General features: G+C 64.9%; 83 protein-coding genes and 2 tRNA genes (1 of these 85 running past the window's edge). 46 read left to right on the forward strand and 39 right to left on the reverse strand.

Annotated elements, in window-relative coordinates; genetic code table 11:
• Both lptG and lptF read right to left on the reverse strand, forming a co-directional pair.
• Window positions 1–187, reverse strand: the beginning of a protein-coding gene (lptG, locus tag AC1Y2B_RS01105) for an LPS export ABC transporter permease LptG (protein ID WP_482251190.1). The gene continues 908 nt to the left of window position 1, outside the view; only the first 187 of its 1,095 coding nucleotides appear in the window; its start codon is at window positions 185–187; the stop codon falls past the left edge of the window.
• The gene (gene lptF / locus AC1Y2B_RS01110; protein ID WP_482251191.1) at window positions 184–1,302 is read right to left on the reverse strand and encodes an LPS export ABC transporter permease LptF; all 1,119 of its coding nucleotides are present in this window, start codon (window positions 1,300–1,302) and stop codon (window positions 184–186) included. The genes lptG and lptF overlap by 4 nt, the downstream gene beginning before the upstream one ends.
• Window positions 1,303–1,463: 161 nt before the next feature.
• Here lptF and AC1Y2B_RS01115 point away from each other — a divergent pair, with 161 nt between their 5' ends.
• The gene (locus tag AC1Y2B_RS01115) at window positions 1,464–2,927 is read left to right on the forward strand and encodes a leucyl aminopeptidase (protein ID WP_482251192.1); all 1,464 of its coding nucleotides are present in this window, start codon (window positions 1,464–1,466) and stop codon (window positions 2,925–2,927) included.
• Between the two features lie 4 nt (window positions 2,928–2,931).
• Window positions 2,932–3,402 carry a DNA polymerase III subunit chi gene (locus AC1Y2B_RS01120; protein ID WP_482251193.1) on the forward strand — a complete coding sequence of 157 codons (471 nt, stop codon included), beginning with the start codon at window positions 2,932–2,934 and terminating at the stop codon, window positions 3,400–3,402.
• A gap of 253 nt (window positions 3,403–3,655) precedes the next feature.
• Here AC1Y2B_RS01120 and eda read toward each other — a convergent pair whose 3' ends face one another.
• Both eda and edd read right to left on the reverse strand, forming a co-directional pair.
• The gene (eda, locus tag AC1Y2B_RS01125) at window positions 3,656–4,297 is read right to left on the reverse strand and encodes a bifunctional 4-hydroxy-2-oxoglutarate aldolase/2-dehydro-3-deoxy-phosphogluconate aldolase (protein ID WP_482251194.1); all 642 of its coding nucleotides are present in this window, start codon (window positions 4,295–4,297) and stop codon (window positions 3,656–3,658) included.
• 98 nt (window positions 4,298–4,395) lie between these two features.
• Window positions 4,396–6,201, reverse strand: a complete 1,806-nt coding sequence (gene edd / locus AC1Y2B_RS01130; RefSeq protein ID WP_482251195.1) for a phosphogluconate dehydratase — start codon at window positions 6,199–6,201, stop codon at window positions 4,396–4,398.
• A 192-nt stretch (window positions 6,202–6,393) separates the two neighbouring features.
• Here edd and AC1Y2B_RS01135 point away from each other — a divergent pair, with 192 nt between their 5' ends.
• A complete protein-coding gene (locus AC1Y2B_RS01135; protein WP_482251196.1) occupies window positions 6,394–7,626 on the forward strand; it encodes an RSP_2647 family RNA methyltransferase in 1,233 nt (410 codons plus the stop codon).
• On the forward strand, window positions 7,627–8,169 hold the full coding sequence (locus tag AC1Y2B_RS01140; RefSeq protein WP_482251197.1) for an RSP_2648 family PIN domain-containing protein: 543 nt from the start codon (window positions 7,627–7,629) through the stop codon (window positions 8,167–8,169).
• A 230-nt stretch (window positions 8,170–8,399) separates the two neighbouring features.
• Here AC1Y2B_RS01140 and AC1Y2B_RS01145 read toward each other — a convergent pair whose 3' ends face one another.
• The 5 genes from AC1Y2B_RS01145 to AC1Y2B_RS01165 form a co-directional block, all read right to left on the reverse strand.
• Window positions 8,400–9,002 (reverse strand): DedA family protein, encoded by a 603-nt coding sequence (locus tag AC1Y2B_RS01145; RefSeq protein ID WP_482251198.1) that lies wholly within the window; start codon window positions 9,000–9,002, stop codon window positions 8,400–8,402.
• Window positions 8,999–9,340: a hypothetical protein gene (locus AC1Y2B_RS01150; protein WP_482251199.1), complete on the reverse strand. Its 342-nt coding sequence runs from the start codon at window positions 9,338–9,340 to the stop codon at window positions 8,999–9,001. The genes AC1Y2B_RS01145 and AC1Y2B_RS01150 overlap by 4 nt, the downstream gene beginning before the upstream one ends.
• Before the next feature lie 17 nt (window positions 9,341–9,357).
• Window positions 9,358–10,533 carry a vWA domain-containing protein gene (locus AC1Y2B_RS01155; protein ID WP_482251200.1) on the reverse strand — a complete coding sequence of 392 codons (1,176 nt, stop codon included), beginning with the start codon at window positions 10,531–10,533 and terminating at the stop codon, window positions 9,358–9,360.
• A gap of 1 nt (window position 10,534) precedes the next feature.
• Window positions 10,535–10,702, reverse strand: a complete 168-nt coding sequence (locus AC1Y2B_RS01160) for a hypothetical protein (protein WP_482251201.1) — start codon at window positions 10,700–10,702, stop codon at window positions 10,535–10,537.
• A gap of 229 nt (window positions 10,703–10,931) precedes the next feature.
• On the reverse strand, window positions 10,932–11,771 hold the full coding sequence (locus AC1Y2B_RS01165) for an AAA family ATPase (RefSeq protein WP_482251276.1): 840 nt from the start codon (window positions 11,769–11,771) through the stop codon (window positions 10,932–10,934).
• A gap of 180 nt (window positions 11,772–11,951) precedes the next feature.
• On the opposite strand from AC1Y2B_RS01165, the gene dksA reads away from it, so the two are divergent.
• Both dksA and AC1Y2B_RS01175 read left to right on the forward strand, forming a co-directional pair.
• Window positions 11,952–12,374 carry an RNA polymerase-binding protein DksA gene (dksA, locus tag AC1Y2B_RS01170; RefSeq protein ID WP_482251202.1) on the forward strand — a complete coding sequence of 141 codons (423 nt, stop codon included), beginning with the start codon at window positions 11,952–11,954 and terminating at the stop codon, window positions 12,372–12,374.
• A 175-nt stretch (window positions 12,375–12,549) separates the two neighbouring features.
• The gene (locus AC1Y2B_RS01175) at window positions 12,550–13,728 is read left to right on the forward strand and encodes an FAD-dependent monooxygenase (RefSeq protein ID WP_482251203.1); all 1,179 of its coding nucleotides are present in this window, start codon (window positions 12,550–12,552) and stop codon (window positions 13,726–13,728) included.
• Between the two features lie 26 nt (window positions 13,729–13,754).
• Here AC1Y2B_RS01175 and AC1Y2B_RS01180 read toward each other — a convergent pair whose 3' ends face one another.
• Window positions 13,755–13,901 carry a hypothetical protein gene (locus AC1Y2B_RS01180; protein WP_482251204.1) on the reverse strand — a complete coding sequence of 49 codons (147 nt, stop codon included), beginning with the start codon at window positions 13,899–13,901 and terminating at the stop codon, window positions 13,755–13,757.
• A gap of 110 nt (window positions 13,902–14,011) precedes the next feature.
• Window positions 14,012–16,756, reverse strand: coding sequence for an aconitate hydratase AcnA (gene acnA, locus AC1Y2B_RS01185; protein WP_482251205.1), 2,745 nt, complete (start codon window positions 16,754–16,756; stop codon window positions 14,012–14,014).
• A 229-nt stretch (window positions 16,757–16,985) separates the two neighbouring features.
• Here acnA and AC1Y2B_RS01190 point away from each other — a divergent pair, with 229 nt between their 5' ends.
• Complete coding sequence (locus tag AC1Y2B_RS01190; RefSeq protein ID WP_482251206.1) at window positions 16,986–17,699, forward strand: DUF1223 domain-containing protein; 714 nt, start codon at window positions 16,986–16,988, stop codon at window positions 17,697–17,699.
• On the opposite strand, the gene AC1Y2B_RS01195 is transcribed toward AC1Y2B_RS01190, so the two are convergent.
• The 4 genes from AC1Y2B_RS01195 to purB form a co-directional block, all read right to left on the reverse strand.
• Complete coding sequence (locus AC1Y2B_RS01195; protein WP_482251207.1) at window positions 17,692–18,573, reverse strand: lysophospholipid acyltransferase family protein; 882 nt, start codon at window positions 18,571–18,573, stop codon at window positions 17,692–17,694. The two genes, AC1Y2B_RS01190 and AC1Y2B_RS01195, sit on opposite strands and share 8 nt — an antisense overlap.
• Before the next feature lie 9 nt (window positions 18,574–18,582).
• Complete coding sequence (locus AC1Y2B_RS01200; protein WP_482251208.1) at window positions 18,583–19,470, reverse strand: DMT family transporter; 888 nt, start codon at window positions 19,468–19,470, stop codon at window positions 18,583–18,585.
• A gap of 170 nt (window positions 19,471–19,640) precedes the next feature.
• A complete protein-coding gene (locus AC1Y2B_RS01205) occupies window positions 19,641–20,666 on the reverse strand; it encodes a flagellar motor switch protein FliG (RefSeq protein WP_482251277.1) in 1,026 nt (341 codons plus the stop codon).
• 341 nt (window positions 20,667–21,007) lie between these two features.
• Window positions 21,008–22,312: an adenylosuccinate lyase gene (gene purB, locus AC1Y2B_RS01210; protein WP_482251209.1), complete on the reverse strand. Its 1,305-nt coding sequence runs from the start codon at window positions 22,310–22,312 to the stop codon at window positions 21,008–21,010.
• Window positions 22,313–22,442: 130 nt separating this feature from the next.
• On the opposite strand from purB, the gene AC1Y2B_RS01215 reads away from it, so the two are divergent.
• The gene (locus AC1Y2B_RS01215) at window positions 22,443–22,766 is read left to right on the forward strand and encodes a hypothetical protein (RefSeq protein ID WP_482251210.1); all 324 of its coding nucleotides are present in this window, start codon (window positions 22,443–22,445) and stop codon (window positions 22,764–22,766) included.
• A gap of 12 nt (window positions 22,767–22,778) precedes the next feature.
• Window positions 22,779–23,414, forward strand: a complete 636-nt coding sequence (locus AC1Y2B_RS01220) for a CDGSH iron-sulfur domain-containing protein (RefSeq protein ID WP_482251211.1) — start codon at window positions 22,779–22,781, stop codon at window positions 23,412–23,414.
• 62 nt (window positions 23,415–23,476) lie between these two features.
• Here AC1Y2B_RS01220 and dddP read toward each other — a convergent pair whose 3' ends face one another.
• Window positions 23,477–24,814 (reverse strand): dimethylsulfonioproprionate lyase DddP, encoded by a 1,338-nt coding sequence (dddP, locus tag AC1Y2B_RS01225; protein ID WP_482251212.1) that lies wholly within the window; start codon window positions 24,812–24,814, stop codon window positions 23,477–23,479.
• Window positions 24,815–24,940: 126 nt separating this feature from the next.
• Between dddP and AC1Y2B_RS01230 the strand changes: the two genes are divergently transcribed.
• Window positions 24,941–25,732 (forward strand): heme-dependent oxidative N-demethylase family protein, encoded by a 792-nt coding sequence (locus AC1Y2B_RS01230; RefSeq protein ID WP_482251213.1) that lies wholly within the window; start codon window positions 24,941–24,943, stop codon window positions 25,730–25,732.
• A 5-nt stretch (window positions 25,733–25,737) separates the two neighbouring features.
• Here the strand turns inward: AC1Y2B_RS01230 and AC1Y2B_RS01235 are convergent, their stop codons facing one another.
• The 4 genes from AC1Y2B_RS01235 to AC1Y2B_RS01250 all read right to left on the reverse strand — a co-directional run bounded on the left by AC1Y2B_RS01235 (window position 25,738) and on the right by AC1Y2B_RS01250 (window position 29,449).
• Entirely contained in the window at window positions 25,738–26,628 is an 891-nt protein-coding gene (locus AC1Y2B_RS01235; protein WP_482251214.1) for a hypothetical protein, read from the reverse strand.
• A 157-nt stretch (window positions 26,629–26,785) separates the two neighbouring features.
• The gene (locus AC1Y2B_RS01240; RefSeq protein WP_482251215.1) at window positions 26,786–27,466 is read right to left on the reverse strand and encodes a hypothetical protein; all 681 of its coding nucleotides are present in this window, start codon (window positions 27,464–27,466) and stop codon (window positions 26,786–26,788) included.
• 159 nt (window positions 27,467–27,625) lie between these two features.
• A complete protein-coding gene (glnA, locus tag AC1Y2B_RS01245) occupies window positions 27,626–29,035 on the reverse strand; it encodes a type I glutamate--ammonia ligase (protein WP_482251278.1) in 1,410 nt (469 codons plus the stop codon).
• 75 nt (window positions 29,036–29,110) lie between these two features.
• Window positions 29,111–29,449 (reverse strand): P-II family nitrogen regulator, encoded by a 339-nt coding sequence (locus AC1Y2B_RS01250; RefSeq protein ID WP_482251216.1) that lies wholly within the window; start codon window positions 29,447–29,449, stop codon window positions 29,111–29,113.
• Window positions 29,450–29,637: 188 nt separating this feature from the next.
• On the opposite strand from AC1Y2B_RS01250, the gene AC1Y2B_RS01255 reads away from it, so the two are divergent.
• On the forward strand, window positions 29,638–31,179 hold the full coding sequence (locus AC1Y2B_RS01255) for an NAD(P)H-hydrate dehydratase (RefSeq protein WP_482251217.1): 1,542 nt from the start codon (window positions 29,638–29,640) through the stop codon (window positions 31,177–31,179).
• A 170-nt stretch (window positions 31,180–31,349) separates the two neighbouring features.
• Here AC1Y2B_RS01255 and AC1Y2B_RS01260 read toward each other — a convergent pair whose 3' ends face one another.
• On the reverse strand, window positions 31,350–31,841 hold the full coding sequence (locus AC1Y2B_RS01260; RefSeq protein WP_482251218.1) for a Hint domain-containing protein: 492 nt from the start codon (window positions 31,839–31,841) through the stop codon (window positions 31,350–31,352).
• A gap of 234 nt (window positions 31,842–32,075) precedes the next feature.
• Here AC1Y2B_RS01260 and AC1Y2B_RS01265 point away from each other — a divergent pair.
• The 4 genes from AC1Y2B_RS01265 (at window position 32,076) to AC1Y2B_RS01280 (ending at window position 34,855) form a co-directional block, all read left to right on the forward strand.
• A tRNA-Leu gene (locus tag AC1Y2B_RS01265) sits at window positions 32,076–32,160 on the forward strand.
• Window positions 32,161–32,184: 24 nt separating this feature from the next.
• Window positions 32,185–33,519 (forward strand): trigger factor, encoded by a 1,335-nt coding sequence (tig, locus tag AC1Y2B_RS01270; RefSeq protein WP_482251219.1) that lies wholly within the window; start codon window positions 32,185–32,187, stop codon window positions 33,517–33,519.
• A 181-nt stretch (window positions 33,520–33,700) separates the two neighbouring features.
• Complete coding sequence (locus AC1Y2B_RS01275) at window positions 33,701–34,228, forward strand: HD domain-containing protein (protein ID WP_482251220.1); 528 nt, start codon at window positions 33,701–33,703, stop codon at window positions 34,226–34,228.
• Window positions 34,229–34,309: 81 nt separating this feature from the next.
• Window positions 34,310–34,855, forward strand: coding sequence for a hypothetical protein (locus AC1Y2B_RS01280; protein ID WP_482251221.1), 546 nt, complete (start codon window positions 34,310–34,312; stop codon window positions 34,853–34,855).
• On the opposite strand, the gene AC1Y2B_RS01285 is transcribed toward AC1Y2B_RS01280, so the two are convergent.
• Window positions 34,804–35,751: a DMT family transporter gene (locus AC1Y2B_RS01285; RefSeq protein WP_482251222.1), complete on the reverse strand. Its 948-nt coding sequence runs from the start codon at window positions 35,749–35,751 to the stop codon at window positions 34,804–34,806. The genes AC1Y2B_RS01280 and AC1Y2B_RS01285 overlap by 52 nt on opposite strands.
• A gap of 72 nt (window positions 35,752–35,823) precedes the next feature.
• Entirely contained in the window at window positions 35,824–37,218 is a 1,395-nt protein-coding gene (locus AC1Y2B_RS01290; protein WP_482251223.1) for a calcium-binding protein, read from the reverse strand.
• Between AC1Y2B_RS01290 and AC1Y2B_RS01295 the strand changes: the two genes are divergently transcribed.
• Window positions 37,211–37,378: a hypothetical protein gene (locus AC1Y2B_RS01295; RefSeq protein WP_482251224.1), complete on the forward strand. Its 168-nt coding sequence runs from the start codon at window positions 37,211–37,213 to the stop codon at window positions 37,376–37,378. The genes AC1Y2B_RS01290 and AC1Y2B_RS01295 overlap by 8 nt on opposite strands.
• Window positions 37,379–37,486: 108 nt before the next feature.
• Here AC1Y2B_RS01295 and rplI read toward each other — a convergent pair whose 3' ends face one another.
• From rplI to rpsF, 3 genes are read right to left on the reverse strand one after another with little or no spacing between them, the layout of a single operon-like run.
• Window positions 37,487–38,071 carry a 50S ribosomal protein L9 gene (gene rplI / locus AC1Y2B_RS01300; RefSeq protein ID WP_482251225.1) on the reverse strand — a complete coding sequence of 195 codons (585 nt, stop codon included), beginning with the start codon at window positions 38,069–38,071 and terminating at the stop codon, window positions 37,487–37,489.
• Window positions 38,072–38,081: 10 nt separating this feature from the next.
• Window positions 38,082–38,309, reverse strand: coding sequence for a 30S ribosomal protein S18 (gene rpsR, locus AC1Y2B_RS01305; protein WP_125327012.1), 228 nt, complete (start codon window positions 38,307–38,309; stop codon window positions 38,082–38,084).
• Between the two features lie 29 nt (window positions 38,310–38,338).
• The gene (gene rpsF, locus AC1Y2B_RS01310; RefSeq protein WP_482251226.1) at window positions 38,339–38,836 is read right to left on the reverse strand and encodes a 30S ribosomal protein S6; all 498 of its coding nucleotides are present in this window, start codon (window positions 38,834–38,836) and stop codon (window positions 38,339–38,341) included.
• A gap of 325 nt (window positions 38,837–39,161) precedes the next feature.
• Between rpsF and AC1Y2B_RS01315 the strand changes: the two genes are divergently transcribed.
• Both AC1Y2B_RS01315 and AC1Y2B_RS01320 read left to right on the forward strand, forming a co-directional pair.
• Window positions 39,162–39,521: an ArsR/SmtB family transcription factor gene (locus AC1Y2B_RS01315; RefSeq protein WP_482251227.1), complete on the forward strand. Its 360-nt coding sequence runs from the start codon at window positions 39,162–39,164 to the stop codon at window positions 39,519–39,521.
• Window positions 39,518–40,045: an SRPBCC domain-containing protein gene (locus tag AC1Y2B_RS01320; protein WP_482251228.1), complete on the forward strand. Its 528-nt coding sequence runs from the start codon at window positions 39,518–39,520 to the stop codon at window positions 40,043–40,045. The genes AC1Y2B_RS01315 and AC1Y2B_RS01320 overlap by 4 nt, the downstream gene beginning before the upstream one ends.
• Before the next feature lie 20 nt (window positions 40,046–40,065).
• Here the strand turns inward: AC1Y2B_RS01320 and AC1Y2B_RS01325 are convergent, their stop codons facing one another.
• The gene (locus tag AC1Y2B_RS01325) at window positions 40,066–40,485 is read right to left on the reverse strand and encodes a PACE efflux transporter (RefSeq protein ID WP_482251229.1); all 420 of its coding nucleotides are present in this window, start codon (window positions 40,483–40,485) and stop codon (window positions 40,066–40,068) included.
• A gap of 91 nt (window positions 40,486–40,576) precedes the next feature.
• Between AC1Y2B_RS01325 and fabD the strand changes: the two genes are divergently transcribed.
• From fabD to AC1Y2B_RS01345, 4 genes are all read left to right on the forward strand, one after another.
• Window positions 40,577–41,506 carry an ACP S-malonyltransferase gene (fabD, locus tag AC1Y2B_RS01330; RefSeq protein ID WP_482251230.1) on the forward strand — a complete coding sequence of 310 codons (930 nt, stop codon included), beginning with the start codon at window positions 40,577–40,579 and terminating at the stop codon, window positions 41,504–41,506.
• Between the two features lie 132 nt (window positions 41,507–41,638).
• Window positions 41,639–42,376, forward strand: a complete 738-nt coding sequence (fabG, locus tag AC1Y2B_RS01335) for a 3-oxoacyl-[acyl-carrier-protein] reductase (RefSeq protein ID WP_482251231.1) — start codon at window positions 41,639–41,641, stop codon at window positions 42,374–42,376.
• Between the two features lie 185 nt (window positions 42,377–42,561).
• Window positions 42,562–42,795: an acyl carrier protein gene (locus tag AC1Y2B_RS01340; RefSeq protein WP_478000823.1), complete on the forward strand. Its 234-nt coding sequence runs from the start codon at window positions 42,562–42,564 to the stop codon at window positions 42,793–42,795.
• Between the two features lie 191 nt (window positions 42,796–42,986).
• A complete protein-coding gene (locus AC1Y2B_RS01345) occupies window positions 42,987–43,928 on the forward strand; it encodes an arginase family protein (RefSeq protein ID WP_482251232.1) in 942 nt (313 codons plus the stop codon).
• A gap of 6 nt (window positions 43,929–43,934) precedes the next feature.
• Here AC1Y2B_RS01345 and AC1Y2B_RS01350 read toward each other — a convergent pair whose 3' ends face one another.
• A complete protein-coding gene (locus AC1Y2B_RS01350) occupies window positions 43,935–44,540 on the reverse strand; it encodes an NYN domain-containing protein (RefSeq protein WP_482251233.1) in 606 nt (201 codons plus the stop codon).
• Between the two features lie 119 nt (window positions 44,541–44,659).
• Between AC1Y2B_RS01350 and AC1Y2B_RS01355 the strand changes: the two genes are divergently transcribed.
• Both AC1Y2B_RS01355 and AC1Y2B_RS01360 read left to right on the forward strand, forming a co-directional pair.
• Window positions 44,660–46,024 (forward strand): dipeptidase, encoded by a 1,365-nt coding sequence (locus AC1Y2B_RS01355; protein WP_482251234.1) that lies wholly within the window; start codon window positions 44,660–44,662, stop codon window positions 46,022–46,024.
• Window positions 46,025–46,046: 22 nt separating this feature from the next.
• Entirely contained in the window at window positions 46,047–46,913 is an 867-nt protein-coding gene (locus AC1Y2B_RS01360) for a DMT family transporter (RefSeq protein WP_482251235.1), read from the forward strand.
• A gap of 34 nt (window positions 46,914–46,947) precedes the next feature.
• Here AC1Y2B_RS01360 and AC1Y2B_RS01365 read toward each other — a convergent pair whose 3' ends face one another.
• Window positions 46,948–48,168 (reverse strand): flavin-containing monooxygenase, encoded by a 1,221-nt coding sequence (locus AC1Y2B_RS01365; RefSeq protein ID WP_482251236.1) that lies wholly within the window; start codon window positions 48,166–48,168, stop codon window positions 46,948–46,950.
• A gap of 367 nt (window positions 48,169–48,535) precedes the next feature.
• Here AC1Y2B_RS01365 and AC1Y2B_RS01370 point away from each other — a divergent pair, with 367 nt between their 5' ends.
• The 8 genes from AC1Y2B_RS01370 (at window position 48,536) to AC1Y2B_RS01405 (ending at window position 57,599) form a co-directional block, all read left to right on the forward strand.
• Window positions 48,536–50,446, forward strand: coding sequence for a DUF4114 domain-containing protein (locus AC1Y2B_RS01370; protein ID WP_482251237.1), 1,911 nt, complete (start codon window positions 48,536–48,538; stop codon window positions 50,444–50,446).
• A 347-nt stretch (window positions 50,447–50,793) separates the two neighbouring features.
• The gene (locus AC1Y2B_RS01375; protein WP_482251238.1) at window positions 50,794–52,032 is read left to right on the forward strand and encodes an extracellular solute-binding protein; all 1,239 of its coding nucleotides are present in this window, start codon (window positions 50,794–50,796) and stop codon (window positions 52,030–52,032) included.
• Window positions 52,033–52,087: 55 nt separating this feature from the next.
• Complete coding sequence (locus AC1Y2B_RS01380; RefSeq protein ID WP_482251239.1) at window positions 52,088–52,972, forward strand: carbohydrate ABC transporter permease; 885 nt, start codon at window positions 52,088–52,090, stop codon at window positions 52,970–52,972.
• Window positions 52,972–53,817: a carbohydrate ABC transporter permease gene (locus tag AC1Y2B_RS01385; RefSeq protein WP_482251240.1), complete on the forward strand. Its 846-nt coding sequence runs from the start codon at window positions 52,972–52,974 to the stop codon at window positions 53,815–53,817. The genes AC1Y2B_RS01380 and AC1Y2B_RS01385 overlap by 1 nt, the downstream gene beginning before the upstream one ends.
• Window positions 53,818–53,819: 2 nt before the next feature.
• A complete protein-coding gene (locus AC1Y2B_RS01390; RefSeq protein ID WP_482251241.1) occupies window positions 53,820–54,827 on the forward strand; it encodes an SIS domain-containing protein in 1,008 nt (335 codons plus the stop codon).
• Window positions 54,828–55,751, forward strand: coding sequence for a carbohydrate kinase family protein (locus AC1Y2B_RS01395; RefSeq protein WP_482251242.1), 924 nt, complete (start codon window positions 54,828–54,830; stop codon window positions 55,749–55,751).
• The gene (locus AC1Y2B_RS01400; RefSeq protein ID WP_482251243.1) at window positions 55,748–56,824 is read left to right on the forward strand and encodes an ABC transporter ATP-binding protein; all 1,077 of its coding nucleotides are present in this window, start codon (window positions 55,748–55,750) and stop codon (window positions 56,822–56,824) included. Before AC1Y2B_RS01395 ends, AC1Y2B_RS01400 begins: the two co-directional genes overlap by 4 nt.
• The gene (locus AC1Y2B_RS01405; protein ID WP_482251244.1) at window positions 56,808–57,599 is read left to right on the forward strand and encodes a GntR family transcriptional regulator; all 792 of its coding nucleotides are present in this window, start codon (window positions 56,808–56,810) and stop codon (window positions 57,597–57,599) included. The genes AC1Y2B_RS01400 and AC1Y2B_RS01405 overlap by 17 nt, the downstream gene beginning before the upstream one ends.
• Window positions 57,600–57,617: 18 nt before the next feature.
• Here the strand turns inward: AC1Y2B_RS01405 and AC1Y2B_RS01410 are convergent, their stop codons facing one another.
• From AC1Y2B_RS01410 to AC1Y2B_RS01420, 3 genes are all read right to left on the reverse strand, one after another.
• Complete coding sequence (locus AC1Y2B_RS01410; protein ID WP_482251245.1) at window positions 57,618–57,848, reverse strand: hypothetical protein; 231 nt, start codon at window positions 57,846–57,848, stop codon at window positions 57,618–57,620.
• Between the two features lie 383 nt (window positions 57,849–58,231).
• Window positions 58,232–58,306, reverse strand: a tRNA-Asn gene (locus AC1Y2B_RS01415).
• Between the two features lie 111 nt (window positions 58,307–58,417).
• Entirely contained in the window at window positions 58,418–59,275 is an 858-nt protein-coding gene (locus tag AC1Y2B_RS01420; RefSeq protein ID WP_482251246.1) for an MBL fold metallo-hydrolase, read from the reverse strand.
• A gap of 103 nt (window positions 59,276–59,378) precedes the next feature.
• Between AC1Y2B_RS01420 and AC1Y2B_RS01425 the strand changes: the two genes are divergently transcribed.
• Entirely contained in the window at window positions 59,379–60,701 is a 1,323-nt protein-coding gene (locus AC1Y2B_RS01425) for an ATP-binding protein (protein WP_482251247.1), read from the forward strand.
• A gap of 75 nt (window positions 60,702–60,776) precedes the next feature.
• Complete coding sequence (locus tag AC1Y2B_RS01430) at window positions 60,777–61,874, forward strand: ABC transporter ATP-binding protein (RefSeq protein ID WP_482251279.1); 1,098 nt, start codon at window positions 60,777–60,779, stop codon at window positions 61,872–61,874.
• A gap of 120 nt (window positions 61,875–61,994) precedes the next feature.
• Here the strand turns inward: AC1Y2B_RS01430 and AC1Y2B_RS01435 are convergent, their stop codons facing one another.
• Entirely contained in the window at window positions 61,995–62,669 is a 675-nt protein-coding gene (locus AC1Y2B_RS01435; protein ID WP_482251248.1) for a helix-turn-helix transcriptional regulator, read from the reverse strand.
• A gap of 155 nt (window positions 62,670–62,824) precedes the next feature.
• Here AC1Y2B_RS01435 and AC1Y2B_RS01440 point away from each other — a divergent pair, with 155 nt between their 5' ends.
• Genes AC1Y2B_RS01440 through AC1Y2B_RS01455 form a run of 4 tightly spaced genes read left to right on the forward strand, consistent with a single transcriptional unit; the run spans window position 62,825 to window position 65,535 of the window.
• Window positions 62,825–63,046: a twin-arginine translocase TatA/TatE family subunit gene (locus AC1Y2B_RS01440; RefSeq protein WP_482251249.1), complete on the forward strand. Its 222-nt coding sequence runs from the start codon at window positions 62,825–62,827 to the stop codon at window positions 63,044–63,046.
• Between the two features lie 19 nt (window positions 63,047–63,065).
• Window positions 63,066–63,839, forward strand: coding sequence for a Sec-independent protein translocase subunit TatA/TatB (locus AC1Y2B_RS01445; protein ID WP_482251250.1), 774 nt, complete (start codon window positions 63,066–63,068; stop codon window positions 63,837–63,839).
• The gene (gene tatC / locus AC1Y2B_RS01450; protein WP_482251251.1) at window positions 63,836–64,678 is read left to right on the forward strand and encodes a twin-arginine translocase subunit TatC; all 843 of its coding nucleotides are present in this window, start codon (window positions 63,836–63,838) and stop codon (window positions 64,676–64,678) included. Before AC1Y2B_RS01445 ends, tatC begins: the two co-directional genes overlap by 4 nt.
• A gap of 11 nt (window positions 64,679–64,689) precedes the next feature.
• Window positions 64,690–65,535 carry an ATP-binding protein gene (locus AC1Y2B_RS01455; protein ID WP_482251280.1) on the forward strand — a complete coding sequence of 282 codons (846 nt, stop codon included), beginning with the start codon at window positions 64,690–64,692 and terminating at the stop codon, window positions 65,533–65,535.
• Between the two features lie 186 nt (window positions 65,536–65,721).
• Here the strand turns inward: AC1Y2B_RS01455 and AC1Y2B_RS01460 are convergent, their stop codons facing one another.
• The 5 genes from AC1Y2B_RS01460 to AC1Y2B_RS01480 all read right to left on the reverse strand — a co-directional run bounded on the left by AC1Y2B_RS01460 (window position 65,722) and on the right by AC1Y2B_RS01480 (window position 70,884).
• Entirely contained in the window at window positions 65,722–66,993 is a 1,272-nt protein-coding gene (locus AC1Y2B_RS01460) for a peptidoglycan DD-metalloendopeptidase family protein (protein ID WP_482251252.1), read from the reverse strand.
• Window positions 66,994–67,069: 76 nt separating this feature from the next.
• Window positions 67,070–67,732, reverse strand: a complete 663-nt coding sequence (locus AC1Y2B_RS01465; RefSeq protein WP_482251253.1) for a protein-L-isoaspartate(D-aspartate) O-methyltransferase — start codon at window positions 67,730–67,732, stop codon at window positions 67,070–67,072.
• Window positions 67,729–68,514 carry a 5'/3'-nucleotidase SurE gene (gene surE, locus AC1Y2B_RS01470; protein ID WP_482251254.1) on the reverse strand — a complete coding sequence of 262 codons (786 nt, stop codon included), beginning with the start codon at window positions 68,512–68,514 and terminating at the stop codon, window positions 67,729–67,731. Before surE ends, AC1Y2B_RS01465 begins: the two co-directional genes overlap by 4 nt.
• 187 nt (window positions 68,515–68,701) lie before the next feature.
• Complete coding sequence (locus tag AC1Y2B_RS01475) at window positions 68,702–69,949, reverse strand: PAS domain-containing protein (protein ID WP_482251255.1); 1,248 nt, start codon at window positions 69,947–69,949, stop codon at window positions 68,702–68,704.
• An 89-nt stretch (window positions 69,950–70,038) separates the two neighbouring features.
• Window positions 70,039–70,884 carry a MurR/RpiR family transcriptional regulator gene (locus AC1Y2B_RS01480; RefSeq protein ID WP_482251256.1) on the reverse strand — a complete coding sequence of 282 codons (846 nt, stop codon included), beginning with the start codon at window positions 70,882–70,884 and terminating at the stop codon, window positions 70,039–70,041.
• 112 nt (window positions 70,885–70,996) lie between these two features.
• Here AC1Y2B_RS01480 and AC1Y2B_RS01485 point away from each other — a divergent pair, with 112 nt between their 5' ends.
• From AC1Y2B_RS01485 to dusA, 8 genes are all read left to right on the forward strand, one after another.
• Window positions 70,997–72,541, forward strand: a complete 1,545-nt coding sequence (locus AC1Y2B_RS01485; protein ID WP_482251257.1) for an ABC transporter substrate-binding protein — start codon at window positions 70,997–70,999, stop codon at window positions 72,539–72,541.
• Window positions 72,538–73,476 (forward strand): ABC transporter permease, encoded by a 939-nt coding sequence (locus AC1Y2B_RS01490; RefSeq protein WP_482251258.1) that lies wholly within the window; start codon window positions 72,538–72,540, stop codon window positions 73,474–73,476. The genes AC1Y2B_RS01485 and AC1Y2B_RS01490 overlap by 4 nt, the downstream gene beginning before the upstream one ends.
• Window positions 73,473–74,300 carry an ABC transporter permease gene (locus tag AC1Y2B_RS01495; protein ID WP_482251259.1) on the forward strand — a complete coding sequence of 276 codons (828 nt, stop codon included), beginning with the start codon at window positions 73,473–73,475 and terminating at the stop codon, window positions 74,298–74,300. Before AC1Y2B_RS01490 ends, AC1Y2B_RS01495 begins: the two co-directional genes overlap by 4 nt.
• Entirely contained in the window at window positions 74,300–75,889 is a 1,590-nt protein-coding gene (locus AC1Y2B_RS01500) for a dipeptide ABC transporter ATP-binding protein (RefSeq protein ID WP_482251260.1), read from the forward strand. The genes AC1Y2B_RS01495 and AC1Y2B_RS01500 overlap by 1 nt, the downstream gene beginning before the upstream one ends.
• 9 nt (window positions 75,890–75,898) lie before the next feature.
• On the forward strand, window positions 75,899–76,993 hold the full coding sequence (locus AC1Y2B_RS01505) for a DmpA family aminopeptidase (RefSeq protein ID WP_482251261.1): 1,095 nt from the start codon (window positions 75,899–75,901) through the stop codon (window positions 76,991–76,993).
• Complete coding sequence (locus tag AC1Y2B_RS01510; RefSeq protein ID WP_482251262.1) at window positions 76,990–77,844, forward strand: carbon-nitrogen hydrolase family protein; 855 nt, start codon at window positions 76,990–76,992, stop codon at window positions 77,842–77,844. Before AC1Y2B_RS01505 ends, AC1Y2B_RS01510 begins: the two co-directional genes overlap by 4 nt.
• Window positions 77,845–77,899: 55 nt before the next feature.
• Window positions 77,900–79,477, forward strand: coding sequence for a D-aminopeptidase (locus tag AC1Y2B_RS01515; protein ID WP_482251263.1), 1,578 nt, complete (start codon window positions 77,900–77,902; stop codon window positions 79,475–79,477).
• Window positions 79,478–79,649: 172 nt separating this feature from the next.
• Complete coding sequence (gene dusA, locus AC1Y2B_RS01520; protein WP_482251264.1) at window positions 79,650–80,642, forward strand: tRNA dihydrouridine(20/20a) synthase DusA; 993 nt, start codon at window positions 79,650–79,652, stop codon at window positions 80,640–80,642.
• A 60-nt stretch (window positions 80,643–80,702) separates the two neighbouring features.
• Here dusA and AC1Y2B_RS01525 read toward each other — a convergent pair whose 3' ends face one another.
• Window positions 80,703–81,902: a multidrug effflux MFS transporter gene (locus AC1Y2B_RS01525; protein ID WP_482251265.1), complete on the reverse strand. Its 1,200-nt coding sequence runs from the start codon at window positions 81,900–81,902 to the stop codon at window positions 80,703–80,705.
• Window positions 81,903–81,980: the final 78 nt, after the last annotated feature.

Genomic DNA, 81,980 nt, shown 5'->3' on the forward strand with positions numbered 1-81,980 from the left:
TGCGGTACAGCGTGGCGGGAACGTTCATCAAGGACAGTTGGAACGCCTCGGACAGGGTCAGGCCGGGGGTGGCGAACTTGCGCATCTCGTCGATCAGGTCGATCATCAGCATCAGGGCAAAAAACCCCGCGAAGACCCGCAGGAACAGCCACAAGAAGCGCCGCGCGATGTAAAGGTTCAAGATCATGCCGGCGCACCCTTCGCAACAGACCGCGGCTTGCCCGCCCACCACAAAAGCCCCCAAGCCAGCAGCAGCCCGAAGACCGGCGCGACATAGGCCAGCACCCAGCCCTGCGCCGATTTGCCACCCAGCGCATTGGCCGAGGTGGAAAGCCCCTGCACCAGCACCAGAAGGCAGATCGCCATCACGATCTGCCGCCACAGCCCGAACCGGCTGAACCCACCGACCAGAAGCGAAGCGAACCCCACCAGCGCCACCGACACCGCCAGCAACGGCTCGGCAAAGCGGCTGTGACCGTCAAAGCGCAGCGCGTTGGCGGTTTCGCCGGTCTCGGTGACCAAGGCCGGCGTCGGCCACAACAGCTCCGCCGTCGACAACTCGCCCGAGGTGCGGTTGGGGCGGACCGATGCCGTCAGCAAGGCCCCGATGTCAAAGGTGAAATCGGCAAACCGCGTCACCGAAAGCTTGTGGCCGGCCATATCCAGCACCTGCGCCATGCCGTCGAACATGATCAGCTTGGGCCCCGCATCGCCGCGCACGAACAGCGCCTTGCGGGCGGTGTAGGTGGTGTGCTCGGTCGGGTCGCGTTCATCGGCCAGAAACAGGTCCAAAAGCTCGCCCTGCGGCGAAATCTCGCGGATATACAGCGTGACATCCGGCGAGGGATGGCTGAACTGCCCCTCGTTCAGATAGCGCGCCGTGATGTTTTCCGACATGGCGGCGCGGGCCGACACCAGCGTGGCGCGGCTGGCCGGCACCAGCACATGCGCCATCATCAGCATCATCCCTGCGACGATCAGACCGAAGTAGAACACCGGTCGCGCCAGCCGGAAGGCCGAAAAGCCGGTGGCCTGCATCACCACAAGCTCGCTTTCCGTCATCATCCGGTTGGTGCCATAAACCGTGGCGATGAAGGCCGCCACCGGCAGCACCAGCTTGATCACCGACGGCAGCGTCAGAAGCGAGAATTCCAGAAACACCAGCGCCGATTGGCCATCGCCGATCAGCTGGTCAAACAGCCCCACCGCCTTGTTGATCCAGTAGACCCCCACCAGAACCAGCGCGAAGAACCCGAACAAGCCGAGAAGTTGCGACAGAATATAGCGGTCGATCCGTGGCAAATTCCGTCCTCTGTCCCTTTGGCCCGCAGCCTTATGCCTTGGGCGACCCTAAACCGAAAGCCGGGCGGGGTAAAACTCCTATCTGGCCATTCGGCCCCCTCGGGGCTAGCTTGCGGCATATCCCAGCCACTTGCGTGGCAGACCCATAGGCGGAGCTTTGCATGACCGACGTCCTTTCCCCCGAACTTCTGGCTTTTGACGCGGAAACGCTGGCGACCCGCGCCGGACGCCTGACCCTGATCGTCGATGGCACCGCCCCCAGCGGCACCGCCGCGCGCCGGGTCGACCGGCTGACCAAGGGCGCCGTGACGCGGCTGATGGCGTCAGAGGCCTGGGGCAAGGTGAAACCCGGCGAGTCCCTTGATCTGACCTGGCCCGCAGGCCTTGCCGCCGAAACGGTTCAGGTCCTGCGCCTGCCGCGCAAGGCCGATGTCGCCACCGCGCGCAAGGCGGGCGGTGCCATCGCAAGGGGCAAGGCCGACACGCTGGTGCTGGTGGAAAACCACCCGCGTCAGGCCGATCTGTTCTTGGGCCTGCTGCTGCGCGCCTATGACTTTGACATCTACAAATCCGGCGAGAAGACGCCGCGCGGCGCCGTGACGCTGATGGTCTCGGAGGTCGAGGCGGCGACGGCCGCCCTCACCTCGGCCACGGCCCTGGCGCAGGGCATCTTCTTCACCCGCGATCTGGTGAACGAACCGGCCAACGTCCTGACCACGATCGAATTCGCCCACCGCCTGACTGGCCTGCGCGACCTTGGCGTGCATGTCGAGGTGATCGAGGAAGACGAACTGGAACGTCTGGGCATGCGCCTTCTTCTGGGCGTCGGCATCGGCTCGGAATGCCCGACCAAGATGGTGGTGATGCGCTGGAATGGCGGGGTCGAGGGCGAAGCGCCCTTTGCGCTGGTCGGCAAGGGGGTCTGCTTTGACACCGGCGGGATTTCCATCAAGCCGGCGGGCGGCATGGAAGAGATGACGATGGACATGGGCGGCGCGGGTGTCGTGGCCGGCGTCATGAAAACCCTCGCCCTGCGCGGGGCCAAGGCCAATGTCGTGGGTCTGGTCGGTCTGGTCGAGAACATGCCCGACGGTCGCGCCCAGCGCCCGGGTGACATCGTGACCTCGATGAAGGGCGACACGGTCGAGGTGATCAACACCGATGCCGAGGGGCGCTTGGTGCTGGCCGATGTGCTGTGGTACACCCAGCAGACCTTCAGACCCAAGGGGATCATCAACCTTGCCACCCTGACCGGCGCAATCATGGTGGCGCTGGGGGCCGAACACGCCGGAGTCTTCTCCAACAACGACGACCTGTGCGGCGCCTTCCTGAAGGCGGCGGGGGCGGAAGGTGAAGGTGCGTGGCGGATGCCGATGGCGCAGGGCCATGACGACAAGCTGAAATCGCGGCTGGCCGACATGATGAACGTCGGCGGGCGGGAGGGCGGGGCGACGATCGCGGCGCATTTCCTCAAGCGTTTCGTCAAGGATGACATGCCTTGGGTCCATCTGGACATCGCTGGCGTGACATTGCTGAAATCCGAAACGCCCACGGCGCCGAAAGGTGCGACCGGCTGGGGCGTTCTGGCGCTGAACCGCCTGATCGCTGACAAGTACGAGGGCTGACGGCGTGCCCGCCACGGCGGTCTTCTACCACCTGATCTCCTCGGGTCTGGACGAGACGGTGATGACCACCGTCGCGCGCGCCCTGGGTGCGGGCTGGCGCGTGATGATCCGCGCGCCAGACCCGGGGCTGCTGGACCATCTGGACGCCAAGCTGTGGCTGGGGCCGGAAGACGGTTTTCTGGCGCATGGACTGGCGGGCTCAGACCATGACGCCGATCAGCCGGTGCTGCTGGGGCAGGGCCCCATCGCCAATGGTGCCAAGGGCCTGATGCTTCTGGCAGGAGCGGACGCCGGTCGCGACGAGGTGATGGGGCTGGAGCGGGTCTGGATCTTCTTCGACGGCGCCGACCCCGAGGCGGTGGCGCTGGCCCGCCAACGCTGGACGACCTTCACCGGCTGGGGCCTTGCCGCGCAATACTGGAGCGACGAGGGCGGCGCCTGGGTGAAGAAGACCGAACGGGCCGCAGCGATCTGACCGCGTCCCGCCCCGGCCGGGCTCGCGATAAATCGCGTCGCCCGGCGGCCGGGTTTCGCGGGCCGGGGTGCGTTTTGGCGGTGCGTTTTGGCGGTGCGTTTTGGCATGGGGGCCGCCGCAGGGGATTTCGTCCCGACCCGGCCGGGCTCGCGATAAATCGCTTCGTCCGGCCTAACAAATGGTTAACGGAATTTCGAAAGCCTATCGTTTTCATAGGCTTGTCCATGATTGCACGCGTGCAATCCTATGGGTTTCACGCCCGGAGCGCCTTGGCTTCAGCGGCCAAAGCCGTGATGGTGGCCCAATCGCCTTTGGCCAAGGCCTCTTTCGGCGCGACCCAGCTGCCGCCGACGCAGAGGATGTTGGACAGCCCCAGATAATCGCGCGCGTTCTTCAGGCTGATGCCGCCGGTCGGGCAGAACTTGACCTGCGGAATCGGCGAGCCGATCGACTTGAGGTAGGCCGCACCGCCGGCCTGCTCGGCGGGGAAGAATTTCTGGACCGTGTAGCCCTTCTCCAGCAGCGCCATGATCTCGGAGGCGGTGGCGGCGCCGGGCAACAGCGGCAGATCATATTCGGCGCAGGCATCGAGCAGACGTTCGGTGGCACCCGGCGAGACGCCGAACTTGGCGCCGGCGGCCTTGGCGGCCTTGACGTCGGCAGGCGTCAAGAGCGTGCCTGCACCCACGACGCCGCCTTCGACCTCGGCCATGGCGCGGATCGCGTCCAGGGCGACCGGGGTGCGGAGAGTCACCTCCAGCGCGGGCAGGCCTCCGGCGACGAGGGCCTTAGCCAGATTGGCGGCATGGGCGAGGTCGTCGACCACGATCACCGGGACGACCGGGGCGAGGCGGCAGATTTCGGCGGCAAGGCGGGATTGTTCGGCGGGGGTCATGGTCTAGTCCTGTCAGGCGGGGCGCTGGGGGAGGCGAAGCGCCTCCGGCGGGAGTATTTGGCAAGGAGCAAATCGGGGGCGTTAGCCTACCCCCTGGGTCAGTACAGGCTGGAGGCGCCTTCGGTCGAGGGGCCGACTTGCGCGCGGAAGGCGGCGAAAAGCTCGCGGCCAAGGCCCCAGGCGTTGTGGGAGAGGTCGGCGGTGGCCAGGGGGCGGGCGTCGAAGTCGGCGGCGAGCACGGTGAGGGTGCCGGCCACGGCGTCGAGGCGGACCACGTCGCCGTCGCGCAGTTTCGCGATCGGCCCGCCGGCCGCCGCCTCGGGAGAGACGTGGATGGCGGCGGGAACTTTGCCCGAAGCGCCGGACATGCGGCCGTCGGTGACCAATGCCACCTTCAGGCCGCGTTCCTGCAGGATCGAGAGTGTCGGGGTCAGCGAGTGCAGTTCCGGCATCCCATTGGCTTGCGGGCCCTGGAAACGGACGACGACGATGGTGTCGGTGGTGAACGCCCCGGCCTTGAAGGCGGTTTTCACGTCGTTCTGGTCGTGGAAGATGCGGACGGGAGCTTCGATGATATGACGCTCGGGCGCTACCGCGCTGACCTTGATCACGCCACGGCCGAGGTTCCCGCTCAGTTGTTTCAGGCCGCCGGTGGCGGCGAAGGGGGCCGTGACCGGGCGGACGATCTTGTCGTTCAGGGTTTCCTTGGCGCCGTCTTGCCAGATCAGGCGGCCCATGTGCAGTTTGGGTTCGCGGCGGTAGGCGGCGAGGCCGTCGCCCATCACGGTCTTGGCATCTTCATGCAGCAGGCCTGCATCCATCAACTCGCGCATCAGGAAGCCGAGGCCCCCGGCGGCGTGGAAGGCATTCACGTCGGCCATCCCGTTGGGATAGACTTTCGCCATCAGGGGCACGGCCGCAGAGAGGTCGTCGAAGTCGTGCAGGTCCAGGAGCACGCCCGAGGCGCGGGCCATGGCGGGCAGGTGCAGGACGAGGTTGGTGGAGCCGCCCGTCGCCATCAGGCCGACGATGCCGTTGACATAGGCGCGTTCGTCGAGGATCTCGCCCGCCGGGCGGAAGTCGTTGCCAAGGGCGGTGATGGCGCTGGCGCGTTCGACGGCGGCGATGGTGAGCGCTTCGCGGAGCGGCGTGCCGGGGTTGACGAAGGACGAGCCGGGCAGGTGCAGGCCCATGAACTCCATCAGCATCTGGTTGGTGTTGGCGGTGCCGTAGAAGGTGCAGGTGCCGATGCCGTGGTAGCTGGCCATCTCGGCGGCCATCAGGGCGTCACGGCCGACCTCGCCATTGGCGAAGGCGTTGCGGACGCGGGATTTTTCCTCATTCGGCAGGCCTGTGGACATCGGGCCTGCCGGGACGAAGACCGCCGGGATATGACCGAAGGTGGCGGCGGCGATGATCAGGCCGGGCACGATCTTGTCGCAGACACCAAGGTACATGGCAGCGTCGAAGGTGTTGTGGCTCAGCGCGATGCCTGCGGCCATGGCGATGACGTCGCGGGAGAAGAGCGACATCTCCATCCCCGGCTGGCCTTGAGTTACACCGTCGCACATGGCCGGGACGCCGCCGGCGACTTGGGCCGTGGCGCCGACGCGGCGGGCGGTGGTGCGGATCAGTTCGGGGTAATGTTCATAGGGTTGGTGGGCCGAGAGCATGTCGTTGTAGGCGGTGACGATGCCGATATTGGGGGCGCGCCCCTCGGCCAAGGCGGCCTTGTCCTGCGTCATCGCCGCATAGGCATGGGCCTGATTGCCGCACGACAGATGGGCGCGGACCGGTCCCTTGGCGACGGCCTGCGCCATCCGGTCCAGATACAGTCCCCGCGAGTGCTGCGAGCGTTCGCGGATGCGGTCGGTCACACGGGCGATGGTAGGGTGCAGGGCCATGGAATCCTCGAAGAACTTGGGTGCAGGCAGAATAGCAAAGTCCGTTAGCGCTAACAACCCCGCACAGCTTGGATGAGTTTGGCCTGATGGCAGGAATTGTGCAACGGAATGATGCGGCGGGACGGGTCTGTCAGCAGGCTTTGGCGGTGGCGGGGCTTTCCAGACGGGGCGGAAGGCCGTAAAGGGGGGACCATGAGCCCCAATGACCTCGATCACGAGCCCGCCCAAGCCTCGGCCCCCCATGGCCGTCCTGTCGTTCGCCTGCGTCCCAAGGCGGAGGCCAGAGCCGTCCGTTTGGGCTTTCCGTGGGTCTACGCGGATGAACTGGTGACCGACCGGCGCACCTCGTCGCTGGCGCCGGGGGCGCTGGCGGTGCTGGAGGATGGTGACCGTCGGCAGATTGGTCTTGTCACGGTCAACACCAAGTCCAAGATCATCGCACGGATGCTGGACCGTGATGTGACGGCGCAGATTGATGTGGCGTGGTTTGCCGCCAAGCTGACGACGGCGCTTGCCCTGCGCGAACGTCTGCATGACACGCCCCATTACCGGTTGATCCATGCCGAGGCGGATGGCCTGCCCGGCGTCATCATCGACCGCTTCGGTGACGCGGCGGTGATCCAGCCCAACGCCGCCTGGGCCGAGGCGCATATCGACGCGCTGGAGGCGGCCTTGAAGCAGGTCACCGGCGTTTCCACCGTCATCAAGAATGGCACGGGCCGGGCGCGGGGGCTAGAGGGGCTGAAGGAAGAGACCGTCTTGATGGCGGGCGCTTTGGCAGGGCCGATTGCGGTGCCGATGAACGGCGCGACCTATTTCGCCGATCTGGAAGGCGGGCAGAAAACCGGCCTGTTCTTTGACCAACGTCCGAACCATGCTTTCGCCAAGCGCTTGGCAAAAGGCGCCAAGGTGCTGGACGTGTTCAGCCATGTCGGCGGCTTTGCCTTGGCGGCTTTGGCAGGCGGGGCGGTCAGCGCCCTGGCGGTTGATGCCTCGGCTCCGGCCCTGGCGCTGGCGGCGAAGGGGGCCGAGGCTTCGGGGTTCGCGGGCTTTGCGACCCGGCAAGGCGATGCCTTTGACGTGCTGGAGGCTTTGGGCGCCGAAGGCGCGCGGTTTGACATGGTGGTCTGCGACCCTCCGGCCTTTGCCCCCAACAAGAACGCCTTGGAGGCGGGGTTGCGGGCTTATGAGCGGGTGGCCAAGCTCGCCTCGGCCTTGGTCGCGCCGGGCGGCTACATTGTGCTGTGTTCCTGCAGCCATGCCGCCGATCTGACCGCCTTCCGCAATGCCTGCGCGCGCGGCATCGGGCGCGGCGGGCGCAAGGGGCAGTTGATCTACACCGGATTTGCAGGGCCGGACCATCCGATGCTGCCGGTGCTGGCCGAAAGCGCTTACCTGAAGTCCTTGTTCTTCCGGCTGGACTAGATGCGGGCGGTTCTGGACGCCTGCGTTTTATACCCTACCGTGCTGCGCGAACTTCTGTTGGGCGTCGCGGCGCGCGGGCTTTATGAACCGCAATGGTCTGACCGGATCCTGCGCGAATGGGTGCTGGCCACCGCCAAGCTGGGCCCGGTGGCGCAGGCCCTGGCCGAGGGCGACGCGGCCCTCGCCCGTGCGGCCTTCCCGCGGGCCTCCGTCCGCGAGCAGCCCAATATCGAGGCGCGGCTGGCCTTGCCCGACCCCAATGACGTGCATGTTCTGGCGGTGGCCATCGCGGGCCATGCCGACGCCATCGTGACCTTCAACGCGGTCGATTTCCCGCGTCACGTTCTGGCCGATGAGGGCATCGAGCGGCGCGATCCGGATGGGTTCCTGTGGGAACTTTGGTCGCGGAACCCGGCCGAGGTTCGGGCGGTGGTTGACACGGTCCACGCCAAGGCCGAGGAGATGTCGGGCAAGCCCGTGCCGCTGCGGGCCTTCCTGAAGAAGGCGCAGCTTTGGCGCTTGGGCAAGGCTTTGGAGGCGTGACAGGGTGGGGATTGCACGCGTGCAATCGTTCCTAAAGTATTGATATAGAATGATTTTTAGATTTTCGTTAGGGTTTCGTTAGGATGTGACGCGGCCCCGCAATGCGTCCGGGCTCGCGCGCCGTGAGGCACTGCAAGGCGTTGGTGGCCTGCATCCTCTGACGCATCCTGACACCGGACCCTCGGACCGTTGCTGGCAATGCCCGGTCACCTGACGCGCCGCAGCGTGGGTTACGCTGCCCCCTTCTCTTGCCTGAGGCTGGCCACCAGCCACCAGCCAAACCCCAGCATGGCCGCCGCCCCTGCGATGATGCCGAGGACTGATCCGGCCATTTCGCTGGCCGCCTGGATGTTGCCGGCGAATCCATAGCCCAAGCCGCAGTAAAGGCCGACCCAGACGGCCTCGCCCAGCACACCCCAGATCGTGAAGCTGATCCAGGAATAGGCCATGGCCCCGGCCGTGAAGTTGGCCCAGGGGCCGACCGGTGTGAACAGCCAGCGGGTGAAGAAGATGCCAAGGGCGCCACGCGCCTCCATTTGGCTCAGGGCGCGCAGGACCAGCTTTTCGCGGGCAGGTGAGGCCGAGAGGCGTTTCAGCAAGGGATGGCCGCCCCAGGCGCCAATCTGATAGCCGGTTTGATCGCCGATCACCGCCCCGGCGAGGGCCGATCCGATCACCTGCCACAGCACAAGATCGCCCGCGGCGGCAAACCCTCCGGCGGTCAGCATCAGGACCGAGCAGGGCACCGGCAGCGCAAGGCAAGAGGTGAAGGTGACAGCCGCCAGCAGCCAAAGGCCATAGGTCGGCACAAGGGCAAGGATCCAGTCGGTCATGGCGGGGCCGCCTGCGCTTCCAGCTTGGCCACGGTGTCTTGCACCAGCCTCAGGATGTCCGCCTCGGCCACACCGCGCTGGCGGGCAATCTCGCGGATGGTGAAGGGGTGGCCCTTCTGGGGCGGCGGCAGGCCTGCCGCGGCGTCGATATCCGGGGCATGCAGGCCCCAGGATTTGGCGACATAGCCAATCGTCATCCACGATTGCACTGGTTCATGGATATGGGCCGGATCGTGCCAGTACAGGACCGAAGACACAAAGCGCACCGCAAAGAACAGCGTCACGGCAGCGGCCAGCACGAAGCCGGTCAGGGCCCGGGGATGCAGGCGCCACAGCATTCTGAAATCCCCAAGCCTCATCGCACCGCCTTGATGCCGCGTGCCAGTCCTGCCAACGTCAGGGGCACCATGTTTCCGTCGAAAAGATCCGCGATCATGGCGGTGGAGCGGCTGTAGCCCCACTGCGCCTCTGGCACCGGGTTGATCCAAAGGTGGCGGGGCCACTGATGGCAGGCGCGCTGCAGCCAGACCCGGCCGGCTTCCGGGTTCCAGTGTTCGACCGAGCCGCCGGGTGCGTCAATCTCATAGGGGCTCATGGCGGCGTCGCCTATGAAGATGGCACGGTAATCGGGGCCGAAGCGGCGCAGGATGTCCCATGTGGGCGTGCGCTGCGCGTGGCGGCGGGTGTTGTCGGTCCAGACCTCTTCATAGAGGCAGTTGTGGAAGTAGAACGAGGTCAGTTGGCGGAACTCGGCCCGGGCTGCGGCAAACAGGGCTTGGGCCGCAAGGACATGGCCGTCCATCGAGCCGCCAACGTCCAGAAACAGCAGCACCTTCACGGCGTTGCGGCGTTCGGGGCGTTCCTGCACATCCAGCCAGCCTTGCCGGGCGGTGGCCTGGATGGTGGCGTCAAGGTCGAAGCTTTGCGCCCCTTCGCGGGCCCAGCGGCGCAGGGCCCGCAGCGCAAGCTTCAGATTGCGCGGGCCGATTTCGGCTTCGTCATCCAGATTGCGGAACTCGCGCTTTTCCCAGACCTTCAGCGCGCGCTTGTGGGTGCTGTGTCCGCCGATCCGGATGCCTTCCGGATTGTAGCCGGAATTGCCGAAAGGCGAGGTGCCGCCGGTGCCCACCCATTTGCTGCCGCCCTGATGCCGGCCCTTCTGCTCCTCCAGCCGCTGGCGCAGGGTTTCCATCAGCTTGTCAAGGCCGCCCAGGGCCTGCACGGCGGCGCGTTCCTCTTCGGTCAGATGGCGGGCAAGGCTGGCGGTCAACCAGTCTTCGGGCAGGGTCAGCGCCTCCAGCACAGCCTCGGGCGTGATCGCCTCCAGCCCGGCAAAGCTTTCGGCAAAGGCGCGGTCGAAGCGGTCAAAGAAGCGTTCATCCTTGACCAGCGACAGGCGGGCGAGGTGATAGAACCCCTCGGGGTCGTGGGTCACAAGGCCCGAGTTCACGGCCCCCAGAAAGGCCAGATATTCCGAAAGGCTCACCGGCACGCCCGTCTTCCGTAGGCACAGGAAGAAGGGCTGGAACATCTCAGTGCGTCAACCGGTCGATCAGGATCGAAATCAGCACCCCCGCGAGGCCGAGGACAATCGCATAGACGGCGCCATATTGCGCCATGTCGAGCCGCCGCCCACCGCGCTTCTTGGCCGTCAAGGCGCCCCAGACCGCACCCAATATCATTGCCGGCAGCCAGATCATCGTGAATTTCCTTGCCTTGCGCCGGGTCCGCCCCGGTCTTGTCCTGCGTCGGAGGGGCTTGCGCGTCCGCCGATCCTGCCCGCAGCCTTATCCCGCGCCGCCCGCGCTATCAAGACAAGCCACACCATCGTGACCCCCCCGCACCCCCCCATTCACCCGGTCCAAATATCCCACGGGAGGGTCCGGGAGGGTGTGAAACCCTCCCGGCGGTGGATGCAGCAGGCTGGCCTTACCGATCTCGCCGCGCCAGGAAGGCCAGTTTTTCAAACAGTTGCACGTCCTGTTCGTTCTTCAGCAAGGCCCCATGAAGCTTCGGCAGGTTGGTCTTGGCGTCGCGCTTGAGGTCCTCGGGCGACAAGTCCTCGGCCAGAAGCAGTTTCAGCCAGTCGAGCACTTCGGAGGTCGAGGGTTTCTTCTTCAGCCCCGGCGCCTCGCGGATCTCGAAGAACTGGGTCAGGGCGGCCGCCAGCAGACTTTCCTTGAGCCCCGGGAAGTGCAGGCGGACGATGGCCGCCAGACCTTCGGGGCTGGGGAAGCGGATGAAATGAAAGAAGCAACGCCGCAAGAAGGCGTCGGGCAGTTCCTTTTCATTGTTCGAAGTGATGATGACCACCGGGCGGTGCAGGGCGTGGATGGTTTCCCCCGTCTCGTAGACATGGAATTCCATCCGGTCGAGTTCCTGCAAGAGGTCGTTGGGAAACTCGATGTCGGCCTTGTCGATCTCATCGATCAGCAGCACGACGCGGGCGGGGGCGGTGAAGGCCTGCCAAAGTTTGCCGGGCTTGATGTAATGGCGCACGTCATGGACCCGCGCCTCGCCCAACTGGCCATCGCGCAGGCGGGCCACGGCGTCGTATTCGTACAGGCCCTGTTGCGCCTTGGTGGTGGATTTCACATGCCACTCGATCAGGTCCATCCCGAGGCTGGCGGCGACCTGGCGGGCCAGTTCGGTCTTGCCGGTTCCGGGCTCTCCCTTGACCAGCAGGGGGCGGCCGAGGGCCACGGCGGCATTGACCGCCAAAGCCAAATCATCGGGCACCACGTAACCTGCGGTTGTGGCGAATTTCACTGTCATCTCAAGCCTCTGCCGGAACGTGTTGCCAAACCCTAAAGCAGGGCGGAATTTGTCGCAACGGCTAGTGACAAGGTCAGGCCTTTCGGCTAGAGGAACCCCCAATCAGGATAGCCCATTGGCCGGCCCCTTTTTCGTCCGCCCCTTGGCGCCACCTGAGCAAAGGAGAGTGCTGAGATGAAAGCCGAAATCTTCCTGCCCGAAGATTACCGCCCGGCCGAAGACGAGCCTTTCATGAATGATCGGCAGCTGGAATATTTCCGCCGCAAACTGATCGTCTGGAAGCAAGAGCTCTTGGACCAAAGCGCTGAAACAATTGACAACTTGCAGGACTCCGCACGCTCGGTGCCAGATCTGGCGGACCGCGCGTCCGAAGAGACCGACCGGGCGCTGGAACTGCGCACGCGGGATCGTCAGCGCAAGCTGGTCGCCAAGATCGACTCGGCTCTGCGGCGGATCGAGAACGGCGAATATGGCTATTGCGAAGTGTCCGGCGAGCCGATCAGCCTGAAGCGGCTGGACGCGCGCCCGATTGCCACCATGACGCTGGAAGCCCAGGAAAAGCACGAGCGCCGCGAGAAGGTGCACCGCGACGAATGAGCCCGTTGCGACGATGGAGCCTCTTGCGGGTGGGAGGCGTTGGGAGAAGACTTGCACCGGGCCTGAGGGTCCGGTGTTTTCATGTCCGGGGGGCGCGCGGCGGCCCCGGCTGGGGGGGCTGCCGCCCCCCCAGACCCCCCTGCGGATATTTGAGCCTGAATGAAGGAACGCGGCGATGAGTCTGATCGGGCAACGGGTGACGGTTCTGGGGGCCGGGGTGGCGGGGCTTGCGGTGGCGCGGGCCCTGGCGCTGCGCGGGGCGAAGGTCACGGTGCTGGAGCAGGCCGATGCGGTGCGCGAGGTGGGGGCGGGGTTGCAGATCTCGCCCAACGGGGCGGCGGTTCTGACGGCGCTGGGGCTGGGGGCGGCGCTGCAGGCGGTCTCGGTCCGGGCGCAGGCGGTGGCGCTGTGCGACGGGCTGAGCGGCGATGTGGTGACCCGGCTGGAGGTGGCGCGGCTGCGGCCCGAGCAGGGCTATCATTTCGTCCATCGGGCCGATCTGATCGGGCTTTTGCTGGCCGGGGCGCAGGAGGTCGGGGTCGAGGTGCGGTTGATGACGCGGGCGGCCTCGGTCGCGTTGGGCGGGGCGCGGCCGGCGCTGGTGCTGGAGACCGGGCATGACGAGGCCGATCTGCTGATTGGCGCGGATGGCTTGCATTCGCCGACGCGGGCGGCGCTGAACGGCGCGGCGGCCCCGTTCTTCACGCGCCAGGTGGCGTGGCGGGCGCTGATCCCCGGCGATGGCGGGCCGGATGTGGCCGAGGTTCACATGGGGCCGGGGCGGCATCTGGTCAGCTATCCGCTGCGGGGGGGCGCCTTGCGCAACATCGTCGCGGTCGAGGAGCGCGACGCCTGGGTGGAAGAGGGCTGGTCGCTGCGCGATGACCCGATGGATCTGCGGATGGCCTTCGAGCGGTTCTCGCCCAGGGTGCGCGGCTGGCTGGGCCAGATCGAGGATGTCTGGCTGTGGGGCCTGTTCCGCCATGAGGTGGCGCCGGTCTGGCAAAGGGCCCTGCCGGACGGCGGCGTGGCCCTTCTGGGCGATGCGGCGCATCCGACGCTGCCGTTTCTGGCGCAAGGCGCCTGCATGGCGCTGGAGGATGCCTGGGTGCTGGCGGCCAGCCTGTCTGGCACCGACAGTCTGGCGGCGGGTCTGGCCGCCTATCAGGCGGCCCGCAAGCCGCGCTGCACGCGGATCGTGGCGGCCGCCAATGGCAATGCCCGCGCCTATCATCTGAGCGGCCCATTGCGCGGGCTGGCGCATCTGGGGCTGCGGCTGGGCGGTGCTGTTGCCCCCGATCTGGTGCTGTCGCGGTTTGACTGGCTTTACGGAATGGATGTCACCAAGGGCTGAGCCATGGGCGAGGCGGCGGTTCTGCCCTAGAACTGCCGCAGGATCAGCACGACCAGACCGAAGATCACCATGTCCAGCCAGCGCAGGCTGGGGGCGGGCAGGGCCTTGGCCATGGCGCGGCGGCGGGGCGCGGTTTGCTCTGGCGGGGCGAGGTGCGGAAAGCGGTGTGGCATATGTCTTCCTCCAATGCGGGGAAAGGATCGCAGCCAAAGATGAAGATCGCCTTAATATGCATCAAAGGCCCGGAATTTCTTCCGGGCCTTTGGTCTTCCGACGGATGGGGTCAGGCCTTGGCCAGATCGCGCAGCACATAGTGCAGCACGCCGCCGTGTTCGACGTATTCGATCTCGATCTCGGTATCGATGCGGCATTTGATCTGGATCGTCTTGGTGCTGCCATCGGCATAGGTGATGTGGCAGGGCACGGTCGACAGCGGTTTCAGATCACCGTCGAGGCCTTCGATGGCGACGACTTCATCGCCCGTCAGGCCAAGGGTCTTGCGCGTCTGGCCGCCGGTGAATTCGAACGGAATCACACCCATGCCGACGAGGTTGGAGCGGTGGATGCGTTCGAAGGATTCCGAGATGACGGCCTTGACGCCCAGAAGGGCTGTGCCCTTGGCCGCCCAGTCGCGCGAGGAGCCCGCGCCGTATTCAATGCCGCCGAAGATCACCAGCGGTGTTCCGGCCGCCTGGTAAGCCATCGAGGCGTCGAAGATTGAGGTTTGCTTGCCGTCCGGCCCCTTGGTGTAGCCGCCTTCGACACCATCCAGCATCTCGTTCTTGATGCGGATGTTGGCGAAGGTGCCGCGCATCATCACCTCATGGTTGCCGCGACGCGAGCCGTAGGAGTTGAACTCGGACACCGGAACTTGCCGTTCTGCCAAGTACTTGCCGGCCGGAGTTGAGGCTTTGAATGAACCTGCCGGAGAGATGTGGTCAGTGGTGATCATGTCGCCCAGAACGGCCAGAACGCGGGCGCCTTCGATGTTCTTGATGGTGCCGGGGGTCTGCGACATGCCGCGGAAGTAGGGCGGGTTCTGGATATAGGTCGACGAGGCGGGCCAGTCGTAGACCTCCGAGTCGGTGGTTTCCACGGCCTGCCATTTGGCGTCGCCCTTGAAGACATCGGCGTACTTCTTCAGGAACGCGGCGCGGGTGACGGTTTCTTCGACAAGATCGGCGACTTCTTTTGTCGTGGGCCAAATGTCCTTGAGGTAGACCGGCCCGTTGGTGCCTTCCCCAAGGGGTTCGGTGGTCAGGTCGATGTTGAGGTCACCGGCCAGCGCATAGGCCACGACCAAGGGCGGGCTTGCCAGATAATTGGCGCGGACGTCGGGGGAAATCCGGCCCTCGAAGTTGCGGTTGCCCGAGAGGACGGCGGTGGCCACCAGATCGCCTTCGCTGATCGCGGCAGAGATCGCGGGGTCCAAGGGGCCGGAGTTGCCGATGCAGGTGGTGCAGCCGTAGCCGACGAGGTTGAAGCCCACGGCGTCAAGGTCTTCCTGCAGGCCGGCAGCCTCAAGGTATTCACTGACGACTTGGCTTCCGGGGGCGAGCGAGGTCTTCACCCACGGTTTGGAGGTCAGGCCCAGGGCGCGGGCCTTGCGCGCCACAAGGCCGGCGCCGATCATGACGTAGGGGTTCGAGGTGTTGGTGCAGGAGGTGATCGAGGCGATCACCACCGAGCCGTCGCGCAGTTTGTAATCCTGACCCGCGACAGCAGCCGACTTGCGGGCGTCCTTGGCTTCGACCACGGCGGCGCCTTCCGAGGCCATCTCTTTGGCAGCGGCGCTGGTGTCAACGCCGCGATACTCGGTGACGGTCTTGTAGAAGCCGGCAGCGGCCTTGGTCAGTGGCGTGTAATCCTGCGGACGCTTGGGGCCAGAAATGGCGGGAACGATCTCGCCCATGTCCAGATGCAGGGTCGACGTGTAGATCGGCGCATAGTCCGCGCCGCGCCACATGCCGTTGGCTTTGGCATAGGCTTCGACCAGCGCGATGCGCGCCTCATCCCGGCCGGTGTTGCGCAGGTAGCGGATCGTCTCGCCGTCGATCGGGAAGAAGCCGCAGGTGGCACCGTATTCGGGGGCCATGTTGGCGATGGTGGCGCGGTCTGCCAGCGGCAGGTGGTCAAGACCTTCGCCGTAGAACTCGACAAACTTGTTGACCACGCCGTGCTTGCGCAGCATTTGAACGACTTTCAGCACCAGATCGGTGGCGGTGGTGCCTTCCATCATGGCGCCGGTCAGCTTGAAGCCGACGACTTCGGGGATCAGCATGGAGACGGGCTGGCCCAGCATCGCAGCCTCGGCCTCGATGCCGCCGACGCCCCAGCCCAAAACGGCCAGACCATTGACCATGGTGGTGTGCGAGTCGGTGCCGACGAGGGTATCGGGGTAGGCCACTTCGACGCCGTTCTGGTCGGTGTCGGTCCAGACGGTCTGGGCGAGGTATTCAAGGTTGACCTGATGGCAGATCCCGGTGCCCGGTGGGACGACGCGGAAGTTGTTGAAGGCTTTCTGGCCCCATTTCAGGAAGACATAACGCTCCATGTTCCGCTCATACTCGCGGTCGACGTTGGCCTGGAAGGCGCGGGGGGTGCCGAATTCGTCGATCATGACCGAGTGGTCGATGACAAGGTCAACCGGCACCAAGGGGTTGATTTTGGCCGCAGATCCCTTCAGCCCAAGGATGCCGTCACGCATCGCGGCAAGGTCCACCACGGCAGGCACGCCGGTGAAATCCTGCATCAGCACGCGGGCCGGGCGGTAGGCGATCTCGCGCGGGTTCTTCCCACCCAGGGCCGCCCATTCGGCGAAGGCCTTGATGTCATCGACGGTGACGGTCTTGCCGTCTTCAAAGCGCAGCATATTCTCCAGCACCACCTTCAGCGAGGCCGGGAGTTTGGAGAAATCTCCCAAGCCGGCGGCTTGGGCAGCGGGGATGGAATAATAGGCAATGGTCGCCCCACCCGCCGTCAGGCTGGTGCGGGTCTTTGCGCTGTCATGTCCGACGGTGACGGTCATAAGGGGCCTCCTTTGGGCAATTCGGGAACCTTTTGCCGCAATGCGGCAGGGCGGGCAAGGAATCATTCGGGCTTGGGCAGCATTGTATGCAATTGTATGCCGAAAATCCAGAGCCTTTGCTGCGACAAATCCGCGACGCGGCGCTGGCAAAGTGGCAGGCCCTCGCAAAACCTTGATTGGCACTTGCCGTTCGTTTTGAATAGAGGTTGCGGGCAAGGGGAAGTTTGCCATGAAACGTCAGGTCATCAGCGCCGTCGCAGGCCTTTGGGTTGCGGGCGGACACGCGGTGTACGCGCAAGATCAGGGAACCGTTTCGGGGACCGTGGTCGAGCTTTACACCTCGCAAGGCTGTTCCTCCTGCCCGCCGGCGGATGAATATCTGCGCAAACTGGCGGCGGAACCGGGTGTCATCGCGCTGGCCCTGCATGTCGACTATTGGGATTACATCGGCTGGACCGACAAATTCGGCAGTGAAAAGTACACCGCGCGGCAGAAAGCCTATGCCCATGCCGCCAAATCCAACACGATCTACACGCCACAAATGATCGTCGGCGGCGTTGATCGGGTTGAAGGCACCGATCCGGCCATGGTCGAAGGCGCCATTCGCCGCCATCAGGAGGCCGCACCGCTCGTCGCCTTGCAGCTGCTGCGCAAGGGCGAAGAGCTGACGATTGCCGCACAGGCCAATCCGCCGCTGGAGGCGCCCTTGAAGGTGCAACTGGTGCGCTATCACCCCTTGGCCTCGGTCCAGATCGAGAATGGCGAGAATGCGGGCCGCCTGCTGGAATATGCCAATGTGGTGACCAGCTGGTCGGTTCTGGGCCTGTGGGACGGCAAGGGCGATCTGCACCTGACTGCCCCGGTTGAGGGCGAGGATCCGGTGGTGGTCATCCTGCAGGCCGATGGGCCGGGCAGGATCTTCGCGGCCGCGCAGCTTAAATAGAGCCCTTCCAGCGGCGATGAACCCAGAACCACTGTTCGGGGCGCAGGCGCACTTGTGCGGCCAGACTGTCATTCAGCGCCTGGGTCATGGTTCTGGCGTCGCTGTGCGCGATGGGGGCTTCGACCAACAGGTCAAAATGCAGCCCGTCGGGCAGGCGAATGCCATAGACCGGCACCAGCAGGCAATTGTATTTCAGCGCCATCTCTGCCGCTGACAGCGAGGTCATCGCCGGACGGCCCAGAAAATCCAGCGGCGCGCCAGAGCCGAAATGCTGGTCGATCAGCATGCCCACCACGCCGCCCTTCTTCAGATGCATCACCAACTCGGCCAGACCCCGGCGGCCCCGGGCAAACAGCGGCTCGGATATGGCGCGGATGGTTGCGGCGAAATGCACGTCGAAATAGGGGTTGCTTTGCGGGCGATAGAGGGCCGCAACCGCCAGACCCTTGGAGGACAGAACCGCGCGCGCGATGTCATGATTGCCGAAATGGCCCGAAATCAGGATAACGCCGCGCCCTTGGGCTTGGGCTTGCAGGATGGGGCCCAGACCTTCACCCAACACATGAGCGTCGGCCACCAAGGCCTTGAACTCTTGTGGAGAATACAGTTCCGCCAAGGTGCGGCCGGCGTTGTCGCAGACCGCGCGGGTGATCTGGGTCACGCGGTCCTTGGGCAAATCGGGCCAGATCAGCGCCAGATTGGCCCGAACCCGTTTGCCATAGCCCGCCAGCGGCGCGATCAGCCCCCGCATCAGCCAACCGCCAAATGGCACCCGCCAGCGATAGGGCAAGGCGCGCAAAAGCCCGATCAGGCCGCGCAGGATCAGGTTCTGCAGCCAGGCCGCCGTCTGAACATGGGGCGAAGTCTTCTTCAACGAAAGCCTTTACAGCGCGGGGCTTGCCACCGCCTGCGCCATCCTTTCCTGCCGCCAGACATAAAGTCCCGCCACGGCGATCACAAGCGCGCCCAGCAGGGTGAAATGGTCCGGCCACGCGCCGAAAGCGGCAATCGACCAGAAGATCGCGAAGACCATGTCCAGATAGCCAAACGGCGCCAGCGCCGCCGCCTCGGCCATCGAATAGGCGCGGATGGTGAAAAGTTGCGCAATCGCCCCCAGCGCCCCCAGCACGGCGAAAAGCGGCAGGTCGCCCAGCGGGATCGCCTGCCACGAGAAAGGCAGGATCGCCGAGGTGACGACGGACCCAAACGCCGCCGCATAGAACATCGACGCCCAGGGGCTTTCCTGCGAGCCGACATGCCGGGTCAGCAGCATGTTTGCGGCATAGGACACCGCACACATCAGCGGCAGGAAGGCCGCTGCGCTGAACACGCCCAGTCCCGGCCGCGTGACGATCAAGGCCCCCACCGCCGCCACCACCACGCCCACGAGGCGGGCCGGGCTCATCTTCTCGCCCAGAAACACGGCGGCGCCCAGCGTGATCAGGATCGGGTTGATGTCGGCCAGGGCGGTTGCCTCGGCCAGGCCGATGTAGTTCAGCGAGACGAAGAAGAAGGCAGTTGCCCCCAGTTGTGTCAGCGAGCGCAGCAGGTGCCATCCCGGCAGTCGGGTCTTGACCGCCTGTTTCAGGCGCGGGCCAAGGTATAAAAGCACAAAGCCCAGTTGCCCGACATTGCGCGCCCAGACCACCTCGATCGTCGGGTAGATCGCCACCAGGTGCTTGGCCAGCGCATCCATCGCCGTGAAACAGAAGATGGCCATCGCCAGAAAGAGGATGCCCTTGCTGGTGGCCGCGGCGGCGATCTTGGTCACAGGGGCGTCCTCTGGCAGGCTCAAGCGGGAAGGATCAGGCTAGGGGGGCGGACCCCCGAGTGCAAGGGCCGAGTGCAAGGGCCGACGCGGGGTCCTGTATCAGTAGGTCAAGACGGGTGACAGGGGTGTGACGGGCCCCGCCTTTCCGCATCGGGGCGGAAGAAAAGACATCAGCCCTCGTCCTCTGCCTGAACCAGAACGATTTCGCCGCTGCCCTCCAGCTGGCGGATGGCCATGACGATGGTGCCCATCGCGTCTTCGCCGTCTTTCTCCTTGATCTTGCCGCGGCTGCCAATTTCTTCGCGCAGGGTCTGGGTCATGCGCTGCGACAGGTTGGCAAGGATATGTTCGGCCGAAGGTTCCAGATCGGGATTGGACAGGGCGAAGGCGAGGGCGGTGACCAATGCCGCCTGATCGATGATCCGGATCACCTTGGGCACATCGCGGGCGGCCAGCTTGGCCTTGATGTGTTCGAAGGTGAAGATGTTCTTGCGCACGATTTCGGCGAAATCGGCGTCGGCCTCGTGCAGGCCCTTCAGGACATCGTCGCGGGTCGAGGCGGCGGCGATGTTGAGGATCGCCCCCACCCGTTCGCCCGGACCCGCCTCGAACGCCTTGAGCGGCTGGCTGTCGAGCTGGACGGCCAGCGACATGCCGATGCGGTGCACTGTGTCGGGGTCGACATTGCCGGTCAGCGAGACGGCATAGGCCACCTGGCGCGCCCGGTCACCCGGAAGTTTCGACAACAGGTCCGCCGCACGCGGCACCGGCAGCTTGGAGAGAACCACGGCGCACACCTCGATGCTTTCCTCCTGCAGCACGGGCAGGATGCGGTCGAGGGGCAGGGCATTGATCCGCTCCCACGGGTCGATCGAGGAGTTGCCGCCCGACATACGGCGCAGGCGGCTGGCCGCATTGGCCGACAGGTGGCCATCCATGATCGACAGCGCCCCCTCCAGCCCGCCGGGGAACGACAGGCCGACCTGCTCCATCTCGCTCAGGAAGTCATCGACCACGGCCTTCAGGGTCGCCCGGCTGACGCGGCGCATCTGGCCCATCTGCTGGGCCAGCGCGGTCTGCACCTCTTCGGGCAATGACGTCAGCTTGATCGGCGCGCCTTCGGCCAGCAACAGCCGCACGATGATGGCGGCCTTTTCGCGCGGCCTGATGGCGGGCAGGGGGGGGCTGGGCAGCATCGGCGCGTTGAACGCGTCAGGATTGGTCAGACTGGCCAGCATCGCGGGGTTGAACGCCATCACGCCTCCGATTCTTCAGATGGCGTCAGGGTGCACCGGTCTGGGTTAAGCCCGGATGAAGAGGCGCTTGCTGCGGCGGTGGCGGCGGGGGGCCAGCCCCCCGCACCCCCCGGGATATTTGAGCCTGAATGAAGCGGAAAGCGCGACCTCTTCCCCTTCATCCAGGTTGAAATATCCCACGGGGGTGCGGGGGTGTGAAACCCCCGCTTTTTGCGGCGGGTGCGGGGGTGTGAAACCCCCGCTTTTTGCGGCGGGTGCGGGGGTATGAAACCTCGCTTCGGTCAGGCGCCGAAGACGCGGGCGAAGATCGTGTCGACGTGTTTGGTGTGGTAGGCAAGATCGAATTTCTCTTCGATCTCGGCGGGCGATAGGGCCTTGGTCACCTCCGCGTCGGCGAGGAGTTCGGTCTTGAAATCGGCGCCGTGTTCCCAGACTTTCATCGCGTTGCGCTGGACGAGGCGGTAGCTGTCCTCGCGGCTGACACCGGCTTGTGTCAGGGCGAGAAGAACGCGCTGCGACATGACCAGGCCTTTGAACTTGTTCATATTCTTCAGCATGTTTTCCGGATAGACCACCAGCTTCTCGATGACGCCCGCCAGACGGTGCAGGGCGAAGTCCAGCGTGATCGTGGTGTCGGGGCCGATGGCGCGTTCGACTGAGGAATGGCTGATGTCACGTTCGTGCCAAAGGGCCACATTCTCAAGCGCAGGGGTCACGGCGGACCGCACCAGACGGGCGAGGCCGGTCAGGTTCTCGGTCAGGACCGGGTTGCGCTTGTGGGGCATCGCGGAGGAGCCCTTCTGGCCCGGGGAGAAGAACTCTTCAGCCTCCAGCACTTCGGTACGCTGCATGTGGCGCAGTTCGGTGGCGACGTTTTCGATCGAGGAGGCGATCACCCCCAGCGTGGCAAAGAACATCGCATGGCGGTCGCGGGGGATGACCTGGGTCGAGATCGGCTCGGGTGTCAGGCCCATCATTTTGCACACATGTTCCTCCACCGAGGGGTCGATGTTGGCGAAGGTGCCGACGGCGCCGGAAATTGCCCCGGTCGCCACTTCAGCGCGGGCGTTCAGCAGGCGGGCGCGGCCCCGCGACATTTCGGCGTAAAAGCGGGCGAAGGTCAGGCCCATAGTCGTGGGCTCGGCATGGATGCCATGGCTGCGGCCGATGCGGACGGTGTCCTTATGCTCATAGGCGCGGGTTTTCAGGGCGGCGAGGACCCGGTCAAGGCCGACCAGCAGCAAGTCGGCGGCGCGGCAGAGCTGGATGTTGAAGGTGGTGTCCAGCACGTCGGAGGAAGTCATGCCCTGGTGGACGAAGCGCGCCTCATCGGCGCCGATCAGTTCGCCCAAGTGGGTCAGGAAGGCGATGACGTCGTGCTTGGTGACGGCTTCAATCTCGTCGATCCGCGCCACGTCGAAGGTGGCGTCCTTGGCCTTCCAGACGGCTTCGGCATTGGCTTTCGGGATCGTGCCATTGGCGGCCATGGCGTCGCAGGCATGGGCCTCGATCTGGAACCAGATGTTGAAGCGGCTTTCGGGCGACCAGAGGGCGACCATTTCGGGGCGGGAATAGCGCGGGATCATGGGGCGGCCTTTCGATAAGGGGTTGCGCCCCCTTAATCCGCATGGGGAACGGGTGCAAGATGGTGGGATCACGGGCTTGTCATCTGCAGACCGTCGCGGCGCGGTTAGGCTTTGGGAAACGGAGGGTTTCATGCGGTGGGGATTGGTTTTGGTGATGGTGGCGACCCCGGTCTGGGCTGGGGGCAAGCTGGATGACGCGGGGATTGCGGCCGCGCTGACGGGCAAGGTGCTGGCTTATGACGATGGATCGACCCAAAGCTTCAAGGCGGATGGCGAGACGATCTACACCAAGGGCAAGGACAGCATCGGCCACTGGCGGGTGCAGGCCGGGCGCTATTGCTCGGTCTGGCCGCCTTCGGATCATTGGGCCTGCTATGATGTGACGCAGGACGGCGACACGGTGGACTTTGTCGCCGATGATGGCAGTATCAGTGCGGGGCATCTGACGCCGTAAGGGGAGAGAGATATGGAAGTGGTCAAGGGACGCGAGGTCACCATAACCTTCGACGGGTCACGCTGCGTGCATTCGCGCAACTGCGTGCTCAGCCACCCGGAGGTCTTTGTGCCCAATGTGAAGGGCGACTGGATCTATCCCGATGCGGCGCGGGCCGATGTGGTGCTGTCATTGGGTGTGAACTGCCCCTCGGGTGCGATCCGGGTGGCGCGCAATGACGGCGCGGTCAGTTCGGATGAGGCGCCGTTGGTCAACCTCGTGCGCCTGCGCGAGAACGGTCCTTTGGCGTTTGAGGCCCCCTTGCTGGTGCGTGGCAAGGCGGAACCCACACCCCGCGCCACGCTCTGCCGCTGTGGGGCTTCGGCCAACAAGCCTTATTGCGACGGCAGCCATGTGACGGCGGGCTTCACGGCGTCGGGCGAGGTGGCGGTGAAGGAGTCGGTGGCGCTGGAGGCACGGGGTGGCGTGGTGGATGTCTCGCCGCTGCCGAATGGCCCGCTGAAGGTGACCGGCAATCTGGAGGTCGTCTCGGGCACCGGGCATACGGTGAACCGGGTGACGCAGGCCTTCCTGTGTCGCTGCGGGCAGTCGGCCAACAAGCCCTATTGCGATGGCAGCCACACGGCGGCGGGGTTCATCGCCGACTGAGCCTGTTCCGCGGGGATGGGCAGCCTGCCCATCCCGCGCCGGTGCCATCGGCGGCCTGGCATCTAGCCCAGCAGACGCGGGTCGAAGGGGTACTTCGTCAGGTTCTCGAACCCGGTTTCGGTGATGAGCACCTGATCCTCCAGCTTGATCGAGAAATCGCCGCCTTCGGGGGAGACGAGCGCCTCGACACACAGCGTCATGCCGGGTTCAAGGACGTGATCGAAGCTGCCTTCCACCCAGGAGTCCGGGTAGGGCACATAGGGCCATTCGTCGCACAGGCCGACGCCGTGCATCTTGCAGGAGTATTTGCCCTTCCAATACTGGCCGTCCAACTGGTGCCCGGAATGCACGATGTCGCGGATGCGGGCGCCGGGTTTCAGCAGGTCCATGTTGACGTGGATGTGGTCCAGCGCGTGGTGCATCGCGGAGATCATCGCGTTGGTGGGCCGCGCATCGCCGATCCACCAGGTGCGAGAAATGTCGATGCAGATGCCGTAGGACCCGATCAGGTCGGTATCAAACGCGACGATCTCGTTGTTTTGCACGATCCGCGGGCCGCATTCCTGAAACCACGGGTTGGTGCGCTTGCCAGACGCCAACAGCCGCGTCTCGATCCACTCGCCGCCGCGCTTGATGTTGCCCTTGTGCAGTTCAGCCCAGATCGCATCCTCGGACATGTCGCCCTTCGGGACACCTTCACGGGTGGCCTCTTCCATCTCGAACATGGCGGCTTCGCAGGCGTGGTGGGCGCAGCGCATGGCAAGGATGTCGTCGGGACCCTTGATCGAGCGGGCGCGTTCGGTGACCTCTTCGCCTTCCATCACCTCGAACCCGGCGCGTTCCAGGGCGCGCAGGCCGTGAACCATGATCTTGTCGACGGCCAGTCGGCGGTTGCTGCCAGCATGGGCGCGCATCACCTCATCGACCTGGGCTGCGAAATTCTTCGCATCATTGGCGGAGGTATCCCCTGTCACCGAATAGAAGAATGAGGCCCCCGAGCGCAGTTCCTTGACCAAGGGGTTGAAGGTCACAAGGAAGGGCGAGTTCTTGTATTCCCACATCACCATATGGCCATCGGCACAGATCAGGCAGGCGCGGAACGGGTTGTGGCTGTTCCAAAGCTGCATGTTGGTGGTGTCGGTGGCGTAGCGGATGTTCATCGGATCGTACATCAGCAGGCCGCCATAGCCGCGCGCCACCACGGCATCGACCATCCGGCGCCAGCGGTATTCGCGCATGGTGGCAAGGTTGGGAAGCTGCAGCCCCGCCGCCTCCCATTCGCGGAAGGCCAGTTGGGTCGGCCCGATCTCGATCCGGTCGTTGTCATTGGGGGTGCCGTCCCCCAGCGTCGCCCCGCGCGAGGGGTCAATCTTGCGACGGTCGGAGTAATGGTCTGCCATGGTGCCCTCATGCTTTTCCTCAATGTGGGGCAGGGCGCGCCGGCTTCATTGCCTGCGGCGACAGGTCATGTCGGAAATGGTGGCACGGGGCTTTTCGGCAGGCGGGCGCGGTTGTAGGAACGGTTCATGTCCGATCCCTTGGCCCCGATCCTGCAATCCCACCTGCCCGTCCTGCCGTGGATGGTGCCCGCCCTGTGGCGGCTGCCGGGCATTCAACCGCTGGACCCTGACCGCTGGCTGGAGGTGGACGATGCCTTCGCGGCGCAGTTGGCCGAAAAGGCCCGGCTGATCGACGCGCTTCCGGCGGATGTGCATGTCCTGACCGAGGCGGCGTTACCGGCGGCGGCGGAGCTGCTGGCCGTGGTTGTGGCGCATCTGTCGCGGCGAAGCGACTATGTCGTCTTGCCCGATGCCGTGATCCGTCCGGACGGCGTGCGGGTCTTGCTTGACCCTGACCAGCCGCTGCTGACGTTGGGTCATCTGGTGCAGGAGGATTTCTGCCTGCTGCAAAAGCAGCGCGACGAGCATGTGCTGACGGCCGGGCTTCTGGCCTTCCCGGGCAGCTGGACTCTGGCCGAGAAAGTGGGCCGCCCCTTGACCGCGATCCACGCCCCGGTCGCCCCCTATGACGACCAGATGGCGCGCCGGGTGCAGCGGCTGTTTGACATGATCCGCCCCGAACAGCCCCTGTTCCGGATGAACGCCCTGCTTTACGCCGACCCGACGCTGTATCAGCCCAAATCCGAACACGACACCCGCCCGCGCAGCGGCGAGCGCCGCTTTCTGCGGGCGGAAAAGCAAAGCCTGCTGAAGCTGCCCGAAACCGGGGCCGTGGTCTTTTCGATCCACACCTGGACGGTGCTGGCCTCGACCCTGACGGCCGAGGAGCACGCGGCCCTTGTGGCGGGCGGACACTAGGGGGGTTATGCCCCCACGATGGTCTTGGCCGTGTTGCCCAAGGGAGACTGGGCCAGCCGCACCATGGTGCCCGCCATCGCCGAAACGGTGTGACCGAAGGGGGTCTGGGCAAAGGCAAACAGCGTGCCTGCCACCGACATCAACCGGGCCGACAGGCGCAAATCCTCGCCCGCGACCAGAGAATAGGCCATCACGGCAGCGCCCACCGGCGGATAGACCAGAATGAGCGCGGCGTTGAAACAATGGGCGGTCAGGCGCATCGGGGTGGAATAGACCGGACGCGGCTGCGGTTTTGGCCGCCTGAAGGTCTGGCGCAGGCGCATCTGGATCTCTTCGCGGGTGTGACTGCGCGGCGAGGCGGCGCGCATCTGCACGCGGGCGTGCTGGAAGGGGGCTGGCCGGATCGGCGTGGTCTTGAACAGATCGGTGCGGATCACATGGTCCAGTATGCTGTCCACCGGCGGCAGGCCAGCCGGTTGCGGCAGCATATCCAGACATTGATCGGCCACCTCGGCATCAACGCGGCCATCAATCTCGCGCCAGAGGATGCCGTTTGGCACATGGCGCCGCTGAATCCGCTCGACCAGGCGCGAGCAAAGCGCCTGATGGTTCAGCCTTTCCTTACAATCCGGTCCGGGATGCGGCTGCAGGGGGCCTACGGCCACGGTCAGGCAGGCCTGACGCCCCTCGCGGCCATACTCGGCGCAGGCCAGAAGGATGCGGGTCCCGGCGGTGTCAAAGCAGACGACATCGTCACAGTCCCACTCGATCTCCAGTCCTTCGCCGCGCAAGCGGGTCAAGACGGTCTCCATCTCAGCGACGATTCTCGCGAAATCGAGTGCCTGTTCATTTGGGTACAACAGTTGGGCAATCGTACTGCGCATTGGAATGGTCATGATGTTTCTCCAGTCTTCACGAGGACAACCATGTCGCGAGATTGTGATCGGAAAGGGAAACAACTGCGGTAATTAGAAGAATATTAACCAATGCGGCGGACGGTTTTCGCCACAAAGACAATCGCCGGAATGCCTGCGCCATTGTTTCGGACCGGGCCTAATCCCAGTCGGTCAGATCGCCACCGTTGAGGTGAAACAGCAAGGCCTGCGCCAAACCGACCGGCAGGGCGAGGGTCAGTGCGCCCCAGGCGATCATATGAGACACGCAGCGTTCAAGAAACAGTCGGACCGGGCTGCGGGTCGTTTCTTTCTTGGGCAAATCGAAAACAGGCCGGGCCGGGGGCAGCGCGGCCTCGGGCTGGCTGCGCAGGACGGCGCGGATCGCGACAAGGGTCGGCTCCTCGGCTTGGGTGGGCCGGGGGGGCGGGGCGGGTGGCGCAATTGTGACGGGAGGCTGCAGCGCTGTGCCGCGCAGAACCTCGGTATAGGCAAGCGGTTCGGGCGCGTCAGGCGCTGGGTCCAGAATCAGCCGCGCTGCGGCGACGCGCTTGGCCAGACCCAGAACCGTCCGGCTGACCCCGTCCCTTGAGGGCAAATGCTGCGCGGCCTTGCCCAGTCTTGTCAGGGGCAGCGCAAATCGTCCTGCGGCGATCTGCTCCGCCAAAGCGCCGAGGTGATCCGACGTCGCGCCCAGATGCGGCACCAGCCAGCGCCGGGCCATGACCTGACCCACCCGAAGCCAGGCACGCGGGTCAAACCGTGGCTGCTGGCGCCCGTCCACCCAGATCGGCGGGCGATCCGATTGCGCAGCGCGCGGCTGGTTCGAAGGGCGGGGCATGGCGGGCTCCGAAGCAAAGACATGAACTATTCGCGCAAATTTTCAACGAATTCATGGCTTTCTGACGGCTTTCTCATGTCGGAAGCAAGGCAGAGGCACAGGCGCCGCCCATGCAAAAGGGGCGCCCAAGGGCGCCCCTTCGCACAACTGCCGATCTGATCAGCAGGAGTAGTACATCTGGTACTCGATCGGGTGCGGGGTGTGTTCGAAGGCGTAAACCTCTTCCCACTTCAGGCCCATGTAGGCTTCCAGTTGCTCGCGCGAGAAGACGCCGCCAGCCAGAAGGAAGTCCATGTCCTTTTCAAGCTCTTGCAGAGCTTCACGGAGCGAACCGCAAACCGTCGGGATTTCTGCCAGTTCTTCCGGCGGCAGGTCGTACAGATCCTTGTCCGAAGCCGGACCCGGGTCGATCTTGTTCTTGATGCCGTCCAGGCCGGCCATCAAGAGGGCGGCAAACGCCAGATAGGGATTGGCTGCCGGATCGGGGAAGCGGGCCTCGACGCGCTTGGCTTTGGGCGATTCCGTCCACGGAATCCGGACGCAACCCGAACGGTTGCGGGCCGAGAACGCGCGCAGAACCGGGGCTTCGAAGCCGGGGATCAGGCGCTTGTAGCTGTTGGTCGACGGGTTGGTGATCGCGTTCAGCGCCTTGGCATGGATCAGGATGCCGCCGATGAACCACAGGGCTTCCTGCGAAAGGTCCGCGTACTTGTCGCCCGCGAAGAGCGGCTTGCCGTCCTTCCAGATCGACATGTTGACGTGCATCCCCGAGCCGTTGTCGCCCTTCATGGGCTTGGGCATGAAGGTCACGGTCTTGCCGTAGGCGGCCGCGACGTTGTGGATGACGTACTTGTACTTCTGGATGTTGTCGGCCTGTTCGACCAGACCACCGAAGATCATGCCGAGTTCGTGCTGCGCGGTGGCGACCTCGTGGTGGTGCTTGTCCACGCGGATGCCCATGCGCTTCATGGTCGACAGCATTTCCGAGCGCAGGTCTTGTGCGGCGTCAATCGGGTTGACCGGGAAATAGCCGCCCTTGAAGCCGGCGCGGTGCGCCAGGTTGCCGCCTTCGAACACGGCATCCGTGTTCCAGGCTGCGTCTTCCGAGTCGATCTGGAAGGACACCTTGTTCGGGCTGATCTGATAGCGGACGTCGTCGAAGATGAAGAATTCAGCTTCCGGCCCGAAGAAGGCGGTGTCGCCGATCCCCGAGGACTTCAGGTACGCTTCGGCCTTGATCGCGATCTGGCGCGGGCAGCGGTCATAGGCTTCGCCGGTGTCCGGCTCGACCACGTTGCAATGCACGCAAAGCGTCTTTTCGGCGTAGAACGGGTCCATGTAGACCGAGGCCGCGTCGGGCATCAGCTTCATGTCGGACTGGTCGATCGACTTCCAGCCAGCAATCGAGGAGCCGTCGAACATGAAGCCTTCTTCGAAGAAGTCTTCGTCCACAAGGTCAGCCACCAGCGTCACGTGCTGCAGTTTGCCTTTGGGGTCGGTAAAGCGGATGTCGACGTATTCAACGTCTTCGTCCTTGATCAGTTTCAGAGCCTTCGCAACTGCGCTCATCATGCTGCCTTTCGGGTTGAGGTTTAGGTGGTTCAGGTGCCGGGCCCCGAAAGGCCCGGAATTCAAAGGGCCGGATCAGATGGCGTCGTCGCCCGACTCGCCCGTGCGGATGCGGATCGCCTGTTCAACGGTCGAGACGAAAATCTTGCCGTCACCGATCTTGTCGGTCCGCGCCGCCGAAATGATCGCAGCGATGGCCGCATCGACCATGTCATCGCTCAACACGACCTCGATCTTCACCTTTGGCAGAAAATCCACGACATATTCGGCGCCACGATAGAGTTCCGTGTGGCCTTTTTGACGGCCAAAGCCCTTGACCTCGGTCACGGACAAACCCTGGATGCCAGCCTCTTGCAGCGCCTCTTTGACTTCATCAAGTTTGAAGGGCTTGATGATGGCCTCAATCTTCTTCATGCGACTCCCCCCACGGGCCTGGTAGCTTGCGCGTCTTCCGTCCCTGCCGTCTGACCACTTCCTGACTGCAGGGACAATTGACAAGGGTCGGGCTGCGGCGTTGAGGCGCGGGAATCTGCCGGGGACGGCTAATAAATGGGCTTTTACGCGTAAAAAGTAATCAGTTTGAAAACAGGGAAGCGCGAAAAATGACCGAACTGCTGACAGCCGCCCAAATGCGCGCCATTGAGGCCGCAGCCATCGCCTCGGGTAAGGTGACTGGGCTGGAGTTGATGGAGCGTGCCGGAAAGGGCGTGGTGGAGGCGGTGTTTGCCGAATGGCCGGAATTGCGGGCGGGAAACTTTCGGGCGGTGGTGCTGTGCGGTCCGGGCAACAACGGCGGCGACGGGTATGTGGTGGCGCGTTTGCTGAAGGAATGGGGCTGGGAGGTAGAGGTCTTTGCCCTTGCCCCATCCACGACACCGGATGCGCGCCAGATGCGCACGGCCTGGACGGGTCCGGTGCAGGATTTCGACGCCTTGACATGGGAGGTTTTTGCCAAGGCTCCAGTGGTGTTTGATGCGATCTTCGGCACCGGCCTGGCGCGCCCGATTGCCCCGGGCGTGTGGGGCGCCCTGGAGATGGCCCACCCGACCTGCAAGGTCGTCGCCATTGATCTGCCCTCCGGCATCTGTTCGGACAGCGGGCGCCATCTGGCCGAGCGCGAGGCGAACGAATGGCCGGTCGATCTGACCGTGACCTTTGGAGCGGCCAAGCTGGGCCATCATCTGGCCGAAGGGGCTGCGATGTGCGGCAGGCTGCGGGTCGTTCCGATCGGCGTGGAGGATCGGCTTGCGGACCTTGCCCGCCGCGATGCGGCGGTGGTCGACCTCGTGGGCGCGCCGTCGGGATTGGGAAAGCGGCTGGGCCATAAATTCGGCTATGGCCATGCCCTTGTCCTTTCAGGCCAGCCGGGCCATGGCGGCGCGGCGCGGATGACGACGCGGGGCGCCTTGCGGGTTGGGGCGGGTCTGGTGACGCTGGCCTGTTCTCCCGATGCTTTGGCCGAGAATGCCGCCCGACTGGATGCCATCATGCTGAAAACCGTGACGGATGGGGCAGGGCTGACGGCGCTCCTGACCGACGGCCGCATCAACGCCCTGTGCCTTGGGCCGGGACTTGGGTTGGACGGGCGGGCGGCTGACCTGGTCCGCGCGGCACTTGGCCGGGACGTCGGGGTGAAACCCCGACCTACAGTGCTGGACGCCGATGCGCTGACCTTGATCTCGCGCGATGCGGTGCTGTTTGCAGCGCTGCATCCGGCTTGCGTTCTGACCCCGCATGGCGGCGAATTCGTCCGCCTGTTCCCCGACATCGCGGCAAGGCTGGCGGCGCCTGCCGCCAAAGGCCCTGCCTATTCCAAGGTCGATGCGACGCGTGAGGCCGCAGCCCGCGCGGGCTGCGTGGTCCTCTTCAAGGGTGCCGACACCGTCATAGCCTCGCCGGACGGCACCTGCGCCATCAACTCCGCCGCTTATGACCGTGCCGCCCCCTGGCTGGCAACCGCAGGCTCAGGAGATGTTCTGGCCGGCTTCATCACCGGCCTCCTCGCCCGCGGCCTTGCGCCACAACAGGCGGCAGAAACCGGTGCCTGGCTGCATGTCGCAGCCGCGCGCAGCTTTGGGCCGGGCCTGATTGCCGAAGATCTGCCGGACGAACTGCCCAAAGTCTTCCGCCAGTTGGGCCTTTGACTCGCTACCCGCCGTGCGGCTCTGGCCTCGCGGAAGCAAAAGTGCCCGGGGCGCCGTGGCTTTCATCCAGGTCCAAATATCCCACGGGGGTGCGGGGGTGTGAAACCCCCGCCGCGCGATGGCAAAGGATCCGCCCGCGGTTGGTACGGCCCCAGGCGCGGGCGGCACCGTCAGGCGCGAACCGTCTCACCCTCGCAGGCAAGTTCCAGACTGCCGGCATAGATCACGGCCGGTTCCGCGAAGGTCAGCTTGAACAGCCGCGCTTCGGTCAGCACGGCGGCCGTGATATAGGCGCCATCGGTCAGGCAGGCGGCACGCACCACGGCTTGGGTGGCACCAAACAGCGTCTTGGCCCGCCAGTCGCGCAGCACGAGGGGCTGGGCTGCGGCCACAGTCACGCCCTCATGCGGTTTTCCGACGCCCAGCGTGTCCGGCGCGATCCGCACCACCCGGGCATTGCGGACCACGCTCACCTCGATCCCCGTCAGCCGGCGCGCGCCGTCGCGGGTGACCAGACGGTCGCCAAGTGAGAGATATTCCACCGGCAATGCCCCCTCCAGCGTCAGCACCGAAGTGCCGGTCAGAACGCCGAGGATGGTTTCCCGGCCCAAATGCCCCAGGGTCTGGGCAAGCGGCGCCTTGGCAAAACGGGTGGGTGTCATCGCGGCTTCCCTTGTCCAGCAGGTCCAGTGGCCTTCGCCGCCCTTGTTTTCCTGATAAATATGGCAAGATTCGGTTAATGCCGCGCCGGAACGGCGACAAATCCGCAGTTCGATGCAGAAAGGCCGCAGCCTTATTTTCCCCTCGCATCCCGTCGCAGCCTTTGTTAGAAGGGCGCGGATTTTGCCAGAGACGCGCTGGCCCCTTTGCGGGGACCGGTGCCGATTTGGCTTAATGCGGGTGTGGCGAAACTGGCAGACGCACCAGATTTAGGTTCTGGCGCCGCGAGGCGTGGGGGTTCAAGTCCCTTCACCCGCACCAGATAGGGATGAGAAGGACAAAAGAATGCAGGTCACCGAGACCCTCAAGGACGGCTTGAAGCGCGGCTACACCATCACGGTGACGGCAGCGGAACTTGACGTCAAGGTCAACGAAAAGCTGGTCGAGGCGCAGCCCGACGTCGAAATCAAGGGCTTCCGCAAGGGTAAAGTCCCGATGGCGATCCTCAAGAAGCAATTCGGCCAGCGTATCCTGGGCGATGCGATGCAGGAAGCCATCGATGCGGCGATGAAGGATCACTTCGACGCCACGGGCGACCGTCCGGCCTTGCAGCCCGACGTCAAGATGGTGGGCGGCGAAAGCTGGAAGGAAGGTCAGGACGTCGTGGTCGAGATGACATACGAAGCCCTGCCGCCGATTCCGGAGCTGGATGCCTCCAGCATCACGCTGGACCGTCTGGCCGTGAAGGCTGACGAAGCTTCGGTGGATGAAGCGCTGAAGAACCTTGCCGCCTCCTCGCAGACCTTCTCGGACCGCGCTGCGGGCGAAGCGGCTGCCGATGGCGACCAAGTCACCATCGACTTCAAGGGCTCGGTCGATGGCGTGGCCTTCGACGGCGGCGCTGGCGAGGATTATCCGCTGGTTCTGGGCTCGAACTCCTTCATTCCGGGGTTTGAAGCGCAACTGGTCGGTGCCAAGGCAGGCGACGACGTCAGCGTCAACGTGACCTTCCCGGCCACCTATGGCGCGGCGCATCTGGCTGGCAAGGCTGCGGTGTTCGCGTGCACCGTCAAGGCCGTCAAGGCTCCGGTTGCTGCGGAACTGGATGACGAACTGGCCAAGAAGTACGGCGCCGAAGATCTCGCCGCCCTCAAGGGTCAGATCTCCGAGCGTTTGGAATCGGAATATCGTGGTGCGGCCCGTGCCGTGCTGAAGCGGGCGCTGCTGGATCAACTGGACACGCTGGTCAAGTTCGACCTGCCGGCCACGCTGGTCGAGGCGGAAGCCAACCAGATCGCCCACCAGCTGTACCACGAAGAGCACCCGGACGATCACAACCACAGCCACGGCGCGATCGAAACCACCGACGAGCACAAGACCCTCGCAGAGCGCCGCGTCCGTCTTGGACTGCTGTTGGCTGAAATCGGCCGCAAGGCTGAAGTCACCGTGACCGATCAGGAAATGACGCAAGCCGTGCTGAACGCCGCCCGTCAATACCCGGGCCAGGAACGCGCCTACTTCGAATTTGTCCAGAAGAACCAGCAAGTGCAGCAACAGCTGCGCGCGCCGATCTTCGAAGACAAGGTTGTCGACCACATCGTGGCGGCTGCCAAGGTGACCGACAAGGAAGTCTCCAAGGAAGACCTGCAAAAGCTGGTCGAAGCCCTGGACGAGATGTAAGCACGTCCCTTCGGCAACAGATCATGGGGGCTGCGACGGATCGTCGCGGCCCCTTTTTCATTCTGGACTTTGCGATGAATTGATTTTCCTATGGGGTTGAGGCTTGGGCCTCACACTCCCCTCAACATGACCTGACGACGACCCTGCATTGTGCGGGGCCGAAACTCTGGGAAAGGATGCCATGGACCTTGTCGCCAAGGCCCGCGATTTCGCGCGGGAAAAACACGCCGGACAGACCCGCAAAGGGGCGGCCCGTGAACCCTATGAAGCGCATCTGGCCGAGGTGGCTGCGTTGGTCGCGGGCTTTGGCGCAGCCCCCGAGGTGGTCGCTGCCGCCTGGCTGCATGACACGGTGGAGGATTGCGCGGTGCCAGCCGCCGAAATCGCCGCCCGTTTCGGCCCCCTGGTGGCGCAGATCGTTGCTGAAGTGACCGACGACAAGGCGGCGCGCAAGCGGATGCAGGTGGTCAATGCGCCGAAGAAATCGCCCGGCGGGGCGCTGGTGAAGATCTGCGACAAGCTGTCGAACATCCGTGCCGTGGCCGACAGCCCTGCCGAGGACTGGACGCTGGAGCGGCAGGCTGAATACCTGCGTTGGTCGGCCGAAGTGGTGGCAGGCTTGCCTGACGCCGCCGATGTGGCCCGTCCGGCCTTTGCCGCCGAATTGGCACGCGCGCGTCAACGGGTGGCGGGTCGCGGCCGGATCTGACCGCGCAGGAAAGCCGAGCACCGGGGTTCGAGGCTGAAAATACCGCTTTTCGCCAGCCGGTTTTTGGCCGAATATTGGTGTATGTCAGATCGCCTCATCAACCTCTTGGCTGCCGCGTTGGTGCTTGTGCTTGGCCTGACGCTTCTGGTGCTTGGACATCCGGGCTGGGGCCTGCTGGCGCTGTACCTTGGCGGCCTTGCGATCTGGCTATATCATCGGTACCGCGCCAAAGGCCCCGACATTGCCCGGCTGAAGGTGGACCGCGTCGGAGAAGACTTCGACAGCTTTTTCGAGCGTCTGAACCGCCCGGATTACGACCGCAGGATGGTCTGGCAGGTTTACACCGCGGTCCGGTCGATGGCGGGACTGGATGTCGCGGATATCGCCCTGCGGCCCTATGACGATCTGGTGCGCGATCTGAAGATCGATCCCGATGATCTGGGTGATGCCTTGTGGAACGGACTCAAGGGGCCGCTGGGGTTGGCCGACACTGCACGGGCCAATCCGCACAGCCATCGCCGCAACACTGTGGGCGGTTTGATCGACTTCATCGCCAGCCAGCCAAAGGCGCGCGCTCAGGCCTTGGCTGCGACGGCACCCTCCACCCCTTCGGCGCGCAGGACATAGGTGCCGGCGGCGATGATGACGGCGATGCCCAGCCAGCCGAGCGGATCGGGCAACTGGTGCCAGACCAGCCAGCCCCACAGGATGCCCCAGAAGGCAAAGGAAAACTCGAACGGGGCGACAACCGAGGACAGGCCGATCCGGTAGGCCTGCGTCAACAGCGTCAGGCCCACGGCAGCAATCGGCCCGCAGGCGCACATCAGCAGGGCGTCATAGGCGGTGGGCATCGCCCAGCCCCGGGTCAGGAAGGCCAGACTGGGGTGCAGCGCCTGAGCATGTGCACCATTGCCATAGACCGCTGACAGGGCAAGGCTGCACAGCAGGAACGCATTGTTGCCCCAGAAGGCCATCGCGGCGGCGCTGTCCTTGCTGCCCATGGTGCGCGCCATGATCATCGACAGCGCATAGGCAAAACCGCAGAAGATCGGCAGCAGGGCGGCCCAGTCAAACAGCGCCCCACCGGGGCGCACCATGATCACCACGCCGGCAAATCCGATCGCCACCGCCAGCCAGCGCTTTGACGAGACATGCTCGCGCAGCATCACCACCGACAGAATGACGATGATCAGGGGGGCGGTGAAGTACAGGGCCACCGTCGTGGCCATCGGCAGGGCGGCCAGCGCCAGATAATAAGCGGTGTAGGCCAGAAAGTTGAGCACGCCACGCGCCAGCATCGCAGGCCAGCCGCGGCTGACCAGACTGGCAAGACCGCCGTCAAATCCCCAGGTGATCGCCAGCATGAAGGGGATGGCGGTCAACGAGCGCAGCACCATCGCCTCGGACAGGGGAAAGCTGCCGGACAAGAGTTTCAGGATCAAATCCTGAACCGAAAACACCGCAATCCCGGCACAAAGGCACAGGATCGCACGGAAATTGGCGGGGGCGGGGGATGTCGACATGACCACAGGCTAGCCGAGCCATGTCAGGGGATTCTGCCTCAATAGCGACCCGTCAGGCCGCAGTTGACCCTTTCACAGGATCAGGAAATCGGAAGCTGTCAGCGACACGGCGCCGGTAAAATGGGCGTAGATATAGCTGCCACCGGCGGGGGTGTCACCGTTGGGGTCCCAGGTCAGGTCGGTGGTATCGGTCGTGGCAGCGTAGGTCAGGACAAACTGCGCCTGCGCGCCGCTGGCCGCGCCATAGGACAGTTGTGACGGATCAAGATGGCCTGCGGCCGGACCGGCTTGCAGATAGATGCCCGCAAAGCGCAACTGATCGGTGCCGGTCTCGAAATCGGTGATCGTGGCCACGCCGGTTTGGGCCAGGGTGAACAGAAAGCGGTCATGCCCCGCGCCGCCCGTGATCGTATCCGCGCCGGTGAAGAGGCGGATGCGGTCATCGCCCGCACCGCCGAAGATCAGATCGTCGCCCGCACCGCCGCCGATAAAGTCATTGCCATCGCCCCCGCTGAGCGTGTCATTGCCGGCACCGCCATAAAGCCGGTCCTTGCCCGCCTCGCCCGTCAGGGAATCCGCGCCGTTCTGGCCGTTGAGCGTATCATTGCCATCAAAGCCCGCCGCAGTGTCAGAGCCGCCCGCGCCGAAGAACAGGTCATCCCCGGCCCCAAGGCCCACGATATCGTCATGGCGCCCGCCATGCGCCTCGTAACGCTCGAATCCCTGGATCTGCGAGCCCTGGCCGTCGTCCACGGTGCCATCGGTGCGGTCATAGATGAAATACAGGCTGGAGGTGCCGCTGTTGACAACCAGAAGGTCAGTGCCGTCGCCGCCCTGCAGGGTAGAGGCGCCATGCGTCACATAACCCACATAATCGTCGCCTGCGCCCGCCTCGACCAGATTGCCGCTGCCGTTCACCACGATGTGGTCGGCCTTGTCGCCCGCAAAGATCGCGGAAGTGCCGCCATAGGCCAGAACATTCAGCCGCTCGAAGGAGTCGAAGGTCACGTCCGGGAAAGCGCCGTGCCCGTCAATGGTCCCGTTGTTGAGGTCCACAAACAGCGGTTCGGGTCCCGAGGCCAGCAGGATCAGCGTGTCAATGCCATCGCCGCCATAGGCATGGCCATGCGCGTTGCCGAAGATCGCCACCACGTCATCGCCCGCCCCGCCATACCCGGTGCTTTCGCCGTCATAGCTTTGGTCGTTGACGATGATCCAGTCGTTGCCCGCGCCGCCAAAAAGCTGATCGGTGTCACCGCCCGATTGCAGCTTGTCATCGCCGCCCTCGCCATAGATCAGATCATTGCCGAAATCGCCCAGAAGACTGTCATTGCCCTCACCGCCGTAAAGGGTGTCGTTGCCGGCTTGCGCATAGACGGTGTCATCGCCGCCATAGGCGTTGATCAGATCATCGCCTTGGGTCCCGGCGAGGGTTTCGGGATCAGGGGAACCGGTCACGATGGACATCAAGGAACCTCATCAAGGGCGCGGTCCAATGGCGCAGGGTGCCTTCAGTCGACGGCGCGAATTTCAGAAGAAAATCAGGGCATTGCGGCGGAAGCTTCAGGCCGGCGCATCCAACGATGCACAACTTTCCGTGATCAGGGTACCAGAAATCAACCGCTGAGGCAATTCAGTTGACCGGATGCCGGGATGACCGCAAGGCAAAAGCAAAACCGCGCAGGGGGTGCCCTGCGCGGTTTCATGGAATGTTCAGCCCCGAAGGCCTGCCGGTTTAGCGGGCGTCGCGCGGGTCGAAGTCGTTGGCGGCACCGATATCGTCGAACAGTTCGGCGATTTCGAATTCCGCAGCGGCTTCGGCTTCGGCGGCCAGTTCCTGGATCGACTTGCCGGCTGCTTGCAGCGAGGCTTCTTCGATCGAACGGGCGACGTTCAGCTTGACCTTGATCACGACTTCCGGGTGCAGCGTGACGCTGACCGTGTGCATGCCCAGTTCCTTGATCGGACGGTCCAGAACGACCTGACCACGGTTGACTTGGAAGCCGGCATCGGTGGCAGCTTCGGCGGCGTCGCGGGTGGTGACCGAACCGTAAAGCGCGCCGGCGTCCGATGCCGAGCGAATCACGGTGAAGATCTGACCATCCAGCTTGGCGCCGACGACTTCGGCTTCCTTCTTAGTCTCAAGGTTATGCGCCTCAAGATGGGCTTTCTTGACTTCGAACGACTTCACGTTCGAGGCCGATGCGCGCAGCGCCTTGCCTTGCGGCAGGAGGTAGTTGCGGGCAAAGCCGTCCTTGACGGTGACGACTTCACCCATCTGGCCCAGCTTGGCAACGCGTTGAAGGAGAATAACTTGCATGTCTATTCCCTCACTTCACGGCATAGGGCAGCAGGGCGAGGAAGCGGGCGCGCTTGATGGCAGTTGCCAGCTCGCGTTGCTTCTTGGCCGACACTGCGGTGATGCGGGACGGAACGATCTTGCCACGCTCGGAGATGTAGCGTTGCAGCAAGCGCGTGTCTTTGTAGTCGATTGCCGGAGCATTGTCGCCCGAGAAGGGGCAGACTTTGCGGCGACGGAAAAACGGTTTGTTCGCCATGATTTAGCGTCCTTTCCTAAGCCTGAAGATCAACGACGCGGGGCGGAGGAGCGGTCACCGCCCCGATCGCCACCAAAGCCGCCCGAACGCTCGCGATCGCCGCCGCCGAAGCCGCCACGATCCCCACGGTCGCCGCCGAACGAACGCTCACGACGTTCGCCGCCGCCGAAACCACCCTCGGGGCGGTCACCGCGATCACGCTCGTCACGCTTTTGCATCTGGATCGACGGACCTTCGACATGGGCGTCGACCTTGATGGTCAGAACGCGCATGACGTCGTCATGCAGGCCCATCAGACGCTCCATTTCCTGAATGGCCGACGACGGTGCGTTCGACTTCAGGAAGGCGTAGTGGCCCTTGCGGTTCTTGTTGATCTTGTAGGCCATCGTCTTGACGCCCCAGTATTCGCGTTCAACGATGGCACCACCGTTATCTGCGACGACCGTGGCGAAGTGCTCGATCAGCCCTTCGGCCTGCGCAGAGGACAAGTCCTGACGCGCAATGAAGACATGCTCGTAAAGCGGCATGTAAGCTCCGATTTTTCAAGGCGCATTTCATAGGACGGGCAAAACACTTTCCACGGCCCGTCCACGAGAGGCTACGCCGGTTCATGGGATTGCGGAAAGATGGGGGTCTTTAGACGGGAACGGGCTGCGATGCAAGGGCCGCCGCCTCCGCTTGAGAAACCCTTGCGGATATTTGGGCCAGGGTGAAAGGGCTGGTTCCGGGTGTAGGGGCGAAATTCGCCATTAAGGTGAGTGAGTGGGCCGAGGTGGCGACCCTGTCCAAAGCCATCCGGGGAATACTGAAGGAATCGCTTTACTATTGTGGCTTCGGACATTACTAAAGCATATGCTTAACCATCCGGACCGTCTTACCCCGATCTTTCAGGCCCTTGCGGACCCCACGCGCCGCGCCATCGTCGAGCGGTTGAGTGTGGGGCCCGCCTCGATCGGCCAACTGGCCGAACCGATGCCGATGTCTTTGGCGGCCGTCCTGCAGCACGTCCAGGTGCTGGAGCAGGCGCGGCTGATCACCTCGCGCAAGGAGGGGCGGGTGCGGATCTGCCGGATTGACGCCTTGGCGCTACAGGTGCTGGCGGACTGGCTCAGCCAGCGTCGCCGTCAGTGGGACGGACTGTTCGACCGATTGGCAGAGGTGCTGGACGCCGACGACGCAAGCGCAACTTCACCGAAAGGGAGTGAACCATGACCCGACCCTCCTCTACCGCAGGAAGTTTCACGATCAACCGCCATTTCGACCACACGGCCGAAAAGGTCTTTGCAGCCTTCAGCAAGCCGGAGATCAAGTCGAAATGGTTTGATGGCCCGGACGGCTGCGAGCATCTGGAGCGCAGTCTGGATGTCAGGAGCGGCGGCTCGGAGGTGCTCAAAGTCAAGTGGCCGACCAATGCCACCATCCATTCCGGCCTGATCACCCACTTTGTCGCCTGCTATCATCAGGTGACGCCGAACAGGCGCATGGTCTATTCTTATGACCTGACGATCGGCGGCACACATAATTCGACCTCTTTGGCGATTGTCGAACTGACGGCCACGGCGACGGGCACCGATATGGTCTTCACCGAATTCGTGGCTTGGCATGATGGGTCTGACCCCGCCAAGGGTCTGCCGTCGCGCGAGCATGGCACCAACTGGGGCTTTGACAAACTGGTCGAGGTGTTGGCCGGCAAGAAGGCGGACGAGTCACGCGGGCCGCTTCTGCAAACCCACTGAGGCCTTCTGCCACGCGGACCTTAGCGGGCCGAGTCGGGCAGGCCGAAGATCTTGTCGAAGGCGAGGGTGAAGGCCCAGGCATAGACAAGGAAGACGCCGATCAGCACGGCCTCATAAGCAAATGCAGCCTGGATCGTGGCATTCAGCCACCACGCGGTGGCGGGCAGCAGGATCAGCACGAGGCCGCCTTCGAACAGACAGGCATGCACGATGCGGCGCAGCGTCGAGCGGCCGCGGGTCGACTGGCGTGCCTCCCAGGCCTCGAACAGCGAATTGAAGATCAGCGACCACAGCAAGGCGATGCAGGCGCCGAAGGCCGACAGCGAGAGGGATTTCGTGGCCCCGGCATCCGACATCAGCGTCAGGGCGCAGCCTCCAACGACGATGCCGCCAGCCTCGAAGGCAATGGCGTAGACGATCTTGCGGATGGTCGGGCGCATGGAATCCTCGGTTTGGCGGCAGAATGCAGGTCCGGGCGTTGCGCGCAAGGGCGGCTTTGGGTAAGCCCTTGATAAAATCAGGGAGGGCCAGATGAGCCGCGCATATGTGTTTCCGGGGCAGGGCGCCCAAGCAATCGGAATGGGCAAGGCTTTGGCTGAGGCCTATCCGGCCGCCAAGGCGGTCTTTGACGAGGTGGACGACGCCTTGGGAGAGAAGCTGTCCACCCTGATCTGGGCCGGTGACATCGAGACGCTGACCCTGACGGCCAATGCGCAGCCGGCGCTGATGGCGACCTCGATTGCCGCGCTGCGGGCCTTGGAGACGGAAGGTCTGGGCATCGGCAACGTCGCCTTTGTGGCGGGGCATTCCTTGGGAGAGTATTCGGCCTTGTGCGCGGCGGGGGCTTTGGGGCTGGCCGATACGGCGCGGTTGCTGCGCATCCGGGGCCGGGCGATGCAGGAGGCGGTGCCGGTGGGTGTCGGCGCCATGGCCGCCCTGCTGGGGCTTGACTTCGCAAAGGCCACCGAAGTGGCGGCAGAGGCCGCGCAGGGCGAGGTCTGTCAGGCGGCCAATGACAATGATCCCGCACAGGTCGTCGTCTCGGGTCACAGGGGGGCTGTGGAGCGGGCCTTGACGATTGCCAAGGAGAAGGGCGCCAAACGGGCGATCCTGCTGCCGGTCTCGGCACCCTTCCATTGTGCGCTGATGGGGCCTGCGGCCGAAGTGATGGCGCGGGCATTGGCCGAGGTGAGGATTGCCGCTCCGGTGGTGCCGGTGGTGGCCAATGTGCGGGCCGAGGCGGTCAGCGACCCGGATCTGATCCGTCTGTTGCTGGTCGAGCAGGTCACCGGATCGGTCCGCTGGCGGGAATCCGTGCTGTGGATGGAAGTTGCAGGCGTCACCGAGTTCTGGGAGATTGGCGCAGGCAAGGCCTTGTCGGGGATGATCAAGCGGATCGCCTCGGGTGCTGTGACGCGCGCGGTGGGGACGCCGGAGGATGTTGTGGCGGCCAAGGGCTGACGGCATCCGGGGTCGGCAAGCCGGGGGGGCGTACCCGCCGTTGCGCCAAAGAGCGGGGGTTTCACACCCCCGCGCCCCCGTGGGATACTTGTGAACAAATGAAATCGGGCGAGAAGCCTTGGGAGAATGGTCATGTTCGACTTGACTGGGAAATCGGCGCTGATCACGGGCGCTTCGGGCGGCATCGGGGCAGAAATCGCGCGTGTGCTGCATGGCGCGGGGGCCACTGTGGCGCTGTCGGGCACGCGGGTGGAGCCTTTGGAGGCGCTGGCGGCGGAACTGGGCAGCCGGGTTCATGTGCTGCCCTGCAATCTGGGCGATGCGGCCGCGGTTGAGGCTTTGCCCAAGGCGGCGATTGCGGCGATGGGTTCGGTCGATATTCTGGTCAACAACGCCGGGGTGACCAAGGACAACCTGTTCATGCGCATGTCGGATGACGAATGGCAGACGGTGTTGGACATCAACCTGACCTCGACCTTCCGGCTCTGCCGGGGTGTTTTGCGCGGCATGATGAAGGCGCGCTGGGGGCGGATCGTCAATATCTCGTCTGTCGTCGGCACCACCGGCAATCCGGGGCAGGGCAACTATGCAGCCTCCAAGGCCGGGATGGTGGGCATGTCCAAAAGCCTTGCATCCGAGGTCGCGAGCCGCAACATCACCGTCAACTGCGTGGCACCGGGCTTCATTGCCACGGCCATGACCGACAAACTGAATGACGAGCAGAAGGCGCGAATCCTGACCGCGATTCCCGCCGGTCGCATGGGGACGCCGTCCGAGATTGCGGCGGCGGTTCTGTACCTGGCCTCACCGCAAGCGGGCTATGTCACCGGGGCCACGCTGCATGTCAACGGCGGCATGGCGATGATCTGACGCGGCCTGCGCCTGCGACCGATGCGCATTGGAAACAGTTTGCCTTGTTCTGTGACCCTTGCTATAGGCGCGGCAGGATTTACCGGGTAATCTCGCCCGGAGCCCCGCACCGGGGAGCCCGATCCGGGTACAACGCCCCTTGGGGTACAGCTAACGGGGGCAACCCCAACGACAGAGGAATTATTATGAGCGACATCGCTGATCGCGTTAAGAAGATCGTCGTCGAGCATCTTGGCGTCGAAGCCGACAAGGTGACCGAGAACGCCTCGTTCATCGACGATCTGGGGGCGGACAGCCTCGACACCGTTGAATTGGTCATGGCTTTCGAAGAAGAATTCGGGATCGAAATCCCGGATGACGCGGCAGAAACCATCCAGACCTTCGGCGACGCGGTGGGGTTCATCACCAAGGCTTCCTGATCCGTCCTGCTGGCCGGTACGGAAAAGGGCACCCGACCGGGTGCCCTTTTGCATTTTGGCCGCCACATCGCGGTGGGCTTTGCCAACTGTCAAGCCGTCGACCGTGGGCGGAGTGATGCTCAAGCCGCCGTCTTTGCCATTGCCAGCCGCTGCCGTTGCGGCAATCCTGTTCGCCAGAGCGGGAGGACCTAATGGCAAATCTGGGTGAGATGTTCGGTGCCAATGGATCGGGCAGTTTCTTTGGCCTGCCGGAATGTCTCGACCTGTCCCGGGTGGATGCCGATATCGTGCTGATCGGGGCTTCGGGCTGTACGCCCTATGCCTCGTCCGGGTTTTACTGCGCCACCGGGCCACAGGCGATCCGCGCCGCCGGGGTGGCCTATGGGGCCGCCTTCAAGCACATGAATTTCGATCTGGGCGGTCCGGTGCTGCCCGAAGGCGTGGTGGCTGTCGACGCCGGCGATCTGCCGCAGGACCCCGAGGATGCGGCGGGCAACCGGGCGCGGATCTTTGGCGCTGTCAGTCAGGTGCTGGATGCCGGTGCCGTGCCAGTGCTGATTGGCGGCGACGACAGCCTGCCGATCCCCATGCTGGAGGCCTTTGGCGCCCGGGGCCGCAGCTTTACCGTCCTGCAGATCGACGCCCATATCGACTGGCGTGACGAGGTACAGGGCGAAACTCTTGGCCTGTCCTCGACCATGCGGCGGGCGTCGGAGATGGAGCATATCGGTCAGATCATCCAGCTGGGCCAGCGCGGACTGGGCTCGGCCCGGGTCAGCGACATGGAGGATGCGCTGGACTGGGGGGTGGAGTTCGTGCCGGCTGGCGAGGTGGCGCGGTTTGGCGTGGGCCGCGCGGTGGATGCGATCCCCGAGGGGGCAGAGGTGATCATCTGCCTTGACGTCGATGCGCTGGACCCCGCCATCATGCCCGCCGTGATCGGGCGCACCGCAGGCGGCCTGACCTATTGGCAATTGCTGGAGCTGATCGGCGGCGTGGCCGAAAAGGCCCATATTGCGGGCTTCGACATGGTGGAACTGATGCCAGAGCGGGACATTGACGGTCAGGGCGCGTTGCTGGCGGCGCAGATCCTTGCCTCGGTCCTTGGGGTGATTGCCCGGCAAAGGGGGTAGTCCGGTCTAACGGGCGGGGTCCTTGGCCGTGCTGGGTCGGTTGACCGGGTCAAGCCAAAGCCGGCCTTCGGCATAACCGCCGCGGATCAGAAGCCCCGGCGTCTGGACCTCGGGGTAGGTTTCGGCCCAGTCGCGGTACCGGTCGTTGGTGACGATGGGCGCGTCAAGGTCGCGGGCGGTGGCCAGCACGACCGGATCGGCGGGCGTGCCCTTGGGCACCACCAACACACGGTCGACCGGCAGGCCCAGATGGGCGGCCATTTCGGCATCATCCCGGTAGCGGGTACCGATCTTGTATCCCACCGTTGCATCGAAGACCACACCGGGGCGGAAGCCCTGCGCGGTCAAATGCTCGATCACCTGCCGCACGCTGGCGATCTGCGGTGTGTTGTCCTTCCAGTACAGCACGTTGGAGCCGTCAACCACGATGGCGCGGCCGATCTTGCGGCGGGCGGCTGATGGCTTGCGCCGCTGGAGGGCGGCGGCCAGCAGGATCAGGCTTGCCAGCAGACCGGGCAGCGCCAGCAGGATCAACTGCGCATGGCCCGGCACCCAAAGCCAGACGGCGAAGGCGGCGAGCGCGGTGGTCAAAAGAACGAGCGGCATCAACATGACGCAACCCTAACGGGTCCGATTTGTCTTGAGAAGGGCGTGGCACCGCCTTTGCCGCTCTTGGCAAGCGGCGCGCATCGGGCCACGATGGCGCAAGACCACAGCACGGGGACGCCATCATGACATGGGAAGCCTATCTGGACCGGGCGCAACAGCGCTTCATCGACGAGTTGGTGGATTTCGTCAGCATCCCCTCGGTCTCGGCCATCCCGGCGCATATTCCGGACGTGAGGCGTGCCGCCGAATGGGTGAAAGCCCGCCTGATCGCGGCGGGGGCCGAACATGCGCAGGTGCTGCCGACAGCGGGTCACCCGGTCGTCTGCGCCGACTGGCTGCATGCGCCGGGTCAGCCCACGATCCTGATCTACGGCCATTTCGACGTGCAACCGGCAGAGCCGTATGAGCTATGGACCTCTGCGCCCTTTCAGCCGCAGGTGCGCGACGGGCGGCTGTGGGGGCGGGGCGCGTCGGATGACAAGGGTGGCATGCTGATCCCGATCCTTGCCTGTGAAGCGCTTCTGAAGACGACGGGCCGCTTGCCGGTGAATGTGAAATTCTTCTTCGAAGGTCAGGAAGAAATCGGCTCGCCCGACCTGCCGCCCTTTGTTGCGGCCAATGCCGATCGGCTGAAAGCCGACATGATCTTCTCGGCGGATGGCCTGCAATGGTCGCCGGATCAGCCTATGGTGGTCGAGGGGCTGAAGGGCTTGGTGTCGCTGGAAATCATCGTCAAAGGGCCGCGGTCGGATCAACACTCTGGCCTGCATGGCGGCGGGATTGCCAATCCGGGCATGGCCTTGGGGCATATCCTTGCCTCGATGAAATCGGTGGACGGGCTGGTGACGGTGGCCGGGTTCTATGATGACGTGCGGCCTTTGACTGAAGCCGATCGCGACGCCATCGCGCGGATACCTTATGACGAGGCTTCTTACCTTGCCGAGACCGGAGCCCCCGCACCCTTTGGCGAGCCGGGCTATACGACGCGCGAACGGCTGTGGGCGCGGCCGACGCTGGATGTGAACGGGCTGACCTGTGGCTGGCAGGGGGCGGGGACCAAGACCGTGCTGCCTGCCGAGGCGCGTGCCAAGATCACCTGCCGTCTGGTGGCCGACCAGTCGCCGGAGCGGGTCTTTGACCTGATCGCCGCGCATGTGGCGGCGCATACTCCGGCAGGGGTCACCGCTGAAACCCTGCGGAATCCGGGCCGCGCCGACCCTTTCCTGTTGCCCCGGGGCCACAATGCCACCGCCATAGCCAGCCAGATCCTGACCGAGGTTTATGGCCGTGCGCCCTATAGCACGCGGTTGGGGGGCTCGATTCCCGTGATGACCACGCTGCTGGAACACTTGGGCCTGCATGCCGTCATGTTCGGTTTCAGCCATGACGACGAAAATCTGCATGCGCCGGACGAATTCTTCCGGCTGGATGTGTTCCGCAAGGGCCAAACCGCCTATGGGACGTTGTTGGAACGTTTGGGGGCCTGAAGCCCTGTGACAAGGGGCGGCAATGGCAGTTTCGGAATTACTGGCCGTAGGGTCGGCGGGCTGCACGGCAGGCAGTATCATGCTTCTGGGGCAGGCGAGCGGCAAGCTGGGCGTCTATCGCTCGGCCCGGTTGCAGTTGACATCGGCGTTCGGGATGACGGTGCTGATTGCGCTGCTGATCACCGGATGGAAGACGCCCGAGCCGTGGCAGATCGGCTTTCTGGCCGCCTCGGGCTTCTTCGGGATGATCATCGGCAATCTGGCCTATAACGCCACGATCCAGCAGATCGGACCAAGGCTGACGGCACTGCTGTTCTCGCTCACCTCGCCGTTTTCGCTGGTTCTGGGCTACGTGGTGCTGGGCGAAACGATCACGCTGTGGCAGATGCTGGGGGTGGCGATCGTGCTGGCGGGGATCGTGCTGGCGGTCGGGCCGGTGCGTGGCGTGGGCAAGGGACTGCCGCTGACCGGACTGGGGCTTGGCGTGCTGACGGCCTTGGTGCAGGCACTGGGCATGCTGTGCGCTCGGCCGGTGATGGCCTCGGGCGTCGATCCGTTTGTGGCGACCACGGTCCGGGCAGGTTTCGCGGCGGCGGTGTTTGTGGGCCTGACGCCGGTGATGTGGCGGCGCGTCGGGCCAAGGGTCGGGCTTGGCCCGCAGGTGCAGGTGGCGGCGGCCTCGTTCCTGGGCATCTGCGTTGGCATGTCGCTGATGATGGCGGCGCTGGCCAAGGGCAATGTCGGGCTGGTGACGACGCTGGCCGCGACGGTGCCCGTGGTGATCCTGCCGATGATCTGGCTGGTGACCGCCAAGGCCCCGACGCCGCAGGCCTGGGTGGGGGCGATCCTGTCTGCCTTCGGGACAGCGATCATCAGTCTGGCAGGCTAGGGCGGGCCGAGGGCTGCCCCCCGGCCCTGTCCTGTCAGCGGCCCGCGATATGCCCGGCGATGTGATCGGCGTCGTGCCACACACCCCAGATGAACGGCGAGGCGCGGCGCGACAGCCACGCCAGCCCCAGGAAATACAGCCCCGGCACCACCGACACGCCCTTGTCATGCGCCGGGCGGCCCTTGTCGTCAAAGGCATCGACCTGCAGCCAGCCGAAATCGAGGGCAAAGCCCGTGGCCCAGATGATTGACGTGACACCTGCTTTTGCCAGATCCAGCGACAGAACCGGGTCGGTCATGCAGGCGGGGTCCGGCAGGAAAGTGCGGGCATCGGGTTCCAGCGGGAAATCAAGACCCTCGGCGGCGATATAGGCATCGGCGGCATCCAGCACCGACAGGTAATTTTCATCGCCACGCTTCACGTTCGCGGCCACATCGCCCGCAAAGGTCATCACGCCGTCGGCAAAGGCCCCGGCCCGGCCCACAAGGGTGATCCCTTGAGCGGCGAGCTGCCGGAAGTCCACCGTGTGGCCGCCATGCGCGCCCGACACCGAGATCGTCACATGCTCCATCCCCGGCGCGCGCGTCCGGGCGTTCCATTGGCCCAAGGCACCCAGCCACCAGACGAAATCCTTGCCGCGATAGGCGCGCGGCGGGCGGTCATGCGGGCCGACGGACAGGTACACCTGTCTGCCCGACCGCATCAGTTCATCGGCAATCTGCGCGCCCGAAGAGCCCGCGCCCACCACCAGCACTGCCCCTTGCGGCAGTTGGCCGGGGTTCTTGTAGGCCGAGGAATGCAGTTGCACGATGCCGGTGCTTTCCGGCACCACGGTCGGGATGATCGGCTTCTGGAAGGGTCCGGTGGCCGCGACCACGTTCTTGGCCTCGACCACGCCAGCCGAGGTTTCGGCGCGGAAGCTGCCATCGGCCAGCTTCTCGACCTTGGTCACCTCGACCCCGCAGCGGATCGGAGCCTTGATCTTGTCGGCAAAGGTTTCAAAGTAGGACACGATCCTGTGCTTGGTGGCAAAGGCATCCGGCGAGATGTCGTCAAAGCCCAGCGTCGGGAAGCGGTCATGCCAGGCCGGGCCGTTCGCGACCAGCGAATCCCAGCGCTCCGACCGCCAGCGTTCGGCAATCCGGGCGCGTTCAAGGATCAGATGCGGCAGACCGCGCTTGCCCAGATGCTCGCTCAGGGCCAAACCCGCCTGACCGCCGCCAATGATCAGCGTATCCACTTTTTCAATAGCCATGCGAGGTCCTTCCATCCTGGGGCGGCCTGTCGGACCGCTTGTCTTGCGTCCTCTACGGGAGATGCAGGTTCAAGAAAATAATGATTTCACGCAGCCTTGGATAGACAAGGTCTAATCAAAAAGCCCCTGCGTGCCATCTGCCTGATTGGATAGTTTGGCACTCCATTCCGGCAAAATACACCCCGGCCTTGGGTCCCCCGGTATCCCTTCGCGTGCCCGTCTATCCGGCTGCCGGACAGCCTTTCGCGTCGTGCCGTGGGAGAAGCGGTCACGGCGAAGCGGCGGGCCCCGTGAATCCGGGACCCGCCGGCCTCGCACCCACCCAAGATCGGCACCGGCCACAGGGGCCGCCCGACCGGAGAATTTGATGATCCTTGACCTGACCCAACTTGGCATCGCCTCGGCTTATGCGGGCGAAATCACGTTTCTTGGCGAAACGGCGGGCTACCGCAACACGCTGGGCATGTACCACATCGCCCCGGATGGCACGATCCACGACGTTGAGATCGTCTTCGCCAACGCCTCGCAGAACGGCGGCGGCGGCGATCTGACGCCCGGCCTGTCCGCCGTGGATGTGAACTTTGCAACAGCGGATTCGATTGGCTTTTTCATCCTGCCCGACGCCTATGACCAAGGCACGGCCGGCCTGCTGGAAAAGACCACCGGCCATTTCGAGTTTCGCGCCGCCAATGGCGGTCCGGCCAATGTCAACGCCACCGCAAACCCGGTGTTGTACTATGTTGACGAGGCTGGCAAATCGACGGCGATCAAGTCCGTCTACGGCTCCAACAGCTATCATTCGGCGGCGTCGGCCGACAACGGCTATGCGCTGAACGGCGACCACTTCAACCACGTCCGCTTCTCGTTGCTGATCGAGGATGGCAAGGCACTGCTGAAGATGGCTTTCGAGGATCTGTGGAACGGCGGCGACCAGAATTACAATGACGTGGTGTTCACGCTGGATCTGGGGGCGGTCAACACCGTTGCCCTTGCCCCGCAAGTGGCACCCCTGATCCCGAAGATCCTGGGCACCACCGACGACGTGGCCAATGTGGCCGCAAAGGGCGTTCACACTGTCAATCTTCTGGCCAATGACGCTTCAGCCAGCGATGCGGCGGTGCATATCACGCATCTGAACGGCGTGGCTGTCAGCGAAGGCGACACTGTCACGCTGGCCACGGGCGAGAAGCTGACCCTTGGCGCGCATGGCGAGGTGACCATCGAAGGATCGGCCAACAGCGGCGACACCAAGGTGACCTATCTGACCGGCGACGGCCATGACGGCATCGGCGCGGGCACGCTGACCATCCACACCTCGCCGGTCGAGGGCACCGATGCAGCGGACCAGCTGAACATCGGCTATACCGATCTGCATGGCAACATGATCGACGGCAGCGATGGGATGAACGACGTGATCATGGGCTACGGCGGCGATGACAAGATCACCGCAGGCTTGGGCCATGACGACATCTACGGCGGCACGGGCGACGACTTCATCCGCGCGGGCGACGGCAATGACCTGATCTATGGCGGCGAGGGCAATGACGTGCTGGATGGCCAGTCCGGCGCGGACACCATGGCGGGCGGGGCAGGCGATGACGTCTATTACATCGACGATGCCAAGGACACCGTCACGGAACTTGCAGGGGAGGGCTATGACAAGGTCATGTCGGCGCTGAACCACATCCTCGGTACCAACTTCGAGGAACTTTGGCTGACCGAAGGCTCGTCGGCCACCAGCGGCACCGGCAATGCCTTGGACAACAAGATCGTCGGCAATTCCCTGGCCAACACGATCCTTGGCCTTGAGGGCGCCGACAACCTGTTCGGCATGGCGGGCGACGACAGGCTGGACGGCGGGGCGGGCAATGACCTGATCTATGGCGGGATCGGCAATGACATGATCCTGGGCGGTGACGGTGCTGACAAGCTTTATGGCGGCACCGGGCTCGACACTCTGATCGGCGGCGCGGGCAATGACAGCCTGTCGGCGGACGATGGCGCCAATGTCCGCCTGATCGGTGGCACGGGGACCGACCTTCTGTCCGGTGGTGCTGGCAATGATGTCTTCGTCTTTGCCAAGGGCGATGGCATGGACACGGTGAAGAACTTCACCCACGGCCATGATGTGTTGGAGTTCACCGGAATGACCTGGGAGATGCTGACGATCAAGGCGGTGGGATCGACCGTGCAGATCACCGATGGCTTTGGGGACACCGTGATCCTGTCTAACACCACCGTGTCGCAGATCGACCACCACGATTTCGCCTTCGCCTGACCGCAGGCAAGCCGGACAGAAATGGGGCAGGGCGCGCAGGGACATCTGCGCGCCCTGCTGCCATGGTCCATTGTGCATCGGCCCGGCAAGCCATCCTGCCCGCCGCAGGGTTCGACAAGACCCGATCCGGCATATTGGCCCAAAAGATCGGCATCTGCCGAGGGCTGGCCACCTTGGTGGGACTGACCTCGCCCGGGGCTGCGACTTCATTTGACCACTTGTATTAACAAGCCTACACCTGTTTGCAGCAGGTTCGAATCGACGCGCGCGGGGCCTTGTCATCCGACGCCGTCCGTCAAAGTCCCTGTACAAATTGCGGACAAACGCAAATCAACACGGAGGTTTAGATGACATTTTCGATGACGCGGGCCGTGGCGGGCGGGGCGATGATCCTGACCGCCGCCTCGACCACCGCCTTTGCCGAGACGACGATCAACGCGCTGTTCATGGCCCAGGCGGCCTATAGCGAGGCCGACGTGCGGGCGATGGCGGCGGACTTCACCGCGGCCAATCCCGACATCAAGGTCAACCTTGAATTTGTCCCCTATGAAGGTCTGCATGACAAGACCGTGCTCGCCCAAGGCTCGGGCGGCGGTTATGACGTCGTGCTGTTCGACGTGATCTGGCCGGCCGAGTATGCCACCAACAACGTGCTGGTCGATGTGACCTCCAAGGTCACCGACGACATGAAGAAGGGTGTGCTGCCCGGCGCCTGGACCACGGTGGATTACAACGGCAAGCACTATGGCATGCCGTGGATTCTGGACACCAAGTACCTGTTCTACAACAAGGACATCCTTGCCAAGGCCGGCATCGCCGCCCCGCCCAAGACCTGGGACGAGCTGACCAAGGACGCCCAGATCATCAAGGACAAGGGCCTGCTGGCCACCCCCATCGCCTGGAGCTGGTCGCAGGCCGAGGCCGTCATCTGCGATTACACCACGCTGGTGTCGGCCTTCGGGGGCGACTTCCTGAAGGACGGCAAGCCCGCCTTCCAGACCGGCGGTGGCCTCGATGCGCTGAAATACATGGTCGACAGCTACAAATCCGGGCTGACCAATCCGAACTCCAAGGAATTCCTTGAGGAAGACGTGCGCAAGGTCTTCGAGAACGGCGACGCGGCCTTTGCGCTGAACTGGACCTACATGTACAACATGGCCAATGATCCCAAGGACAGCAAGATCGCCGGCCATGTCGGTGTCGTTCCCGCGCCGGGCGTTGAAGGCAAGTCCACGGTTTCGGCGATGAACGGCTCGATGGGGCTTGGCATCACCACAGCCAGCAAGCACCCCGACGAGTCGTGGAAGTTCGTGGCCTTCCTGACCTCGCAGGCCGAGCAGAACAAGTACGCCAAGCTGAGCCTGCCGATCTGGGCCTCGTCCTACGACGATCCGGCGATTGCCAAGGGTCAGGAAGACCTGATCGCGGCGGCCAAGGTCAGTCTGGCAGCCATGTATCCGCGCCCGACGACGCCGAAGTATCAGGAACTGTCGGTGGCCCTGCAACAGGCCATTCAAGAGGCGCTGCTTGGCACCGCGACGCCGGAAGATGCGCTGGCGACGGCTGCGGAAAACAGCGGTCTGTGACCTGATCCTCCGGGCGGTTCAGACCGCCCGGGGGCTTGCCTCAAGGAAATCTCCCATGTCAGGCACCTGGGTGTCCACGCGTGCGTGGCTGCTGATGCTTCCTTTGCTGGTCGTGATGGTCGGCGTGATCGGCTGGCCCTTGGCCGAGACGGTGCGGCTGTCGTTCACCGACGCCAAGCTGGTCGGCTCGGCAGGCGATTACGTGGGCTTTGCGAATTACGCCAAGATGCTGGGTGGCAGCGCCTTTCAGAAAACGCTGTGGGCGACGATGTGGTTCGCCTTGGCTTCGGTCGCCATCGAGATGGTGGTGGGGGTGCTGGCGGCCCTGCTGCTGAACGAGCAGTTCTATGGCCGCACCCTGCTGCGGGCCCTGATGATCCTCCCTTGGGCGCTGCCCACCGTGGTCAATGCCACGCTGTGGCGGCTGATCTACAACCCGGAATATGGGGCGGCCAATGCGGCCTTGACGCAACTGGGCCTGATTGACGCCTATCGGTCTTGGCTGGGCGAACCGTCCAGTGCCATGTGGGCGATCATCCTTGCCGATGTCTGGAAGAATTTTCCGCTGGTGGCGCTGATTGCGCTGGCGGCGCTGCAGGCGGTGCCGAAAGACACCATTGCAGCCTCTCTCGTCGATGGTGCCGGGCCGTTCCGGCGGTTCCGCTATGTCACGCTGCCGCATCTGGCGGGCCCGTTGATGGTGGCGCTGGTCCTGCGCACGATCGAGGCGTTCAAGGTCTTTGACATCATCTGGATCATGACGCGGGGCGGTCCGGCCAATTCCACCCGCACCTTGTCAATCCTGGTCTATCAAGAGGGGTTTTCCTTCCAGCGCGCAGGCTCGGGCGCCTCATTGGCGCTGATCGTCACGCTGATCGTCAGCGTGCTGGCGCTGGCCTATGGCGGGCTGCTGCGCAAGACGGCGGGGAGCATGGACTGATGGAACGCCAAAGCCCCCTGACCAAGGTCCTGCTGCATTTGGCCGCCCTCATGTTGGCGTCGGTGATCCTGGCGCCGGTGGTCTGGCTCTTCGTGATGAGCATCTCTCCAGCGGCCGATCTGTCGGCCAAGCCGCTGGTCTGGTGGCCCAGCACGGTGGACCTGTCACGCTATGCCACGCTGCTGTCCCGGGTGGAGAACAGTGCCGGGGCGGTGGTAACCTCGTCGCTCGCCAACAGCCTGATCGTGGCGGGGCTGGCGACCATCGCCGCCATCGTGGTGGCGGTGCCGGCAGGCTGGGCGGTGTCGCGCACGCCCTCGGTCGGCTGGAGCCTGAATGCGGTGATCGCCACCTACATGCTGCCGCCGGTGGCGCTGGCGGTGCCGCTTTACATGGGGCTGGCCAGCCTGGGCATGCTCAACAACGTCTTTTCGCTGGCGCTGGTCTACCTGACGATCCTCGCCCCCTTCACCACATGGCTGATGAAATCCGGCTTTGACGGCATCCCCAAGGAAATCGAGGCGGCGGCGATGATCGACGGTGCCAATCTGTGGCAGACGCTGCGCATCGTCACCCTGCCGCTGGCGCTGCCCACCATCGCCACGGCGGTGCTGTTCGCGTTCCTGCTGGCGTGGGATGAGTTCTTCTACGCCCTGCTCTTCACCTCGGACCTGCGGGCCAAGACCTTGACGGTGGCGATTGCCGATATCGCCGGGGGACGGGTTTCAGACTATGGCATGATTGCTACCGCCGGGGTGATCGCCGCCCTGCCGCCGGTGCTGTTGGGCCTTCTCATGCAACGCGCCCTGATTTCGGGGCTGACCAGTGGTGGTGTCAAAGGATGACCATGACCAGCAAACCCGCAGGCCTTCAGGCCATTGACCGCGAGATGGCGCGCCAGCATGCCGATGCCCTGGCCTCGTTTGACCAGAACCTGACCAAGGCGCAGACCGTGGCCGAAGCGGTCCGGCGCACGGGGGCGCTGGTCCTGCTGGGGATGGGCGGGTCCCATGCCGTGGCCCGGGTGGTCGAGCCGCTGTACCGCGCCTGTGGCATTGATGCGCTGGCGCTGCCGCTGTCCGAACAGTTGGGCGCGCCGGTGCCGCTGGCGGGCAAGACCGTGCTGGTCACCTCGCAATCGGGCGAAAGTGCCGAGGTGATCCGCTGGTTCGATACCGCCGACAAGCCAGCCGATGTGTTTGGCCTGACGCTGGAGGCGGGATCGTCCCTGGCGCACCGCGCGCCATCATTGGTAGGCCACGGCGGCACCGAACACGCCTTTGCCGCCACCCGCAGCCTGACCGTGACGCTGGCCCTGCATCTGGCGGTGCTGGCGGCCTTGGGGGTCGATCCTGGCCAGGCGCTGGCGGTGCTTCGGGCCCCGGTCGAGCCTGACATCGCCGCCGCGCTGGTGGCGCTGTCAGCGGTGCGCGGTGTCGTCACCTCTGGCCGCCGCCTGCAGGGCCTGGCCGAGGCGCTGGCGCTTGGCTTGACCGAGCTTTCCCGCCGCCCCTGCTTTGCGCTGGAAGGCGGCCAGTTGCGCCATGGCCCGATGGAGATGCTGGCCCCCGATCTGGGCGTCATCCTGTTTCGCGGCGACGATCCAACCGCCAGTCTGGTGACGGGCATGGCGCAGTCGGTGGGGCCCACCGGCGCGCCTTGCGTGCTGTTTGACAGCTCCGGCCTGCCGCCAGTGGCGGGAGCGGTCACGATCCCCTTCGCGCCAGCCTCTGACCTGGCCGCCGTCTTTGCCATGCTGCCCACCGCACAGCGCCTGATGATCGGCTTTGCGGCGGCGCGGGTGGTGGATGCGGGCACCCCGCTGCGCTCCTCCAAGATCACGCGGGTGGAGTGAATGCGCCCGCTTGGCCTGATCGGCAATGTCAATGTCGACCTGATACTTGGCCCGGTCGCGCCCTGGCCGCAGCCGGGGACCGAGGTGATGGTGGCGCATGATGACCTGCGGGTCGGTGGCTCGGCGGGCAATACGGCGCTGGCTTGGGCGGCGATGGGCCTGTCCTTCCAGTTTGCCGCCAATATTGGCGCGGATCACTTCGGCAGCTGGCTGGCGGCTGCCTTTCCCGACCATGCGCCGCACTGGCCCGTCAGCCCGCGCCGCACCACGCTGTCGGTCGGCCTGACCCATCCCGATGGCGAGCGCAGCTTCTTCACCACGCAGGGCCATCTGCTGGACATGACCGCCACAGACACGCTGGCCAGCCTCCACGGTGCGGCCTTGCAAGGTGGGTTTCTGCTGCTGTCAGGCGGCTTTGTCACCGAGGCGCTGGCTTCGGCCTATGATCAGATCTTTGATTGGGCGGACAGGCACGGCATCGACGTGGCGCTGGACACCGGCTGGCCCACGCAGGGCTGGACGGATAGGGCTCGCGGGCAGGCCAGTCATTGGCTGGCGCGCAGCAAGGTTGCCCTTTTGAACGAGGTCGAGGCGACTGGCCTGGCGGGGCGCGACACGATTGACGCCGCAGCGCCGGACCTGCGCCGGATCATGCCTCCGGGCGCGCTGGTTGTCGTCAAGCGTGGACCCTTGGGCGCACAGGTGCTTGATGCCAAGGGCCAGACCCACCACGCCCCGGCCAAGCCGGTTCAGGTCATCGACACCATCGGCGCCGGCGATATCTTCAACGCGGGCTTTCTGGCCGCTCTCGCCCGGGATTTGCCTTTGGCAGAATGCCTGGCGCAGGGCGTTGCCATCGCCTCGCAGGCCATCTCGACCGCGCCGCGCCAATTTGCTGGACAGGAACAGGACAAATCCGCATGAGTTCGCTTGCCATCGACAGCCTGTGGAAATCCTTCGGCGAGGTGCAGACGCTGCAAGGCATCGACATCGCGCTCGACAGCGGCGAGTTTCTGGTGCTGCTGGGCGCCTCGGGCTGCGGGAAATCCACGCTGCTCAACATCATCGCGGGATTGGCCGAGCCGACCAGGGGCGACGTCCGCATTGACGGGAAATCCATCCTTGGCGTGCATCCCAAGGATCGCGACATTGCGATGGTGTTTCAATCCTATGCGCTTTACCCGAACCTGACCGTGGCCCGCAACATCGGCTTCGGGCTGGAAATGCGCAAGGTTCCCAAGGCCGAGCGCGACAAGGCGGTGCTGGAGGCCGCCCGGCTGTTGCAGATCGAACCGCTGTTGGACCGCAAACCCAGCCAGTTGTCCGGCGGTCAGCGCCAGCGCGTCGCCATCGGACGCGCCTTGGTGCGGCACCCGAAGATCTTCCTCTTCGATGAACCGCTGTCCAACCTCGACGCCAAGCTGCGGATGGAGATGCGGACCGAGCTCAAACGTCTGCACCAGATGCTGAAGACCACGGTGGTCTATGTCACCCACGACCAGATCGAGGCGATGACGCTGGCCACCCGAATTGCCGTGATGCGGGGCGGCAAAATTGAACAATGGGGCACCCCGGAGGATATCTATCAACGCCCGGCCACGGCATATGTCGCAACCTTCGTTGGCGCGCCACCGATGAACATGCTGACCGGCGTGTGGCGCGCGGGCGGCCTGCAGATCGACGGGTCCGATCTTGTGCTGCCCTTGGCCCGCCCCAAAGCGGCGGCGGCGGACAGGGTCATCCTTGGCATCCGGCCCGAAGCCTTGACCCTTGGGGCAGAGGGCGCCAGCCTTGCGCTGCGGATCGACGTCTCCGAACTGACCGGGCCGGAACTGATTGTCACCGGCAGTCTTGGCACACAACGTCTTGTCGCCAGTTTCCCGGCGCGGCACCGGATCGAGCCGGGGGCCACCCTGGCCCTGCACCTGCCGCCCGATCAGGCGCATTTCTTCGACGTCGAAACCGGCGCGAGGCTGAACGATGCCACTTCCGCCTGACCAACCGCCGTCCGCCGGCCCCGAGCCCAGTTCCGCTGTGCCGGCGCGCAAACCCATCCGCCGCCCCGGCGCCCCGATTTACCTGCAGGTCGCCGAAATCCTCAGCGAGGATATTGCGATGCGTCAAGGGGCCTATCACGCCCTGCCGTCCGAGGGGGATCTGTCGCGCCAGTTCGGTGTCTCGCGCGTCACGATCCGGCAGGCGCTGAAGTTGCTGGAGACGCGGGGGGCGATCTACAGCGCGCAGGGCCGGGGTTATTTCACCACGACAGCCCGCATGACGGGCGTGTCGGGCTTTCACAGCTTCACCACGGAAGTGCAGCGTCTGGGCGGCGTGGCGGGCGCGACCCTGATCGACTTCGCCACCGATGTCAGCCTGCCCGAGGCGTTTCGCAGGCACCTGCAGGTGGCCGGAACCGAAGCCTTCCTTGCCCTGCGCCGCCTGCGCACGATCGACGGGCGGCCGGTGGCCGTCGAAGACGCTTATCTGCCGATGGCCCTGTATCCGCAGGCCCGACGCGAGGATTTCGCAGAAGGCTCGCTCTATCACCAGATGGCGCATGGCTGGGGACTGGTTCCCGCCTGGGCCGACGCGCTCTTCGAGCCTTTGCCCGCCACGGCAGACGAGGCGCTGTATCTGCAGATTGCCCCCGGCGCGCCGGTATTGGCGGTTTGGCGGGTGACCGCGACCGAAACCGATCAGGTCTGCGAATACGTCCGTTCGATCTACCGGGGCGATGGTTTCATGCTGCACATCAACCGCTATCGTCTGTAAGTTTGCGCCGCGCTGCCGTCATGCTTTTGGAACGCGGGCCCGGATCAGGCGTTCCACCCGATCTGCCGCTTCGCGATGCAGATGCGGCGGACCGTGATCGGGCGGGGCGTTGCGGTGGACCTCGGCCACATCCTGCAGAACCGTGATGACCTGCGGTGTGGTCAGGATCTTGAGGTCGACAAGGGCCAGCAAAAGCGACTCGCATATGTCGAAGGCGGCAATCGCCGCAGAACTTGGGTTTGATGTCATGGTCTTGGTTTCCCGCCAAACTGTCATGCCGCGAACGATCTTGGCCGATCTGCAGCGCCCCCTCAGAATCCTGAACCCTCGGGAACGCGCCCTAACCTGCGTTAGGATTTCCCACCTCCACAGGTCGGATAGATCGGGCCGACCGGTCCCGGCAATTCTGCCCGCGCCGTGACCGTAGGCGGCCAGGTCAGGCGGGACGGTCCTGTCGCCCGTGGCGGGCGCCAGCGTGTTGGATCGGGGTTGGGCTGGGTTCCGCCTTGGGGCAGGTGGGCCCCGCCTGCGCGCCTGTGAAAACACGTTTCAAGGGGCGGATCACACGCAGATCAAATGATGAAGGGCGCCTCTTGCGAGGCGCCCTATCATGTTCAAATCCTTGAAGGATTTGGCTCCGGCGGTTGGGATCGAACCAACGACCAGCTGATTAACAGTCAGCTGCTCTACCGCTGAGCTACGCCGGAACATGTGGGGTCTATAACAAGCGTGTTTGGGGGCGGCAAGGGGGGAGAGGCGGAAAAATGATGGCTTGGGGTGGTAATCTTAAGAGCGGGTTTGCCGGTGGCAGAGTCCGCTCAGACCGGGTGGAAGCTGGCGTGGGTCAGGGGGCCGGGTTCGACGCCGACCTTGGCGCGCGATTGCAGGTCGATCAGGTGGGCCAAAACGTTGCGCGCGGCGGCGGGCAGCAGGGCGGGCGGCGTGGTTGTGTAGATGCGACGGGCGAGCGTTTCGGCATTGGCGGGGCCATCGGCGAGAAGGCTCGACAGGATGGCCACCTCACGCGCCTGTCGGTGGGCGATCAGCTCGGTCAGCCGCGCCTCGGGGGCCGCGATGGCCTCCCCATGACCGGGCAGAAACCGCCGCCAGCCTCGCCCCTGCAACTTGCGCAACGCGCCCATGTAGGCGCCCATGTCGCCCTCGGGGGGCGAGACGATCGAGGTGGACCAGCCCATCACATGATCGCCCGACAACAGCGTATCATCCAGCGCCAGACAGATGTGATTGGCCATGTGGCCCGGCGTGTGGATCACATGCAGGTGCAGGCCGGCAAGGTGCAGGGTTTGGCCATCAGCCACGGTCTGATCCGGCGCAAAGGCCAGATCGCTGCCTTCGCCGCCGGTCAATCCCTCGGCGGCCAGACGGCGCATCTGCGCGCTTTGACCCGCCAGCGCGTCGCCAAAGGCCAGCACCGGGGCATCGACTTGCCCGGACAGGCGGGGCGCGAGGGCGGAATGGTCAAGATGCGCATGGGTCACAAGGATTGCCGCTACCCTGCGCCCGGCCAGAGCCAAGGTGATGGCCTGCAGGTGTTCGGGCAAATCCGGGCCGGGGTCGACGACAATCACCTCATCCTCGCCCAGAAGATAGGTGTTGGTGCCGGGGCCGGTGAAGGGTCCGGGATTGGCGGCGCGCAGGGTCTGGATCTGGGTCATGGCGCATGATTGCGCGCAAGCAAGGCGGCCTCAAGACCCAAGTTTCCGCCGGTCCGCAGGGTGGGCCTTTGCAAGCCGGGGCCAAGGCGGCTAGGGTTGCGGCATGACATTCCGCCTCAAGTCCTATCTGCCGCGCAGCCTGTACGGGCGGGCGGCGCTTATCCTGATCGCTCCGGTGGTGGCCATTCAGTTGGTCGTCTCGGTGATCTTCATCCAGCGCCATTTTGACGGGGTCACCCGGCAGATGTCGCGTGGCGTCTCGTTGGAGGTGCAGTTCCTGCTGAACGAGGTGCAAGCCTCTGGCGACCTTGCCACGGCGCAGGCGCGGGTGGCTGAGGTGGCGGACGGCCTTGGAATGGTTGTCGAATTGCCCTCTGCCGGAACCCCGCCCGCCACCGATCTGCGCGACGGCTGGGACCTGTCGGGGCGCGAGATCGGCTCGACCATGCATGACGCCTTGCCGGCACTGAACGTGGTGGATCTGCAGGCCAACCCTAGGTCCGTGGACCTGTGGCTGACGACCCGTTTTGGCCCGATGCTGGCACAGGTGCCGCGCATCCGCGTCTCGGCCAGCAACCCGCACCAGTTGCTGGTGGTGATGCTGCTGGCCTCGGTTCTGATGACGGCAGTGGCTTTTGCCTTTCTGCGCAACCAGTTGGTGCCGATCACTAGGATGGCTGCCGCGGCCGAGGCGTTCGGGCGTGGCCAGAACCTGCCTTACAAACCGCGCGGCGCCATCGAGGTTCGCGCGGCGGGCACCGCCTTTCTGGACATGCGCGCCCGGATCGAGCGGCAGATCGAGCAGCGCACCCTGATGCTGTCGGGCGTCAGCCACGATCTGCGCTCCCCCCTGACCCGGCTGAAGCTGGGGCTGGCGATGCTGCCCGAGGATGACGAGACGGCGGCGCTGGTGGGCGATGTCGAGGATATGGAAAGATTGGTCAATGAATTCCTCGCCTTCGCCCGGGGCGATGCGATGGAGGAAACGGTCGAGGTCGATCCCGCCGCCCTTGTGGCGCAGGTGATCGACAAGGCCCGGCGCGGCGGTCTTGCGGTGACTTTGGGGCCTTGCGAGGGGCTTGTCCCGGTGCGGTTGCGGCCGCAGGCGGTGATGCGGGCGCTGGACAATCTGATCGGCAACGCGGTGCGCTATGGCAGTCGGGCGGTGGTCAGCGCCAGTTTGTCGGACCGCACGCTGCGCCTTGTGGTGGAGGACGACGGTCCCGGCATCCCGGAAGCGCGGCGCGAGGAGGCTTTGCTGCCCTTCACCCGGCTGGACGCGGCCCGCGATCCGAACAAGGGTGGCGGTGTCGGGCTGGGGCTGTCGATTGCCGCCGACATTGCCCGCACCCACGGCGGCACCTTGCGGTTGGGGCAAAGCGAGGCTTTGGGCGGGCTCAAGGCGGAACTGGTTCTGGCCCGCTGAGGCGCGCGTCTTGCCGGGTTGGGCGCGGGCTGATAGGGGTTTTCCGATCAAAACCATAGGGAATTTTCCTTGACCTTGCCGCCGTCCTCTGCCGCGCCGCGCCTTGTCGTGCAGTCCCTGTCGCGCACCTATGGGGGGCGGCGGGTGGTGTCGGATCTATCCCTTGTGGTGGAGGCGGGGCAGGTGACCTGCCTTTTGGGCCCATCCGGCTGCGGCAAATCCACGACGCTGCGGATGATCGCCGGGGTGGAAACCCCCGACACCGGCCGCATCCTGATTGACGGGGTCGAGGTGTTTGGCGCCGGTCGCACCATTGCGCCAGAGGCCCGCGGGGTGGGGTTGATGTTTCAGGATTTCGCCCTGTTTCCGCACCTGACGGTGGCGGGCAACATCGGCTTCGGCCTGCGCCGTGCGGTGCCAAACCGCATGAAGAGGGTCGATGAACTTCTTGAAAAGGTGAACCTTTCCGGCTTTGGCGCCAAGCACCCGCACGAGCTGTCCGGGGGCGAACAGCAGCGGGTCGCCTTGGCCCGCGCCCTTGCGCCGCGCCCCCGCGTGATGCTGATGGACGAGCCGTTTTCTGGCCTTGATCACCGGCTGCGCGACGGCATTCGCGATGCGACGCTGGATGTGCTGAAGGCGGAAGGCACTGCCGTTCTGCTGGTGACGCATGAGCCGAACGAGGCGATGCGGATGGCCGATGAGATCGCCCTGATGCGGGCGGGCGTCATCGTGCAAAGGGGCGCGCCCTATACGATCTATACCGCGCCGGTCGATCGGGAGGCGGCTGCGTTTTTCAGCGATATCAATGTGATCCGAGGGGTTTCTCGCAAAGGTTTGACCGAGACGGCGTTTGGGAGTTTCCTGACCCCGGGCCATGCCGATGGCGCGGCGATCGACATCGTGATCCGCCCGCAGCATCTGAAGATCGACCCCGACCAAAGCGGTGGGAGCCCGAATCCGACGCCGGCCGAGGGCGCCGCCACAAGCACTGCCGCACGCGGGATCGTCACCCGGGCGCGGTTTCTGGGTCAGGAAAGCCTTGTTGAACTGCGGTTGGACGCCGACGGCACGCCAATCACCGTCGCTGTGCCGGGGGCCGTGCTGCCCCAGCCCGGCACCGTCTTGTGGATGAGGGTCCGGCGCGACAGTTGTTTTGTCTTCCCGGGCTGAGGTTGGGTGAAGGTCGACCGACAAGGCCCGGATTTGGCGGGGTTTTGCAAAATGCGGCGGTCTTTTTCGCGTCTTCCTTGCGTCTTCCTTCCGTCTCTACGCGACACCCGTTTCGCGCAGTCAGCCTGGGTTGGTCTGCCACTTGCGATAGTCGGCCAGCCGCTTGCCCGCCTCACGCGGGAAGGTCTCGCCGCGCGGAACGATGTCGAGCAGGCGGTCCAGACCGAAGTCCTCGAATCCGGCCTTCTGCTCGCACCAGGCGGCCAGAACCCAGGTGCCTTCGGTCAAGGACAGGGCAAGGGGACGGATGTCGCGCTGCGTCAATTGGCCGTGGTCATCCAGAAGCGCGATGGTCAGACGCTCGCCCAGTCTGATCGCCTTGCGCAGCAGGGGCAGGTGCGGGCCGGCGCGTTGCGGTTCCGGGCCCCGGGTCGTGAACAGGTCTTCGGCGTCATCGCGGGGGGCCGGGGCCACGGTGGCGATCTTTGCCGCAAGGCTGCGGGCCGCCGCCGCAAGGGCCGGGTCGGCACCGGCGGCGACAAGCCGCACGCCCTGACGCAGGGCCAGCATCTCGGCCGGGGTCAGCATCATCGGGGGCAGGGTCAGGGGTTGGCGCAGGATGTAGCCCACACCCCGCTCGCCCTCGACCGGCATGCCGGAGGCGGCCAGCACCCCCATGTCGCGCCAGATCGAGCGGACCGAGACCTGCAGCGCCGTCGCCAGATCGGCGGCGCGGTGCAGACGGCCATCTCGCAGGATCTGGATCAGGTCGAACAGGCGGTCGGAACGGGGCATGGATCACTTCCGGGCTACTGACAGAAATATGGCGGTAAGTCTGCATTTGCGCAAGCCTGCCCGGATCTTTGCGCCAAAGAGGACCTTGCGGTTGGTCCGCTGTCGGGCAGAGTGGCGGCCAGCAAGGTGCATTCCGCACCTGAAGGAGATTTCTCATGCATATGACATCGCCGCTTGGCATCCTGGTCATCGCCGTCGTCGTCTTGGTCCTGTTCGGCAAGGGCAAAGTGTCCAACCTGATGGGCGAAGTCGGCAAGGGCATCAGCGCCTTCAAGAAGGGCATTGACGAAGGCAAGGCCGACATCGCCAAGGAAGAGGCCGCCGCCGCCCCGGTTGCCAAGGACGTGACGCCGATCGAACAAAAAGATCAGGCCTGAAGGCCTGGATTGACCCATCATGTTCGGATTTGACTGGCCAGAACTTATCGTCATCGGCGTCGTGGCGCTGATCTTCATTGGCCCCGAAGACTTGCCCGACATGTTCCGCCAGCTGGGCCGCTTCACCGCCAAGCTGCGCCAGATGAGCCGCGAATTCTCGCGGGCCATGGAACAGGCCGCCAAGGAGACCGGGGTCAGCGACGTGGCGCGTGACCTGAAGGCGTCGACCTCGGCCTCGTCGCTGGGGTTGGACAAGGTGCGCGAGGCGGCGGACAAGTTCGAGAAGTGGGACCCGATGAAGAACGTGGCCAAGCCGACGGTCACCATGCCGGCGCGCAGTCAGGTTCTGCCCGTGGTCTTGCCGCCGGCCTTGCGCGGGCCGGAGGATGCGGTTGCCGATGAGGTGGACGACGATCTGGCCGCTGTGGCCGAGGCCGACGCTGCCGCTGCGGTGACTGCGGTTGATGCCACCCCTGCCGTGACAGCCGCCCCGGCGGAAGCGCCCGGGGGGCATGGCCCGGCGACGCAGGCGCTTTATGACAAGCAGGCGCTGCGGGCGCAGGTATTGCAGGAACAGACCGAGAAGCTGAAGGCGATCGAGGCGGGGACCTATGCCGCAGCCCCTGTGGTTGCCGCACCCGAGCCCGCTGGGCCGGCCGAGGCTGACCAACCGGCCCCGCGCAAACGCAGCCCCAAGCGCAAGGCCGAGACCGCCGGTGATGCCGGCGCCGATCTGGCGGCCGCGGACACACCCCCCAAGGCCTCGCGCAAGAAGAAGGCGGACAACGCATGAGCCAGACCGAAAACCTCGACAGCAGTGCGGCACCGCTGATCGAGCACCTGAAGGAACTGCGCAACCGCATCATGATCTCGATCGGCGGCTATGTCGTCGGCTTCATGATCTGCTATGTCTGGTGGAGCTATGTCTTCGCCTTCCTGTCACGCCCGATGTGTCAGGCGCTGGCGGTGCGGCATCAGGACTGTACCTTCGTGCTGATCAAGGTGCAGGAAGGCTTCTTCGTGACGCTGAAGATCGCCATGTGGGGCGGCTTTGTGCTGGCCTTCCCGGTGATTGCCTTCCAGCTGTGGCGCTTTGTGGCACCGGGGCTGTACCGCAACGAGAAGATGGCGTTTCTGCCCTTCCTGTTTGCGTCGCCGATCATGTTCTGCCTTGGCGCGGGCTTTGCCTATCTGGTGGTGCTGCCCTATGCCTTCGACTTCTTCCTGAGCTATCAGGACAGTTTCAAGGCCGCCATGCAAAGCGCCAACCCGCTGTCCGAGGTGCCGCAGGGCGTGATCTTCCAAGGCTCTGTCGAGGCGTTCTTTGCGCTGACCATGCAGTTTCTGCTGGCCTTCGGCCTGTGCTTCCAGCTGCCGGTTCTGCTGACACTGATGGGCAAGGCCGGGTTGATCGGCTCCAAGGGGCTGAAATCGACGCGGAAATATGCGGTCGTGGGCATCATGCTTCTGTCGTCGATGATCGCGCCGCCGGACGTCACCTCGATGCTGATCCTGTTTGCGACGATTTATCCGCTGTACGAAGTGTCGATCTGGATCATCGTCTATTTTGAAAAGACGGCGGAAAAGCAGGCGAGGGCGGATGGCACCTGGGTCGATGAGGACGAAGAGTGACTGCTGACCTGATGGCGCTGGAACGGATTGCTGCGGCGCTGGAACGACTGGCGCCGCAGCCTTTCCCCGCCCCGGATTTCGCCGCGGCCGATGCCTTTGCTTGGCACACGGCCCCGGATCGGCTGGAGCCGGTCCGGCAGGTCTCTCGGGTCGATGTCGGGCTTCTGGTCGGTATCGACCGCTCGCGCGATACGCTTCTGGCCAACACCCGGCACTTCGCGCGGGGGTTGCCGGCCAACAACGCGCTTCTGTGGGGCGCGCGCGGCATGGGGAAATCCTCGCTGGTCAAGGCGATCCATGCCCAGGTGCGCGGCGAGGGGCTGGATCTGAAAATCGTGGAGTTGAGCCGCGAGGATCTGCCCTCGGTCCAGCGCTTGCTGAGCCATCTGCGCGCCGCCCATCAGAACGGGGCGCCCTGCCGCTTCATCCTGTTCTGCGATGACCTGTCGTTTTCGGGCGACGATCAGCACTACAAATCGCTGAAGGCGGTGTTGGATGGCGGGATCGAGGGGCGGCCGGAGAATGTGCTGTTTTACGCCACCTCCAACCGCCGCCACCTGATGCCGCGCGACATGATCGACAACGAACGCGCCACGGCGATCAATCCCGGCGAGGCGGTGGAAGAAAAGGTCTCGCTGTCGGATCGCTTCGGGCTGTGGCTGGGCTTCCACCCCTGCAACCAGGACGATTACCTGACGATGATCCGCGGCTATTGCGCGGCGCATGGCGTGGCGATCGGCGAAGAGCGCCTGCACGCCGAGGCCATCGAATGGCAAGCCACGCGCGGCGCCCGCTCTGGCCGGGTGGCGTGGCAATTCTTCTGCGACCTCGCCGCCCGCGAAGGCATAGCGCTTTAACGGGTTAAAGCGCCGCTCTGCGGACCCGGCTGGGGGGCCGACAGCCCCCCCAGACCCCCCGTGGATATTTTCACCTGGATGAAACGGGTTAAAAGTTCCTTAATTCATTCAGGCACAAATATCCCACGGGGAGGTCCGGAGGGGTGTGAAACCCCTCCGGCTGCCGGCCACGGACGCCACATTGGCCTATTGCAGATAGCTGAGCGGGTTGACCGACTGTTGGCCCTGGCGCACTTCGAAGTGCAGTTGCGCGGGGTTGCCGGGCTTGACGGTGCCAAGGGTCTGGCCCCGCTTGACGGTGTCCCCCTTGGCCACGCTGGCGGTATCAAGTCCGGCGTAGACGGTCAGCAATCCGCCTGCGTGCTTGACGATCACGATCAGCGAACCGGAGGCCGGGTCGTGGGTGATCACGGCCACGCTGCCGTCCTGGGCTGCGTGCACATTGGCGCCGGCGGAGGCGGCGATGTCGATGCCCTGATTGCTTTTGCCGTCATAGTTGCGGATGATCTTGCCATCGACCGGCATCGACATGGCTGCCGCCGAGGCGGTGGTGCGCTGGCCGCCGAGATCGGGTGCGGGCGGGGCCTGCTTGGCGGCTTCGGCCGCGGTCACGGTCTTTTCGGTGGGCAGGGGCAGTTTGGCCGAGGGCGGTTCGGGGGTCGGCGAGCCTTGGCCGGGCAGGGTGGTGTCCACCGTCGCCGAGGCCGCTGCCGCCGCGTCGGGCAGGCGCGAGACATCTGCGGCGGTCGGGATGATCAGATACTGCCCCTCGCGCACGGAGAGGTCGGGCCCAAGGCCGTTCCAGTCGGCCAAGGCCTTGGCCGAGATGTTGAACTGGCGCGCGATGGTGAAGGCGGTCTCGCCGCGCTTGACCTGATAGCGCACCGGCACCGGACCCGAACCCTGTTGCGAGAAGGGCAGCGCCCCGGCCTTGGTCGGCGTGCCGGTCTTGGCGGGGGGGGCTGCGGTGGTGGTTCCGGCGCGGTCGATCGCGGTGGTGGCGATGGCCTCGACGTCGATGCCACTGGTTGTGGCGCCGGTGCTGCCGGACGTGTCCGGGATCATGGCGCCCGTGCTTCCCGGCAGGGCGGCCGGCTGGGCATCGACCCGCACGGGCAGGGCCAGAATCTCGCCCTGACGCAGGGTGTCAGAGGCTTGCAGGGCGTTGTAGGAGCCCAGTTGGTCGGCGGGCAGGCCCAGACGTGCCGCCACCGAGGCGACCGTATCGCCGCGCCGCGCCACCACGACCTGATAGCCGGGATAGGAAATCACCCCGTTGCTGTCAGCCGCCGGCCGCGAGTCCGTGGCCCGCTCCACCGCCGTCGAGGTGGCGCCGGCGTTGTTGCGCAGATCCCAATCCAGATTGCTGGTGTTGGCGCAGGCCGACAGCAGCAGGGCCGTCAGCACCGGCAGCGCCCCGCGGGCCGAAATTCCGTGAAAACCGTTAAAAGAACGCATTCTAGTCCCACCCGTCTGGCTTTTCGCCCAACCCAACCCAACGTCAACCCATGACCCCTTGACCGGGGTCTTTGCTTCAGTCCGTGCCCAGACCCTCGACCAGGGGCACAAAGCGCACCGGGCGGAGTTCTTCGTAGTCGTAGCCCGATTGCAGGCGCGTCACCTTGATCAGGCTTTGCACCGCATCGGACTGGCCAACCGGCAACACCATGATACCGCCGATCTTCAACTGCGCCAAGAGCGGCCCCGGCGGGTCCTCGGCGGCGGCGGTCACGAGAATGCGATCAAACGGCGCCTGCTCGGGCAGGCCGAAGCTGCCGTCGGCGGCGAAGGCGGTGATGTTGACCAGACCAAGGTCGCGAAAGATGTCCTGCGCCTCGCGCACCAGACGGCGGTGGCGGTCGACGGTGTAGACTCGGCGGCACAGGTGGCTGAGGATCGCGGCCTGATAGCCGGACCCGGTCCCCACCTCCAGCACCTTGTCGCGCGGTTGCACGTCCAGCGCCTGGGTCATCAGGCCCACGACCGAAGGCTGCGATATGGTCTGGCCGCAGTTGATCGGCAGCGGCATATCCTCGTAGGCGCGGGCGGCGAACAGGCCGCGGACGAAGGCGCCCCGGTCGGTCTTTTCCATCGCCTGCAACACCCGGCTGTCGGTCACGCCATGGCTGCGCAGCGCGTAGACGAAGCGCATCTGGCGCTCGGCCGCACTGTCGCCGGATGGCGTGGGGTCGGTCATGCCAGCGCAGCCTCCAGCTCGGCCAGACGGTCATGGGCTGTGAGGTCGGCGCGCAGCGGTGTGACCGAGATATAGCCCTCGACATTGGCCGTGATGTCGGACCCCGGCAGGGTGGCGCGGCCCTGTTCGCCGCCCTTGATCCACAGGAACTGCCGCCCGGTGGGCGAGACATGCGGTTCCAGCGAGAAGGCGGTGTAGCGGCGGAAGCCCTGATTGGCGACCTTGGTGCCCTTGACCTGAGCGGCCGGCAGGGCGGGGAAGTTGACGTTGTAGAAGATGCGGTAGTCTTCCTCGTCCCAGACGCCCTTGTCCAGCAGGCGGCGGATCAGGCCTGCGCCCAGCTGGACGGCGGCGTCGAACGGGTCTGCCAGCTTGGCGTTCAGGGGCCCGAAAAACTGCGACAACGCGATCGACTTGATGCCCTGCAACGCCGCCTCCATCGCGCCGCCGATCGTGCCGGAATACAGCACATTCTCGCCCGAGTTGTTGCCCCGGTTGACGCCCGACAACACCAGATCGGGTCTGGCATCCTTCATCACGTGATAGAGTCCGGCCAGAACGCAGTCGGCCGGAGACCCCTCGGCGGCAAAGCGGCGCGGGCCTAGTTCGGCGATCATCGTCGGGTGGGTGTAGCTGATGCAGTGGCCGACGCCGGATTGTTCGAAGGCAGGTGCCACGACCCAGACCTCGCCGTCGGGTCCGGCAATCTCGGCTGCGATGCGTTCCAGAACCACAAGGCCCGCCGCGTTGATGCCGTCGTCATTGGTGATGAGAATGCGCATGTAATCCCCTTTTGTCCCTGATAGACGAGGCCCGCTTTGGGGGCAAGCGCAGCGCTTGGCCTGCAGGTGAAGCGCAGCAGGGCAGGTGCGGCTGGCGCGGTCCGGGGTGGGCGGCGCAGGACCGGGCAAAGCGGAAACGGGCGGGGGGCGGTGATTTCGGGCCGCGCCGCGGAGCGGACCGGGCGCCTTAGCTGGCGGCCTGCGGGTTGAGGTAGTCGCCCTGAATGCTGCGCATGCCCGTGGTCAGGGTGCCCGAAAGCTCGTTTATCGCAGCCAGAAGGCGCGAGATCACCACGTTGCCGTCGTGCAGCTGGTTGATGGTGGCGTTGATCCGCATGCCTTCGGCCCCGATGCGGGCACTTTCGACGCGGCCCATCACGGTGATCGTTTCAAGACTGAGCATGGCGCGTTTGAGGTCGGTGCTGGCCTCGGTGATGGTGCGGGCCAGGGCCATGGCCTCGTCCAGCGCCTGGGCCGCGACGGCGCGGTAGCGGGCGCCCAACTGGTGCAGACAGCTCGCCTCTGCCGCGCCATCGATGCCGGACCCGGTCATATCTTCGGCCCTGGTGCAGGCCACCACCTCGGCCTGAAGCTGCGCGCAGGTCATCAGGAACACAGCCTTTTCGAATTGGTCCGACATGCGTTTGCACAAGGAGGCGTCGCCTTGCGAAAACGCCCCGACCTTGGCGAAGATATCGGCGGAAATCATCAGGTAGATGTCAGAGATTGCGCCCACCGGCCCGCCAGAGGGTTCCAGCCGCGAGGCGAGGATGCGCATGTTGGTGGGCAGGATGCGCAGGCGTTCGAAATCGCCGACCAGCGCCTCTTGTTCGGCAATGACGTCGGACAGGCCCTTGCGGATGCGCCCGACCTCATCCACCCCGGCGCGGGCGTTCAGGGCTGCGGCGCGGGCGGCGGTTTCCTGCGCCAGCGCGTGGCGCATGAAAGCACCGTAGTCGGCAAACCCGACCGCGCGCAGCCTGGCCAGCAAGCGATCAACCGAGGCTTCCAGGGTCAGCCCGTCACGCTCGGCCGCGGACAGTTCGGCATAAAGCGCCTGCACGGTCGCCAGAAGGCCGCTGGTCGGCTTGATCCGCACCGACAGGTAACTGTCGCCAAAGGGCAGCACGGTGGCCAGCACCCAATAGTGCCGCCCGTCGCTGGCCCGGTTGCAGACATAGGCGACAGCCGGTTCGCCCCTTTGGATCGTGGACCACAGGATGCGGAAGACGGCCTTGGGCGTGGCCGGATGGCGCACGATGCGGTGCGGCGCACCGATCAACTGGCCCCAGTCATAGCCGGCGATCCGGCGGAACACCGTGTTGCCGGCCAGGATCACCCCGCGCAGGTCGGTGCGGGAATAAAACAGCTCTTCTATGCCAAACGGCACCTCTTGCGAGGGGTGCAGAGACCCGCTTTCGCCCCGACCGACCATGCTGCCCCCCTGCCATCCGTTGCCCCGGTCTGGCGGGTTTTACGCGGCAGGTCCTAAGAAAGCGTTGATCCTGGCTTTGACCCCTTCGTTCAGAACATGTTCAGCCGCCGCATCAGCAGTTGCCAGCGGTCATGGCGCAGGATGCCCCGGCCGTGATTGGCCCGCGCCACCGCATCGACCAGCACGTTGAGGATCAGCGTCAGCGCGACCGTGCTTTCGATGAACAGACCCGAGCCAGAGGCCGCGAACATCTTGTGGTCGGCCACGTCATGCGCCCAGTCGCAGAATTCATCCGAGATCACGATGACCTTGAAGCCGATCTCTTTCGCGATTTCTGCGATCTTCAGGCCGTCGTTGGCGTAAGGCACGCCGTCAATCAGGATCAGGGTGATCGGCTTGGGCTGCACGTCGCCCACATAGGACAGCCATTCGCCCAGCATGTTGTCGTTGGCCGACAGGAAGCGGACGTTGTCGCGCGCCAAGGCCAGTCGGCGGGCGAAATCCTCGGCCGAGCCCCGCAGCGCCTGAAAGCCGGTGACAAAGACCTGCTCGGCATCCGCCACGGTCGCAACAAGGTCGCGCCACGCCGGTTCGGTGAAATCGTCAAACAGGCGGTTGATGGCGCGGATCTCGTTCTCGCGCACTTCGGAATACAGGTCGCGCCATCCGCCGTCCTTGTTTTCGTCATGCAGGTGGCGTTCGTTGACCGCCTCAAGTTTCAGCTCGTGCTTGAGGCCGGTGATGCCTTTGTAGCCAACCCGGCGCAGGAACCGGCTGACCGAGATTTCACTGACCGACACCTTGCGCGCCAGCGAAGAGCCCGTCTCAAACGGGATCTGGTCCATGTTGCGGATGATATGATGGGCAATTCGGGCTTCGGTGGCGGAAAGCTTGGGCAGGATGGATTGCAGCTTGCGGGTGGTGGTGGCGGACATGGCGGCCTTGCGACGATATGACAGAAATCTATCAGCATAATGTTATTGACAGAAAGTCAAGGCGGTGCGGAAACTCAGGCCAAATCTGACAACTGTCTCAGGGGGACGTCGCATGGATCGCCGGAATTTTCTGAAGACTTCGCTTGCGGCTGGCATCGGGGTGCCGGCCTTCCTGACAGAGGTGATGGCACGGGCCGAGGCGGCGGGGACCAAGGTCCTGCGCATCGGCTATGCCGCGCCGGTGCAGACGCTGGACCCGATCAAGACGGTGTTCGGCCCCGACATCATCAGTCAGGGCATGATGTACGCCCGCCTGATGAAGGCCAATGCCGATGAAAGCGAGGTGGGTTATGGGCTTGCGGAAAGCCACACGGTGTCGCCCGATGGCCTGACCTACACGTTCAAGCTGCGGGCCGGCCTGAAATTCTCGGATGGCAGCCCGCTGACGGCCGAGGATGTGGCCTTCAGCTACAACCGGATGCGGTTCCAGAAGGATACGGTCTATGCCGCGCCCTTCCAGCCCCTGAAGACGATCGAGGCGGTGGACCCGCTGACCGTGAGGTTCGGTCTGGACCGGGCCTTTCCGCCCTTCCTGAAGCTGTGCGAGATCTGGAATACCGGCATCGTCTCGAAGGCCAATGTGACGGCGCTGGGCGATGACAAGTTCGGCACCAGTCCCACCGTCACCTCTGGCCCGTTCAAGTTCGTCGAGTGGAAAACCGGCGACCGCGTGATCATGGCGCGGAATGACAATTACTATCTGCCGGGCCTGCCCAAGCTGGACGGGGTCGAGTTCATCTTCATCGCCGATGTGAACACCGGGGTGTCGATGGTGCAGGCCGGTGAGTTGGACGTGTCGATGGGCGTGCCCTTTGGCCGGATGAAAGAGCTGGAGGGGGCGGGCACGGTTGTGGTGTCCGAAGCCTCTTCGGCGACCTATGACATGCTGATCAACCACTCGGCAGCGCCGTTCGACAATCTGGCCTTCCGGCAGGCGGTCAGCTTCGGCATTGACCGGCAGGTGATCAATGACACGGTGACGGCGGGCTATGGGACGGCGGCCACCTCGATCTTCAGCCCGAAGCTGGCGTTCTTTGACAAGGACCTGAAGGTGATCGCCCGCGATGTGGACAAGGCCAAGGCGCTTTTGGCGCAGTCGGGGGTGGCGGATGCGTCCTTTACCTTGCTGACCAATGCCGGGACGACGGACGAAGACAAGACGGCGGTGCTGATTCAGGCGCAACTGGCCGATGTGGGGATCACCGTCACGGTGTCGTCGATCGACCCGGGGCAGGCCTGGACGCAGCTGATCGGTGGCGATTATCAGGCGCAGTTGAACTGGTGGTACAATGAAACCACCGACCCGGACAACGCGGTGCGGTGGTGCGTTTGGGGGGCGGGGGACAACAAGTCCTATTACACGCGCTACAACAACGAAGAGGTCAACAAGCTGATCGACCAGGGCGCCAGCGAGTTGGACGAGACCAAGCGGGCGGCGATCTATGCCAAGATCCAGCAGATCTGCGTCGATGAAGTGGCGCAGGTGGCGCTTTATCACCCGACATGGACTTCGGCCCGGTCCAAGGCGGTGACGGGATTGGTGTTTGACCTTGGCAGCCAATATGCCGCGATTGACGCAGCCGACCTGACGGCATGAGCCGCTTCGCCTTCCTGCTGCGCCGCCCATTCGAGCTGATCCCGGTGTTGTTCGGGATCAGCCTGATCACCTTCATCTTGTTGCAACTGACCCCCGGCGACCCGGTCCGCCTGCTCTTGGGTCCCAAGGCGAGTGCCGAGGCGATTGCGGCGGTGCGGCTGCGCTATGGCTTGGATCAACCGATTGTCCTGCAATACCTTTACTACATCCGCAACGTGCTGGGGGGCGACTTTGGCCAGTCGATCAGCTTTCGGTCCGCCATTGGCCCGGTGTTGCTGACCCGGATCGGGCCCACGATCTATATTCTGGTTTACGGGTTGGTCTTGTCGGTGCTGTTCACGCTGGGTCTGGGCGTGACCGCAGCGCGCAGCCGGGGCGGCTGGCTGGATCAGGTGATCCGGCTGATCTGCGTGGTGGGCGTGGGGGTGCCCTCGTACTTCGTGGGCCTTTTGCTGGTTCTGTTGCTGTCCTTGAAGGTCAAGGTCTTCCCGGTGTCAGGCTATGCCGACAGCGCCATGATGAACCTGTACCATCTGTTCCTGCCCGCGCTGACCATCGCGGTGTCGGTGACCCCGATCCTGACCCGGAATTTCCGGGCCACCCTGTTGGGCCAGATGAACGCGGGCTATGCGATTGCCGCCCTGTCGAAAGGCGTGCCAGAGGCTCAGGTGTTCTGGCGTCACGTGTTCTGGAACTCGCTTCTGCCGACGGTCAGTCTGTTTGGCGTGGTGGCGTCGTTTCTGATCGGTGGCACGGTGGTGATCGAGAATGTTTTCAACATTCCGGGCCTTGGGCTTTTGCTGGTCCGATCGGTGCTGAGCCGGGATTATCTGGTCGTCCAAGGGGTGACGCTGGTCATGGCCTCGGGGATCGTGATTTCCAACCTCATGGTCGATGTGCTGATGGCGGCACTGGACCCAAGGATCAAGACATGACGGCGCTGATCTGGTTGCGGCGCGCGGCGCCGTGGTCTTTGCGGATCGGGCTTGTCGTGACGCTGATCTGGGTGGGTCTGGCGGTGCTGGCCCCGGCCCTGACACCCTACGATCCGATCAAGGTCGATGCGGGCAATGCCTTGCTGCCGATGAGTGCTGCGCATTGGCTGGGCACGGATTCGGTGGGCCGCGATGTGCTGGCGCGGCTGTTGTACGGCGCGCGGATGGATTTGCTGATGGCGGTGGCCGGGGTCTTCGGGCCCTTCGTGCTGGGCACCCTGATCGGCCTGCTGGCCGGGTATTCCGGCGGCTGGCTGGATGCCCTGCTGATGCGGGTGCTGGAGGTGACGATTTCCTTCCCCTATTTCGTGCTGGTGATCGCCATCGTCTCGATCATCGGGCCGGGGCTGAAAAGCTACATCATCTCGTTGACCATTGTGAACTGGGTGACCTATGCGCGGCTGGTGCGGGCCGAGACTTTGGTGCTGGGCAATGCCGATTTCGTGCTGGCGGCGCAGGTGCTGGGCTATGGGCGTTTCAGGATCATGGCGCGGCACATCCTGCCCAATGCCATCGTGCCCTCGGCGGTGTTTCTGATGACGGATGCGGTGCTGACGATCGTGCTGGGGTCCTCCTTGGGGTTTCTGGGCCTGGGCGTGCAGCCGCCGACACCCGAATGGGGCGTGATGATTGCCGAGGGGCGGACCTATCTTGGCTCGGCGTGGTGGATATCGCTGGCGCCGGGGGTGGCGATCTGTTCGCTGGCCTTCGGGCTGTCGCTGGTGGCCGACGGCGTGGCCCATGTGCTGGACCCGGAGGCGTGATGGAACCCCTGGTGTCGGTGCAGAACCTGAGGATCAGCTTTGATACCGCGCATGGCGTGGTGGATGCCGTCCGGGACGTGAGTTTCGAGATCCGCAAGGGCGAGGCTTTGGGGATCGTGGGGGAAAGCGGCTCTGGCAAGTCGGTGGTCTGCCGGGCGCTGTTGCAACTGCTGGCCCCGAATGCGCGGGTGGTGTCGGGCGAGGTGCTGCACGAGGGGCGCGATGTGCTGACGATGCCGCCCGAGGCGATCAACCGCTACCGGGGCGAGACGGCGGCGATGATCTTTCAGAACCCCTCCACCCATCTGGACCCGATCATGCGGGTGGGCGATCAGGTGGCGGAAGGGCTGATGATCCACCGTGGGCTGGACAGGGGGCAGGCCGCCGCGCAGGCGGTCGCCCTGCTGGAGGATATGAAGATCGTCGACCCTGCGCGGCGGGCGCGGGCCTATTCCCATGAACTGTCAGGCGGCATGCGGCAGCGGGTGATGATTGCCGCCGCCCTTGCCTGCAACCCGGCCCTGCTGATCGCGGATGAGCCGACGACGGCTTTGGATGTGACGGTGCAGGCGCAGATCCTGGGCCTGATCCAGAAGGTGCGGGAGGAGCGGCACCTGACGGTGGTTCTGGTCTCGCATGATCTGGGGGTGATCGGCGCGGTTTGCGACCGGATCATCGTGATGAAGGATGGCCAGATTGTCGAGACGGGAACGACGCGAGACATTCTGACGGCACCCCGGCATGACTACACCAAGGCGCTGATCGCGGCGCAGCCCTCGCTTCTGCCCGACCGCACTGCGCCTGCGGCGGTGGGGGAAGAGATTGTCGCGGTGCAGGCCCTGTCGGTGCGCTTCAAGGCGCCGCGCAGTCTGTCCGATGTGTTGCGCCGCAAGCCCGCGCATGAGGTGCGGGCGGTGGATGATGTGACGCTGACCTTGAAGCGCGGCGGCTCTTTGGGGGTGGTGGGCGAAAGCGGCTCGGGCAAGAGCACGCTGGCGCGGGCCTTGGTGGGGCTGGTGCAGCCCACGTCGGGCACTGTACGGGTCGGGCAGGCGGGCAAGCCGCGCGCGCGGGTCGTGCAGATGGCGTTTCAGGACCCTTACATGTCCTTGAACCCGGCCTTCACCATCGCGCAAACCCTGTCAGAGCCGTTTCTGGCCCATCAGCTTTGCGCGCCCTCCGAGGTGCCGGCGCGGTTGCAAGCCTTGATGCGGCAGGTGGAATTGCCCGAGGAGTTGTTGCGGCGCAAGTCGGGGCAGCTGTCCGGCGGGCAACGGCAGCGGGTGGGGATTGCGCGGGCCTTGGCCTTGTCCCCCGACATTCTGATCGCCGATGAGGTGACCTCGGCGCTGGACGTCTCGATCCAGGCGCAGATTCTGGCGTTGTTCCAGCGGTTGCAGCGCGACCTTGGGCTGACGCTGATCCTGATCTCGCATGATCTCGCCGTGGTGCGGTATCTGTGCGAGGAGGTGGCGGTGATGCAGCATGGACGGCTGGTGGAATATGGGCCTGCGGCGCAGGTGCTGCGCCATCCCGCCAGCGATTACACCAAGGCGCTGCTGGCGGCGGTGCCGAAACGGATCTTGTGAGGATATGCGATGACCAAACCGCGTGCGCGTGCGCTGGGCTTGCCGTTTCCGGGGACACCGGGGGCATATAATGCGATCACCGATGTGCCGGGGCTGCGGGTCGGGTTTTGCACGCTGACGGATCCTGCGCGCGCCATGCGTACCGGGGTGACGGCGATCTTGCCGCGGACAGAGGGGGGCAGCCCGCAGCCGGTCTGGGCGGGCTTTCACACGCTGAACGGCAATGGCGAGATGACCGGGGTGCATTGGATCAACGATGCGGGGTATTTCGTGGGGCCGGTGCTGATCACCAACACGCATGGCATCGGGGCTGCCCATACCGGGGCGACGGAGTGGATGATTTCCACCTATGCCAAGCACTTCAAGGAAGAACATGCCTGGGCCATGCCGGTGGTGGCCGAGACCTATGACGGCGTCTTGTCCGACATCAACGCGATGTTCGTAAAGCCCGAACACGCCGTGGCGGCCCTGCAGGCTGCGAGGTCGGGGCCGGTGGAGGAGGGATCCACCGGCGGCGGCAACGGGATGATCTGCTATGACTTCAAGGGCGGCACCGGGACGTCGTCTCGGCAGATCGCGATTGGCGGGCAAACCTATACGGTGGGCGTTCTGGTGCAGGCGAACTTCGGCTCTCGGCCGTGGTTGACCGTTTTGGGCGTCCCGGTGGGGGCCGAGATGGCCGAGGGCTGGCAGCGGCAGAAGGAAACCGGGTCGATCATCGTGATCATCGCCACCGATGCGCCCCTGTCGGATGCCATCCTGCGGCAACTGGCCAAGCGGGCGGGCTTGGGGATCGGGCGGTCGGGGACGCCGGGGGGCAACAATTCGGGGGATATCTTCCTGGCCTTCTCGGTGGCCGATGCCATCCCCGACAGCCTGCATGCCGGGCCGGTGATCCTGCGCCACGCGGTGAACTGGGAAGAACTGGACCCCTTGTACGAGGCCGCCGTGCAGGCGGTGGATGAAAGCGTCATCAACGCCCTGGCGGCGGGTGAAGATGTGGCGACCTTCAAGCCGGAGGGCTTCATCTGCCCCGCGCTTGATACGGCGCGACTGGTGGATATCATGGCCCGCTATGGCCGCATGAAAAGGGCAGACCCATGACCCGCGAGACCTCTCGATTTCTGGTGACCGGCGTGCAGATGCCGGTGTCGATGTCATCCAGCAACATCCCGGCGATGGCGGCCAAGGTGGGCGAGGTGATGGCGCTGTTTCCGGGGACGGACATGATCGTGTTCTCTGAGCTTGCCATGCACGGGCCGCTTGAGGCGAAAACCGCAGGCGAACCGGAGGCGGATGTCCAGGTGTTTGCCGCACTGGCCCAAAAGCATGGCGTCTGGATCATTCCGGGATCGTTCTTTGCGGTGCGCGCGGGCAAGCGGTACAACCATGCGGTGGTGATCGCCCCCGATGGCAGCATCGCGGGGCGCTATGACAAGCTGTTCCCCTTCGCGCCCTTCGAGAAGGGGGTGGAAGGCGGCACCGGCTTTCTGGTCTGGGATATTCCGGACGTCGGCCGCTTCGGCCTGTCGATCTGCTATGACATCTGGTTCCCCGAGGTGATGCGCAAGCTGTCCAGTCAGGGGGTCGAGGTTCTGATCCACCCGACCCTGACCGGCACCACCGATCGCTCGGCCGAAAATGCCATCGCGCGGGCCACTGCGGTTCAGTTTCAATGCTATATCGTTGACGTCAACGGGTTGGACGGCGGCGGCAACGGGCGGTCCATCGTCACTGATCCGGCGGGCAATGTCGCCTATCACGCCGGCCAGATCCCCGAGATCTTTCCGGTGATGCTGGACCTTGGTCTGGTGCGGCAAGCGCGCGCCGATGGGGCCAACGGGCTGGGGCAGGTGCTGAAATCCTGGCGTGACCGCAAGGTGCGCTTCGATCTGGAAGAGGGGACAGACTACCTCGCAGCGTTGGGGCCGCTGCGGCCCATGGCCAAGCGTTAGGGCTTGTTCGTTCTGAAGCTGCGGGCCAGTGTCAGGGAAATGGAGGGACGCCGGGATGGGCAATCTGGACGAGGCGGCGCTGATGCAGGCGCTGGGCGGGCTGGCGCAGCGCTACAAGGGGCCGGGTGGCGTGGCGGGCGTGGTCAAGGACGGCAAGGTGATCGCGCGGCGGGCCTGGGGCTACAAGGACACGCAAGCGCGGGCCGAGATGCGGGCGGATACGCTGCTGCCGATCTGCTCGATCACCAAGCAGTTCACTTGCGCGGTGCTTCTGGATCAGATCCCCGAGATTGCAGCGCTGGACGTTCGGGTGCGGGACTATCTGCCCAATCTGCAAACGCCGCTGCCCACGGTCAAGCAACTGGCCGACAACCAGTCGGGCCTGCGGGACTACTGGGCGCTGACCGTCCTGCAGGGCGCGCGGCCCGAACAGACCTTCCGCCGGGAGGATGCCCTGCCGCTGCTGGCGCGGATGAAGACCGGGCATTTCACGCCGGGCACCTCTTATTCCTACAGCAACTGCAACTTCCGCATCCTGTCGGAGCTGGTTGAAACCGCCACCGGCAAGGACTTGTCCGCACTTTATGCCGAAAGGCTGTTCGGGCCCGCAGGCATGGCGACGGCAAGGCTGTGCCCTGACACCCGCCATCCCGCCGATGGTGTGGTGGGGTATGAGGGCAATGATGCGGTGGGTCATCTGCCCGCCGACAACGGGATCTACTGGATCGGCGATGCCGGGATCTCGGCATCGCTCGATGACATGCTGGCGTGGGAGGTGTTCATTGACGCGACGCGGGATGACCCTAAAGGCCTTTACACCCGGCTGTCCGCAGCGCCCGCCTTTGCCGATGGCAGATCGGCCAGCTATGGCTTTGGTCTCAAGCATGACGTGATTGCCGGGCGCAAGACCACCGGCCATGGCGGCGCGCTGCGCGGCTTTCGGGCGCACCGGCTGCATGTGGCCGAGGAGCGGTTATCGGTCGTGGTGATGTTCAACCACGAGGCCGACGCCCATGCCGCCGCCTATGGCTTGGTGGAAACCGCCTTGGGGCACAAGGCCGAGGCTGCCGCCCTGCCGGGTGCGGACTGGCAGGGGCTGTGGCTGGATGCGGCGCAGGGGCTGGTCTTGCAGACCGAACCCGATGCCAAGGGCATCACACTGCACTATGCCACGACCCCGACCCGTCTGGCGCTGGGCGCCGGGGGCGTCGCACAGGGCGGTGGGGTCAGCCTGCAGCGCGGGGCACAGGGGCTGACGATGCAGCGCCCGGCGGAAAACCTTGTCGTCACACCGCTGCCGCTGGTCGCGCGTGCGGATGCCGATGGTGCGGATGCCGACGGTACGGAACTGGCGGGCCGCTATGGGTCAGACGAGCTGGAGGCCACCCTGACGATTGTCAGCCGCGATGGCGGGACCTATGCTGGGTTCGAGGGGATGCTGGGCATGGGTCCGATGGAGCGGATGCATCCGGTGGCCGCCGATCTTTGGGTAATCCCGACGCGGCGGTCGATGGACGCCTCGCCCCCCGGTGACTGGACGGTTCAGGTGCGGCGCGATGCGGCGGGGCAGGTGGCCGGTCTGACGCTGGGATGCTGGCTGGCGCGGCAGATCGCCTATCGCCGCAGGGCTTGACCTGCCGTCCTGGGCTTTCTGGACGGCGCGGCCCTTTTGCAGTAGGACAGGGCGGCATCCGGCCAGATGGCCCCGATGGCACAGCAGGCCTTGGCGTTCCCTTGCGCCTGAGGATACAGAACAAGGAACTTCGGACGTGGCTGGCCCGCACTCTCATCCCCCAAAGCCCGCAGTGCGGTCTGTCAGCGCCCATCGCCTGTCCGTCGCGCCGATGATGGATTGGACCGATCGCCATTGCCGGGTCTTTCACCGGCTTATGACCCGGCGCGCGATGCTTTACACCGAGATGGTCACCGCCCCCGCCGTGGTGCATGGCGACCGGGTGCGGCTGCTGGGGTATTCCGGGGCCGAGCATCCGATTGCCTTGCAACTGGGCGGCTCGGATCCGGCCGAACTGGCGGCGGCGGTGCGGGCGGCGGCACCCTATGGCTATGACGAGGTCAACCTCAACTGCGGTTGTCCGTCAGACCGGGTGCAGTCGGGCTGCTTTGGCGCCGTGCTGATGGAGCGGCCCGCGCTGGTGGCCGACTGCGTGGCGGCGATGCAGGGCGAGACCGATGCGCCGGTGACGGTGAAATGCCGGATCGGGGTCGATGATCAGGTGCCCGCAGAGGTGCTGCCGCGCTTTCTTGAGACTGTGGCCGGGGCCGGGGTCAGGCATTTCATCATCCATGCCCGCAAGGCTTGGTTGCAGGGGCTAAGCCCCAAGGAAAACCGCGAGATTCCGCCGCTGGATTATCCTTTGGTTCTGGCCATGAAGCAGCGGTTCCCGGACCTGACGATTTGCCTCAATGGCGGGGTGACCAGCCTGTCACAGATCCGCGACCTGCTGGATCAGGGGCTGGACGGGGTGATGGTGGGGCGGGCGGCCTATCACGACCCGGCCTCGGTCCTGATCGGGGCGGATGCGCTGTGGGGCGAGGCGTTTGCCCCGGATGCCTTTGCCGTGGTGACTGCCATGCTGCCCTATGTCGAGGCGCATCTGGCGCAGGGCGGGCGGCTGCACCAGATCACCCGGCATATGCTGGGACTATTCACCGGACGCCCGGGCGCGCGCGGGTGGCGGCGCATCCTGTCCGAGGGGGCGAACCGCCCCGGGGCCGGGACGGATCTGCTGCTGGAGGCCTTGGCGCAGGTTCAGGCGGGCGTCCGCTCGGCCGCGTAGGGCAGGGTGACGGTCTGAACCAAGCCGGTGCGCAGACCGCCTTGGTTCAGGTACCGCTGATCAGACTGTGTGCGGGCGCGGGGCGTTCGGTTTTGGCACCAGAAGCGTCAGGATCAGGGTCACCACGGCAGCAAAGGCGATGCCGCCGATCATCGGCGTGGCACTTGCCCCCAGCCAGGGGCCAAGCGCCACCACCATCACACCCCCGGTCAGCATCTGCAGCGTACCGCCGAGCGAGGAGGCCAGCCCGGCCTTGTCGCCCTGTTCGTCCAGCGCCATCACCATCGTCGTGGGGATGATCAGGCCCAGAAAGCCGTTGCCCAACGCCAGACCGACAATGCAGACCCACAGGTTGACCAGCCCCGCCAGCGCCAGCACGAACAGAACGCTGGCGCAGATGGCGAAGCCAAGGCTGGCGCCCTTCAGCATCGGCATCGCTCCGAAGCGGACGGTGGCCTTGCTGGCGCCCTGACTTGCCCCGATGAAGGCCATCGCGTTGACCGCGAAGGCCAATGAGAAGCCGGTGGACGACAGGCCGAAGCCCTGCTGGTACACGTAGGATGCGGCGGCAAGGAAGATGAAGAAGCTGCCAAAGCCGAACGCGCCGACGAAGGTCAGCAGCAGGAAACTGCGGTCGATGAACAGTTCGGCACAGCCTTTCAGCAGGAAACCCAGCTTGAATGGGCGGCGGTTGGCCGGGGTGAGGGTTTCGGGCTGACCGAACGCCAACAGGCACAGGCTCAGGACAGATGCCACCAGCAACGCCGCGAAAATGCCGCGCCAGCCGACGACAGCCAGCAACGCGGTGCCAACCAGAGGTGCCAGCATGGGCGACACCGAGAACACCAAAAACAGCTTCGACATCATCCGCGTCGCCTCGGGTCCCGTCATCATGTCACGCACGATGGCGCGGGGGACGACGCCCAGCGCGGCACCGCCCATGCCCTGCACGAAGCGCCCGGCGATCAGGCCGGTCGCGCTGGTCGAGGTCATGCAGATCAGCGTGCCAAGCACGAACATGGCGATCCCGGCATAAAGCGGCAGCTTGCGGCCGGATTGGTCGGCCCATGGCCCGTAGAACATCTGGGCGATGCCGAACGAGGCGAAATAGGCGGTGATCGTACCCTGCATGACCTGCGGCGAAACCCCAAGGCTGTCACCGATCACCGGCATCGCCGGCAAATACATGTCGATCGCAAAGGGACCGATGCAAGACAATAGCCCCAGAATCAGGGCAGGACGGGCCAGAGAGCCGGACATGAGATCACCTTTCGCGCGAAGACGGCATAGCTAGCGCTTGGGCCGGCGAAGGACAACCCTGCTCTGGCCCTTCCGCCG

Source organism: Stagnihabitans sp. (genome assembly GCF_964946895.1).

Coding starts and splice junctions, on each gene's coding strand:
- AC1Y2B_RS01345 (WP_482251232.1), top strand. CDS start 42,987: ATGGCAAATCTGGGTGAGATGTTCGGTGCCAATGGATCGGGCAGTTTC.
- AC1Y2B_RS01315 (WP_482251227.1), top strand. CDS start 39,162: ATGCTTAACCATCCGGACCGTCTTACCCCGATCTTTCAGGCCCTTGCG.
- AC1Y2B_RS01290 (WP_482251223.1), bottom strand. CDS start 37,218: ATGTCCATCGTGACCGGTTCCCCTGATCCCGAAACCCTCGCCGGGACC.
- AC1Y2B_RS01150 (WP_482251199.1), bottom strand. CDS start 9,340: ATGCTGTGGCGCCTGCATCCCCGGGCCCTGACCGGCTTCGTGCTGGCC.
- AC1Y2B_RS01295 (WP_482251224.1), top strand. CDS start 37,211: ATGGACATCAAGGAACCTCATCAAGGGCGCGGTCCAATGGCGCAGGGT.
- AC1Y2B_RS01350 (WP_482251233.1), bottom strand. CDS start 44,540: ATGTTGATGCCGCTCGTTCTTTTGACCACCGCGCTCGCCGCCTTCGCC.
- rplI (WP_482251225.1), bottom strand. CDS start 38,071: ATGCAAGTTATTCTCCTTCAACGCGTTGCCAAGCTGGGCCAGATGGGT.
- AC1Y2B_RS01325 (WP_482251229.1), bottom strand. CDS start 40,485: ATGCGCCCGACCATCCGCAAGATCGTCTACGCCATTGCCTTCGAGGCT.
- AC1Y2B_RS01205 (WP_482251277.1), bottom strand. CDS start 20,666: ATGCTGCCCAGCCCCCCCCTGCCCGCCATCAGGCCGCGCGAAAAGGCC.
- AC1Y2B_RS01340 (WP_478000823.1), top strand. CDS start 42,562: ATGAGCGACATCGCTGATCGCGTTAAGAAGATCGTCGTCGAGCATCTT.
- AC1Y2B_RS01495 (WP_482251259.1), top strand. CDS start 73,473: ATGACGGCGCTGATCTGGTTGCGGCGCGCGGCGCCGTGGTCTTTGCGG.
- AC1Y2B_RS01175 (WP_482251203.1), top strand. CDS start 12,550: ATGAGTCTGATCGGGCAACGGGTGACGGTTCTGGGGGCCGGGGTGGCG.
- AC1Y2B_RS01440 (WP_482251249.1), top strand. CDS start 62,825: ATGCATATGACATCGCCGCTTGGCATCCTGGTCATCGCCGTCGTCGTC.
- AC1Y2B_RS01465 (WP_482251253.1), bottom strand. CDS start 67,732: ATGACCGACCCCACGCCATCCGGCGACAGTGCGGCCGAGCGCCAGATG.
- AC1Y2B_RS01155 (WP_482251200.1), bottom strand. CDS start 10,533: ATGTTCCAGCCCTTCTTCCTGTGCCTACGGAAGACGGGCGTGCCGGTG.
- AC1Y2B_RS01395 (WP_482251242.1), top strand. CDS start 54,828: ATGCGCCCGCTTGGCCTGATCGGCAATGTCAATGTCGACCTGATACTT.
- AC1Y2B_RS01515 (WP_482251263.1), top strand. CDS start 77,900: ATGGGCAATCTGGACGAGGCGGCGCTGATGCAGGCGCTGGGCGGGCTG.
- AC1Y2B_RS01480 (WP_482251256.1), bottom strand. CDS start 70,884: ATGTCCGCCACCACCACCCGCAAGCTGCAATCCATCCTGCCCAAGCTT.
- AC1Y2B_RS01240 (WP_482251215.1), bottom strand. CDS start 27,466: ATGCCCCGCCCTTCGAACCAGCCGCGCGCTGCGCAATCGGATCGCCCG.
- AC1Y2B_RS01285 (WP_482251222.1), bottom strand. CDS start 35,751: ATGTCGACATCCCCCGCCCCCGCCAATTTCCGTGCGATCCTGTGCCTT.
- fabD (WP_482251230.1), top strand. CDS start 40,577: ATGAGCCGCGCATATGTGTTTCCGGGGCAGGGCGCCCAAGCAATCGGA.
- AC1Y2B_RS01525 (WP_482251265.1), bottom strand. CDS start 81,902: ATGTCCGGCTCTCTGGCCCGTCCTGCCCTGATTCTGGGGCTATTGTCT.
- AC1Y2B_RS01160 (WP_482251201.1), bottom strand. CDS start 10,702: ATGATCTGGCTGCCGGCAATGATATTGGGTGCGGTCTGGGGCGCCTTG.
- AC1Y2B_RS01230 (WP_482251213.1), top strand. CDS start 24,941: ATGTCCGATCCCTTGGCCCCGATCCTGCAATCCCACCTGCCCGTCCTG.
- AC1Y2B_RS01365 (WP_482251236.1), bottom strand. CDS start 48,168: ATGGCTATTGAAAAAGTGGATACGCTGATCATTGGCGGCGGTCAGGCG.
- AC1Y2B_RS01375 (WP_482251238.1), top strand. CDS start 50,794: ATGACATTTTCGATGACGCGGGCCGTGGCGGGCGGGGCGATGATCCTG.
- acnA (WP_482251205.1), bottom strand. CDS start 16,756: ATGACCGTCACCGTCGGACATGACAGCGCAAAGACCCGCACCAGCCTG.
- AC1Y2B_RS01215 (WP_482251210.1), top strand. CDS start 22,443: ATGCGGTGGGGATTGGTTTTGGTGATGGTGGCGACCCCGGTCTGGGCT.
- AC1Y2B_RS01235 (WP_482251214.1), bottom strand. CDS start 26,628: ATGACCATTCCAATGCGCAGTACGATTGCCCAACTGTTGTACCCAAAT.
- AC1Y2B_RS01370 (WP_482251237.1), top strand. CDS start 48,536: ATGATCCTTGACCTGACCCAACTTGGCATCGCCTCGGCTTATGCGGGC.
- tig (WP_482251219.1), top strand. CDS start 32,185: ATGCAGGTCACCGAGACCCTCAAGGACGGCTTGAAGCGCGGCTACACC.
- AC1Y2B_RS01140 (WP_482251197.1), top strand. CDS start 7,627: ATGCGGGCGGTTCTGGACGCCTGCGTTTTATACCCTACCGTGCTGCGC.
- AC1Y2B_RS01510 (WP_482251262.1), top strand. CDS start 76,990: ATGACCCGCGAGACCTCTCGATTTCTGGTGACCGGCGTGCAGATGCCG.
- AC1Y2B_RS01435 (WP_482251248.1), bottom strand. CDS start 62,669: ATGCCCCGTTCCGACCGCCTGTTCGACCTGATCCAGATCCTGCGAGAT.
- AC1Y2B_RS01420 (WP_482251246.1), bottom strand. CDS start 59,275: ATGACCCAGATCCAGACCCTGCGCGCCGCCAATCCCGGACCCTTCACC.
- glnA (WP_482251278.1), bottom strand. CDS start 29,035: ATGAGCGCAGTTGCGAAGGCTCTGAAACTGATCAAGGACGAAGACGTT.
- AC1Y2B_RS01455 (WP_482251280.1), top strand. CDS start 64,690: ATGGCGCTGGAACGGATTGCTGCGGCGCTGGAACGACTGGCGCCGCAG.
- AC1Y2B_RS01400 (WP_482251243.1), top strand. CDS start 55,748: ATGAGTTCGCTTGCCATCGACAGCCTGTGGAAATCCTTCGGCGAGGTG.
- AC1Y2B_RS01475 (WP_482251255.1), bottom strand. CDS start 69,949: ATGGTCGGTCGGGGCGAAAGCGGGTCTCTGCACCCCTCGCAAGAGGTG.
- AC1Y2B_RS01115 (WP_482251192.1), top strand. CDS start 1,464: ATGACCGACGTCCTTTCCCCCGAACTTCTGGCTTTTGACGCGGAAACG.
- dksA (WP_482251202.1), top strand. CDS start 11,952: ATGAAAGCCGAAATCTTCCTGCCCGAAGATTACCGCCCGGCCGAAGAC.
- AC1Y2B_RS01260 (WP_482251218.1), bottom strand. CDS start 31,841: ATGACACCCACCCGTTTTGCCAAGGCGCCGCTTGCCCAGACCCTGGGG.
- AC1Y2B_RS01360 (WP_482251235.1), top strand. CDS start 46,047: ATGGCAGTTTCGGAATTACTGGCCGTAGGGTCGGCGGGCTGCACGGCA.
- AC1Y2B_RS01405 (WP_482251244.1), top strand. CDS start 56,808: ATGCCACTTCCGCCTGACCAACCGCCGTCCGCCGGCCCCGAGCCCAGT.
- eda (WP_482251194.1), bottom strand. CDS start 4,297: ATGACCCCCGCCGAACAATCCCGCCTTGCCGCCGAAATCTGCCGCCTC.
- AC1Y2B_RS01190 (WP_482251206.1), top strand. CDS start 16,986: ATGAAACGTCAGGTCATCAGCGCCGTCGCAGGCCTTTGGGTTGCGGGC.
- AC1Y2B_RS01460 (WP_482251252.1), bottom strand. CDS start 66,993: ATGCGTTCTTTTAACGGTTTTCACGGAATTTCGGCCCGCGGGGCGCTG.
- rpsR (WP_125327012.1), bottom strand. CDS start 38,309: ATGGCGAACAAACCGTTTTTCCGTCGCCGCAAAGTCTGCCCCTTCTCG.
- AC1Y2B_RS01385 (WP_482251240.1), top strand. CDS start 52,972: ATGGAACGCCAAAGCCCCCTGACCAAGGTCCTGCTGCATTTGGCCGCC.
- dddP (WP_482251212.1), bottom strand. CDS start 24,814: ATGGCAGACCATTACTCCGACCGTCGCAAGATTGACCCCTCGCGCGGG.
- AC1Y2B_RS01255 (WP_482251217.1), top strand. CDS start 29,638: ATGACCGAACTGCTGACAGCCGCCCAAATGCGCGCCATTGAGGCCGCA.
- rpsF (WP_482251226.1), bottom strand. CDS start 38,836: ATGCCGCTTTACGAGCATGTCTTCATTGCGCGTCAGGACTTGTCCTCT.
- AC1Y2B_RS01275 (WP_482251220.1), top strand. CDS start 33,701: ATGGACCTTGTCGCCAAGGCCCGCGATTTCGCGCGGGAAAAACACGCC.
- edd (WP_482251195.1), bottom strand. CDS start 6,201: ATGGCCCTGCACCCTACCATCGCCCGTGTGACCGACCGCATCCGCGAA.
- AC1Y2B_RS01320 (WP_482251228.1), top strand. CDS start 39,518: ATGACCCGACCCTCCTCTACCGCAGGAAGTTTCACGATCAACCGCCAT.
- tatC (WP_482251251.1), top strand. CDS start 63,836: ATGAGCCAGACCGAAAACCTCGACAGCAGTGCGGCACCGCTGATCGAG.
- AC1Y2B_RS01500 (WP_482251260.1), top strand. CDS start 74,300: ATGGAACCCCTGGTGTCGGTGCAGAACCTGAGGATCAGCTTTGATACC.
- AC1Y2B_RS01390 (WP_482251241.1), top strand. CDS start 53,820: ATGACCAGCAAACCCGCAGGCCTTCAGGCCATTGACCGCGAGATGGCG.
- AC1Y2B_RS01135 (WP_482251196.1), top strand. CDS start 6,394: ATGAGCCCCAATGACCTCGATCACGAGCCCGCCCAAGCCTCGGCCCCC.
- surE (WP_482251254.1), bottom strand. CDS start 68,514: ATGCGCATTCTCATCACCAATGACGACGGCATCAACGCGGCGGGCCTT.
- AC1Y2B_RS01410 (WP_482251245.1), bottom strand. CDS start 57,848: ATGACATCAAACCCAAGTTCTGCGGCGATTGCCGCCTTCGACATATGC.
- AC1Y2B_RS01250 (WP_482251216.1), bottom strand. CDS start 29,449: ATGAAGAAGATTGAGGCCATCATCAAGCCCTTCAAACTTGATGAAGTC.
- AC1Y2B_RS01280 (WP_482251221.1), top strand. CDS start 34,310: ATGTCAGATCGCCTCATCAACCTCTTGGCTGCCGCGTTGGTGCTTGTG.
- AC1Y2B_RS01355 (WP_482251234.1), top strand. CDS start 44,660: ATGACATGGGAAGCCTATCTGGACCGGGCGCAACAGCGCTTCATCGAC.
- AC1Y2B_RS01485 (WP_482251257.1), top strand. CDS start 70,997: ATGGATCGCCGGAATTTTCTGAAGACTTCGCTTGCGGCTGGCATCGGG.
- AC1Y2B_RS01445 (WP_482251250.1), top strand. CDS start 63,066: ATGTTCGGATTTGACTGGCCAGAACTTATCGTCATCGGCGTCGTGGCG.
- purB (WP_482251209.1), bottom strand. CDS start 22,312: ATGATCCCGCGCTATTCCCGCCCCGAAATGGTCGCCCTCTGGTCGCCC.
- AC1Y2B_RS01490 (WP_482251258.1), top strand. CDS start 72,538: ATGAGCCGCTTCGCCTTCCTGCTGCGCCGCCCATTCGAGCTGATCCCG.
- fabG (WP_482251231.1), top strand. CDS start 41,639: ATGTTCGACTTGACTGGGAAATCGGCGCTGATCACGGGCGCTTCGGGC.
- AC1Y2B_RS01425 (WP_482251247.1), top strand. CDS start 59,379: ATGACATTCCGCCTCAAGTCCTATCTGCCGCGCAGCCTGTACGGGCGG.
- AC1Y2B_RS01180 (WP_482251204.1), bottom strand. CDS start 13,901: ATGCCACACCGCTTTCCGCACCTCGCCCCGCCAGAGCAAACCGCGCCC.
- AC1Y2B_RS01220 (WP_482251211.1), top strand. CDS start 22,779: ATGGAAGTGGTCAAGGGACGCGAGGTCACCATAACCTTCGACGGGTCA.
- AC1Y2B_RS01145 (WP_482251198.1), bottom strand. CDS start 9,002: ATGACCGACTGGATCCTTGCCCTTGTGCCGACCTATGGCCTTTGGCTG.
- AC1Y2B_RS01505 (WP_482251261.1), top strand. CDS start 75,899: ATGACCAAACCGCGTGCGCGTGCGCTGGGCTTGCCGTTTCCGGGGACA.
- AC1Y2B_RS01380 (WP_482251239.1), top strand. CDS start 52,088: ATGTCAGGCACCTGGGTGTCCACGCGTGCGTGGCTGCTGATGCTTCCT.